Origin of the sequence: Staphylococcus sp. HMSC056G08, assembly GCF_001812305.1 — a bacterium.
GTDB lineage: Bacteria > Bacillota > Bacilli > Staphylococcales > Staphylococcaceae > Staphylococcus > Staphylococcus simulans.
Window position 1 is genome coordinate 1 of sequence record NZ_KV808433.1, and the last position, 91,750, is coordinate 91,750.

Annotated in this window: 81 protein-coding genes, 2 pseudogenes and 1 riboswitch; of the genes and pseudogenes, 23 read left to right on the plus strand and 60 right to left on the minus strand. The window is 36.8% G+C overall.

Going from position 1 to position 91,750, the window contains the following annotated elements; genetic code table 11:
* Window positions 1–3,232: SdrD B-like domain-containing protein (locus tag HMPREF2846_RS01120; RefSeq protein ID WP_070625316.1), on the minus strand; the 3,232-nt coding region annotated here is incomplete at its 3' end.
* A 587-nt stretch (window positions 3,233–3,819) separates the two neighbouring features.
* On the opposite strand from HMPREF2846_RS01120, the gene bioB reads away from it, so the two are divergent.
* Window positions 3,820–4,830, plus strand: coding sequence for a biotin synthase BioB (gene bioB / locus HMPREF2846_RS01125; protein WP_070625317.1), 1,011 nt, complete (start codon window positions 3,820–3,822; stop codon window positions 4,828–4,830).
* An 86-nt stretch (window positions 4,831–4,916) separates the two neighbouring features.
* Here bioB and srtA read toward each other — a convergent pair whose 3' ends face one another.
* Complete coding sequence (srtA, locus tag HMPREF2846_RS01130) at window positions 4,917–5,525, minus strand: class A sortase SrtA (protein ID WP_023015493.1); 609 nt, start codon at window positions 5,523–5,525, stop codon at window positions 4,917–4,919.
* A gap of 154 nt (window positions 5,526–5,679) precedes the next feature.
* Here srtA and HMPREF2846_RS01135 point away from each other — a divergent pair, with 154 nt between their 5' ends.
* On the plus strand, window positions 5,680–5,919 hold the full coding sequence (locus HMPREF2846_RS01135) for a hypothetical protein (protein WP_002479842.1): 240 nt from the start codon (window positions 5,680–5,682) through the stop codon (window positions 5,917–5,919).
* A gap of 50 nt (window positions 5,920–5,969) precedes the next feature.
* On the opposite strand, the gene HMPREF2846_RS01140 is transcribed toward HMPREF2846_RS01135, so the two are convergent.
* Entirely contained in the window at window positions 5,970–6,275 is a 306-nt protein-coding gene (locus HMPREF2846_RS01140) for a hypothetical protein (RefSeq protein WP_002479843.1), read from the minus strand.
* 202 nt (window positions 6,276–6,477) lie between these two features.
* On the opposite strand from HMPREF2846_RS01140, the gene HMPREF2846_RS01145 reads away from it, so the two are divergent.
* Entirely contained in the window at window positions 6,478–7,104 is a 627-nt protein-coding gene (locus tag HMPREF2846_RS01145) for an FMN-dependent NADH-azoreductase (RefSeq protein ID WP_070625318.1), read from the plus strand.
* 257 nt (window positions 7,105–7,361) lie between these two features.
* Here the strand turns inward: HMPREF2846_RS01145 and HMPREF2846_RS01150 are convergent, their stop codons facing one another.
* The 3 genes from HMPREF2846_RS01150 to HMPREF2846_RS01160 form a co-directional block, all read right to left on the minus strand.
* Window positions 7,362–8,321 (minus strand): cation diffusion facilitator family transporter, encoded by a 960-nt coding sequence (locus HMPREF2846_RS01150; protein WP_070625319.1) that lies wholly within the window; start codon window positions 8,319–8,321, stop codon window positions 7,362–7,364.
* Window positions 8,322–8,416: 95 nt separating this feature from the next.
* Window positions 8,417–9,847 carry a polyphosphate--AMP phosphotransferase gene (locus HMPREF2846_RS01155; protein WP_023015496.1) on the minus strand — a complete coding sequence of 477 codons (1,431 nt, stop codon included), beginning with the start codon at window positions 9,845–9,847 and terminating at the stop codon, window positions 8,417–8,419.
* A gap of 136 nt (window positions 9,848–9,983) precedes the next feature.
* On the minus strand, window positions 9,984–10,853 hold the full coding sequence (locus tag HMPREF2846_RS01160; protein WP_002479848.1) for a fructosamine kinase family protein: 870 nt from the start codon (window positions 10,851–10,853) through the stop codon (window positions 9,984–9,986).
* Between the two features lie 204 nt (window positions 10,854–11,057).
* Here HMPREF2846_RS01160 and HMPREF2846_RS01165 point away from each other — a divergent pair, with 204 nt between their 5' ends.
* Window positions 11,058–12,083: a PTS sugar transporter subunit IIC gene (locus tag HMPREF2846_RS01165; protein ID WP_002479849.1), complete on the plus strand. Its 1,026-nt coding sequence runs from the start codon at window positions 11,058–11,060 to the stop codon at window positions 12,081–12,083.
* 96 nt (window positions 12,084–12,179) lie between these two features.
* Here the strand turns inward: HMPREF2846_RS01165 and deoB are convergent, their stop codons facing one another.
* Together deoB and HMPREF2846_RS01175 are read right to left on the minus strand one after the other, a co-directional pair.
* Window positions 12,180–13,373 carry a phosphopentomutase gene (gene deoB, locus HMPREF2846_RS01170; protein ID WP_002479850.1) on the minus strand — a complete coding sequence of 398 codons (1,194 nt, stop codon included), beginning with the start codon at window positions 13,371–13,373 and terminating at the stop codon, window positions 12,180–12,182.
* A 33-nt stretch (window positions 13,374–13,406) separates the two neighbouring features.
* On the minus strand, window positions 13,407–14,708 hold the full coding sequence (locus HMPREF2846_RS01175) for a pyrimidine-nucleoside phosphorylase (RefSeq protein ID WP_002479851.1): 1,302 nt from the start codon (window positions 14,706–14,708) through the stop codon (window positions 13,407–13,409).
* 266 nt (window positions 14,709–14,974) lie between these two features.
* Here HMPREF2846_RS01175 and HMPREF2846_RS01180 point away from each other — a divergent pair, with 266 nt between their 5' ends.
* On the plus strand, window positions 14,975–15,970 hold the full coding sequence (locus HMPREF2846_RS01180) for an NADP-dependent oxidoreductase (RefSeq protein WP_031262648.1): 996 nt from the start codon (window positions 14,975–14,977) through the stop codon (window positions 15,968–15,970).
* Window positions 15,971–16,082: 112 nt separating this feature from the next.
* Here the strand turns inward: HMPREF2846_RS01180 and HMPREF2846_RS01185 are convergent, their stop codons facing one another.
* The 4 genes from HMPREF2846_RS01185 to HMPREF2846_RS01200 all read right to left on the minus strand — a co-directional run bounded on the left by HMPREF2846_RS01185 (window position 16,083) and on the right by HMPREF2846_RS01200 (window position 20,463).
* Window positions 16,083–16,484 (minus strand): sporulation protein, encoded by a 402-nt coding sequence (locus HMPREF2846_RS01185; RefSeq protein WP_002479853.1) that lies wholly within the window; start codon window positions 16,482–16,484, stop codon window positions 16,083–16,085.
* Window positions 16,485–16,697: 213 nt separating this feature from the next.
* Window positions 16,698–17,453: a pyruvate formate-lyase-activating protein gene (gene pflA / locus HMPREF2846_RS01190; RefSeq protein ID WP_057510118.1), complete on the minus strand. Its 756-nt coding sequence runs from the start codon at window positions 17,451–17,453 to the stop codon at window positions 16,698–16,700.
* Window positions 17,454–17,562: 109 nt separating this feature from the next.
* A complete protein-coding gene (gene pflB / locus HMPREF2846_RS01195; protein WP_002479855.1) occupies window positions 17,563–19,812 on the minus strand; it encodes a formate C-acetyltransferase in 2,250 nt (749 codons plus the stop codon).
* A gap of 279 nt (window positions 19,813–20,091) precedes the next feature.
* Window positions 20,092–20,463, minus strand: coding sequence for a DUF488 domain-containing protein (locus HMPREF2846_RS01200; protein WP_002479856.1), 372 nt, complete (start codon window positions 20,461–20,463; stop codon window positions 20,092–20,094).
* Window positions 20,464–21,705: 1,242 nt separating this feature from the next.
* Between HMPREF2846_RS01200 and HMPREF2846_RS01205 the strand changes: the two genes are divergently transcribed.
* Window positions 21,706–22,146, plus strand: coding sequence for a LytTR family DNA-binding domain-containing protein (locus tag HMPREF2846_RS01205; RefSeq protein WP_002479857.1), 441 nt, complete (start codon window positions 21,706–21,708; stop codon window positions 22,144–22,146).
* On the plus strand, window positions 22,143–22,601 hold the full coding sequence (locus HMPREF2846_RS01210; protein ID WP_070625320.1) for a DUF3021 domain-containing protein: 459 nt from the start codon (window positions 22,143–22,145) through the stop codon (window positions 22,599–22,601). The genes HMPREF2846_RS01205 and HMPREF2846_RS01210 overlap by 4 nt, the downstream gene beginning before the upstream one ends.
* A 63-nt stretch (window positions 22,602–22,664) precedes the next feature.
* Here HMPREF2846_RS01210 and HMPREF2846_RS01215 read toward each other — a convergent pair whose 3' ends face one another.
* The 6 genes from HMPREF2846_RS01215 to HMPREF2846_RS01240 form a co-directional block, all read right to left on the minus strand.
* Window positions 22,665–23,405, minus strand: coding sequence for an epoxyqueuosine reductase QueH (locus HMPREF2846_RS01215; protein WP_002479859.1), 741 nt, complete (start codon window positions 23,403–23,405; stop codon window positions 22,665–22,667).
* Between the two features lie 73 nt (window positions 23,406–23,478).
* Window positions 23,479–24,393 carry a DUF5996 family protein gene (locus HMPREF2846_RS01220; RefSeq protein ID WP_083309952.1) on the minus strand — a complete coding sequence of 305 codons (915 nt, stop codon included), beginning with the start codon at window positions 24,391–24,393 and terminating at the stop codon, window positions 23,479–23,481.
* Window positions 24,394–24,504: 111 nt separating this feature from the next.
* Window positions 24,505–24,927 carry a universal stress protein gene (locus tag HMPREF2846_RS01225; RefSeq protein WP_002479861.1) on the minus strand — a complete coding sequence of 141 codons (423 nt, stop codon included), beginning with the start codon at window positions 24,925–24,927 and terminating at the stop codon, window positions 24,505–24,507.
* A gap of 147 nt (window positions 24,928–25,074) precedes the next feature.
* Complete coding sequence (galU, locus tag HMPREF2846_RS01230) at window positions 25,075–25,941, minus strand: UTP--glucose-1-phosphate uridylyltransferase GalU (RefSeq protein ID WP_002479862.1); 867 nt, start codon at window positions 25,939–25,941, stop codon at window positions 25,075–25,077.
* Window positions 25,942–26,160: 219 nt separating this feature from the next.
* Window positions 26,161–28,041, minus strand: a complete 1,881-nt coding sequence (locus tag HMPREF2846_RS01235; RefSeq protein WP_070625322.1) for a polysaccharide biosynthesis protein — start codon at window positions 28,039–28,041, stop codon at window positions 26,161–26,163.
* Window positions 28,042–28,185: 144 nt separating this feature from the next.
* Entirely contained in the window at window positions 28,186–28,884 is a 699-nt protein-coding gene (locus HMPREF2846_RS01240; protein WP_002479864.1) for a YveK family protein, read from the minus strand.
* 789 nt (window positions 28,885–29,673) lie between these two features.
* Here HMPREF2846_RS01240 and HMPREF2846_RS01245 point away from each other — a divergent pair.
* From HMPREF2846_RS01245 to HMPREF2846_RS01255, 3 genes are read left to right on the plus strand one after another with little or no spacing between them, the layout of a single operon-like run.
* Window positions 29,674–29,910, plus strand: a complete 237-nt coding sequence (locus HMPREF2846_RS01245) for a FeoA family protein (RefSeq protein WP_002479865.1) — start codon at window positions 29,674–29,676, stop codon at window positions 29,908–29,910.
* Entirely contained in the window at window positions 29,903–31,897 is a 1,995-nt protein-coding gene (feoB, locus tag HMPREF2846_RS01250) for a ferrous iron transport protein B (protein ID WP_023015504.1), read from the plus strand. Before HMPREF2846_RS01245 ends, feoB begins: the two co-directional genes overlap by 8 nt.
* A 12-nt stretch (window positions 31,898–31,909) precedes the next feature.
* Window positions 31,910–32,089: a FeoB-associated Cys-rich membrane protein gene (locus HMPREF2846_RS01255; RefSeq protein ID WP_002479867.1), complete on the plus strand. Its 180-nt coding sequence runs from the start codon at window positions 31,910–31,912 to the stop codon at window positions 32,087–32,089.
* A 51-nt stretch (window positions 32,090–32,140) separates the two neighbouring features.
* Here the strand turns inward: HMPREF2846_RS01255 and HMPREF2846_RS01260 are convergent, their stop codons facing one another.
* Window positions 32,141–32,749 (minus strand): metallophosphoesterase, encoded by a 609-nt coding sequence (locus tag HMPREF2846_RS01260; RefSeq protein WP_002479869.1) that lies wholly within the window; start codon window positions 32,747–32,749, stop codon window positions 32,141–32,143.
* 97 nt (window positions 32,750–32,846) lie between these two features.
* Window positions 32,847–33,428: a GNAT family N-acetyltransferase gene (locus tag HMPREF2846_RS01265; protein WP_002479870.1), complete on the minus strand. Its 582-nt coding sequence runs from the start codon at window positions 33,426–33,428 to the stop codon at window positions 32,847–32,849.
* A 114-nt stretch (window positions 33,429–33,542) separates the two neighbouring features.
* Here HMPREF2846_RS01265 and HMPREF2846_RS01270 point away from each other — a divergent pair, with 114 nt between their 5' ends.
* Window positions 33,543–33,722: a VraH family peptide resistance protein gene (locus tag HMPREF2846_RS01270; protein WP_002479871.1), complete on the plus strand. Its 180-nt coding sequence runs from the start codon at window positions 33,543–33,545 to the stop codon at window positions 33,720–33,722.
* A gap of 66 nt (window positions 33,723–33,788) precedes the next feature.
* Here HMPREF2846_RS01270 and xylB read toward each other — a convergent pair whose 3' ends face one another.
* The 11 genes from xylB to HMPREF2846_RS01325 form a co-directional block, all read right to left on the minus strand.
* Entirely contained in the window at window positions 33,789–35,285 is a 1,497-nt protein-coding gene (gene xylB, locus HMPREF2846_RS01275; RefSeq protein ID WP_070625325.1) for a xylulokinase, read from the minus strand.
* 224 nt (window positions 35,286–35,509) lie between these two features.
* Entirely contained in the window at window positions 35,510–36,739 is a 1,230-nt protein-coding gene (locus HMPREF2846_RS01280; RefSeq protein ID WP_002479873.1) for an NRAMP family divalent metal transporter, read from the minus strand.
* 3 nt (window positions 36,740–36,742) lie between these two features.
* The gene (gene pxpA / locus HMPREF2846_RS01285; RefSeq protein ID WP_057510028.1) at window positions 36,743–37,501 is read right to left on the minus strand and encodes a 5-oxoprolinase subunit PxpA; all 759 of its coding nucleotides are present in this window, start codon (window positions 37,499–37,501) and stop codon (window positions 36,743–36,745) included.
* Window positions 37,498–38,862: an acetyl-CoA carboxylase biotin carboxylase subunit gene (locus tag HMPREF2846_RS01290; protein WP_070625327.1), complete on the minus strand. Its 1,365-nt coding sequence runs from the start codon at window positions 38,860–38,862 to the stop codon at window positions 37,498–37,500. The genes pxpA and HMPREF2846_RS01290 overlap by 4 nt, the downstream gene beginning before the upstream one ends.
* 17 nt (window positions 38,863–38,879) lie before the next feature.
* Entirely contained in the window at window positions 38,880–39,323 is a 444-nt protein-coding gene (locus tag HMPREF2846_RS01295) for an acetyl-CoA carboxylase biotin carboxyl carrier protein (RefSeq protein ID WP_070625329.1), read from the minus strand.
* Between the two features lie 2 nt (window positions 39,324–39,325).
* Entirely contained in the window at window positions 39,326–40,333 is a 1,008-nt protein-coding gene (locus tag HMPREF2846_RS01300; protein WP_070625331.1) for a 5-oxoprolinase subunit C family protein, read from the minus strand.
* The gene (pxpB, locus tag HMPREF2846_RS01305; protein ID WP_002479878.1) at window positions 40,323–41,054 is read right to left on the minus strand and encodes a 5-oxoprolinase subunit PxpB; all 732 of its coding nucleotides are present in this window, start codon (window positions 41,052–41,054) and stop codon (window positions 40,323–40,325) included. Before pxpB ends, HMPREF2846_RS01300 begins: the two co-directional genes overlap by 11 nt.
* A 505-nt stretch (window positions 41,055–41,559) precedes the next feature.
* A complete protein-coding gene (locus HMPREF2846_RS01310) occupies window positions 41,560–42,630 on the minus strand; it encodes a PTS sugar transporter subunit IIC (protein WP_002479879.1) in 1,071 nt (356 codons plus the stop codon).
* Window positions 42,631–42,872: 242 nt separating this feature from the next.
* Window positions 42,873–43,961 (minus strand): PTS sugar transporter subunit IIC, encoded by a 1,089-nt coding sequence (locus HMPREF2846_RS01315; protein ID WP_083309953.1) that lies wholly within the window; start codon window positions 43,959–43,961, stop codon window positions 42,873–42,875.
* Between the two features lie 139 nt (window positions 43,962–44,100).
* A complete protein-coding gene (locus HMPREF2846_RS01320) occupies window positions 44,101–44,538 on the minus strand; it encodes an LPXTG cell wall anchor domain-containing protein (protein WP_070625333.1) in 438 nt (145 codons plus the stop codon).
* Between the two features lie 280 nt (window positions 44,539–44,818).
* The gene (locus HMPREF2846_RS01325; RefSeq protein ID WP_070625335.1) at window positions 44,819–46,039 is read right to left on the minus strand and encodes an MFS transporter; all 1,221 of its coding nucleotides are present in this window, start codon (window positions 46,037–46,039) and stop codon (window positions 44,819–44,821) included.
* 307 nt (window positions 46,040–46,346) lie between these two features.
* Here HMPREF2846_RS01325 and HMPREF2846_RS01330 point away from each other — a divergent pair.
* Window positions 46,347–47,692: pseudogene (locus tag HMPREF2846_RS01330) on the plus strand (PepSY-associated TM helix domain-containing protein).
* Between the two features lie 137 nt (window positions 47,693–47,829).
* Here HMPREF2846_RS01330 and uidA read toward each other — a convergent pair.
* The 19 genes from uidA to allC form a co-directional block, all read right to left on the minus strand.
* Window positions 47,830–49,629, minus strand: a complete 1,800-nt coding sequence (uidA, locus tag HMPREF2846_RS01335) for a beta-glucuronidase (protein ID WP_060803556.1) — start codon at window positions 49,627–49,629, stop codon at window positions 47,830–47,832.
* A 20-nt stretch (window positions 49,630–49,649) separates the two neighbouring features.
* Window positions 49,650–50,492 carry an SDR family oxidoreductase gene (locus HMPREF2846_RS01340; protein ID WP_002479885.1) on the minus strand — a complete coding sequence of 281 codons (843 nt, stop codon included), beginning with the start codon at window positions 50,490–50,492 and terminating at the stop codon, window positions 49,650–49,652.
* 4 nt (window positions 50,493–50,496) lie between these two features.
* Window positions 50,497–51,543, minus strand: a complete 1,047-nt coding sequence (gene uxuA / locus HMPREF2846_RS01345; RefSeq protein ID WP_070625337.1) for a mannonate dehydratase — start codon at window positions 51,541–51,543, stop codon at window positions 50,497–50,499.
* Entirely contained in the window at window positions 51,540–52,961 is a 1,422-nt protein-coding gene (gene uxaC, locus HMPREF2846_RS01350) for a glucuronate isomerase (RefSeq protein WP_070625339.1), read from the minus strand. Before uxaC ends, uxuA begins: the two co-directional genes overlap by 4 nt.
* 16 nt (window positions 52,962–52,977) lie before the next feature.
* A complete protein-coding gene (locus HMPREF2846_RS01355; protein WP_070625340.1) occupies window positions 52,978–54,378 on the minus strand; it encodes an MFS transporter in 1,401 nt (466 codons plus the stop codon).
* Between the two features lie 15 nt (window positions 54,379–54,393).
* Window positions 54,394–54,705 (minus strand): PfkB family carbohydrate kinase, encoded by a 312-nt coding sequence (locus HMPREF2846_RS14635; protein WP_256273954.1) that lies wholly within the window; start codon window positions 54,703–54,705, stop codon window positions 54,394–54,396.
* Window positions 54,629–55,402 (minus strand): sugar kinase, encoded by a 774-nt coding sequence (locus HMPREF2846_RS01360; protein WP_256273956.1) that lies wholly within the window; start codon window positions 55,400–55,402, stop codon window positions 54,629–54,631. The genes HMPREF2846_RS14635 and HMPREF2846_RS01360 overlap by 77 nt, the downstream gene beginning before the upstream one ends.
* Window positions 55,399–56,046 (minus strand): bifunctional 2-keto-4-hydroxyglutarate aldolase/2-keto-3-deoxy-6-phosphogluconate aldolase, encoded by a 648-nt coding sequence (locus HMPREF2846_RS01365; protein ID WP_023015519.1) that lies wholly within the window; start codon window positions 56,044–56,046, stop codon window positions 55,399–55,401. The genes HMPREF2846_RS01360 and HMPREF2846_RS01365 overlap by 4 nt, the downstream gene beginning before the upstream one ends.
* A 416-nt stretch (window positions 56,047–56,462) precedes the next feature.
* Entirely contained in the window at window positions 56,463–57,677 is a 1,215-nt protein-coding gene (locus tag HMPREF2846_RS01370) for a helix-turn-helix domain-containing protein (protein WP_070625343.1), read from the minus strand.
* Window positions 57,678–57,694: 17 nt separating this feature from the next.
* Window positions 57,695–58,072, minus strand: a complete 378-nt coding sequence (locus tag HMPREF2846_RS01375; protein WP_002479892.1) for an iron chaperone — start codon at window positions 58,070–58,072, stop codon at window positions 57,695–57,697.
* 130 nt (window positions 58,073–58,202) lie between these two features.
* Window positions 58,203–59,417 carry a CynX/NimT family MFS transporter gene (locus HMPREF2846_RS01380; protein WP_002479893.1) on the minus strand — a complete coding sequence of 405 codons (1,215 nt, stop codon included), beginning with the start codon at window positions 59,415–59,417 and terminating at the stop codon, window positions 58,203–58,205.
* A gap of 167 nt (window positions 59,418–59,584) precedes the next feature.
* Window positions 59,585–60,526, minus strand: coding sequence for a carbamate kinase (gene arcC, locus HMPREF2846_RS01385; RefSeq protein ID WP_070625345.1), 942 nt, complete (start codon window positions 60,524–60,526; stop codon window positions 59,585–59,587).
* Between the two features lie 7 nt (window positions 60,527–60,533).
* A complete protein-coding gene (locus tag HMPREF2846_RS01390; RefSeq protein ID WP_070625347.1) occupies window positions 60,534–61,307 on the minus strand; it encodes an oxamate carbamoyltransferase subunit AllH family protein in 774 nt (257 codons plus the stop codon).
* The gene (locus HMPREF2846_RS01395) at window positions 61,304–62,569 is read right to left on the minus strand and encodes a YlbE family protein (protein ID WP_002479896.1); all 1,266 of its coding nucleotides are present in this window, start codon (window positions 62,567–62,569) and stop codon (window positions 61,304–61,306) included. The genes HMPREF2846_RS01390 and HMPREF2846_RS01395 overlap by 4 nt, the downstream gene beginning before the upstream one ends.
* Window positions 62,569–64,320: an acyl-CoA synthetase FdrA gene (locus HMPREF2846_RS01400; protein WP_070625349.1), complete on the minus strand. Its 1,752-nt coding sequence runs from the start codon at window positions 64,318–64,320 to the stop codon at window positions 62,569–62,571. The genes HMPREF2846_RS01395 and HMPREF2846_RS01400 overlap by 1 nt, the downstream gene beginning before the upstream one ends.
* Window positions 64,321–64,335: 15 nt before the next feature.
* Window positions 64,336–65,385: an ureidoglycolate dehydrogenase gene (gene allD / locus HMPREF2846_RS01405; RefSeq protein ID WP_002479898.1), complete on the minus strand. Its 1,050-nt coding sequence runs from the start codon at window positions 65,383–65,385 to the stop codon at window positions 64,336–64,338.
* Between the two features lie 107 nt (window positions 65,386–65,492).
* Window positions 65,493–66,524, minus strand: a complete 1,032-nt coding sequence (gene allD, locus HMPREF2846_RS01410) for an ureidoglycolate dehydrogenase (RefSeq protein WP_002479899.1) — start codon at window positions 66,522–66,524, stop codon at window positions 65,493–65,495.
* Window positions 66,525–66,541: 17 nt separating this feature from the next.
* Window positions 66,542–67,330, minus strand: coding sequence for a (S)-ureidoglycine aminohydrolase (allE, locus tag HMPREF2846_RS01415; RefSeq protein WP_002479900.1), 789 nt, complete (start codon window positions 67,328–67,330; stop codon window positions 66,542–66,544).
* Window positions 67,331–67,353: 23 nt separating this feature from the next.
* Window positions 67,354–68,586 carry an allantoate deiminase gene (allC, locus tag HMPREF2846_RS01420; protein ID WP_070625351.1) on the minus strand — a complete coding sequence of 411 codons (1,233 nt, stop codon included), beginning with the start codon at window positions 68,584–68,586 and terminating at the stop codon, window positions 67,354–67,356.
* 194 nt (window positions 68,587–68,780) lie between these two features.
* Between allC and HMPREF2846_RS01425 the strand changes: the two genes are divergently transcribed.
* Complete coding sequence (locus HMPREF2846_RS01425) at window positions 68,781–69,596, plus strand: alpha/beta hydrolase (protein ID WP_070625352.1); 816 nt, start codon at window positions 68,781–68,783, stop codon at window positions 69,594–69,596.
* Between the two features lie 96 nt (window positions 69,597–69,692).
* On the opposite strand, the gene allB is transcribed toward HMPREF2846_RS01425, so the two are convergent.
* Both allB and HMPREF2846_RS01435 read right to left on the minus strand, forming a co-directional pair.
* On the minus strand, window positions 69,693–71,054 hold the full coding sequence (gene allB / locus HMPREF2846_RS01430) for an allantoinase AllB (protein WP_070625354.1): 1,362 nt from the start codon (window positions 71,052–71,054) through the stop codon (window positions 69,693–69,695).
* A pseudogene (locus tag HMPREF2846_RS01435) lies at window positions 71,044–72,536 on the minus strand (putative allantoin permease). The gene allB and the pseudogene HMPREF2846_RS01435 overlap by 11 nt, the downstream one beginning before the upstream one ends.
* A gap of 359 nt (window positions 72,537–72,895) precedes the next feature.
* Between HMPREF2846_RS01435 and HMPREF2846_RS01440 the strand changes: the two are divergent.
* The 3 genes from HMPREF2846_RS01440 to HMPREF2846_RS01450 all read left to right on the plus strand — a co-directional run bounded on the left by HMPREF2846_RS01440 (window position 72,896) and on the right by HMPREF2846_RS01450 (window position 77,154).
* On the plus strand, window positions 72,896–74,521 hold the full coding sequence (locus HMPREF2846_RS01440) for a PucR family transcriptional regulator (RefSeq protein ID WP_070625356.1): 1,626 nt from the start codon (window positions 72,896–72,898) through the stop codon (window positions 74,519–74,521).
* A 47-nt stretch (window positions 74,522–74,568) separates the two neighbouring features.
* Window positions 74,569–75,816 (plus strand): Zn-dependent hydrolase, encoded by a 1,248-nt coding sequence (locus tag HMPREF2846_RS01445; protein WP_002479906.1) that lies wholly within the window; start codon window positions 74,569–74,571, stop codon window positions 75,814–75,816.
* Between the two features lie 165 nt (window positions 75,817–75,981).
* Window positions 75,982–77,154 (plus strand): ImmA/IrrE family metallo-endopeptidase, encoded by a 1,173-nt coding sequence (locus HMPREF2846_RS01450; protein WP_070625358.1) that lies wholly within the window; start codon window positions 75,982–75,984, stop codon window positions 77,152–77,154.
* Window positions 77,155–77,226: 72 nt separating this feature from the next.
* On the opposite strand, the gene HMPREF2846_RS01455 is transcribed toward HMPREF2846_RS01450, so the two are convergent.
* From HMPREF2846_RS01455 to HMPREF2846_RS01465, 3 genes are read right to left on the minus strand one after another with little or no spacing between them, the layout of a single operon-like run.
* Window positions 77,227–78,036 carry an ABC transporter permease subunit gene (locus HMPREF2846_RS01455; RefSeq protein ID WP_023015529.1) on the minus strand — a complete coding sequence of 270 codons (810 nt, stop codon included), beginning with the start codon at window positions 78,034–78,036 and terminating at the stop codon, window positions 77,227–77,229.
* Between the two features lies 1 nt (window position 78,037).
* Entirely contained in the window at window positions 78,038–78,964 is a 927-nt protein-coding gene (locus HMPREF2846_RS01460) for an ABC transporter ATP-binding protein (RefSeq protein WP_070625360.1), read from the minus strand.
* A 16-nt stretch (window positions 78,965–78,980) separates the two neighbouring features.
* Window positions 78,981–79,703 (minus strand): MerR family transcriptional regulator, encoded by a 723-nt coding sequence (locus HMPREF2846_RS01465; protein WP_070625362.1) that lies wholly within the window; start codon window positions 79,701–79,703, stop codon window positions 78,981–78,983.
* Window positions 79,704–79,978: 275 nt separating this feature from the next.
* Between HMPREF2846_RS01465 and HMPREF2846_RS01470 the strand changes: the two genes are divergently transcribed.
* Window positions 79,979–80,911 carry an NAD-dependent epimerase/dehydratase family protein gene (locus tag HMPREF2846_RS01470; protein WP_070625364.1) on the plus strand — a complete coding sequence of 311 codons (933 nt, stop codon included), beginning with the start codon at window positions 79,979–79,981 and terminating at the stop codon, window positions 80,909–80,911.
* 175 nt (window positions 80,912–81,086) lie between these two features.
* On the opposite strand, the gene HMPREF2846_RS01475 is transcribed toward HMPREF2846_RS01470, so the two are convergent.
* From HMPREF2846_RS01475 to HMPREF2846_RS01500, 5 genes are all read right to left on the minus strand, one after another.
* Window positions 81,087–81,779 carry a hypothetical protein gene (locus tag HMPREF2846_RS01475; protein ID WP_070625366.1) on the minus strand — a complete coding sequence of 231 codons (693 nt, stop codon included), beginning with the start codon at window positions 81,777–81,779 and terminating at the stop codon, window positions 81,087–81,089.
* A 92-nt stretch (window positions 81,780–81,871) separates the two neighbouring features.
* Complete coding sequence (locus HMPREF2846_RS01480; protein WP_070625376.1) at window positions 81,872–83,662, minus strand: purple acid phosphatase family protein; 1,791 nt, start codon at window positions 83,660–83,662, stop codon at window positions 81,872–81,874.
* Window positions 83,663–84,002: 340 nt separating this feature from the next.
* Window positions 84,003–85,157: an N-acetylglucosamine-6-phosphate deacetylase gene (gene nagA / locus HMPREF2846_RS01485; RefSeq protein WP_070625367.1), complete on the minus strand. Its 1,155-nt coding sequence runs from the start codon at window positions 85,155–85,157 to the stop codon at window positions 84,003–84,005.
* 217 nt (window positions 85,158–85,374) lie between these two features.
* Window positions 85,375–85,584 carry a hypothetical protein gene (locus HMPREF2846_RS01490; protein WP_061055214.1) on the minus strand — a complete coding sequence of 70 codons (210 nt, stop codon included), beginning with the start codon at window positions 85,582–85,584 and terminating at the stop codon, window positions 85,375–85,377.
* A gap of 427 nt (window positions 85,585–86,011) precedes the next feature.
* Window positions 86,012–86,845, minus strand: coding sequence for a trypsin-like serine peptidase (locus tag HMPREF2846_RS01500; protein WP_070625368.1), 834 nt, complete (start codon window positions 86,843–86,845; stop codon window positions 86,012–86,014).
* Between the two features lie 274 nt (window positions 86,846–87,119).
* Window positions 87,120–87,231: riboswitch (TPP riboswitch) on the plus strand.
* Window positions 87,232–87,316: 85 nt separating this feature from the next.
* Between HMPREF2846_RS01500 and HMPREF2846_RS01505 the strand changes: the two genes are divergently transcribed.
* The 6 genes from HMPREF2846_RS01505 to HMPREF2846_RS01530 all read left to right on the plus strand — a co-directional run bounded on the left by HMPREF2846_RS01505 (window position 87,317) and on the right by HMPREF2846_RS01530 (window position 91,697).
* On the plus strand, window positions 87,317–87,889 hold the full coding sequence (locus HMPREF2846_RS01505) for a thiamine phosphate synthase (RefSeq protein WP_070625369.1): 573 nt from the start codon (window positions 87,317–87,319) through the stop codon (window positions 87,887–87,889).
* Entirely contained in the window at window positions 87,882–89,015 is a 1,134-nt protein-coding gene (locus tag HMPREF2846_RS01510; protein WP_070625370.1) for an NAD(P)/FAD-dependent oxidoreductase, read from the plus strand. The genes HMPREF2846_RS01505 and HMPREF2846_RS01510 overlap by 8 nt, the downstream gene beginning before the upstream one ends.
* Window positions 88,999–89,199, plus strand: a complete 201-nt coding sequence (gene thiS / locus HMPREF2846_RS01515; RefSeq protein ID WP_002479920.1) for a sulfur carrier protein ThiS — start codon at window positions 88,999–89,001, stop codon at window positions 89,197–89,199. The genes HMPREF2846_RS01510 and thiS overlap by 17 nt, the downstream gene beginning before the upstream one ends.
* A 1-nt stretch (window position 89,200) precedes the next feature.
* A complete protein-coding gene (locus HMPREF2846_RS01520) occupies window positions 89,201–89,968 on the plus strand; it encodes a thiazole synthase (RefSeq protein ID WP_002479921.1) in 768 nt (255 codons plus the stop codon).
* On the plus strand, window positions 89,968–90,996 hold the full coding sequence (locus tag HMPREF2846_RS01525) for a ThiF family adenylyltransferase (RefSeq protein WP_070625371.1): 1,029 nt from the start codon (window positions 89,968–89,970) through the stop codon (window positions 90,994–90,996). The genes HMPREF2846_RS01520 and HMPREF2846_RS01525 overlap by 1 nt, the downstream gene beginning before the upstream one ends.
* A 248-nt stretch (window positions 90,997–91,244) precedes the next feature.
* The gene (locus HMPREF2846_RS01530; protein WP_002479923.1) at window positions 91,245–91,697 is read left to right on the plus strand and encodes an arginine repressor; all 453 of its coding nucleotides are present in this window, start codon (window positions 91,245–91,247) and stop codon (window positions 91,695–91,697) included.
* The last annotated feature ends 53 nt before the right edge of the window (window positions 91,698–91,750 follow it).

Genomic DNA, 91,750 nt, shown 5'->3' on the forward strand with positions numbered 1-91,750 from the left:
ACTCATAGTTACCGTTATTGTCTGTTGTTGTCGTTACTGTTGAACCGTCTGGTTTTGTCAACGTTACTTCTACGCCAGGGATGCCAGGTTCATTTGAGTTTTGGATACCGTCTTTATTGCTGTCTTCCCAAACTTTATCGCCAACTGTGTAAGTAGCTGGTACTGGTGTCGGCTCTTCAACTGGTTTGTAGAATCCGCTGTCGATTGTGTAGTTATCCGCGTTATTGATTGTCACTGTTGTTGACGCGCCGTCTGAATCCAATGCATCGTCACCTACATTGACTAATGTTGCTTCATAACCTTCCGGTGCTGTGAAATCAACTGTGTAGTCGCCGTTTTCTAGGCCAGTGAATTCATATTTACCGTTCGCATCTGTAACTGTCGTTACTGTTGATCCGTCTGGTTTTGTCAATGTTACTGTTACGCCTTCGATACCCACTTCATTCGAGTTTTGGATGCCGTCTTTATTGCTGTCTTCCCATACATAGTCACCTAAGTTGTATGTTGCTGGTACTGGTTCTGGTTCAACAACTGGTTTGAAGAAACCGCTGTCGATTGTGTAATCATCAGCATTATTGATGACAACTGTAGTTGTTGTACCGTTTGAATCAAGCGCTGTTAAATCGCCTTGATTTACAAGTGTTGCTTCATAACCTGCTGGCGTTGAGAAGTTAACTGTGTACTCACCGTTTTCTAGGCCAGTGAATTCATATTTACCGTCAGCGCCTGTTACTGTTGTTTCAGTCGTGCCGTCTGGTTTTGTTAACGTTACAGTTACGCCTTCGATTCCTACTTCGTTAGAGTTTTGGATGCCGTCTTTGTTGCTGTCTTCCCATACATAGTCACCTAAGTTGTATGTCGCAGCTACAGGTTTATAGAAACCAGAGTCGATTGTTAAGTTATCCGCACCATTAATTGTTACAGGTACAACTAAACCATTTGAGTCTACAGTGCTATCTGTTCCAGCATTTTGTGTAGTCGGAACATAGCCTTCTGGTGTACTAAATTCTACTGTGTAATCTCCGTTATTTAAATCTGAGAATAAGTAGTTCCCATATCGGTCTGTTACTGCTGTATTGATAATGTTACCGTTAGCATCTTTAAGAGTAACTAACACGTTTGAAATTGGTGTTTCTCCACTATCTTGAATACCATTTTGGTTAGTATCTTCCCATACATAGTCACCTAGTCTATAAGTTTCAAGTGTTCCGTCTCCAGTACCTGAACTATTTTCAATTACAAAGCTGTTATCAAAGAAATAGCTTGCTGTGTAACCAGATTGATCTGTTGCATAGAGAGTCGCTCTAGTTGTTAAATTTGAACTATAAGTCGGATCGAATTGTGAATCCATAACTACTACATACGGATTATCAATCGCACCGAAATTAATAATCATATCACCATTTGCATTTGTATAAATACTTCCGTTATTTTGGAAACTTTGTGCTAAGTCTTGGTAACCTGCAGCTTCAAAATCATAGCTATCAGGTAATTGACTTGGGTCTGGAACTTCATAAATATGGAAAGTTGTATAGTCAAAGCCAATTAGCGCATTACTGTTACCGTCTTTTGGAGCCATAACTAGAGCTGCACTGCTTAAGTTTAAATCAGTTGGGTTGACATAAACCACTTCAGTAAAATCGTTAGTTGTATTTGTCGCATCAACATTTGTAATCATTGAATCAACGTATGCCGGATAAACCCCATGTTCGTGTGAATCATATGCATATGTGATTTGTGTATTAAATGTTTCACCAGCTAAGTTATAAGTTAATGGGTATGTTCCATAATCTTTCGCTGTATTACGATCCGCAAACTGCGCTAAACTAAAGCTCCCTGATACATCTTCTTTATCATTAACCCAGTCAGTAAAGGTATAAGTTAAAGTTTTAGTAGTTGTGTCGTAAACACCGTTTGCAACTACATATCCTGATGGTGATAATAACTCAGTTGTGAATTGATTGTTAGTATTTGTATAATCTAGTTCCCCATCCATATTTGCATATGTTGGCATTTGTACAGTGAAATAGTCTCCACCTTGCACTGTTCCATTAACAGTATAATCTGCATTCAATCGGAAATTACCACTTTGGTTAGGGTCAATCTGTTCTGTTGAGATTGTAGGATTTGAAATAGTAACTAAATCATTTACATTCGTGCCTGTTGCTGCTGCTAATGTTGTGAATGTTGTTGGTGATGCTGACATTAAACTGAATGAACGTGACATTGGTGTTGTTTCAGCTGTCGTTTGAATTGTGTTTGCATCTTTATTATCAGAAGATTGTTGCAATAATTTGTATGTTGCTAGTTCAGGTGAATCAGCACTTGTAACACCAGCTTGTGCAGCTAAATCACTTGATTGTAAAGATGTATCTTGAGTAGTACCTGCATCTGTAGTTGTATTTGAATCAGCAGCTGCAATGACTTGTTGAGTCGGTTCAGTAGATGAGACAGTATTTTGTTCAGCACTTGGTTCAACTGTTGACTTATCAACCGTTTGGTCAGTAGAACCTTGAGTAGTTACAGGTTCTTCAGCTGTTTGAGCAGAAGTCGTATTTGAAGTGCTTGATGTATCTGCTGATTTTTCTTGTGTTGTACTGCTTGGTTCTTGTGCAGCAGTTGTAGGTGCATCTACTTTATCTGAAGTTGATGATTGTGATGATGTATCAGAAGTTGATTTTTCTTGTGTTGTAGAAGTTGTTGTATCAGCCGACTCTGGTGCTGATTGTGATGATGTATCTTTTGTTGTCGATGATGTATCTGTTGAAGATGCAGTTTGGGAAGAAGTTTCTTGTTGTGGAGCATCTGACGCAGTTGTTGTATTTGTATCATTAGTAGTTGTTGTATTTTGTTCTGGTGTTACAGTTTCACCAGTTGTAGGTGCATCTGTAGTTTTTGTATCAGTTTGTGGTGTTGTTGATTCAACAGGTTGGTCAACCGATTGGTCAGTTGATTGATCTGTTGTGTTTGTTTGTGTTTCTTGTGTCGGTGCAGTCTCTTGAGTTGGTGCAGCATCTTCTGTTGGTTGTGATGCTGGATCACTAGTCGAACTACCTGACGTTTGGTTACCAGTAGAATCAGTTGTTCCTTCTGCAGCTCTTGCTTCGTTACCAATTCCGAACAATAAAGTTGCTCCAACGATAATAGAAGCTGTTCCTACAGTGAAACGACGGATCGAATATTTATTTTGACGCCTTGCGTCAAAGCCTCGCGAATGTGAATTATTTCTCATATTAAGATATAACCCCTTTCCAAAAATTAAAAAATTTCCCTTGTCCAATTGTTACGTATATTGTTTACCACTTACCTAAGTTTTCAAAAAACTAGTATAAATAGATAGTATCACAGTTCCAAACAACTTTGTATTACTATTGATTTATTTTTCGTAAATTTTATGGAACAACGCATTTCAACAACAAAAACTTAACTGCATGAAATTTTTTGATTAAATGTATAATTATGTTAACGAAAAATCATCTGTAAGTTGGTCGAATCTACACGATGCAATTGAACTCAATTTATTTCGTTTTTATAAATTATCACTCTGATTAGAGTTAATTTACTCTACAGTTTCCAAAATAATCTCAATAATAAAGCGTTTACAAATTTAATAACCCCTTAATATTTGTCACAATTTAGACACATTTAGATGATTTCTTTTGTATTTTTTGATTTAAATGTCCTAACTTTAACAATTTAAATATTGTAAAACATCCCTTTCACATAAAAATCTTCACTTGCATATCCTCCCGCACAAATGTAAACTTAAATCATTAATAAGTTTACATATTGAATTTCACTATAAAGGAGATCTCGATTATGCAAATTGCACAAGATATTTTAAACGGTAAATCACTCACTAAAGAAGAAGCCTATAATTTATATACAGATGAATCTATTGATACGATGACATTATTAGATGAGGCTTATGCTATTCGAAAACATTATTACGGAAAGAAAGTAAAACTGAATATGATTTTAAATGCGAAGAGTGGTATCTGTCCTGAAGATTGTGGGTACTGTGGTCAATCAAGGGATATGAAAAGAAAAGACCGTTATGCTTTGATTCCTGAAAATGACATTGTGGCTGGCGCAAATACTGCTGCTGAACATCAAATAGGTACATACTGTATTGTGATGAGCGGTCGTGGTCCTAGTGATAAAGAAGTTGACCATATCACTTCATCAGTGAAACAAATCAAACAAACGCATCCTGAATTAAAAGTTTGTGCATGTTTAGGCATCGCAAATGATGATCAAGCACAACGTTTAAAAGATGCAGGTGTTGATCGTTACAACCATAACTTAAATACAAGTGAAAATTATCATGATACTGTGGTCACAACCCATTCCTATGAACAACGTGTGAATACTGTAGAAATTATGAAAGCACATCATATATCACCTTGCTCTGGCGTTATCTGCGGCATGGGTGAAACAGATCAAGATAGAATTGATATGGCCTTTGCCTTAAAAGAAATTGATGCAGACAGTATTCCTATTAATTTCTTACATCCTATTCAAGGCACAAAGTTCGGAGAGATGGACGAACTTACACCTATGAAATGTTTACGAATCATTGCTTTATTCCGTTTGGTTAATCCAACTAAAGAAATTAGAATTGCAGGCGGACGTGAAATCAACTTACAATCACTCCAACCTTTAGCATTACTAGCAGCTAACTCAATTTTTGTAGGTGATTACTTAATTACAGGTGGTCAGCCGAATGAAATGGATTATCGCATGATTCAAGACTTAGGTTTTGAAATTGATCACAGTAATTTACCTGAAGATACTGCCGAACAAATCACACAGAAATTAGAAGCATAATAGTAGAAACATAAAAAATAGAAGCATAATAGTAGAAACATAAAAAATAGACCTGAGACTGTTATCGTTGTCTCAGGTCTTTCTTATTATGCAACTCTTTCAGCAGTATAAATACTACGTGTTTCCCACTCGCCAGTTTGTGGATTATAATCATCACATGTAATTAATGTTAATTGATCTTTTTTCTTTTTCTGTTCAGCTAACACACTAATTTCAGTAGGTTTTACGTCTTTAATCTTTGTGATTTTATATTTACGTGTTTCTTTGCCGACCTTAAAAGTGACTTTTGCACCTTTTTTTACTTTGTGTAAATTTGTAAATTGATAGTTGCCTGATGTATTTGTATGACCGGCAATCGCTATGTTTTGTTGATCTAATGATTCATCCTCTTCGGCTAAGCTGACACCTCTGTTTAATTGTTCAGGTGTTGCTTCACCAGGATAAACCGCTTCTTTAATATTCACACTTGGTATATCAATATACCCTACCAATTGTGATTTATCTTTAGGAACTTGCGGCACTTCTTTTTTCTCTTGTTTTTTTGAGGCTTGTTGTTTATCGTATTGTTCTATTTTCGCTTCATTTTCTTTACCAGCTATAAAGTGGTTGATTTGTGGTTTAAACACCATAAAGATGCCCGCTAAAATAAGTACGACACCCACTAATGTAAATAACCGTGATTTCCATTTACCCATTATAAACCTCCTAATTCAGTTCGACTCATGCTGTGAATTTCATTCATTATAACATGGTTTTCAATATTCATATAGAGCAATGCGCTCACTAGCAATCACAATAAAAATGTTATACAATTAATTAGATAACAAACTATTTTCAAGGAGAAAGACGATGTGGAATTTATTTAAAGGAATCGTTTTTATATTAGCACTTATCGGAACTTACAAAGTATGGCAAGAAGGCAATTATTTATCTAACTTCCTACATTTCTATGGTCAAATTTTTAATGGTACTTTCTTAAGTCAAATTCAACAATGGTCAGATAATCAACCTTTACTTCAAAACCTTGAATATTATACTGAACAACTTCCTTCACTAGATGAAATCAAAAATTTTCTACATTTAACATAAAATCACCATTTATAAAGCCTGTCACTTACTTTATAAATGATGATTTTATTTTATTGTTGCTTATGGTGTTTCAACTTCATAGATTCTTTATATGCTGCATCAGCACTTTGAAAATGCGGACTGCGAGGAATGACTTTATTTTCGACAGCTGTCTCATATGCGCCTAACTTTTGTGCTTCTGTTTTCTTCGGATCATTAAAGAATGCTTTTAATTGTTTTTCTGTTGTTATACCTTTGACTTTATATTTTTGTGTTGCTGCTGCCTTCGCATCATTCTGCATTTCAGCTTTAATCGTATACAAACCTGAACCCACTACTAACAAAAATAATAATGTACCGATGATTAAATTCTTCATCACTTCACCTCTAGGTATGAATTTCAAAAATATTATAAACCTAACCCTAGAACACACTCCACTTTAAACTTACTTGTTCACTAAATCTACTTATTTCATTTCTTTAAGATGCACCAAAAGTGAAAACTTTACCCTTTACATATAGTAATTGTACCTAGTATAATAAATATATCTTGCGTTACATGAAAAAGGATGATTATTAATGTCACAAATTTTATATATCACTGCACACCCATTAGATGAAATGGTTTCTAACTCAATGGCAGTTGGAAAAGCTTTTATTGATACTTACAAAGCAGAACACCCTGAAGATGAAGTCGTTCACATCGACTTATTTAAAGATGAAGTACCTGAAATCGATGCTGAAGTATTTTCAGGTTGGGGTAAATTACAATCTGGCGAAACATTAACAGATTCAGAACAACAAAAAGTTAACCGTTTAACTGAACTTGTAGATCAATTCGTAGCGGCAGATAAATATGTTTTCGTTACACCAATGTGGAACTTATCATTCCCTCCTGCAGTTAAACGTTATTTCGACGCAGTCGCAGTTGCTGGTAAAACATTCAAATACACTGCTGAAGGTCCACAAGGCTTATTAACAGATAAAGCAGCATTGCATATCCAATCACGTGGCGGCTACTACAGCGAAGGTCCAGCAGCTGACTTTGAATTAGGAGACCGTTATATCCGCACTATCCTAGCATTCATGGGTGTACCTGATATTAGTTTAATCGCAATTGAAGGTCACAATGCAGAACCAGAAAATGCAGAAGAAATTAAACTAAATGCGATTCAACAAGCAGAACAATTCGCAAAACAATTTTAATCATATAAAAACGGGCAACCTTAATGGCTGCCCGTTTTTTTATTATTTATCTTCGTTTTTCTTTTCTAATTTTTCTTTTTGCTTTTTCGCTTGCTCTTTAGTTTCGTCTACTACGCGTCCTTGGATTGAACCTTTTTTCTCTTCAGCCATAATATAGCCTCCTTTAGTTATGTTTTGTCTTATATCAACTAAACAAACGGTTGAATTTTATAACCGTACTTATTATATTACCCAAAAGAGAATTGAATCACACATATTTATGCTTTTTCATCTTCAAATTGCTCAAAATAATTTTCATCTAAGTGATTCAAATCTAGATGTTCAATCTGTAACGTTGTATGATGCAAGCCATACTTTGTTTTTAATAATTGCTCTAACTGGTTGATGATGCGATATGCATCCTGGCTATCTTTACTATCTAATACCACATGTGCAGATAATGAATACTGATCAGAAGTTACACTCCATAAATGGAATTCATGCACATCTAAAACATGTTTTGCTTTTTTCATATCATCCATGATTTGATCGACATCTAAACCTTCTGGCACAGATTCCATTAAAATCATCCACGCATTTTTCAAAATTTTATAACCACCATTTAATAAAACTGCTGAAATGACAATACTTAAAATCGGGTCAATCATTTGAATACCAGTCAATTTAATTAAAATCACTGCTAAGATGACACCCACTGAATTTAATAAGTCACCAAAGAAATGCCATAATGCACTTTGAATATTGATATTTTCTTCAGATTTTAAAGAATGATACAGTAACCACGTTAATACAATATTAACGATTAAACCAATTACCGCAATCACTAGCATTAGTCCACTTTCAATTTCTCTCGGGAAAATCATACGCATAATAGCTTCATAAAAAATCCACAGTGAAATCACTACAAGTGCCAGTCCGTTCAAGAAAGCAGCGATAACTTCGAACCTTAAAAACCCATAAGTAAAACGGTCAGTCGGCTGCCTGCTTGATAAATAAATTGCGACCATTGATAACCCCAGTGCTAAAACGTCACTGAGCATGTGGAAGGAGTCTGATAAAAGTGCCAGTGAGTTCGACACAATACCTCCTATAAATTCAACAAATGTAAAGAATAACGTAATAATTAAAGATAACCACAGTGTTTTCTTAGAACTTTGTTGAATTTTGCGATGTTCCACATGATGAAAATAATAGGTTCTAGAATAATTTCTCGCCATTATTTTCTTCTCCCCCTTCTTGCCATTGTTTCTTTTCTATCCATTGACAATATATCCCGTAATTAACTTTATACTTCACACTAGTATATCAGTCTTTAATCGTGGTGTACGCCCCACAAAGCAGTTTCACATGTTTTAATAATACGTTTTAATACCGCAATACGCGCTGTTTTCTTATGATCAGCTGGCACAACATACCATGGTGCATTATGAGTATCGGTTTTTTGAATCATATCCGCACTGGCTTCTAAATATAAATCCCACTTTTCACGGTTGCGCCAATCCTCATCCGTAATCTTCCATTGTTTATCCGGATTTTCTTCTCTAGCTTTAAAACGTTCTAACTGAACATCTTTATCTAAGCTTAAGAAGAATTTTAACAGAATTGCTCCTTCATCTGTCCACATTTTTTCAAAGTCATTAATTTCATGATAAGCACGTTGCCATTCATCCGTTGTCGCAAAACCTTCTACACGTTCTACCAGTACACGGCCATACCAACTGCGGTCAAAAAGTTCAATATGTCCTGTTCGTGGCATATCTCGCGCAAAACGCCATAAGTATTGGTGTGCAAGTTCAACATCTGTAGGTGCACTAATCGCATTGACTTCATAACCCGTCGGATCAAGTTTCTCACGAATGCGTTTAATATTACCGCCTTTACCTGCCGCATCCATACCTTCAAACACTAAAATTAATGGAATTTTTCGTTCATATAACGCAAATTGAATTTCTAACATACGTGCTTGAAGTTTTTCTATTTGTGTTTTGTACTCTGATTTACTGACTTTTTCTAATGGATTATCGAAAACATCTGTTGTATACCCTTCAGTAAATAAACCATCACGTGTTTGAACACGTTCGTGATAAGCTTTAATCGCTTTTTTAAGGCGTTTGATAATGTGTTCATACATTAAAATAGTAGCCGCTTCTCCATCCGTATAATCAATAATCTTCCAATCTTTTTGAGTTGGATCTTGAAGAATTTCACGCATTTCTTCAAGATAAATATCATCCGGAATAACATTTTCATATTCTTGTGCTTTCCATCTTGTAAGAGGATTTTCTTTCGTTTGTCTAATATGTTCTTGGCGTTTTTGTTCATCAATTTCAATATAAAATTTAATGATTTCATATTGGTCGTTTTCAAGCATCGTTTCAAAACCATCAATTTGATCACGCAATACATGATAATCTTTGTACTGTAAATGCTTAATACCATTTACTTTGTAATCAATATAGTGCGCATACCAGCTACGGAAATAAATATTAATATCTCCTTTGCCTGGTAATGTGTTCCAATACTTTTGTAAGAATTGGTAACGTAAATTTTCTGGTGTCGGTGATGCGGTCGCAATAAAGCTCGAGTATTTCGCATCCAAAGTTAATAATAATTCATTAGATAAACGTGTTTTCCCTGCCGCAGGTACACCCTCGAAAAGAATCATCACTGGAATTCCTAATTGATGTGTTGTTCTTGTTAACTCAGATGCTTCTAACTCTAGGTCTTTAATCTTAGTTGACATTATTCTCACCCCATTTTTAAACTTACTTATAAATTAACATTTTTTACGCTTGAAATGGACAAAGGAGTAAAACTCCACCAGAACAAAAGCTATGTAAAAAGCGACCTACTTTACTAGTAAGTCGCTATGATTCCAATTAGAAGTTGGCATCACTTAAAATTTTATCCATTGAAGCATCTACACTGCCTTCATACATTGGACCGAATTTCACTAAGTGTACTAATAATAAATAGAATTTATAGAATTCAATACGTTGATACGCACCTTCATCTAAAGGATAAGCTTTATCATAAGCTTCATAGAATTCTTCTGAGAAACCACCGAATGTCGTTGTCGCTCCTAAATCGAATTCACGATCGCCATACATTGGAGCTGGATCAAAGAGTGCAGGTTCACCATTTTCTAAGAACATATAGTTGCCGCCCCATAAATCACCATGTAATAGCGATGGTTTACTTTTGTGATTGTCTAATGCATTCACAATCACTTGACGTACATTATCAAATTTATTCAATTGATCGACGTTCCACAATCCTTTTTCAACGACCACTTCTCTTAAATGATCCAATCTGCGGTTCACAAAGATTTCTTTCCAAGAATCTGTCCATTCATTATTGAAAGAAATATCTCTGCCTTCATAAGGATGATCGTAACCAAAACGTTTGTCTGGATTATGGAAATCGTGCAATTTTGCGACCAATTTACCCAGTTCAGCTTGGCTGCCTCGTGGTCCCTCTTCTAGCCAACTTAAAACTAAATAAGCATCTCCATCAATTTCACCATTCGCAATCACACGCGGTGCAGTAACCTCCGCATACTCAAAATCTTTCAACCCTTCTGCTTCTGCCGCATAGAAGTCATAAGAAGTATTCGGTTGTACTAATAAGAAGAAAGTTTCATCATTTTCAGTATCAATACGATATGCATCATTCACGTCACCGCCTGCGACAGGTACAATATCTTTAATACCTGAAATCGGTAAATTTTGTTGCCATAACTTATCCATTATTTCTTCCCCCGTTCTAAAATGTCTCATACATAATATATACCACTTATCTTATAATTATAACTTGCTTTTATTAACCCTCTTCTTAGGAACATGACTTTTGTTTATTTCTTTTTACAATAGCGTGTTATTCAAAATAACAATCTTTTTTGCAGTTGCTTTTATGCTATACTAATGACAAATAATTGGAGGGTGAAATCCTAAATGAAAAAACTTCTACATCGTTGGTTTATTCAAGGTCTAAGTTATATGACCTTAGGCCTATTCGGTTCACTTATTATCGGTTTAATCTTACAAACTATCGGTAAACAAACTTTGTTTCCTGTTTTAAATTTACATTTTTTATCTGAAATCGGCACAGTCGCGATGGGCTTAACAGGTGCCGCAATCGGTGGTGCCATTGCCTATGGTTTAGGTGCACAACCTTTAGTTGTCTTTTCTTGTATCATCGTCGGTTCTCTCGGCTATGACAAGTTTGGCGGCGGTGCAGTAGGTGCCTTCGTTGCCACTTTAATCGCCACTGAATTAAGTCGTTTTTATGCAGCTAAAACGAAAATTGACATTATTATCTCACCATTACTTACTTTAATTGTCGGTGGTGCAGTGGCTAAATTTATTGGACCATTCTTAAATGACTTTATGGTGTCACTTGGTAAAATGATTATGCTTGCGACTGATCAACGTCCGCTTGTGATGGGTATCTTAGTCGCAGTGATTTTCGGTCTAGCTTTAACAGCACCGATTTCAAGTGCTGCTTTAGCTTTAATGCTAGATTTATCTGGTTTAGCCGCAGGTGCCGCAACAATCGGTTGTTGTGCACAAATGGTCGGTTTTGCGGTAACGAGCTATAAAGATAATGGCGTCGGCGGTATCATTTCAGTCGGTATCGGTACAAGTATGTTGCAAGTACCGAATATCTTAATGAACCCCGCAATACTTATTCCACCGACACTCGCAAGCGCAATTGTCGCTCCAATCATGACGACACTCTTCCCAATGACTAATAATGCGGCAGGTGCTGGTATGGGAACGAGCGGTTTTATTGGACAGATTATGACGATAAATACCATGGGTGCTTCACTTCACACTTGGATTTTAATCGGTGTTTTCCAAATTGCTTTACCTGCCATTGTCAGCTACTTGCTTTATAAAGTGTGTCGTAATGCAGGATGGATTAAAGATGGTGATCAGAAAATCCATATTGGTGACAAACGCACTTCAAATTCGTAGTCATAATTCAACATACATCATAAAAATAACGTTCTATCCTGATTACTTGGATAGAACGTTATTTTGTATTTACACTAACTTACTTAGGAAATTCAGTTATTCTGTTTCAACACCTAATTCAGATAAATAGCTACGTCCAAATTCAGGCATTGGTACATTAAAGTTATCTGCGATTGTCGCACCGATAGAACTGAACGTTGTATCACCGCTAAGTTCATGTGCTTGATCTTTTAATTTAGGACTATAGAACAATACTGGAATATATTCACGCGTATGGTCTGTACCAGGCGCAATCGGATCATTACCATGATCTGCAGTAATAATGACTAAATCATCTTCTTGCAGATTTTCAAAGAGTTCTGGTAAACGTTCATCAAATTCTTTGATTGCTTGCGCGTAACCATCTTTATCACGACGATGGCCATATAACGCATCGAAATCAACTAAGTTTAAGAAACTGAGTCCAGTAAAGTCATGTTTAACAACTTCAACAAGTTGATCCATACCATCCATATTATTTTTTGTACGTACCGCTTTCGTTACACCTTCACCATCATATATATCATTGATTTTACCAATTGCGATGACATCGTAACCATTATCCTTTAATTCATTCATGACAGTACGACCAAATGGTTTCAATGCATAATCATGGCGATTTGACGTACGTGTGAAATTACCTGGTTCGCCCACATAAGGACGTGCAATAATACGTCCAATTAAATATTTAGGATCTTTCGTTAATTCACGGACCTTCTCGCAGATATCATAAAGTTCTTCTAAAGGAATGATATCTTCGTGTGCCGCAATTTGAAGTACAGGGTCAGCTGAAGTATAGACAATCAAATCACCTGTCTTCATTTGATGTTCGCCCCACTCATCAATAATCTGCGTACCAGAAGCTGGTCGGTTCGCGACTATTTTACGTCCTGTCATATCTTCAATTTCTTTAACTAGTTCATCTGGGAAACCTTCAGGATAAACTTTAAATGGCTGCATGATGTTTAAGCCCATAATTTCCCAATGACCTGTCATTGTATCTTTGCCAACAGAAGCTTCGCTGAGTTTTGTATAAAAGGCTTCAGGATGTTCGACTTCATTAACAACTGGTAATTGATCAATGTTACCTAATCCTAAACGTTCTAAATTCGGTAATTTTTGTTTAAATCCTTCTAATGTATGTTTTAAAGTGTGGCTGCCTTCATCGTTGAATGCGGCCGCATCCGGCCCTTCTCCGATACCTACAGAGTCCATCACAATTAAATGTACACGTTTAAATGGAGTTGTCATACTCATTCGCTCCTATCTTTCTTTATTTCAAATTTATTCAGTAATCACCGTATGAATCAATGTCGGTGCTTCACCTGTTTGCGCAATCGTAATATTATCATAGATTTTAGCTTTGACATCATCAATGGATTCCGTATTACTGTAAACTGTCATCAGGCTTTCGCCCTCTTCAACTTTGTCACCGACTTTTTTATGCAGAACTAAGCCGACAGCTAAATCTATTTCATCTTCTTTTGTTTGGCGTCCTGCACCTAGCATCATAGACGCAATACCCATTTCGTTCGCCACAATCTCAGTGACAACACCGCTTGATTTGGCTGGAATGTCAATTTGGTATTTGGCTTGAGGTAATAATTCAGGATGGTCTACTACTTCTGTATTACCCCCTTGATTGCCTAAGAATGTGCGGAATTTATCTAAAGCCGCACCGCTGTCAATGGCTTCTTGAAGTAACGTACGTGCTTCATCTAATGTTTCAGCTTTACCGCCGAGCACGACCATTTGAGAACCAAGCGTCATTACAAGTTCAGTTAGATCTTCTGGTCCTTCACCACGTAATGTATCGATTGCTTCTTTTAATTCAAGCGCATTACCAATCGCATTGCCGAGTGGTTGACTCATATCAGAAATAATCGCCATAGTTTGTCTGCCGACATCATTACCGATTTTAACCATCGCATGTGCCAATGCTTTCGCATCATCTAACGTCTTCATGAATGCGCCGTTACCTGTCTTAACATCTAAAACAATCGCATCGGCACCCGCCGCAATCTTCTTACTCATAATAGAAGATGCGATTAATGGGATAGAATTTACTGTACCTGTCACATCACGCAATGCATAAATCTTCTTATCGGCCGGTGTTAAGTTACCTGATTGTCCAATTACTGCTAATTTATCTTCATTTACAAGACGAATGAACTCATCTTCTGAGATTTCTACATGGAAGCCATCAACCGCTTCTAATTTATCGATAGTACCGCCTGTGTGTCCTAATCCACGTCCGCTCATCTTAGCAACTGGTACACCCACTGCCGCAACGAGTGGCGCAAGTACTAATGTCGTCGTATCTCCTACGCCGCCTGTAGAGTGTTTATCAACTTTAATCCCTTCGATTTTGGATAAATCAATCATATCTCCTGAATGTACCATTGCCATGGTTAAAGCAGCACGCTCTTCATCATTCATATCTTGGAAATAAATTGCCATCGCAAGACTCGACATTTGATAATCTGGGATGTCACCATTCGTATAGTGTTCGACCATCCAATTAATTTCTTCAGTCGTTAATGCCTTGCCGTCCCTTTTCTTATCGATTAAATCCACCATTCTCATAATACTGTCACTCCTTCAAGTATTCTCTTTCATCTGTGCTTTGTGACACTTGCTTACTTATATTTTACCATGAGAATACATCAAAACGAGAATGAAATGAATAGAGAATGAGTCAAAATCAAAAACAATTATTTGCGCCAAGAATATAAATAACACAATTTCACAAGCTTGTGAAACATAGATTAAACTGCGTATTTCTAGGGAAAGTAGGTGTATAATAAAGTAAATTAGAAATTGGAAGTGTTTAGGGTATGGCAAAAGTGAAAATGCGAGCAATCATCAATAAAAAATATGGCAAACATGCCAAAGCAGAATTAAAAGAAATCAAACGACCTAAAATCAAAGACAATCAAGTGCTTATTAAAATACATGCGGCAAGTGTCAATCCAGTCGATTTTAAAATTGCGCAAGGCGGTAAAATGCGCCTCTTCTTTAATTATAAAACACCTTATATTATGGGACATGATTTTGCGGGGGAAATCGTGGAAGTCGGCAAGCATATTTCTGCATTCCAAGTCGGTGACAATGTCTATGGCTTAAAAGCAGGTGCTTTCGCAGAATATATTACGGCTACGCAAAACCAAATTGCGGCAATGCCAAATCACTTAAGTTATGAAGAAGCTGCTTCTATTCCTATGGCAGGTTTAACTTCTTACCAAGCTTTAAATGACGTCATGCATTTAACCAAAGATCAAAAAGTTTTAATCCAAGCAGGCTCTGGGGGCGTTGGTTCTTTTGCGATTCAATTTGCGAAAGTATTAGGCGCTTACGTTGCGACAACAACCAGCAGTAAAAATCGTGAGCTTGTCAAAGATCTCGGTGCTGATAACATCATCGATTACCGTCGTCAAAACTTTACTGATAGTTTAACCAACTATGATGGTGTTTTTGATACGTTAGGCGGCGAAAACTTATTTTCAGCATTTAAGATTTTAAAACCTTTAGGTAAAGTGGTTTCTATCAGCGGCATTCCTGATGCGCAAACCGCGAAAGATTTGAAACTCTCTTTATGGAAACGTTTCTTATTAAAATTTGCGGCCCGTAAAGTTCATCGTGCAGCACGCCAACATCACGCTTCATATCACTTTATCTTTACACGTGACAGTCGTTCACAACTCAACAAAATCAGACAATTGATTGAATCAGGTAAAATCAAACCTGTGTTAGACTTAACTTTTGATTTTGAAGAAACAGATAAAGCTTTAGAATACATTCAACAAGGCCACGCAACTGGCAAAGTGGTCATTCGTATTTCAAGATGATTTGAAATACAAAAGCAAACATAAAAACACCACATCACTTTTATCACAAACCTCAACCTTTGCGATAGAAATGATGTGGTGTTTCTATATATATACTTCAAATAATTATAGTTTATTGAATTGAAATTTCAGCGTCTTCTTCTGCGTCAGCACCATTATCAATATAAACATAAGTTCTGAGCGTCAAAGCATCTGTATCTTTTTGGAATTCATAATTCTCTAGTGGAAATTCAAATGGTTTTTCCACTGTTTGTGCCGCTTCAACCACTTGTTCACTATGAATTTCATAGACTTGTAAAACATTTTCCATTTCATCAAAGTCACTGTGTTCTGTTTCATTTTCTTTGTGTTCGATTAAAGATAATTTAATTTTAGAGATTTGTTGATCCGCATCTCCGCCTTTTAATACGACTTTACCTTTAATCAATTCATTAGCATCAAACACATCTTTTTCTAAACGTGTTTCTACTGTTAATGCACCTACACCTAATGATGTTAAGATTTTTTCAAACATAGTATGCCCTCCTTGAAATGTTGTGAAGTTTTATCCTCTCGACTTATTTATCTCTTCCCTAACTTTAAGTCGTTTAATTCAAAAACTGATTCATTAGATTTGAACAACAACTTTATCTTAAAAAAGAATTTCATCTCATGTCAATCTAAGCATATTGAAAAACAGACACATAGAAAAATTCATTCTAAGCGTCTGTTTTTTTAGTTCTAATATTTATACACTAACTGGAGTGATACCTTTAAAGTTTACTAAATCGTATGCACGTACAACTTCTTCTGTTGTCGGTTCGATTACACCTTCTAATGGATATTCAAGTTCTAATGCTTCGTACTTATGCACACCAAGTTGATGATAAGGTAAGATTTCAAAGCGTTCTACATTCTCAAGTGAGTTAATAAATTCACCGAGTTTAATTAAATCTTCTTCATCATCAGTATAACCTGGTACAAGGACATGGCGAATCCAAACAGGTTGTTTTCGTTCTGACAACATCTTCGCAAATTTAATAATATGTTCATTAGGTTTACCTGTTAATGCGATATGTTTTTCATTATCAATATGTTTTAAATCGAGCAAAATCAAGTCAGTATACTCAAGCAAATTATCTAAATGGGAAAGAAATGCTTTTGTTTCATTCACACAGCCTGCCGAAGTATCAATGCATGTGTGAATATCTGCTTTTTTAAGCTCTTTAAATAATGCTTCTACAAATGGCATTTGAAGCAAAGGTTCGCCACCGCTGATTGTGACACCTCCGCCAGAGACAGTAAAGTAAGGACGATATGGAAGAATCTCATCCACTAATTCGTCAACTGTCGCTTTACGGGATGCGTCAGTCAAACCCCAAGTGTCAGGGTTATGACAGTACAGGCATCTTAACAAACATCCTTGCGTAAATATAATATAGCGAAGGCCTGGGCCGTCAACTGTCCCTAAACTTTCTACTGAGTGAATTCTTCCTTCCATAATAATCGTCCTTTCTTTTTGTTTCATGATCCATATTACTCTTATTTTTTATACGGCATACTTTTTATTCATAATAGGCATCAAGCCGCAATAAATGCGGCTTTTACCTTAATTACATTCTTTCGTGGAATGTTCTTGAGATAACATCTAGTTGTTGTTCTCTTGTTAATTTAATGAAGTTAACTGCGTATCCAGATACACGGATTGTTAATTGTGGATACTCTTCAGGATGTTCCATTGCGTCTAATAATGTGTCTCTGTTAAATACGTTGATATTTAAGTGGTGACCATGTTGCATTGCGTAACCATCTAATACAGAAACTAAGTTATGGTTTTGTTCCATATCTGTTTTACCTAATGATTTAGGTACGATACTGAATGTATTAGAGATACCATCTTTACAATATTCGTAAGGGATTTTCGCAACTGATGATAATGATGCTAATGCACCGTGTTCGTCACGGCCGTGCATTGGGTTAGCACCTGGTGCGAATGGTTCGCCTTCTTTACGTCCATCTGGTGTATTACCAGTTTTCTTACCATAAACAACGTTTGAAGTGATTGTTAAGACACTCATAGTATGTTCTGAATCACGGTAAGTTTTGTGTTTACGTAATTTTTTCATGAATGATTTTACTAATTCTACAGCGATATCGTCTACACGTTTATCGTTGTTACCATATTTAGGGAAGTCGCCAGTTGTTTCGAAGTCTACTGCTAAGCCATCTTCGTTACGGATAGCGCGAACTTCACCGTATTTGATTGCTGATAATGAGTCTGCAGCTACTGATAAACCTGCGATACCTGTTGCCATTGTGCGCATAACATCTGTATCATGTAACGCCATTTCAATACGTTCGTAGCTGTATTTATCATGCATGTAATGGATGATGTTTAGAGAGTTGATATAAACGCCTGCTAACCATTCCATCATTTGATCGAATTTCGCATACACTTCATCGTAGTCTAAGATTTCTGAAGTTACTGGTACGAATTCTGGACCTACTTGTTTGCCTGATTTTTCATCTTTACCGCCGTTGATAGCGTAAAGTAAAGTTTTCGCTAAGTTAGCACGTGCACCGAAGAATTGCATTTGTTTACCGATACGCATTGCAGATACACAACATGCGATACCATAGTCATCGCCATAGCTTTCACGCATTAAGTCATCGTTTTCGTATTGGATCGCACTTGATTTGATACTCATTTCAGCACAGAAAGTTTTGAAGTTTTCTGGTAAACGTTGTGACCATAAAACTGTTAAGTTTGGTTCTGGAGCTGGTCCTAAGTTATCTAATGTGTGTAAGAAACGGAATGAGTTTTTAGTAACCATGTGACGTCCGTCAATACCTACACCACCGATTGATTCAGTTACCCAAGTTGGGTCTCCTGAGAATAATTCGTTGTAGTCAGGTGTTCTTGCAAATTTTACAAGACGTAATTTCATAATGAAGTGATCCACAATTTCTTGTACTTCACGTTCAGTGATGTCACCATTTTGTAAGTCACGTTCTGCATAGATGTCTAAGAATGTAGAAGTACGTCCTAAACTCATTGCAGCACCGTTTTGTTCTTTGATCGCTGCTAAGTATGCAAAGTATAACCATTGAACTGCTTCTTTGAAGTTTGTAGCTGGTTTGCTGATGTCATAACCATACATTTCAGCCATTGCTTTTAATTCATGTAATGCACGGTGTTGTTCAGATAATTCTTCACGTAAACGGATTGTTGCTTCGTCCATTTCAGTAGACATGTTATTGAAGTCTTTTACTTTTTCTTCAATTAAGTAGTCCACACCATATAATGCTACACGACGATAGTCACCGATAATACGTCCACGTCCGTATGCATCTGGTAAACCTGTGATGATACCTGCTTTACGGCAAGCTAACATTTCTTTAGAGTAAGCATCGAATACACCTTGGTTATGTGTTTTACGAATGTCAGTAAAGATTTTTTCAGTTTCTTTATCTAATTCATAACCGTATGCTTCACAAGCTGCTTTCGCCATACGAATACCACCGAATGGTTGCATTGAACGTTTGAATGGTTTTTCAGTTTGAACACCTACAATTTGTTCAGTGTCTTTGTTTAAGTAGCCTGCATCATGTGAAACGATTGTTGATGCAACTTTAGTGTCCATATCCCACATGCCGCCACGATCGCGTTCTTCTTTAGATAATTCCATAACTTGTTTCCATAAATCACTTGTTGCACGTGTTGGTGATTCTAAGAATGATGAATCGCCATTGTACATTGTGTAGTTCAATTGAATAAAGTTTCTAACATCCACTTCTGAAGTCCATTTGCCAGTCTCAAATCCTGCCCATGCTGATTGTTTTCTTGATTTTGGTTCAATCATTGATATCCCTCCATGGATAATGTGTATTTTAGGGTTATTGTTTGTTCACCTTTTCACATACTATTATACCTTTACTTGTGAAATAAATCACTAAAATATGAAAACGTTTTAATAAACATGTGTCAAGGTTGTGACTCTGTTAGATTAAGTGTTACATTCAAAAATCACTGTATTAGAACAGTAAATTTTTAATTGCAAATAAAAAACAATCCAGTAAAGCGTTATATGCATTACTGGATTGCTTCAATATTTATTCAATGATTACTGGTTAATTTAACGTTACTTGTATCCTTGATCTTTCAAATAAGATTGTAAGACAACAGCTTGATTATGTTTTTCATCTTTAGCGCCAAATAGAATAATCACATCTTTACGTGCATCTTTAACCATGCCTTCTAATGTTTTGAGTTCTTCATTTTGTTCATCATTGTTTTCAAGTTCTTTGATATATTTCTTTTTAAAGTCTTCGAACTTATCTGCATCATGGTTGAACCACTCTCTTAATTCTTTTGTCGGTCCGATATTTTTTAACCATTCATCCAAATTCGCATTTTCTTTTGAAATACCACGTGGCCAAACTCGATCCACTAATACACGTACACCATCGTCTTCTGCTTTGTCATCATAAATGCGTTTTACTTTGATTGCCATACAAGCATCCTTCCTTTCAAACAATAATCAACATTTTATATTTATTATACCCTTGTCCTATATACACAAACGAGGCTCATTTCTTATTTTAATAGGAAGAAACACAATATTCCGTATTGTATACAATCATTCTGTGGTGGTACAGCGCTTACATAGTACAACAGTAAACTGTACAGTTTCACAATAACGTCACAACTCTAAAAAGTTATGCACCATTTATAGTGATTTTAATCACAACTCATGTTATTGTAGTATGTGAAATAGATAACAAAGTTGTTTCAAGCGATAATGTTGTTCAAGAGACCCCTGAGACACGAACAACAGATAGATGAGCGCTTTAAACAACGCTATCTATTTAATATTTTAATTTGGCGGCATTATTTTACGATAATGCGACGCTTTACAGTGAACGAGTACATCTCAGAACAACAACCTAGAAATGTCATTGGCAGGAACACCGTGGTAGGATTTCTGTCATGTTGCTGCATATTTCTTTAAAGATGTTCCCCGCATCCTAAAGAAACATGTATCAATTTTAGTATATTTCAGGAGGTGAGTTGCTCATATAAGCGAAAACGAAGACAGGATTACCCCATCCTAATTTCGATGCTGACATATTCGAATCATATTAAACTTTGATGTGTTTCCCCTGATACATCAAATTAACAACAAAATTTCAAAACAGCTGCATTTTAAAGTAAGTGGCTCCCCAACCATTTACTTAGTATACTCCCAACTTTCGTAAGCGGCTGTAAGGAATGATGTGCCCCGATAATATGAATCGAATGCACGAGCTTATCTCTAAAAATGAGTCGTAGGTATATTCAAAAGTTGAGCATTCATGAAACAGATAGATTGGATGACAGAGGATTCAACGTCTGCATGTCATACATGCTCAATCCACTCCTTAAAAATTGTAGGCAAAGTAAGTAATAAGAATGATAACCAATCATATTGATGAACTCTGATAGAAATATACTAAATGGTTAGTCTCAATACACTTTCCCCTGAGTGTATTGAACAATGAGTAAACTCCTTAAAAATTGATATTGTTATTACAAGTACTAGAAATGATTCCCCTTCATTTCTAAAATCACTGTAATGGAGAGAAGGTTTCCCCAGACCTTCTCTCTTTTTTTGTTTTTTAACCACTTGTCGTCCCCTTGATACCACATGTATCAAAACTATTCTCATAATCATCAAGCTCTGCTTTAATAGAATTAAAGAGAGGAGCGAGTGCTCATGAAAATCAATTCCTATTTTGATCCGACTTATCCTGAAGAATATGTTGATATTTACGCACACGAACATTCCAAAACAGTCGATGCGATTATACAAGCTGCACAACAAACATCAACCATTCAAACTTTAACAGGCAAAGAAAATGATAAAACATACCGCTTCCCCATAGAAGATTTCCTCTACATCCGTTCAGAACAGCGCAAACTCTTCGCCTATACAACCTCGCATCGTCTGCACATTCAACAGCGCTTTTATCAGCTAGAACAATCCTTGCCAAAGGATTTCATCAGAATCTCACAATCAGAAATCATTAACATGCATAATATTAAGCACTTAAGCTTAAGTAAAAACGGTATGATTCATATCGAAATGAAACATGGTGAAGCAACTTATTCCTCACGACGTTATTTAAAACAATTGAAAGCGAGGTTATTCCAATGAAACACATCATTAAACAATTATGTATCGGTTTTATGGTTGGCATAACGATAGGTATTACAATGTCTCTTATCTTCTCGTTTATCTTTGCGCAAGGTCAATACGAACCCTTATCTCCTGTTTCAACAATGGGAATGTACTATCATACACATCTTTCTGAAGTGATGACCATGTTCGTATGTGTCATCATATGGGGACTGATTGGTGTACTCTTCACACTCGCTGAAATGATTTATTATAAAACAGATTGGAGCTTGCTTAAAACAACACTCGTCCACTTAGTACTCTGTTATGTTGGATTCTTACCGCTTGCGATGTTAGCTGGATGGTTCCCGCTCGATTTATTAAATATCTTGGTATTTACACTCATCTTCCTCTTCATCTACGGTATGATTTGGATCATCAACTATATTAAGAATAAACGCTTAGTCAATGAAATTAATCACAAACTCAAATAAATAAAAAGCTCCCGATAAAGGATTCACTGTATCAGTGTCTGCCTCATCGGGAGCTTAATTGATTTATGATTGTGTAGTTTCATTGTGCTCAAGCTCATCAAAGAAAGCTTGGGCTGCTTTATTCACTTCTTTAAAGTCAATCCCTTGTGCTTGTGCCGCAAAAACACAGCCACAATAACATTGACGATAAATATTATAGTCTCGACACATTTCTAAAGAACGTTCATAGCCTTTATTCTTTTTGAAATCACTCGGTAAATAATTAACATCATATAATTTTTGAACTTCTGATCCTATTTCATTAATCAACTGTGCATTTTTCTTTGGCGATAATGTTAATGCGCTGCCGAAATAATCATAACCATATTTGACAGCCGCTTCTGCCACCATATCCAAACGCATTTCAAAACATGCCGTACAACGTAAGCCGCCTTCTGGTTCATCTGTCACACCACGTTCTTTCGCCATCTTCATAAATTCATGCGGCTTGTAAGGGGCCTCGATATAGCGGACATTTGTCCCATTACGTTCATTGAAATCTTTAATAAAAGCTTCTTGTACATACGCACGGCGTTCATATTCTTTCTTTGGATGAATATTCGGGTTCGCAAAATAAATCGCCACATCCGCATACTGTGTCAAAAACTCTAACACATACGTACTACAAGGCGCACAACAACTGTGCAATAAGATTTTAGGACGTTCCTCTGAGCGCTCCCATTGCTGTATCATTTTCTTTAAGACTCTATCGTAATTGATCTTTTGATTTTTCATCTTGGCTACAATGCCGTCCATTTCAATCATGGATGTCTTCGCTCCTTCTTAGTTGAGAATTTATATGTGCGTTTATTATAACGGAATTATCATGGATGTGCTATTACTCATGGTCTGATACGTTATTCTTCGGCATATTCAATGGAATCGTATAATGTGACGTGTCTTCCCAACCTTGGTGCTCAGTAAAGATTTCAAAGCCGCGTTTAAATGTTTCATCTATCGTATCTAATTCATCTAAATCACCGCGTTGTAACTCATAAACAAATTCTGTTAATTGTTTACTGAAATAAGCGCCTTCTGGTAATGTACCTTCATACGTAAAGTCAGCATCTACGAATGGATAAGGTAAGACGAATAAAGTAGGTCCTTCAAAGTTATCATCACCGAACCAGAAACCAAATTCTACAAAACGTTCATCGAAACAACCATATTCAATCACTTGGCGTGGTTTGAATGTTTCATGCATTTCGTTATACACCACTAATGTTGATACATCGAATGTTCCCCAGAATAAACCAGGACCTTCTACACGTGCACGTAAAGGGTGCACAAAGCGTTCTAATGCACGATTCGCATACTGAAAGAGTTGGATAGCTTTCACTGCTTTATCATGGTCATAATGGTGATGTTTCGTATCTTCATCAAATGGTGTTTTATCTGCCAATTCTTGAGGTTCTGGATTAATGTCAACTTCAATATCAAACTCTTTAACTGTTCCTGTGATTTGTTTGTAGTAGTCTTGAACTGTTTTACCATCTTGTAGTGGGAAGGTTGTCATATCTTCATTCACACGCACTTCGATTTGATCGTCTAATACGTTCACGCTGATTGAGAAATATTTTTCACCAAAATACAACATTCCTGTCGTAAAGCCTTCAGGTGTAATATTTAAGACTACATGTTCCCATTGAGGTGCTTGATAAGCACACGCTAATTTATATTTACCTAGTATTTGCGCAATTAAATGTAATGTTTGATGCTCTTCTTTCCAATCTTGATACTTTAAGATTTCCATGGAAATACCTCCTCTTTTTCTTACCTCTACCCCTTTTTATCAGAGAAATGTAAAAGAAACCGCCGAAGCGGTTTCTATCTGTTATATCTATTCAAAGACCATGTTATAGATTTACTTAACGATTAATACTGGCGTATTAGAACGTTTTGCGACTTTATGAGTCACATGGCCAAGTACGTGTTTAATTTCAATACGAGAACGTTTGTTACTCATCACAACGATATCATAATGATTTTTCTCTAACTCATCTAAAATTTCAATTGTCGGACTACCTGTTGTAAAGACAATTTCATAGTTCATGCCTTTATCTTCAAGGATTTGTATAAATGGTTTCATGTCGACTTCTTTTTCTTTTGTCACTTCTTCAAAGTGTTTGTTTTGATAACGTACATAGTTTGCTAATTCAGTTTCAGAAATCACATGATACACAGTGATTTTGGCTTGATCATTTCCTCTTGTTAAAGCTTCTAATTGGTCTGGTACATTGTTGAACGCATTACCGAAATCATACGGTACTAAAATATTATTATACATACAACTTCACTTCTTTCTTGATAAAGTTTAGTATTAACCTATTCATTATTAATATACCCTAAGTTATTAATCTATAACGGAAACTTCCTATTTTGTGCATAAAAAAACAGAAGATGCGAATAAACATCCTCTGTTATAAATTATGGCTTATAAATCTAAAGATTGGATATATGATTTGATTTCTTCTTTCATTTCATCATCTTTTAATGCATAAGCAATCGTCGTTTTAACGAAACCGATTTTCTCTCCAACATCAAAACGATGTCCTTCAAAATCATACGCAAACACTTCATCGTCATGATTCAAGCGTTCAATCGCATCTGTTAATTGAATTTCGCCGCCGCTGCCTTTATCTTGCGTAGATAAATAATCGAATATTTCAGGTGTTAAGACATAACGCCCCATAATCGCAAGATTTGATGGTGCTGTCCCTGGCGCTGGTTTTTCGACGAATTTTTCCACTTCATACAAACGCCCATTTTGCTTCTCAGGTTTCACAATACCATAACGGTGTGTTTCCTTTTCCGGCACTGTTTGTACACCGATGACAGATTTGCCTGTTTCATCATAAACATCCATTAATTGTTTAATTGCTGGTGTATCAGATTCCACAATATCATCACCAAGTAACACAGCGAACGGTTCATTACCGATGAATTGTCTTGCTGTCCAAATCGCATGGCCTAAACCTTTTTGTTCACGCTGACGGACATAAAATACGTTGGCTAAGTGTGTAGAGCGTTGCACTTTCTCTAATAAATCTGTTTTGCCTTTTTCTCTTAAGTTGTTTTCAAGTTCAACTTGATTATCAAAGTGATCTTCAATGGCACGTTTGTGTTTACCTGTCACAATAATAATGTCTTCAATTCCTGCGCGATAGGCTTCTTCAACGATATATTGAATCGTCGGCTTATCTAAAATCGGCAACATTTCTTTCGGCATCGCTTTTGTTGCTGGTAGGAAACGTGTTCCTAGGCCTGCTGCGGGAATTACTGCTTTTTTAATCTTAGTCATACAATATCTCCTTTTTCATCAGGTGGTCTGAAATTATCAAGATTATACCTTGACTTGTCTTTTAAACAGCCACATTTAAAACGTTCATCTCTTTATCTTCAAACTGTGATTTCATCACAAATTGTAACGTTTACATCACTGATAATATTAGGGTTTTATCGTGTAATAGTCAACTTTTAACAAAAGCACCTGATTTTCATCAGATGCTTAGTTGAGGTGTTATTTGATTAGACGAAAGGGAAGGATGTCAGTGTTCCCTTCATCATCTTTTTGTGGTTTATTGTTAATGTCATAGCGATGATTCGCAAGATCAATTAATTTTTGTTTATAGTCCTTACTATGAATAATCTCATCTAAAATACGTAGGACATCTTCATTTTTCATTTCTTCTACTTTACCGCGGTAGATTTTTTCATAAACTTGTTCTGGATGGATTTCGTCTTCATCAAGCAACTCTTCATATAACTTTTCACCAGGTCTGAGACCTGTGAATTTGATTTCAATGTCTCCATCTCTATAACCGCTTAAGCGAATTAGGTTTTTCGCAAGATCTACGATTTTAACAGGTTCTCCCATATCTAATACGAAGACTTCACCGCCATCCGCAATCGCACCTGCTTGTAATACCAGACGTGCTGCTTCAGGGATTGTCATAAAGTAACGTGTGATTTCAGGGTGTGTCACTGTAATTGGACCGCCCGCTTCAATTTGTTTCTTGAATAACGGGATAACAGAACCACGTGAACCTAATACATTACCGAATCTTACTGCCACAAAGTTCGTATGACTGTTTTCTTCATTCATACTTTGTACAATCATTTCAGCGGCACGTTTAGACGCACCCATCACATTCGGCGGATTCACTGCTTTATCTGTAGAAATCATAACGAACTTAGATACTCTCGCTTCTCGCGCTGCTTCAGCCACATTTTTCGTTCCGATTACGTTATTTTTAATCGCTTCACTTGGGTTATATTCCATCATCGGCACATGTTTATGTGCAGCTGCATGGTAAACCACATATGGTTGGTAATGACTGACGATTTTAAATAAGCGTGAACGGTCTTGAATATCAGCGATAACAGGTACGATATCAATTTGATCGCCGTATTGTTTTTGAAGTTCTTGGTGAATTAAGTAAATACTGTTTTCACCATGTCCTAACAAAATAATACGTGCGGGTGCAAAACGACACACTTGTCGACAAATTTCAGAACCGATTGAACCGCCGGCACCTGTAACCATAATCGTTTGATGTGTTAATTCTTTGGAAATCATTTCCATGTCCAACTCTACAGGATCACGTCCAAGTAAATCTTCAACTTCCACTTTCTTCAATTGGCTGACTTCTAATTTACCTGACATAACTTCTTCAATATTCGGCATTTTCAATACAGTCGCTTGTGTGTTTTCACAAATACTATTGATTTCTCTTAAGCGCTGTTGTGTTAACGTTGGTATCGCAATAATGATATTTTTAATACGATATTTATTAACTAGATCTGGGATATCTTCAATAGTACCTTGAACTTTAACCCCTTCTGTAATCGTCAACTTTTGTTTCTTTGGATCATCATCCACGACTACAACAGGTTCCATGCCCATAGTCGGACGTTTCAACATTTGGTTAATCAACATTGAACCGCCTTCACCAGCGCCGATAACTAATGTATTCTTACGTTTAACGCCTTTACGTACCAGTGTTCTTCTAAATAAACGCCATGATAAACGAGAGCCTCCGATTAATAACACATGCATCATCCATGTGATGAAGTATAATCTCAAAAACGGACCTTCATGTGTAAAGAACGGTACGATTAAAACGGTCATGGCCATCGAACATGTGACCGCTTTAACTATGACAATCATTTCATTGACACTCGCATATTCCCAAGCCCGGTGGTATAAGTTGAATACACTGGCAAAGATGTGATGAGAAAACAGCAATACCAGTGATGATAAAATTAACAATGATAAAGAATAACCGCGGAAATACGGTTCAAGAATTAAATAACTCAAAAAGACAGAAAAAGCAACAATGATTGAATCAATAAACAATAGTAATATCAGTCGCTGCTGTCTTGCGGAAATTTTTGACACTTTATTTCACCTCAATTAATTGATCTCTGTTTACTCTCGGTGTAATGTTTATGTTATTTCTAAATGAAATGGAAAAGGTTGGGAAGCTTACCTGTCCCAACCCGCTGTTCCTCTCAGATTCTTGCTGCAAGACTTGCGCTTATCTTAGCGTTCAAAGTCATCTTGTGTTAAATCTTCTCGTTTTGTACGTCTACGTTGTTGTGTATGTTGTGTCTGATGTGTATTTGGTTTTGAAGAACTTTTTGATTGATTTAAGAACTCTCGGATTAAGATTAAAATAACTGCGATAATAAAGCCTGCGACCAACCCTATAAATGCATTTTTAGCAATGCTTGATGAAATTTCTTTCACATCATCTTTGGATTTAGAAAGAATTTCAATACCGCCATCTGGTGATATTGCATTGACCTCTTCTTTAAGTACTTCAGCAGCAGTATCTGCGATTTTCACCGCATCTTTCTCACTATTAGCCGTTGCGGTAAAGTTCAATACTTGAGAATTCGGTTGGTTGTTCACTTCTACCTTCTCAGTGATGGATTTCGCATCTTCATCTTTTCCAATCTCTTCTGCCACTTTGCCTAAGACACGTGGGCTTTTCGCAATATCTGTATATGTAGCCACAATTTGAGAATCAGCTTGGTATTTCTCAGCCATCGTCAAATCGCCTTTATCACTTTTTTCAATCAATACTTGTGAAGTTGCTTCATATTTCGGTTGTGCTATAAGTGCTGTTAACAGCACGCTTAAAATCAGACCTGCAATAGGAAAAATAATCAACCACTTTAAGTAACGCTTGATTATCCTCCATACATTTGAAAAATCAAAACTATTATTTTCTTCCATATTGCTTCGTTACCTCCGTAATGCGGAAATTGAATGATACATGTCAGAAACGTTAAAGTTATTTTAACTTACACAACAAATTCCGACCGTTTGATAACCATTATAAAGGAAAACAAAATAAATTAATTCACATTAATTGAATTGTTGCATAAGTTTTACATGTAATTAACATTCTTAAATCGCAATTAACGACAGAAACAACAAAGTATACAATAAACCTAAAGAAACGCAAAAATAGCTTCATACTTGCTTAACATTAAATGCATTAAACATTGAAGTCACAAAAACAACTAAGATATGCATAAGCGTGTATAATCAAGTGTTAAATTAATTTTAGGTTAATGGAATAAAAAAATGCATCATTTGAAAATAACGCACGTCTACATGCGTGGTCATGAAGTTTAAGCAACTGTCTATTCTTACATAAACAGCCTAGCTTTTTCGTTGCGAGTTGGAGATGTTCTAAGATGAGGAATAAATAATCGCACTAAAATTTGTGCCTAAAACAAAAAATCATTTCTATCATTATTATGATGACAAAATGTTTGTTAACAAGATTGATTATTATATACAACAAACTTAAAAGGCAATAGGCTTGACAATCCATTTTCAAAATTTTGTAAAGGTTCATACACATACTCAGTTTGTTTGAAACAAACAAAAAATGTAACACTGTTCAAATAATGTTCGAAATAACTTTTAAACTTTATATTGTAGTCATCTTCTTTTTAGTGTAAAATATCAATGATAATAGTTATCAATTAGTAATAAACGAGAGAGGTGTCCCGTATGGTAGACGCAGCAAACGCCAAAAAAGGTTTAACTTATAAAATCATCAACATGAACTTCGATAATACAATGCTAGCACATCGCTTAAGCGCACTTGGTTTTACAGTCGGAAGCAAAATTAAAGTACGTCAGAAATTCTTTATGAAAGGTCCATGCACATTAGAAATGGACGGACAATGTATCGGCATCAGACATTGTGATGCATGTAAAATCACATTGGAGCAAGCGCATGTCTAATACCTATTGTATTGTCGGCAATCCGAATGTCGGCAAAACCACACTGTTCAATGCTCTGACAGGTTCATATGAATATGTCGGCAACTGGAGCGGTGTGACCGTTGAAAAGAAAGTCGGTATTTTATCAGATAAGCAAGGAGATCTGGTCGATTTACCTGGTATTTATGACTTATTACCGATTTCGAAAGATGAAACAGTCGTGACAGATTATTTACTGCACGATGAGTTTTCAAAAATCATCAATATTGTCGACGCAGTACAATTAAAACGTAATTTATTATTAACGACACAATTGATGGAATTCGGGGCACCTTTATTACTTTGTTTAAATATGGGCGATGTCGCAGAGAAACGCGGCATCCAAATCAATCGTAATTTATTGATGCGTCGTTTGAAGTTGCCGATTTTGCCGATTGTGGCGAGAAGTGGCCAAGGTATCGATAGCATCTTAGAACTCTTGAAAGAAGAAACTTTATCTACATCACAACCATTGAAAATTCCATACGAGCATAAAGTCGAACACGCCTTATCTGAAATACAACATTATTTAAAACATCATTTAGAATTACCTGAGAAACGCCATCGTTTTATCGCTGTTCAATATTTACTGGGCAATCCAGCCATTGAACACTATATCAGTGCACATCATCATGAAGATTTACGTCAAATCCGTAATCATCTTGCTGAACAATTAGATATTTCAATCGTGGATAGTATGCGCCGTTCACGTACTGAGTTTATCGATACACTTATTGAAGATGTCATTACGCATCAAGATAAGAAAAAACAATATTTAACTGACCGTATCGATAAAATTTTAACAAATAAGATTTTAGGTATCCCTATCTTCTTAGGTATCATGTGGCTGATTTTCCAAGCGACCTTCTCATGGATCGGTACCCCGCTGTCAGATAAATTAGATGAATTTATCGGCGGTACCTTTACAGATTGGGTCAACCAAGGAATGGATGCGATTGGACTCTTCCCATTCATGAAAGATTTGATTACAGATGGGATTATCGCAGGTGTCGGTGCTGTCTTAGTTTTCGTACCGCAAATCTTAATTCTATTCTTCTTTATTTCAGTATTAGAAGATTCAGGTTATATGGCACGTATTGCCTTGATTATGGATAAAGTCATGGAAGGCTTAGGTCTTAATGGAAAATCATTTATCCCAATGATTATCGGTTTTGGTTGCAATGTACCAGGTGTCATGGCAACGCGTTCTATTGAACAAGAGAAAGAGCGTTTAACAACAATCTTAATTACACCATTCATGTCATGTTCAGCGCGTTTACCTGTATACGCATTATTTGTAGGTGTTTTCTTCCAAACACACCAAGCACTCATCGTGTTAAGTTTATACGTGATTGGTATTGTCGTCGCATTAATTGTCAGCTTTGTGATGACAAAAACAATTTTGAAAAAGGAAAACTCAGTTTTTGTGATTGAATTACCACCTTATCGTTTACCATCAGCAAAAACACTTTGGCGTAGTACATGGGAAAAAGCAAAAGGCTTTGTGAAAAAAGCAGGTACATTTATCTTCGGTGGATCAGTCGTTATTTGGTTATTAAACTATGCAGGTCCAACTGGCTTTGGCGTTGATGTTGACCATAGTTTCTTACACTTAATCGGTGCAGCGATTGCGCCATTATTGATTCCTTTAGGATTCAGTTCATGGCAAGCGGGTGCTACATTAATCCCTGGCTTCTTAGCTAAAGAAGTCGTTGTCAGCGCAATGGCGATTATTTACGCCGTAGACAGCCAAGGTTTAACAAATATGATTGCGAGTCATTTCACACCCGCATCAGCGTATGCGTTTATGTTATTTATCTTATTGTACATTCCATGTTTGTCCACTGTCGCAGCCATCAGAAAAGAAACAGTGTCTTGGAAATGGACGATTATCGCAACGCTTTATCCGATTGCGATTGCCTATCTCCTAGCATTTGTGTTCTACCAATCTAGCCAACTCTTTTTCTAGGAGGAATTATTTATGACACTACTCATTAATCTTGTCATCTTTTTATTGATATTTGGATATGCGGCCTTTACAATCGTCCGCTTCTTCAAAAAATCAAAACAAGGCAAATGCGCAGCTTGCGACATCAACAAAGGTTGTGGTCATTCAATGCCTAAAGAAATGAAAAAACATCAACAACATCACTCATCATAAATTTACTAATATAAATAAAACCTAAAGGCCGACAACCTTTAGGTTTATTTTTTATGCATAGCTATATTCATAAATTTTCTTGAGTCGACCGACTTCTACCGCACAGACGTGTTGATGTGTTAAATCTACGAGTGATAAACGTTTACCGTGTCCTGCGCCTGTATCGATATCAATCGTATGGTCTGCGACGTGAATACGATGTTGTTTAACCCCTAATCGTTTCGTCGGCACATGACCATGTACGACACATTTTCCTTTAATTTTTCGCGATAATTTTGCGGGCGGTTCAAACCCAGATACTTCTTTTAATTTTTGTTTGGATAAACACTTCTTAGGGTTAACTCCTGCATGAACAAATAAGTAATCCCCAATATGTGCCATACTGTCGAATTGTTTTAAGACAGCTTTCCATTTGCGTTTCTCTTTTTCTTTTGACTTCATCCAGCGTACATCATGATTGCCTAATAAAACAATCGCACCTTCACGATGTAACTGTTGTACCATTTTAAGGGTCCCATCAGAATCAGGTCCATGATTGACATAATCCCCTAACAAAACCAGCTGATCACGTTTAGGATTATAATCTACATAAGCAAGTAAGGTTGCGAGTGCTTCTTTATGTCCATGAATATCTGATGAGACGAGTAATCTGCCTTTCATGATGATGCATGCCTCCTTTATCGTGTTCTCTCTATTTTGTTTGCTTGTTTTTAGTATAGCGAAAAACTGCCGAATTGTTTTTTAAATTTTTGTAAAGTTAGAAAGAGGTTGGGTGAAGCGGTGGTGTATCATTCAAGTTGATATAATAAACCAGACGATCTGTCCATTCCCCGTTCTCAAAAATAAATTGTGTTCTGGTACATTCATACTCAAAACCGCACTTCTTCAATAAGGCGATGGAGGCATGATTACCTGGATGTACATGGGCTTCTAGTCGATGATATTTTAAACGCTTAGCGATTTTAAATATGGCAGTAAAAGCTTCATACGCATAACCTTGACGCCAAAATTGATTATGAATCGCATAACCGCATTCTGCCCATTGAAAATGTTGACGTGCTAACGTTACTAAATTGAAGTTGCCGAGATGTACACCATCAGCTTTGCGAAATACACCAAAGACATAAGTATCATCTGATTGAATAAGCGCTTGTTGTTGTACAATCAAACGCTGAAACCACGCTTTAGAGTAATGAGATATCTCTAAACAACCTTCATCAAAAGGACTTTGAGGCATGGCTCGACCTGCATAACCTTTTACCCATTGCTCATAATCTTCTGTATTCATTGGTTTGACTTCTAACCGTTCTGTTGTTTCTGTTAAGTATTCAAACTGCATCTCTTCCCTCCTCTCTTCTAATCTGGATTATTCACATTCTTACGCTTTTTCATTCAAAAATGTTATATTTAAATTGAAATTAACTAAATAATAATTCTAAAAGGAGGTCATCCTATGTCATTCAAGGAATATGTAGAAGATGTTGTAGAAACAATCAAACATATGCGCTTTGGTTCTAAAAACGGTATTATCATGATTGTTTCTGCCATTGTGTTAAGTGCGATCACAACACCAATTATCGGTCTTCCATTAGGCGCTTGGATTGGTTACTATTTAGAGAAAAACGGTAAATAATTTTGATAGACGCTATGTAAAGAAATCCCTCGAGGCACTTTATTAAAGTACTCAAGGGATTTTTATTTATTTTTGAAGTGCTAACAAGTCACTTGTGAGATGACGTGTAGCTTGATAGGCTTGTTGGTAAATTTCAAAGTATGCTTCATACGTCTGATGACGTTTTAAATCAGGTTGGAACACTTTTGAATAATGAATAAAGGCTTCTGCACAATCTTTCAATGAATCATACCAGCCTAAGCTGTATGCTGCTAACATTGCTGCACCCATACTTGGTCCTTCTTCATGTTTCAACTTATAGATTTCAGTGTTGAAGACATCTGCTTGAAGTTGGAGCCAGAAATCACTCTTAGCACCGCCACCTGTTGAGACAATCTTAGTCACATTGCGTCCAATACTACGTAAGTACACTAATGAATCATATAAAGAATACGTAATACCCTCTACCACTGCACGTCCAAAATCACCACGTGCATGATTACCTGTAATACCAATAAAGCTGCCTCGAATTGACGCATCACCATGCGGTGTACGCTCTCCAACTAGATAAGGTGTAAAGATTAAACCGTGTGCACCAATTTGAGAGGCTTCGACATCTTTCATTAAAGTGGTGAAATCATCTTCAGGATAAAATTCACGTTTAAACCAACTCAAACTATAGCCTGCACTTAACGTCACACCCATTAAATAGTTAACATCCGGTACCGCATGATTCATCAAATGAATTTTATGACCATAGCCTTCTGATTCTCCGACAGGTTCGCAAATTAATAACACACCTGATGTACCGATACTACAAATCGCATCATCAGGATGAATCACGCCTGAGCCTAACGCTGCACATGCATTGTCTGCTCCGCCCGCAAAAACAGGTACAGGTTTATTAAGAGACAATTGTTGTTGTAACTCAGCTTTTAATACACCGACTTGTGCGTGTGATTCAACTAAGTCTGGATAAATATGGTCTGGAATATCAAACGAAGCACCTAACGCTTTATCCCATGCCTTAGTTTGTGGATTTAATAACATCGTTGCAGCCGCATCTGAATACTCTGTGTGCAATACACCTGTTAACGCAAAGCGTAAAAAGTCTTTCGGCAACATAAACGTATCAATTTGTTTAAATAAATCCAGTTCATGTTGTTGTACCCATAAGAGTTTAGTCAGTGTAAATCCTTCGACCACAGGATTACCAAGAACTTGATCACCATACTTCGCTTTGATTTGTTCACATTGAGGAGTCGTACGTGTATCGTTCCATAAAATTGCACGTCTTAATGGTTGACCTGCCTGATCTACAATAACAAGTCCATGCATTTGACCTGAAAATGAAAGACCTTCAATCGAAACATCTGATAATACTGGTTGTGCTAATAAATGATGGAGCCCATTTACTGCAGCTGCCACCCATTCTTCTGGTGCTTGTTCTGAATAACCTGGATAGCCGTGATAAAGTTTGAGCGGTTCACTTTGTGTGCCGAGTACATTGCCTAAGCGATCGACCGCAATCAGTTTAATTGCGCTCGTTCCTAAATCGATGCCGATTACCGCTTCTGTTGTCATGTAAATCATCCTTTCCAAACGATTAAATACGAGTATTTTGATGAATCAAGTATTACTTTTTATCTCATTAGTTATAGTATAGCGTTTTCATTTATATAAATATATATCCTTTATACTAAATTTATCTTTATTATGTATACATCGGTATGCTAGAAACCTCACATACCTTATTACTCAAAAAAGCACACGAGCAACGTTTGCTCGTGTGTCTTTGATTGATGTTATTAAGAATTCCATAAATCCGCTAAACCTTGGAATGATAAGAATCCTGTTACGATTGTTACGAGTACAGCAAGTACACCGAACATTAACATCCATGTTGGATGTTTGTAATCGCCGACAATTGACTTTTTCTTACTTGCGATTAAGATAACACCTAATGTAATCGGTAAGATTAAACCGTTCAACGCACCTGCGATGATTAATAATTTAACTGGTTTACCGATTAATAAGAATGTAATCGTTGAAACAACGATGAACACAATCACAATGATATTACTGCGTTTCATCAATGATTTGCTTAACGTTTTCAAGAATGTTGCACTTGTGTACGCTGAGCCGATTACTGATGATAAGGCAGCTGCGAATAATACGATACCGAAGATATTCTTACCAATTGGTCCAAGTGCGTGTTCGAATACTGATGCTGGCGGGTTTTCAGGGTTTAATGTCACACCTGTAACAACCACACCTAATACAGCTAAGAATAATAAACCACGCATGACACCTGTTGTTAAGATACCAGCAATCGCTGAATGGTTAACAAACGGAAGATAGTCTTTCCCTTTGATTCCTGAATCCAAGATTCTGTGTGCACCTGCGAATGTGATATAACCACCTACAGTACCACCAATTAATGTGATAATCGGTAATACTAAAGCACCTGGATGTTCAGGCATAACCATTTTCTCTGCAGCTTCTAAGTATGGTGGATTTGATTTCACCATTACATATGCTGTAATACCAATCATCATTACCCCTAAGATCATCGTTACGAAGTCCATCACTTTTTGACCGCTCTTACTAATGAATACGCCAATTGCTAAAATGGCTGTAATTGCGGCACCCCATTTTACATCAATACCGAAAATCGCATTTAAACCTAAACCGGCTCCTGCGACGTTACCGATATTGAAGGCCAGACCACCGATCGCAACTAAAATGGAAATGAAGGTCCCTAACCCTTTAACCATTTTGTTCGCGATTTCTTGTCCACGTAAGCCTGTCACAACCAAGATACGCCAAATATTGATTTGCGCTCCGATATCAATAATGATAGATAATAAGATCGCAAACGCGAAACTTGCGGCGAATTGTTGTGTGAAAACCGCTGTTTGTGTTAAGAACGCTGGACCGATGGCTGATGTCGCCATTAAGAAGACTGACCCTAATAACAGTCTCTTATGTTCCTTAGTGAACTGGAACTCCGGTTTGTTTTGTTTGTTTTCTCCCATAGATTAACCCCCTAATTTCGTAATCGAAATACCTTCTTTCGTTAGTCTTTCTCGTATTTTCGATACGAATTCCAATGCATGCGCGCCATCGCCATGCACACAAATTGTATCTGCTTTAAGCTCAATTTCTTTTCCTGTTTTCGCAATGACTTTGTTTTCTTTAACCATCTTCACAACCTGTTCAATCGCTTCATCCGTATCCGTTAACACAGCGTCAGCTTCTTTACGGCTTACTAGTTGACCGTTTTCTTCATAACGTCTGTCTGCGAATACTTCATTTGCGGCTTTCAAACCGACTGCTTCGGCTTCTGATACTAATAATGTATTAGATAAGCCCACTAAAATTAGTGATGGGTCCACGTCATATACTGCTTGTGCAATTGCGTGTGCAATATCTTTGTCACGCGCACCCATGTTATATAAGGCACCATGAGGTTTAACATGATTGATTTTGACATCGTGAATACGGCAAAACGCTGATAAAGCACCAATTTGGTATGCAACCAAGGTATAAATCTCATCAGGTGATAAATCCATATTACGGCGTCCGAAACCTTGAATATCATGGAAGCCTGGGTGTGCACCGATGCCCACACCGTTTTCTTTCGCAAGTTTCACAGTTTCATACATTACATTTTCATCACCTGCGTGGAATCCGCAGGCAATGTTTGCGGAGGTAATCAAAGGAATAATTTGATGATCTCCACCGAATGAATAATTACCGAATGCTTCGCCTAAATCACAATTCAAATCTATTTTCATGTTAAAGCAGCCCCCTTAGTAATTTGATGACGGTCTAAGAATTTAATATCGACATCTTTAGCATCACCATCAGCGTATGCTGGATATGATAATACCGCATACAAGAAATCAGCCGTTGTTGAGAAACCGTCAATGACCATTTCATCAAGTGTTGCTTTTAATTTCTCAATCGCATGCGTACGGTTTGCACCTTTGACAATCACTTTTGCGACAAGTGAATCATAGTAAGGTGACACGACATAACCTGGATACAATAATGAATCGACACGTACATTGAAACCTTGTGGTAAATGTAATGCTTTGACTTTACCTGGTGAAGGTTGGAATTTACGTTCTGGATTTTCTGCGTTGATACGTGCTTCAATCACGTGGCCAGTGAAGTGAATATCATCTTGGCTGAATGGCAGTTCTCCATGTTTCATTAAGTAAAGTTGTGCTTGTAATAAATCTCTGTCAGCACGCATTTCTGTGACAGTATGTTCTACTTGGATACGTGCGTTCATTTCGATGAAGTAATATGCATCATCAGTTACTAAGAACTCGATTGTACCCGCACTACGGTAATTAGATGCTTGCGCAACTTTAACCGCGTCTTCACAAATCTTTTGACGCTTTTCTTCTGATAGTGATGCACATGGTGATTCTTCGATTAATTTTTGGTTTTTACGTTGTACTGAACAGTCACGTTCACCTAAGTGTACATAATTTTCTTTACCGTCACCGATAACTTGTACTTCTACGTGTTTCGCAACTGGAATAAATGCTTCAACGTAAATACGATCATCATCGAAGTATTTTTTACCTTCGCTTTGCGCTTCTTTAAAAGCTTTCTCTAAATGTTCTGGTTCTTTAACGATACGGATACCTTTACCGCCACCGCCGCTTGAGGCTTTTAATACGACTGGATAACCGATATCTTTAGCAATTTCTTTTATTTCATCAACAGAATGTACCGCACCGATAGAACCTGGGATAATCGGCACATCGGCAGATTCAACTGTTTGACGTGCAGTGATTTTATCACCCATCATTTCCATCGTACGTTTTGTCGGTCCAATAAAGTAGATATCATTTTCTTCTACTTTTTGCGCAAAGTTAGGGCTTTCTGATAAGAAACCATAACCTGGATGGATTGCATTGGCACCTGTAATTTCTGCTGCTGCAATAATACGATTAATATTTAAATAGCTATCAAGCGGATTCGCTTCGCCAATACAAATGGCTTGGTCTGCTAAACTGACATGCAGACTCTTTTCGTCTCCTTTCGCATATACGGCTACTGTTTCAACGCCCACTTCACGGCAGGCACGAATAATACGTACAGCGATTTCTCCTCTATTCGCAATTAAACAACGATACATGATAATTTCTCACCCCTTTACTTAACTTCAATCAGTGCTTGGTCATATTCTACATTTGTGCCATGATCAACTAAGATATCTGTAACTTCGCCTTCTACTTCACTAGTCACTTCATTCATGACTTTCATTGCTTCGATATAACCGATAACATCGCCTTTTTTAATTTTGTCTCCGACTTTCACAATCGGTTCAGTTAATTCTTTTGTATCTTGCAAGAAGAATGTGCCGACCATTGGCGCATTCACTGTTTCACCAGATGCTGGGTTATCAGCTTGTGGTTCTTGAGCCGCTTCTGGTGCTGGATTAGATGTTGCTTGATTTTGAATTTGTGTCGCTGGTTGTGTTTGTTGCGGTGATGAAAAATCTAATTCAATTTCATGTGCCTCATCTTTATATTTGAACTTGTTCACCTTGTTCTCTTTAACTAAGTTAATTAAATCTTTGATTTCTTCTAATTTCATTTCTATTCATCCCCCTCTAGTAATTCGCTAATACGTTTTGATGTTGTTCTCATTTCCCTCATGTCAAACAACGGTTCTTTTACTATTGCTTCTAATGAAGCTTCGAAACCTTTATTATAATCATCTAAATGTTGAATGGCTTCTTCCACAGTTACCCACTCAAAGTTCACTTTTTGACCGGGTTGTTTTTGTGCTAAGACACTTAAGTCTGACTGGCAGACTGTCGCAATCTTAGTGTAACCGCCGACTGTTTGTTTATCATTCATCAATACAATCGGGTTACCATCATTCGGTACTTGTACACTGCCGAGTGCAACAGGTTCAGAAATAATATCTGCACTGTCAGTCGGCGGAATAGAAGCACCCTTCAAACGAAAGCCCATACGATCCGATTGTTCAGAAATCTCAAAAGGTTCTGACACTAACCCTTCATGGCTAGCATCAGGGAAGCTGTCATATTGCGGACCTTCCACAACTCTGATTGCATCTGTCCCTTCATGGATTAAATCTAAATCGCTCGTATAACCGACATGACGACGGTAATCATTATTATAATGAACCGGAATCATATCATCTTTTCTTAATGCACGGCCATGGAAACCGCCCATTTTAGTACGTGTATGCGTCGCATAACTTCCTGCAACTTCAGATACGTCAATCGGATGACCGAAGTGTAAATAACCTCTTGCGCCTGTAATTGCGGCGTTTAATGCGAGTACATCACCTTTATATACTTGTACAACCGTTTGGTGGGAAATCGGCTCACCATTCAATGTTGCTTTAAATTCTGCGCCTGTAATAACTACAGTATTATCTTCTAAGAATTGTAATGTCGGTCCGATAATAGTTGCTTCGATTGCTGGACCTTCATTACCGATTAATTGTGTACCTAAACGGTAACTATATCTATCTAATGCACCTGCACTAGAGAAACCTTCTTTTTGGTAACCATAACGTCCGATATCTTGAATTGTTGAGAATAGTCCTGGTTTAATAATTCTAATGCTCATCTTGAACAGTCACCCATCTTTCTATATCAAAATCAGGATCGTTTTTCTGTGCGATAATCTCATCATACGTATCTTGTGAGATTTGATAGAATTCAATACGATCTCCCGCTTCATAAAGTGTCATTGGTTCACGGTCCAAGTCGAACACATCTAAAGGTGTACGTCCGATGATTTGCCAACCGCCTGGCGAATCTTGCGGATACAAACCAGTTTGGTTTTTCGCAATGCCGACAGAGCCAGCATCAATACGTACTCTTGGTTCATCCCTTCTTGGTGTATACAGACGCTCATCTAATCCACCAAGATATGGGAAACCAGGCATAAATCCTAGCATATAAATTAAATAAGTTGGTTCTGTATGTAATTGAATCACATCTTCAACTGTTAAATCATTAAGCTTAGCGACTTCTTCAATATCAGGTCCGTATTTTCCTCCATAAATGACTGGAATACGTACCACTTTGGAGCTTTCTGACGTCTCAATATCACTTACATCGAGCGTATCAAGCTTCAAGTCTTCGATTAATGCTTTCGCATGAATCTTATGATCATCGAAGTGAATCATCACTGCACGATAAGACGGTACAATCTCTTTAATCGCTTCATGATCTTGGCGTTCCAAATAAACCACAAGTTGTTGGACTTTCTTGAATGTCTCAGGTGCAATCTGTGGTTCAAAGCGAACTAAGATAGCTTGTTCACTGATAATTTGGTAATCCATTGTTTTGCCTCCCCTTTGTGTTAGGTAATACTGAACATCTATCCAGACGTTCTTTCCTTTGTTTAAGAATGTGACTGCACAAACTGAAACTTAGCTTCAGCTCGGGCAGTCTTTATATGTTTAACACTGTTATCTCTTCAGTTGTTAAGATACTTTTGAAAATTGTAACCGTTTTAAAAACGGCCAACAAATTTAATTATAACATTTATGCCCCATCCGTATCGATTAACTTGGGTATTAAAATCACAACTCAAATTCTATAAGAAATTTTAATAATATGAAATCATGCCTTTTATCGCCATTTTCATAAGTTTTCTGACAATTTAGATGAAAACCTTTTCATGTGTATTGTTTTAATATAATACATTTGTTGCCTAAGTAAAAGACTTTTTTTGCTATAATTTTACACTTCGAATTGTGTTTAATTTAATATCCAATGGTACAACAGGGTTTAGACGATATTATAATCTTATTAAATTTCTGATTTTATTTGTCAGAAATACGATTATCCTAGGAATCTAAAGATTTCTTTATCATAAAGTTTAAAGATTTTGATGAAAATAAAGTGCGCTATATAAGCAACCGTAAATGGAACGACAAAGAATGCGGTGATAATCAAGACTAATTTCAACCAAACTTCATCAACATGCATAAATCTAAAGGCATTAATCGGTCCGACCATACCGATAATACCGAAACCTGCAGACTCTTTTGTTCCGCCAATACCGATGAAACTTGCCACAAAACCTGAAATGGCTGCGGTAACTGTAATCGGTACTAACATCACAGGATATTTAACCATATTTGGAAGCATCATCTTAACACCGCCTAGTAAAATTGTGGCAGGAACACCGAGACGGTTTACAGTGATTGTCCCAAAGACTAATGTTGCTTCTGCTGCTGTAATACCGATTGATGCTGCACCAGCTGCTAGACCGCTGATACCGATAGCCATAGATGTTGCTACTGTGGAAATCGGTGAAATGATGATCATACTATAAGCAATCGCAATCAGCATACACATTAACACTGGCTGCATCTCTGTAAAGGTATTAATGATATGTCCAATACCTGTAGTGACTAATTTTACGTATGGCAAAGTATGTAATGTAATAAAACCCGTAATAACTGCTACAAAGGTAGGTAAAATGATTAAATTCAAGCTTCCGAAGCGTTCACCTATGAATAAAATTAAAAGTGAGGCGATTGAAGCTGCTAACATCGTATTGATCAAGTCACCAATACCTGTGATTACCCATGCACCATTTTTAAATTGCGCTGCCCCGCTTCCGATAAATGAAGCTGCCGCAACAACCGCAATGCCAAGCGGTGTGAATTTAAAGCGATGTGCGACTAATGCACCAACCAACATCGGCACCGTAAATTGAATGGCTGTTGCTACTTGTAATAGAACACCTGCTGATTTAGAGTACGGTGATAATGCTTTTAAAATTTCCCCTAATACCGCATGCGGTACGAGTCCTGCGATAATTGCGAATGCGACCCCGTTTAATACGTTATAAAAAAATGTACCCACCGACACCTTGGTACCTGGTCTTGTCATAGTTCCTCCCATATATTCTCCTCCGTTTTCTGTGTTGTTAATTATGTTTATAATATTCTGATAATTCTAATATTTAAAATACTTAAAGTCAATATCTGCTCGAATTTAATAATGATTTTAAGAACATATAATAGTAAGAAACCACTAAAATGGTAGAATGAATTATCTTATAACCCTTTCTAAATAAGCTATCCTTTGTATCACAATAAAAAAAAGACAGAAACCACACATATGATTACTGTCTCATTAATGTATTAATCGATAAATTTAAAGATTTCTTCATCATAAATTTTAAATATTTTACTATAAACAAAGTGCGCGATAAACGCAGTAATAAATGGAACGATAAAGAATGCGACTGCACATAGTATCGCTTTAAGCCAGAAGTCTCCGTAATCTAAAAATCTGAACGCATTGATCGGCCCAACTAAACCGATGATACCGAAACCAGCTGATTCTTTCGTTCCTCCAATACCGATTAAACTTGCCACAAAGCCGGTTACTGCCGCAGTCGTAGTAATAGGTAGGAAAATAATCGGATGACGTACTAAGTTCGGCAACATCATTTTAACGCCACCTAAAAAGATTGTCATCGGTACACCTAAACGATTAACGCGCAATGTTCCAATCGTTAATACTGCTTCTACTGCCGCTATACCGATAGAAGCTGAACCTGCAGCTAATCCTTCAATACCGATTGCCATGGATAATGCGGCGGTTGAAATTGGCGAAATAACAATTGATGCATAAACTAATGAAATCAAAATACACATCGGAATCGGTTGTAATTCAGTAAAGCTATTAACCATATTACCGATGTCTGTTGTGACGAGTTTGACATAAGGTAGTGTATGCAATGCGATGAAACCTGTACTTACTGCCACAAATGTTGGTAATATAATCAAGTTCAAGCTGCCAAAACGTTCACCAATAAACAAAATCATAAGTGAAGCGATTGCAGCTGCGAATATAGTGTTGATTAAGTCACCAATACCTGTGATAACCCATGCATTATGTTTAAAGACGACAGCACCACTACTGATAAAGGAAGCTGCTGAAACTACCGCGATACCTAAAGGGGTAAATTTAAAACGATACGCAACTAACGCACCGATTAAACAAGGCACCGCAAATTGAATAGCCGTCGTAACGTGTAGTAATTGAGTAAAGACTGGATTGAATGGGACAAGTGCTTTTAAGATTTCTCCTAAAATCGCATTCGGGATTAAACCTGCTACGATACCAATCGCAACCCCATTTAATAAGTTAAAAAGAAAATATTTGGGACCTATCTTAGTCCCTGGATGTGTGGGTGAAGTATGATCCATCGCTGTGTGTTCCATAAAAAGACTCCTCTCGTGATGCAAAAGACCTGATGTTTTCGTAATTTTCAGAATTATTGTATGCCTATCATTAAAGTATGTCAATGACAGAAAATAGAAAAAAGCAGCCGAAGCTGCTTAAAAATTACAGAGTACTGAACTATTCACTTTTACGTTTTCTACTAGCCATAACAGTTACCATACCTATTAATGAAATACACAAGCCAAAGATTACTAATACAAGATTTCTTTCAGCTTCACCGGCTGCTGGTAATTCTTGTGATTGAGATGCATCAATTGATCTTGCTTCTGAAATTAATGCAGCAACTTTTTCATTATATTCAGTCGTAGACATTTTACCTGTATCTTTCAGATGTGTTAATTGAACTAACTTAGTTTGGTAAGGTTCATCTAATTTGATATTTTCAAATCCGATATTTGCCCATCCGTCACCGTCTGGATCCAATTCATCAGAAACTACTTCACCCGTAACTGCTTTAGCTGCTTGCGCTTCTGCACCTTTCACAATGTCTTCAATTCCAGTAAAAATTAATGCTACCGCAACTAACGTTGTTAAAAAGATACCGATTTTTCTCATTATAGGCCTCCTAAGTTTATCTAGTTTACTCATCTTTAACGTAACCAAACTTTCCTTCTTTAAAAACCCTATTTACAGTAACTAAACAAACTTTGCGGAATGTTCGTAAATGAAATAGAGGTGGCTCATTTTTTTCACTGTCTCATCGAACAATGCTAAAATTTGTTAACAAAGAAACTGACATGGATGCACTTATCCCCTCACTACTACGAATAGCGAGGGGATTTTTAAATATGTTTATAAACTTCTATTTATCGTTTTATTCATAATTACTATATTATTAATGTGCTTGTACTTTTCCTTTTTCTTTTAGCATCAATGCTGCTACTAAACCAACCACAAGTAATAGCGCTGCTAAATAGAACCCAATGGCCATTGAACCTGTAAGATCGGTTAAGAAGCCTGTAATGTATGGGGCTAAGATTGAAGCGGTCATTCCGATGAAGTTATAAACACTGAATGATGTACCTAATGAACTTTTAGGCGCATTATCCGCAACAACAGCAATTAAAACTGGGTTTGTACTGATTTTACCAACAATTCCATAGCCGATTAATGCAATATATAGAATGACTAAGTTATCGAAAAATACGATAGATGCTGTAAAAATAAACGCTAACGGTAACATAATCATTAATACTGGTTTTCTTCTTCCTAACTTATCTGATAACCAACTAAAGAATAAAGAGCCTGGAATAGCTGCCCAAGGTACGAGTGATGCAACAAAAGCTACCTGTGCACCATTGATACCTCTTTCTGATTCTAAGTAATACGGTAACCAAGTAATAATCATAAAGAATCCATAAATGGAACAGAAGATAATAATATAAGCTAGAATTAGATTTCGATTTTTAAATAAACTAGACATTTTAAATGGCGCTATATTTTCGTCTTGCTGCACTTGTTTACGTGGGCGTTCTTTAATAATACGATACATTAAAAACGCGATGATAAGTATCGGTACTGCCATAATATAAAATGGTATTCTCCAGCTCATTCCCATCTCAGAAACTGAAATACTCGAGATAAAATAACCGATTGATGTTCCAAAAGCCATACCACTATTAATTAAAGCACTGCCTAAAGTGATATTTTTTTCTGGTATAGCTTCTGACGAAAGTGCATATTGTGGACCATAGAACATACCTTGTGCTAAACCTACAATCACCCATGCGATAACAAATAAGAAATAGCTAGGCATCAAACCTGTAATAACCATAAAGATACCAAAAACTAAAAAACTAGGTACTAATATTTTCTTTCGACCTATTTTATCCCCCATGATACCTGAAGGAATTTGTGTAACGGTATAACCAATAAAGAACAAACTCATTATTAATCCTAATTGAGCATTATCTAAGGTAAATTCAGCTTTAATATTACCCATAATCGGATTTAATATTGTGCGTGCTGCATAAATAACTAACCAACCTAATGTAAAGACTGCAACAAGTTTTATCCAATATCGATTACTAACTTGATTTGCTTTGTTGTTATTCATAATGATCGCTCCTTTAAAATTACTTTCAATTTAAGCTTACCGAACATAAAAAAGGCGAACATTGGCAAAAATTCCAATTTTCACACGACCTTTTGACTACTTTAAACAATTTTAATTTTTATGAATAACAATGCTACTTAATTCTCATTCTTTTTATTAAAAACCAATAATTTTCACACTTCCGTCATACAATTTTCAAAATATGACAAACATTTGTCCTTTCATCTATTTAAAAATCTGTAATAATATAATGTAGCTTTTATATAAAGCGAAATCATTATATTTTATATAGATAAAGAGGTAAATTATGAAACCCAACACATTTAATCCTATGCAGCGATTACACTTTTACGCTGCGGTCTTTATTACGCCTTTATTAATTACTTTGACTTTGTCAGGTATTGCTTATCTTTTCTTCCCTGAAGTTGAAAATCAATTGTATAAGCACGAATTCTATGGTCAAAGCGAACATACAAAACAACAATCTATGACCGATGCGATTAAACAAATCGAAAAAGAACATCCTGGTTACACTATCAATAAAGTCAGTGTGATGGAGTCACCTTACAATAACCGCATCACAATTGGTGATATGGAAGGTAATTCTTATTATATTTTTCTAGACAATCATAACCAAATTGTCGATCAACAAAATGTGAAATACACCTATTCCAATATGGTCAGAAGTATACATAGTTCCCTTTCGACCGAAAATACTGCGATTAACTACTTAGTTGAATTAACCGCATGTTGGACTGTTTTTATGATATTATCTGGTATTTATATGTTAGTACGTAAAAAGTTATTAAAATCTAACAACAAAGTACTCAAATTCCAAAAATGGCATGCGATTGTCGGATTAATAATCGCTATTCCGATGTTAATCTTAGTCTTTACAGGCTTACCTTGGTCTGGCTTCATGGGTGCTAAAATCAATCAGATTTCTACTGCGTACCCACAATTAGGACAAACTCAACTCGTCGCAAATCCACCTAAATCAGAAGCCAATGAAATTCCATGGGCTTTAAGACAAAAAGCAGCACCACAATCAGAAGGTGGCGGGCATCACGGTAGTATGGCGATGCCGATGACAAACATTCCTGGTCAATTATCTTTGGATAAAGTGATTCACAACGCTGAAAAGCAAGGTTTAACACGTCCTTTTGCGATTGTTTATCCAACAGTCCTGATGGTTCCTTTACGCTATCTAAAGCCAGCAATAGTGGTGTAACCGGCTTTGATGTCGCACCTGAAAAAGAAACCACACGTTATATGGACCAATATACTGGTAAACAATTAGGTAAAGTGGATTATCAAGATTACGGTATCCTAGCGAAATGGTTAACTTGGGGTATTCCGCTTCACGAAGGCCACCTCTTCGGTATGGCTAACAAAATTATTAACTTACTCGTATGTATCGCCTTTTTAGGCGGAATCATCTTTGGTTTCATGTCTTGGTTTAGACGCTTAAAACACATGAAACAAGCTGAAATGCTACCAAGACGTGTGAAAAAGCCGATGTCTATTTCACTTATAATCACTTTGATTATCTTAGGAGTTTTAATGCCTTTATTCGGCTTCTCACTCATTATCGTCTTTATTATAGAAACACTCTTATACTTGAAAGATAAGCGAAATAAACAATTGAATTAATCAACAGAAACAAACAGCGCAACCCTGGGAGGCTGCGCTGTTTTTATATAGTAGGCTTTGTTTATATACTTACATATTGGATTTTGGGAGTAATTATTATTTAATATTTTAATGTTCAGTGAGTTTCAATCATTGGCTTACTTTGTTTTATAGTAGAAATCTGGAATATTTGCCCAACGCTCTTTGAAGTAGAACGCTACAGATTTTGGTTTACGATCTCTTGTGAAGATACCTTTACGGTTACCTTGGACACGAATATGGCCTGTACTTGTTTCGAAGTCAGCGAAGTTCCAAGTTTGTTCCCCGATAAACTGTGGATATTGGTCTACGATTTCATGATTAGCTTCGTAATATTTCACTTGGTATTCTTCTGTGAACATAATGTCATCGATTGCGTGTAATCCGGCTACAGTATCTGCACCGTATTCTGTAAACATAATTGGCTTATTCGGTTGTACTTTAGACCAGCCATCCATTTCTTTCTTCAATGATGCTTTCGCTGCTCTTAAATCACCTTGGTCTACATACCAACCATAATATCTGTTCAAGCAAAGTACATCGACTAAATCTTGAACTTGACAGTTATCAGGTTGTGAGAACATGATTGTTACGATTGTCATTGGACGATCTTGTGGGTCTAAGTCTCTTGCCAGTTGTACAAGCGGTTCGAAATATTCTTTCGCACCTTTAGCATCTGATTCTGGTTCGTTAGCGATAGACCACATTACAACACATGCATGGTTTTTATCACGTGCGATTAATTCACGAATCACTTGTTCATGCGCTTCTTTTGTTTTAATGTCTTTCCATGTATCAATAGGATTATTTGATTTACCTAAGTGTACTAAGAAGTTCAAGTGAACCCCTACTGCAGTAGTTTCATCAATTACTACAATACCTTGTTCATCCGCAAGACGCATCATTTCTTCTGAATAAGGATAGTGCGCTGTTCTGAATGAGTTCGCATTGATCCACTTCATTAAGTTCAAGTCCATAACATTTGCGTTTTCATTATAGCCTCTACCATTGATAGGTGTATCTTCGTGTTTACCGAATCCTTTGAAGTAGAATGGTTTGTTGTTGATTAAGAATTGACCATCTTTCACTTCAACAGAGCGGATACCTACACGTTCTGTATACGTATCAACTACTTCACCATTGTCGAATAATGTTACTTTTAAGTTATATAAATATGCGTTTAACGGTTCCCATAGACGTGGGTTTTCTACTTTGATGTCACCTTGTGCACCTGTTGCTGAACCTACGATTGTACCTTCTTCATCTAATAATTCAACACGTACCTCTTCCACATCACCGACAACCTCAGTTTCATAACGAACTGTCGCATTGTCACCTTCAACTTTAGGTACCACTGTAATATCTTCTACATATTTATGTGGTGTTGTGTAGATTTTAACCGGACGGTGTAAGCCAGAATAGTTAAAGAAGTCGAAGTTTGGTGTGTTCTTTCTGATTAAGTTGCCATCTTCATCTGTAAACTCTTCATAGTTACCTACAGGTAATGTTGAGTGATCTAAAATGTTGTTTACTGACACAGTTAAACGGTGGCTGCCTGCGCCAACTTTATCTGTAATATCTACTTCAAATGGTAAGAAACCACCTTTATGAGATACAACTTCTTCACCATCAATATATACAATCGCTTCATGTGTAGCTGATCCGAAACGTAAAACTAAACGCTCGTCACGTAATGCTTTTGGTACGATAAAGTCTCTTTCGTAAAAGACAGTACCCACATGGTTACGAATCTCACTAATCGCACCTTGCTCGTTATATGAACCTGGGACACTCATCACTAAATCAGTATCTAATGGTTGTGTCGCATCTAACTTTTCATTCGCATGTTCTAATCGGAATTTCCAAGTGCCATTTAAATCAATAATATTTCTTGTTTCTGTTGTAATTGGATATAACATATCATTCTCTCCTTCATTTATTATACGCCTGAATATGCATTGAACCCGCCATCAACTGGTAATACTACGCCGTCCACAAAGCTTGATGAACGGTAATCGACTAAGAAGAATAATGCACCGATTAATTCTTCTGGTTTACCAAAACGATGTAAAGGTGTCGCATTCAAGATTTTTTCTGCACGTGCTGAATAACTGCCATCTTCTTTAATTAATAACTTTTCATTTTGAGATGTCACTAAGAACCCTGGCGCAATCGCATTAACACGTACGCCTGTATCAGCAAGGTAAACACTTAACCATTGCGTGAAGTTGCTGACAGCTGCTTTTGCTCCACTGTACGCTGGAATCTTAGTTAATGGTGTAAATGCGTTCATTGATGAAATGTTGATGATTGTTGCTTCTTTGTTATCAATCATGTCTTGCGCAAAGACTTGTGATGGAATGAACGTACCTAAGAAGTTCAAGTCGAACACAAAACCAACACTTGCTTCATCCAATTCAAAGAATGTCTGCATTTGATCTTTATTATCTTTATCAAAATGTTCATCATCCGTCGTACCTTTAGGATGGTTACCGCCTGCACCGTTAATTAACACATCCACTTTGCCAAATGCTTCATGGATTTTTGTTTTTGCTTGTTCCATCTGTGCTTTATCTGTAACGCTTGCTGAAATGAAAAGTGCTTTACCGCCCGCTTCTTCAATCTCACGTACAACTTGTGCACCTGTCTCATCATTCAACCCAATAATCGCAATATTAGCACCGACTTGAGCTAATGATTTCGACATCGCTGAACCGATGACACCATTACCACCAGTCACTACTACTGTTTTATTGTTTAAATCAATTTCGTATGGAATCATATGCTCACTCCTTACCTTTGCTTACTGCTTCATAAAGTCCGATTAAATATGTCGCACCTAGTGCTCTGTCATATAAACCGTAACCTGGTTTACCTGTTTCGCCCCAGATCATACGACCATGGTCTGGACGTACCGGCCCTTCATAACCGAAATCATGCATGGCTTTAACAATTTCATACATATCTAATGAACCTTTTTCTGATGGGTGTGCAGATTCTTCAAATGAGTGTGTACCTGTATGTTTGATATTACGCGCATGCACGAAGTGTACGCGGTCTTTTTTACCAAAGTAACGTAACATTTCAGGGAAATCATTGTTTTTATCACAGCCTAATGAACCTGAACACATTGTTAAACCGTTTGATTTTGAATCGTATAGATTAATGAAGCGTTCTAAGTTTTCTTTATTTGTGATGATTCGTGGTAAGCCGAAAATATTCCATGGTGGATCATCCGGATGAATCGCCATTAAAATATCTTCCTCTTCAGCTACAGGGATAATTTTATTAATAAAGTAAGACAAGTTTTCCCATAGCTTTTCTTCATCAACAGATTCATAAGCTTTAAATAAATCTGCTAAATCATCTTTCGTATAACTTGAATCCCAACCAGGTAATGAAAGTTCCCCGCTTAATGGATCCATCTTTTTGATATGGTCTTCGTTATAGATTAAAGCAGTTGAACCATCGTCTAAACGATATTCTAAGTCTGAACGCGTCCAATCAAACACCGGCATAAAATTATAGCACACAACTTTAATTCCTGCTTTGCTTAAATTACGTAATGTTTGTTGGTAGTTTTCAATATACTTGTCACGTGTAGGACGTCCTAACTTAATATCTTCATGTACTGGTACACTTTCAATCACAGATAACTCTAAACCAGCATCTTCTATCTCTTTCTTTAGTGCTTCGATTTTATCTAATGGCCAAACTTCACCAACAGGTACATCATAAATTGCGCTGACAATTCCTTCCATACCAGGAATTTGACGAATGTACTCTAAACTAATTGGATCTTCTTTACCATACCAACGAAATGTCATCTTCATTGATTATTCTCCTCCTTAATTAATCCAAAGTAATGATAAGCATTGTTGTAACAAATGCCTTTAATTAATTTTTCTAATAATGCGGGTTCATCTGGAATTTCACCATTTTCAACCATCTCTCCGATATATGTGCATAGAATACGACGGAAGTATTCATGTCGTGCGTATGAGATAAAGCTTCTTGAGTCTGTCAACATACCTACAAAGTGCATCAACATACCTTGATCAGCTAGTGATGACATTTGTCTCAACATGCCACGTTTTGTATCGTTGAACCACCAGCCAGCACCGTGTTGAATTTTACTCGCAATACCTGGCTCTGTTTGGAAGTTCGCAATTGTTGAACCTACAACGTCGTTATAATTTGGGTTCAAGTTGTAAAGAATCGTTTTTGGTAAGTGATCTTCACGTTCCATCATGTCTAGTAAATGGTTCAAGTTATAGGCTAAGTTCGTTTGATCGTTAATTGAATCAAAACCTGTGTCTGGACCTAGCTTTTTAAATGCTCTCGTATTGTTATTTCTGATCGCACCGAAGTGAATTTGCATTGTCCATCCTTTGTCAGCGTACGCTTTGCTTAACTCATTCAAGACGAATGTGATAAATTGTGCTTTTTCAAAATCAGAAACTGTTTCTTTGTTTAACGCTTTTCTGAAGATGTCCGTGATTTCTTCTGATGTGAAATCTTCATAATCAATTCGTTCCAAACCATGGTCAGCTAATCTGCCGCCTTTGCTGTGGAAGTAATCGATACGTTGTTTCAAACTGTCAATGAAGCTTTCAACACTTTGAATCGGTTGAGTAATCTCAGCTAGTTTTTCAACAAAATCTAAGAAATCTTGTGAACCGATTTTAAATGCTGCATCAGGTCTGAATGCTGGTAAAACTGCTGTTTTGAAATCAGATTGGGCTTTAATTTCATCATGATAATGTAAATCATCTGTTGGATTATCTGTCGTACAAATCAAATTAACTTTTGATTCTTTAATTAAAGATTGCGTTGTCACATGATTGTCTTTCAGATATTGATTCACACGCTCATAAATTTCTTCTGCGTTATCTTCAGTTAATAAATCATAGACACCGAAGTACATCGCAAGTTCTAATTGTGACCAGTGATACACTGGGTTGCCGACTGCGTTTTGAAGTGCTTGTGCCCATTTGACAAACTTTTCTTTTTTGTCCGCATCTCCAGTGATGTAATGTTCTTCGATACCTTGAGCACGCATAACTCTCCATTTATAATGATCGCCGCTCAACCATAAATCTGTAATGTTATCAAAGTGATGATCCTCACTGATTTGTTTAGGGTCTAAATGACAATGGTAGTCATAAATTGGCATGTCTTTTGCATAATCTTCATAAAGTTGTACTGCTTTATCATTGTGTAACATAAAAGTTTCATTGATAAATGCCATAGTATATACGCTCCTTTTAAATTTCTTCTCTTAACGCTAATTCTTTTACAATTTGTTCATGTCGTTTATCTGTTAATTTATAGAATATTCCGAAGACAATTACCGCAATTAAACTGATAACAGCAGGTACGACAAAGTATAAAAGTCCTAACCCCTGTAATGTATCGGCAGTTTGCTCGACATTCGGTTGATAACCAATAAACGTTAGTGCTATACCTGGAATAAATCCAGCTAAAGCTTGTGATACTTTACGTGTGAAGCTGTAGCTTGAATAAATAATCCCCTCAGTACGAACTCCTGATTTCCGTTGTCCGTATTCTACAACGTCTGCGATAAATGCCCATGTAACTGTATTAGGAATCACTAGGAAGAACATGCCTAATGTACTAAAGATTAAGAAGGTTACAACGTTCTCTCCAAAGAATGCATAGTTTAACATTTCACAAATGATAAAGCCTACAACACCAATAATCGCAGTCATTTTTTTACCAAACTTCTTACTTAAAACAGTTGTAAGATATAATGCTGGAATCAGTGCGATAAAGTTGAACAAGCTAACAATGCCTACTAAATTAACTTCGCCAAGTACATATTGGAAGTAATACAATTGTGTAGATTGCTTTAAGAACATGGCTGTAATTGTTAGTAATGTATAGAAGGCAAGCACTGCGAATGCTCCGTTTTTCAATAAGTTTTTAAACGCAATTCTACTTTGTCCTTTTGTATCAGGGGGTTCTACTGTAAAGCGTTCTTTAACACCTTTATAACAAATGATGTGGAAAATCACACCAATTGCCGCAAGTACACCTACAACAACTGGGAACCCAATTGCTTGATTAGGGAATTGGCTTACCATAGGTAAAACAATGATACCTGTAATGAACAACGCACCTTGTGACCCCATATTTCTGAACACTGAAAGTTGTGTACGGTCATCTGCGTTTACTGTCATAGATGCAGAAAGTGAACCATAAGGAATATTAACAATTGAATAAGCCATACTGAATATCATATAAGTTGCGAATGCCCATATCACTTTACCGGTATAATCTAAATTCGGGGTGATAAAGGTCATTACTGTCATAATTGCTAAAGGTACTGTCCCAAATAAGATATATGGTCTGAACTTACCTCTTGGACCAATATTTTTACGTGAATCTACATAAGATCCGACACCTGTATCGACAAAAGCGTCAAATATTTTTGAAATTAGGAATACTAAACCTGCATACGTTGCTGATATTCCTAAAACATCTGTATAGAACTTAAGTAAGTAGATTTGACCTAAGTCAAACATCATTCCGTTACCTAAGTCACCAAATCCATAAGCTATTTTCTCTTTAAGCGGTAGTTTCGGTTTTTCTATCGCTTTGAATGTTTCAACTTTTTCTTCTTCTCTCTTTGTCATCGTTTCCATAAAATGACCTCGTTTCTAGCGTTTAATATCCGCTGAGTCTGTAATATGGAAAATTGTTTCAACATCCGCTGTATGGTAGTCACCATGGACTGCGTGTTTATACAACATATTGTTAATCGCAAATTGAACTGTCGTTCTCAAATCCCAATTTTCCATTAATCCATAAATAATACCTGTGCTAAATGCATCTCCTGTTCCGACACGGTCTAAAATATCTGAGTCATATTGCTCAGTTTGTGCGATCTGGTTTCTATGTGAAATGAAACCTTGTAAGCGGTTTCTTGAGTTCGTAAAATTTTTTTCTCTGTGTAAACGCAATGTATTCAATATCATAACGTTCATGAATTTCAGCTAAATATGGTTTTAATGTTTCAATCGAAGCTAATCTATCTAAGCCATCCTTTTTATCCGTTCCATCTTCATTTGTAAGTGATAAAGGTTCATAACCAAAGATTAAATCAACATAAGGTAACAACTCAGACATCGCCTCACGTGCTGTTTCAAAAGACCATAATGCTGCGCGGAAGTTTAAATCACAACTTACAAATAAGCCTTTTGATTTTGCAGCTTTCGCTGCTTGTAATGTCACTTCAAATAACTGTTCATTTAATGCCGGTGTGATACCTGTAAAATGGAACCACTGTTGATTTTCAAATGCTTTATCAAAATCTATTGATGTGGTATCAAACTGTGAAAAAACTGAGTATGCACGATCATACACTACCTTGGATGGACGATAAGCAAATCCTTTTTCCAAATAGTACACACCTAACCTGCCATCTGCTTGAACAATATTGTCTGTGCCAACATTATATTTTCGTAACGTTCTCAATACTGCTTGTCCAAGCTCATTTTGAGGTAATCCCGTTATCACTTGTGTTGATACGCCGAATCCAGCTAAACCGACAGCTACATTCGTTTCTGCACCGCCATAGACCGCATCAAACGATGTGGTTTCTGTAATCGTTTGATGGTTTGGAGGTGTTAAACGCATCATGATTTCACCTAGTGTGATAAAATTCATGACTTATCACCTCGAATACGTTCGAAGCGTTCTACAAATTTCTTCGTGTTCTGATAAATGATGTTATCACTGCCGTCTTTCGCACCTTTTGTTAATCCGCCGCCAATACCGATTGCAAATGCACCTTTTTTATACCATTCGTCCATATTATCAATGGATACACCACCTGAAGGCATCATTTCGACATTTGGAATAGGTCCGTGAACTGCATTGATAAAATCTGAACCAAGCACATCACCTGGAAAGACTTTGACTAAATCTACACCTGATTTCAATGCATCTGTAATTTCTGTGACCGACCCGCAACCAGGCAGATACGGAATTGAATACAAGTTACATAACTGTGCAATGTCTCCATCAAAATTTGGACTGACGATATATTTAGCGCCGTTTAAGATTGCGATACGCGCAGTATGCGCATCAAGTACAGTGCCAGCACCAATCACAACTGTGTCATCAGCATGTTGTTGTAAATGTTGAATCACATGTTCTGCACCTGGTGTTGTAAATGTTACTTCAATATTTTTGATTCCGCCCTCTATAATTTGATCAATCATATTTTGTGCATCTTCTTGTGATTTGCCTCTGACAACTGCGACCAGATAATTGTTATGCAACTGTTCCAATATTGTATATTTATGCATTGTTTAATCCTCCCTTAAAAATACTTTTTTTAACTAGCTAGCTCACCACTAAAGTAAAAGTTTTTTTAAGAATGGTCAATTTTCCATCAGATTTCAGACCTCTTTTTATGCAAAAAATGCAAATAAAAAAACGCCTTTATCAATCAAGTTAAACCCTTGATATAAAAGCGTTTCTTTGTAATATTTATCTACACGAACAATGAATTTTCGGCGAAAAATGATATGAAATTTTACGTTACTATTTTACTTTTTACTCTTGGAATATCCGCTGTTTTTATCATTTTTTTTACGTTTTTATACAAATTTTTACCTTATTTGCGTTTTTTTTGAGATTTCTGACAAATTGATACTATGAAAAATTGTTTATGTTTATGAATTTAGATACAATAATGGTGTAGCGATTGTAAACGGTTTCATCATTTTGTATGTTTTTTCATTTTTCGATACTTTAATGGAGACATGTGATATACTTCTTTAAATCTTTGAGTAAAATAACTTTGATTTTTAAACCCGACATAAACTGCAATGTCAGAGACAGACATATTGGTTCGCACTAACAAGTCCCGCCCAACTTTAATGCGAGCTTTAATGATGTATTGTGATAAGGTAACGCCTAATTCCTCGCTAAAGATTCTAGATAAATAAGAAGGAGATAAATCAACCATCTCTGCTAAATATTGAAGCGTGAGTGGATGATCTAAATGTAAATCGATATACTGCAGAATTTTATTAACTTTTGGTGTGTGTTCGTACTGTTTCACTTTTTGAGCAATATCGGTGTATTCCATAGTTAACGCATGCATCACATCACTGAGTCCCTGCAAATTAACTACTTCATCTATTTCAGCAGCATATTTTTTAGAAATCTGATCGACTAGCAACAAGTTTGCGCCTGCTTTTTCGATTGCTTTACGTCCGAATGTATTTAAAATATAAGCTTTATATTTTGCGTTTAAAGCGTAATCATTTGAACGTTTCATACCAGCCACACTACTCATTAATTTTATCAGACAATTAAATACTGTTTCTTTATCACCATTTTCCATCGCAGTGATTAATTGATTCTCAACTTTATATCTTTCTTCTAATTCATTCAATGTGAATTCATATTGTTCTTCTGTCGCTGTATAACCTAGTTCTGTTGTATGCATCTTTAATGTAAATGGAATGACTTCATAATTCACATCTCGATTTTTAATAAAACGTACGGCTAATCGTGTCATTTTCAATGCGTCTCTACGATTACAAACCGGAATGCTCAATAAATATTGTTTCAAAGTAGCCATCTTTGATATTTTAATGCCCGCTTCTTGCAGCATTTCATGACTCTGTTTTTCAGTCGGTCGTTCATTTAAGAAAGGACCAATCATAATAAATTGTTTTTGTTTACGATACTTGAAGAAATAATAATGGACATTAAACGCATTGGTATAAAAGTAAATGTGCTGACTGCTCATCTCATTAATGTAAGTCTTTAAAGACTTACGTAATTGTTTACTTTCGTAATTCATAAACGGCGTTTTAATTTCATTTACAATTTGATTAATGTGACGATTGTCAAACACTTTTAATTCTAGCCCTAATAAGTACATTGCATGTGTTTTCAACATTTCAATTGTCTTATCATCCATATAAACACCTACTGACTTTATTTATAATGACGCCAAAAAGACGTAATGTCTGCTTTATCCTCTAAGTTGAATTGAATCATATCCTTTAATAAGTCATAGTCTATATCTTGCGTCCATTTAATACGGAATAAGTTTTCAGTATACGTATAGCCATTTGCGTCAAAACGGTCTATAAACGGCTTCATTCCTGCAGCTTCAGGATTTATAGAGAAATGTGCCTTTGCACGACTGAACCCGATAATATAGGTACCATGATGTGTATACATAGGTTGATTCCATTTAATGGCTTTTTCTAACTCAGGAAACGTTTCATCTACCCAGTTAAAAACAGTTGTTAAAATTTCCTTTTGTTTTGGATCCTCAATTTTATTTAAATACTCATTAAAATTTTCCATTGATTTCTCCCTTTATTTCGACTTACTTCCATTATATGAGACCATTCTCAAAAGGGCTATGAATGTATCTCTAAATTTCCATTAAAAAAGCATGACAGCGTAAGTCTATTTACTGTCATGCTTAAAGTAACTATGCTAATTCATCTTCTACTTCACCGTGTGAAGAAAGCAATCCAAATACATAGAATAAGACACCCATCGCAACGAGTGAAATAATTCCAGAAATCCATCCACCAGTCACATCGTGTAGTAAACCGATTAAGAATGGTCCGATTGCGGCGATGAAGTAACCGATTGATTGACCGAAGCCAGATAATGCGATACTGCCATCACTTGTACGTGCACGGATTGAGAAGAATGTCATACATAAACTAAATCCAGAACCCATACCAAAGCCGGCTAAAATCATACCGATAATTAATAGCGTGAATGATTGTGAGAAGAACAGTGCGAATCCGATAATAAAGAATGCGGAAACGATAGTCACTAATAGTTTTTGGTTCTTCATACGTGACGCTAAAATAGGGAAAATAAACGTCATCGGTACTTGTGCGAATTGGTTCAGCATCAATAAGTAGCCTGCTGTTGAAGCATCTACACCTCTATCTACTAAGATAGACGGTACCCATGCGACAACTGTATAGAAAATCATAGATTGGAAGCCCATCATGAATGCGACTGTCCATGCGAGTTTAGAACGACTGATTTTAAATAACTTTTTCTCTTCTTTAGCTGCTTGTTCAAGCATGGCTTTCTCTTGTTTCGTACCTGAAAGCATTTGCGGAACCCATAATATAATCGCAATAATCGCAAATACTAACCAGAAACCTAACGATAGACGATATGTACCCGCTTCAGATAACGGATAACTTAAGCCACCGCCTAAACCTGCAGTGAAGTTCATTGTACCACTGTATAAGCCTGTCATTAGACCGATTTGAAGCGGGAATTTCCATTTTACATAACTTGGCAGCACGACATTACCAAAGGCAATACCAATACCTAGCAACACTGTACCAAGGATGAAAATCGGGAATCCACCAGAGACACGTACGATTAACGCAATAATGACTAAAATCGTAGATAAGAACACCGTCTTAGACATTGTCAGACGCGAGGATACTTTAGATACAAACGGTGATACAATACCAAAAATCAACAGCGGGATCGTCGTTAAGATACCTGCCACACTGTTATTGATTGATAAGGCATCTTTAATTTGATCAATAACCGGACCAACTGCTGTTAACGGTGCACGTAATGTTGATGCGACAAAGACCATCGCAAGAACAATCAACCACGAATCGCGCAATCTATGTTTTTGGAAGCGCTCATCCTGTACCATATGCTCACCCTTTCTTCATTTATTTAAGTTTATTTGAAAATAAAGAGAGAGGTAGGACAGAACCTAATCTCCCCACCTCATTGAATTAACTTTATTCTATGTCTTTCGTTTCATCAATGCAAGTACAGGTATAGAAGATTAACATACCTTACTATGCATCACGTCACTTATTTATTTAAAGTGATACGTGTACCTGCTTTACCTTCTAAAGCATCGACAGCGTCTGCTAATGAACAGATAATCGCTTCTTTACCTGTTTTCGCGAATTCAATCGCAGCTTGGATTTTCGGTAACATACTGCCTGCTGGGAATTGACCTTCCGCAACATATTGTTCCGCTTCCTCAACTGAGATGTTTTCTAATTTCGCTTCATTTTCTTTACCGTAGTTGATATAAACATTCGGTACGTCAGTTAACATAATGAACGTATCAGCGTTCACTTGTTCAGCTAATTTCAAGCCTGAACGGTCTTTATCAATAACCGCTTCTAAGCCATGAATTTTGCCGTCATCGTCACGATATACAGGGATACCGCCACCGCCAGATGAAATGACAACTGTGTCTGTCATTAAGCGTTTAATCGCGTCTACACCGTTGATCACCATTGGTTCTGGTGAAGGTACAACACGACGATAGCCACGGCCAGCATCTTCAACCATAGTGAAACCTTGTTCTTGTTCCATACGTTTTGCTTCTTCTTCTGAGAAGAACACACCGATTGGTTTCGTTGGATTATCGAAAGCTGGATCATCTTTGCTGACTTCAACCATTGTTAAAAATGACACAACATTTGAATCGATACCGCGTTGGTATAAATCGTTTTTCAGTGCACTTTCCATCATATAACCGATGAAACCTTGAGATTCAGCGTTACATACATCAATCGGCATTGGAGAAACTTGGTCTTTAGCCGCTTCGTTTTGAACGATGATGTTACCTACTTGCGGTCCGTTACCGTGTGTCACAACAATTTTGTGTCCACTTTCTTTAATGTCGGCCATTTTGCTTGCCGCATTTTTTACGTTGTTATATTGATTTTCAAACTTTGTTTCTTGGCCAGGTTGTAAAATTGCGTTACCGCCAAGTGCTAAAACAACATATTTACCCATTCTTCTTTCACTCCTTCAATAAAGCTATAGACATACCATAAAGTGTGTCTTTACCTGATGATGAGCCTACTTGGAGAAGTTTTTCTAACGTCGACTTAGAGGCGTCTTCCATCAAATCAGTTAATTTAGAACTAAAAATACGATTAACGGCATACTTTAAAAAGGTTTGGCTGACCAATGTCGTTAAAGGTTCATCCACCAGCTGTTCAATTTCTGTTAAATGCTGCGGCTGAATAAACGGTCTAATAAAGTGAACAAACAACATCCCGACTAACATATCATCGCCTGATGGCGTCAAACCTTGCCCTCGACCTATTAAATAGCGTAATTCAGTCTTCGCATCTCCATGTGGGTTTGACAATGCATCATAAATCGATTGCATTTTAGCAGGATTAAAGTCACCGTCAGCATATTCACAAAAATCAAATGCTTGGATACTCTCCTTTAATTGATTCAAATGAATGGCTTCAAAATTTTGACTCGCTTTAAATACATTCACATTGATATTTAGTTGTAGATTGCGATCAAACGCTAAAGCACGTGGATGTGCTTTTAACGTTTGACCCACCTGAATCGATTGTAGTAATCGATCTCTAGTGTATGCATCAACTACAACGCCAAATGGGAACATCCCATTTTCAGTGGTACCGATAAAGATGAGATTGTCATCTTTATCCACCACATTAAAACCTTTATTAAAGCAACTGTGTACTTTAAGTTCTGTTGTATGATTCAAGATTCTGCTTGCACTTGCGCCAATGGCTTGTGCTGTGAGAATCATCCATTAAATCCTAATTTTTCAGCATAAGCTGTGATTGCTTTTTCGAAGCATTCGATTGGTGGATGCACTGTACCTGCACCAATTTGACCGAAGCCGGCAATTTTGTGTGCGATACCTGTGTTGATCACTGGTGTAATACCTTTTTCAACTACTAAGCGTGCATCGATACCTAAGCAAGCACCTTTGAAGTCCCAAGTCGGGATAGAGAAGTTAGGGTTCTCACCAATACAAATTTCAGTCATTTCGTCTGAAGTTGCTAAGGCATCTGCAAAGCCGCCGCTACCTACGAAACGTGTAACTGCAGGTGCTGCGATCATTGCCATACCGCCGACACCGATTGTTTCAGTGATTGCTGAGTCACCGATATCAGGGTTAGCATCGTCTGATGAATAACCTGTGAAATATAAACCTTGTGGTGTATTTACAGGTGCTGTGAACCATTCGTCACCCATACCAGCGATACGGATACCGAAGTTTTCACCGTTACGGCACATTGCTGTAACGATTGTACCGTGTTGAATTTCACGAGCTGCGTCCATCATTGCTTTACCTGTTGCCATCGCAACGTTTAAGAAGAATTGGTCAGTGTCTGCTAAGAACTGAATAACTTCTGTACGTTTTTCTGGTTCAACATCTTCTAATTCAGAGATGATTGGCGCAACTTCTTTTAAGAATGCAAGTGAAGCTGCAATGTTACGTTGGTGGAATTCGTCTCCCATTGCGATTGCTTTCGCAATTAAAACGTTAACGTTTAAGCCGTCTTCCATTTGACGAACAGCTTTACCTAATACTGGACCTAATACGTCTTTCATCCAGTGTAGACGGTTAACAACTGTTTCATTGTAAGCACCGAAACGTAATACTGCGCCGATACCTTCGTTCATTTGGCAATAAGCTTCGTTGCCGCTTTCTCTGTTTTCAACAACCAATACAGGCATGTTCATTGAAGTGATACCGCCCATTGGTCCTACTGCATTCACGTGATGACAAGGAATGAATTCAATTTTATCATTCTCTAATAATTCACGTGCTGCATCTTCATCATTTGCCCATTCTTCGAATAAGATTGCACCGATACATGCACCTTTCATTGGATCAGTCATGTTTTCATATTTAATCGGTGGACCCGCATGTAGTAAAACATGCTCTTTCAATTCAGGAATTTTATCTTTCGCAGGTACCACGTCAACTAGGAATGGTGCTGCTGCGATCATTTTATCTATGACAGCTTGGTTTGCTTCATCAATTGTTTGGTAACCCATTATACAGACTCTCCTTCATACTTGTTTAAGAATTGTAATACTTTCATTAGTTTTTCATCTCCGCCAGCAACTGGTCTCCAGTTGAATTGCACAACGTCTGCGCCGCTTTCATCAATTGCAGTCGCAAAGCTTTTTAGTCCAACATTGATAACGCTTGGAGTTGTGTTGATTAATTGAAGAATCTTATCGTCTACAGATAAGTCAACTGAAGTTGCGTCGAATGACTCTTCTTTCAATTCTGGTTGTTCAGCTTTATGACCTGTTAATTCGATTGCTGAACGTACCATTTGATCGTTTGTTTCGCAGATTTGTGCACCTGCTTCTTCTAATGTTTTGATTTGTTGTTCATAGTTTTGTGGATCGTGTTCTGTACCAACAACAGTTGCTAATACAGCAATGTCACGACCATTTGCTTTTGCTTCGCTGATGATATCTTCGATAGCTGGTGCTAATTGACCTGCCATATCATCATGACTGCCGTAACCGATTACGTTATCTAACATGATTACTGCAGTGTTTTCATCATTTGCAGCTTCTTGTAATTTTTCGATACGTTTACCTGGGTCGATCATTGGGTGAGGACGACCTTGTGTATACATGTCATCACCTAAGTCAATGATTTCATGGTTGCCAGCTTTGTAAGTGAAACCTTCTGTAGTTTCATCTTTTAAGCCGTCGAACGCATCTTTTACAAGCATTGCTGCTTCGCTTGCTAATGTACCACCTGAGTAGTAACCTTTGATGCCGTCTTGACCATCTTTCAATGTTGCTTTGATTTCTTTTGTTGCTGGTTTGAATTCAGGTTTTTCACCATTAGAAAGTTGAACTGATACGCGTGCAGCTTCTTCTAACGTATATGCATGGTAAATGTTTGCTTCAGTGTATTCTGGTTTGTGACCTAAGAATAATGTCACAACTGGTTTGTCGATATTACGAAGCAAGTTCAATACTTTTTCTTCTACTTCTTTAGCTGGTGGTTTTGAAACAACTGTAATGACTTTAACAGCTGGATCTTGTGCTAACGCTTTGATACTGTCCATCATTGTGATTGCGCCGACTTCTGTTGATAAGTCACGGCCGCCTGTACCGATTGCGTTAGTTACACCTTTACCTTCACGGTCAACAATTGTAGTGACCTCTTGGATACCAGTACCTGAAGCACCTACGATACCAATGTCACCTTTGTTAACGATGTTAGTGAAAGCTAATGGTAATGAATGGATAATACCTGTACCACAGTCAGGACCCATTACAAGTAAACCTTTGTCATGTGCCATTTCTTTCAAAAGTACTTCATCATCTTTAGGTACGTTGTCACTGAACATGAATACATGCAAGTTGTTTCTTAATGCAGTTTCAACTTCCATAGCCGCATATTGACCAGGCACTGAAATTAACGCAAGGTTAGGATTAGTAGCTTTATCTAACGCTTGGTTCCAGTTAGAAACTTCTTGTGTTGATTCAGCCTTATCGTCTTCCGCTTTACCTTTTAATTCATCTTCAACTTGTTGATTCACTTCATCAACCATTGATTCATCATCTGTATCGATCATGATAACAATGTCATTTGGTTTTGCTTCATCTAGTTCAGGTGAATCGAAGCCTGAAGCTCTGAAGATGTCTTTGTTTGCGGGTGTACCCATCATAATTGATACTTTATTAACGCCGTCCATTGCTGATAATTTGTTTGATAACAACATCAATACAATAGAGTCTTGATACGTATTCTCTTTAATGATTGTATATAACATAATAGTCCTCCATTATTATTCTGCAAATCTGTTTTTACCGTGATAACGGTCATAATGCACATCATCTGACTTCAAGTAGTCATAGATGTCATCTACAATTTCAATACCATCTTTGTCATAGCGTTCACTACGTAAACGTCCACGTTCACCTGGGTAGTAAACTTCGCCATAACCTTTCGCAGCTGGTTGTGCTTTCAACTCATCAATCATTGTTGAAAGTTGTTGTTTGAACTGTTTAGGGTCAGTGAAGTAAGCCGGGTTAATTACAACGTGTAATTGGCCTAAATCTCTGCCTTTTGTTAAATCTTTGTACATAGATGACACGTGGCCGCCGAATGGTAAACCAAGCAAGCTACCTGATAAAATGTCTACCATCATCATCAAGCCGTAACCTTTAGGTCCTGCAACAGGTACTAAAGCGTGTACCGCTCTTGAATCTGTAGTAGGTTCACCGTTTTCATCTACTGCCCATGTATCTGGGATAGATTGGCCTTTTGAACGTGCATCTAACACTTTGCCCCATGCTTGTACAGTTGTCGCCATATCAAATGTGATCACACGATCATCATTTGTCGGTGCACTGAAAGCAATCGGGTTCGTACCGAAATATGGTTCAGTTCCGCCGAATGGTACAACCATTGGGTCAGATTGACACATACTGATACCGACCATATCTTGGTCTGCTGCCATTTCAACGAAATAGCCTAACGCACCACTGTGGCTGATGTTTTTCACACCCACAACTGCGATACCATTTTCTTTCGCCATTTCAATCGCTTTGTCCATAGCTTGTTTTGCTGCTTGGTGTCCTGGACCATTGTCGCCGTGGAACACTGCAGAAGATGGACCTGTTTTTTCAAACTCGTAATTCGGATGAGCATTAATACCACCCTTGGCAATACGCTCTGCGTAATATTCAACACGTACTGCACCATGAGAATGAATCCCGCGATGGTCTGCGAATGTTAAAACATCTGAAACGTCAGCAGCTGCATCTTCTTGCAAACCTGCTTTCATCAATTTATTTTTCATTAACTCATAAAGTTCTTTTTTTGTAACACGCATCACTAAAACCCTCCTGACTTTTTTGAAGATTCTTGCAATTTATTAGTCTGCAAAACTAAATAAAGAGCGGTGCCGGTGCAATGACCAGCACCGCTCATTCAATTGAATTAGTAAACTTGTTCTGACTTCATGTAATCATAGATAGATTGTGGAATTGGAATACCTGTTTCGTCGTATTTTGCTTCCACATCTTCTTGAATTTCACCTGGATAGTAGACTTGGTCAAAGCCTTTCGCAGGATCGATGTCATGAAGTTCTTGAACCATTTGTTCCATTTGTGATAAGAATTGTTCCTCGTCACCGAAGTAACTTGGATTGATCACTAAATGGAATTGGCCCAGACGACGGTACGCACTGTAATCTTCATACATTGAAGACACATGCTGACCAAATGGTAAGCCAAGCAAGCTGCCTGATAGAATATCTACCATCATCATCAAGCCGTAACCTTTCGGTCCAGCTGCAGGCAACAATGCGCTGACTTTATAAGGGTCTGTCGTCGGTTCACCTTTATCATCCACTGCCCAAGTATCTGGAATTGAATGATATTTTGAACGTGCGTCTAAGATTTTACCCCACGCTTGTACAGTTGTAGCCATATCAAAGACAATAGGCTTGCCGTCTTTACGAGGTGCACCAAATGCAATCGGGTTCGTACCGAAGTAAGGTTTTGTTCCTCCGAACGGTACAACCATCGGATCTGATTGGCAGACACTTAATGACACTAAACCATGTTTACCAGCCATTTGTGTGTAGTAACCAATCGCACCGCTGTGTCCCATTTCTTTGACACCTACTGCAGCAATACCGTTTTCTTTCGCCATTTGAATCGCTTCTTCCATCGCATGGTAAGCTGCATAATGACCCACTGTATTATCTGCGTGATAAATACCTGTAGATTTGCCTGTTTTTTCAAATTTAATTTCTGGTTCTAAGTTGAATCCGCCTTTTGCTGTACGTTCTGCATAGTAGCGCAAGCGCACGGCACCATGTGAATGGATACCACGTGCGTCTGCGAATACCATCAGCTCAGCGACTTTGTCTGCATACTTGTCAGGCATGCCTGCAAGCATAAGCTTTTCTTTAAATAATTGGCGTAACTCATCATAGCCAACATAAACTAAATTCTCTTCACTCATGATTTAGAAACCCTCTCTTATAGTTCGATGTCACGATTAGCATCTTTAGAGTAGATATATGCGAATGGTTCTTCTAAGCCGATAGCATAAGTTGCTTGTGGAGCATAAGCACCCATGAAGATATAGTCACCTTTGTCTACTGGTAACCATTCGTTGTCTAGGTTGTACATACCGCGGCCGCTTAATACGTATGCACCGTGTTCTTGTACGTGTGTTTCAACATAACCATGTGAAGCACCTGGTTCGAATGATAAGATGTGAATGTTCATGTCATATGCGATATCTTTTGGTAATAAGTCTTGAACTAATACTTCTTTCATACCTTCATATGGTTCTGCTTTAAGGTCATTAACATTGCCTGTCACAACTTCTGGTTTGTGACCTTCAAGTGGTTGGTAACGTTTTTTGTATAAGAATACGCGGCTGTCTTCGTTATTGTTGTTGTTTTCGAATTTCATCACTTGATCAGCTGGTACGTATAAGTAACCGCCTTGTGATAATTCGTATTTTTCATCGCCAGCATACGCATTGATGTTTCCGTATACAACATAGATGAATGTTTGGATACCGTCTCCGCCAAAGCCTTGTGTGTTGCCGCCTTGATCTTTCAATGTAACTAGGTAGTCAACGAAACGTGCACCTAAACGTGGTGAACCTAAAATAGTAACATCGCAATCTTCGAATCCTGGTACTACGTTATTTACTAAACCGTCTGGAACGATAACTGCGTAATTGTCTTTTTTGATAACTGCTCTTGTTTCTAATAAACCTTCTCTATAACCTTGATTGTGATTTAAGTAACCCATTATTAAAAACTCCTTTACATTAATTATTCTTTGTAAGCTAATTCATATAAAACGTCTTTTAATACTTCGATTCCTTTTACTAAGTCTTCGATGTTTGTTTCTTCTTCAACGTTATGACTGATGCCGTTGATAGATGGCGTGAACAACATTGCTGTCGGAACAAATTTCGCAAAGATTTGCGAATCGTGTCCGGCACCTGATGCCATGACTTTATATTGTTCTTTACCCACTATTTGGTCAGCTGATTGTTCGATTCTATCTACTAAACCTTTGTCCATTAATACTGGGGCTTCGTCCATCCATAAATCAATATCGTACTCTAAGCCTTCTGACTCAGATACTGATTTGATTGTTTCTGTGATTTCGTCAGCGAATTGATTCAATGCGTCTTGGTCAATATGACGTGTATCAATACTGAAGACAATTTCACCAGGGACTACGTTAACTGTGTTCTGTACAGGATCAACACGGCCGAAAGTCAGTACTAACGGATCGCCGATTTCTCTAGCGCGTTGTGTTAATTTAGAAGCAATCTCACTAAATCCTACAACTGCGTCTTTTCTTAAGCCCATCGGTGTTGTACCTGCGTGGTTCGCTTCACCTTTTAATGTAACTGTGTAACGTTTTTGGCCGACAATCCCATTCACTACACCAATTGCTTTGTTTTCAGTTTCAAGCACTTTCCCCTGCTCGATATGCACTTCAACAAAGGCTTTGATGTCATCGTGGTTTTGGTCTTGTTTTCTGTAGTCAAAGCCAGAGTCTCTCATCGCATCTTCAAAACGCACACCTTCTGCGTCTGCAATCTCTTCAACTTCTGATTTGTCTACAAGATTGAAGTAGTTTTTACTGCCCCAGAATGCGAATGGGAAACGGCTGCCTTCTTCTTCAGCTAAGGCAAGGACTTCTAGAGAACGAAGCGGTTGGCCGTGTTCTTCTTTAAGTGCCTTCATTGCTGTCACAGCAGCTAAGATTCCGTATTGACCGTCTAAATGACCGCCTTCAACGACTGTGTCAATATGAGAACCTGAAACAATTTTTTCATCTGGATATTTACTGCCTTCTAAACGACCTGTTAAGTTGCCGATGTCGTCGAAAGTTGCGTCAAATCCAGCTGATTCTAATGTTTCTTTTAAAGCATGCACGGCTTGCTGCCATTCATCTGAATAAAGCAAGCGTGTAATTCCTCCGCCAATCAAACCGCCATATGCGGTAAACTGCTTATCTAAAGCTTCAAAAGAGGAACGGATGTTCATATTCAACAACTCCTTTTCATCTCATCATCTATTATAAATGTTTACTTTTGTTACTACATCCACAATTCCGACAATTAACATCCTCGTATTTATTCATTTTGTACAAATACGATAGATATAAGATTTGCGATAATTATTTTGGGTAAATATGAACAATTTAAAGCAATCTAACATAACCAAAGGAGGTTCTTTTGTTGTCAGAAACAAAACACATCACAACCCAAGACCAATTTCAATTAACGCAACTCATTACACCCGCTCAAAATGAACCTAAAGGTATCATTCTTTACTTTCATGGTGGCGGCTTAATTTTCGGTCAACCTGATGATTTACCACAGGCCTACGTTGATTTGTTAACTGAAGATTTTACAATGATTTCAGCAGATTATCGTTTAGCACCTGAAAGCAATATCGATACGATTATGAATGATGCATTAACACAATTCGACGATGTCAAAGCTAATCATCCTGACTTGCCGATTTTCTTATTCGGTCGTTCAGCAGGATCATTCTTATCTTTAATTGTTGCATCTAAACGCGATGTCCAAGGTATTCTTGATTTCTATGGTTATAGCCGTTTCCACGTACCGCAATTCTTACGTGCGAATCCACAATACAAAGCCATGTCTCAACAAATCACACCAGAACTGTTAAATAATATGATTCAAACAGAACCTTTAACACAAGGTGATTTACAGACACGTTATCTCATTTACCTTTATGCACGCGGACAAAACGAATGGCTGAAGTTACTAGGCATTCAACAATCTACAGATGCTGCCTATAACATTGCGCCTAAAACACTTAAAGCATTTCCACCTACATTTATTGTGCATGGTAAACAAGATCCAGATGTGCCTTTCGGTGAAGCTCAACATTTAGACCGTAATATTCCAGAAACTAAATTCATCGCTTTCGATAACAAAGATCACGATTTTGATCGCGAAGTGAATGACTTTAATTTAGATATCTACCAACAAGCTAAAACATTCTTATTAAATCTTGTTTAAATGTGACAAAAGACCTCCGAACTGAAATGGTTCGGAGGCCTTTTTTATATTAATGCTGTGATACAGCATGCATACTTATTTGAATTTAATCAAGACTTAGATAAATTCACCACGGAAGTCATTAGAAACACCGTCTTCAAGACTGTAAGTTTCTTCACCGCGTAAAATTGTTTTCGCAACTTGTGCGTTAATTGTACGACCTACATATGGGCTTAGTTTATTGCGGTATTCTAAATCTTCAGCTTGTAATGTGTATGAAGATTCTGGTTTGATGAAGACGAAGTCTGCATCTTTACCAACTGCGATACTACCTTTGTTGTCTAAGCCGAAACGTTTTGCAGGTTCAGTCGCAATAATTTCAGCGAAACGTTTAAGTGATAAGTCACGTTTTTGAACACCTTCGTCGAATAAGATATCCACGTTATTTTGGATACCTGCGATACCGCCCCAAGCTTCAAATGCGTTGTCAGTATCTTTTAAGTCAGGTGTACTTGGTGAGTGGTCAGATGTTACGAAGTTGATGTCACCATTGATAACACGTTCCCACATACCTGGTAAGCGTGATTCTTCACGGATTGGTGGTGAACATTTAACAACTGGACCAATGTCATCTAATTCTTCTTTGTAGAAGTATAGATAGTGTGTACAAGTTTCACATGTTACGTCTACACCTTCTTGTTGTGCTTTAATAACTTCATCCACGCCTTCTTCACATGCAACGTGTACGATGTGTAAACGGCAGCCAGTTTCTTTTGCGAATAAGATCAATTTGCGGATAGGTTCAACTTCTGTGAATACAGGTCTTGAATCTACGTAAGCTGCCAATGATTTTTCGCCGTTTTTATAAGCGATTTCGCCTAAACGGTCTGTAATATCAGCATTTTCTGCGTGTACAGATAAGATTTTACCTGTTTTCGCAATTTGTTTCATACCTTCGTAAAGTGAATAGTCATCTACGTTTTCGAAGTCGCCATCGATTGAACGGTCACCACAAGTAGCTAAGAACGCTTTGTAAGCCACAACGCCTTCTTCGTCTAATTCTTGGATACCACCATCTAAGTTATATGGCACTAAACCGCCATAACTTGCAACGTTAGCTGATAATTTACCTTTACCTGCATCAAATTTTTCTTGGATTGACGCTCTATCAGTTGTTGCTGGTACTTGGTTTAAAGGCATTTCAACGATTGTAGTAACGCCGCCTTTTGCAGCACCTTTCAATCCTGTTTCGTAGCCTTCCCACTCGTCACGGTAGCCGCCGCCTGGTTCTGTAATATGCACGTGTGCATCTACCATACCTGGCGCAACGACTTGTCCTTTTGCATCGATAACTTTTTCTGCGTCACCTAAGTCATGACCAATTGCTGCGATTTTTCCGTCTTTAACAGCTACTTCTACTTCTTGTTCGCCTTCGTCTAAAATGACACGACCATTTTTAATCAATAAATCATATTTCATTAGCTTTCTCTCCTTTATCCTTTCTAAATTTCTTTTCTAACACGTATAAAATGATGTAAGAAATGCCTGCGATGAAAAATCCGATAAACCATGAGAAGTCAGAAATGACTTGGAATTTCGGAATGAAACCTAATAGTGAAACAACAACACCAAGAATTGTAGCCACATAAGCAGAGAAGTTAAATCTTAATCCGCCATGATTTGGATTATTTGTATCAAAATACAATCTCTCGATGTCGACTTTACATCTGTTGATTAAGTAGAAATGTACGATTAATACACCTGCAACCGGTCCTAAAATTGCACCGATCATATTTAAGAAAACGAAAATACTATCTTCATTTTCCATTAATTTCCAAGGCATAATCAGAACACTCACAACAGAAGCTAAAATTACACCACGGCGATAGTTAATCAACTTCGGCATCAATACACTTAATTGATATGCTGCTGGAATGATATTACTTGTCGCGTTCGTTGAAATTGTAGTCATCAATAATACGCCGGTGGCGATTAAAATCGTCCAGATATTATCCCAGTTATTGATAATTGTTAAGATATTCCATTCTTGGTGACCTAAGAAGATAGAACCACCAATAATGATGAACACACTACTGAATGCGAATAATAAGTGTGCAACAACAATACCTGAAACTTGTCCTACAATTTGTGCACGTGTTGAAACTGCTTTTTGTGTAAAGTCAGAAACACTTGCTCCAGGTCCAGCCCAAACACCCATCATTGAGTTGAAAATTAGGATGAATGATAAAATAGCTGGATAAATAATACCACTTGATTTTGTTGTGATTTCATAATGCATGATGTTGTCCCAGCCGCCGGCAACCATGAAGCCCCAGATTGCCATACCGCCGAATACAATGTAAATTAACGGGTTTAAAACTGCAGTGAATTTATTTAGTGTCTCACCGCCGCCGATACCAATCGCAAAGTTAATAGCCCAGAATACTAAAAATGCGATTAAACCAGGTATCGTGATGCCTAAAATTGTCGTTCCATTACCAAAATGCTCGAACCCCGGGAAGATCTTAATAAGCAAAATGAGTAATGCCTGTGAGCCTGCGAAGGTTTGTAATCCGAACCAACCAATACCCGCAATTACACCACGTAACACACCAGGAAGTTTTGCCCCGATGTCACCATACGTTTGACGTAACTGCATGGCAAATGGAATGCCGTATTTAGAACCAGCATAACCGTTAACCGCAAGTAATGTCGCAATAATAAATGAACTGAAGATCAATGCGAAAATTACTTGTAACGGCAAAGCCCTAGTAGCAAAAATCCGCCTACGGCAGTATAGTTAGGAATGTTATGGACAGCACCCATCCAAAGGGTGAAGAAGTTGAATGTTGATATATTTCTTTGGCTGTCTGTTTTAGGCATAACATCCTTGTTATAGCCTCTGCGTTCGAAGAAAGCCGCATCATGAATGCCGCTTTGCGCTTGCCCCTGTTTCGTCATTTCTATATCTCCTTTGAGTTGGAATAAATATGACTATACGTATAATCTTTACTTAAAATTTTACAGTTACTGGAAACGTTTTTCTTTGTGCAGTTTGACAGTAATTTTTTATAAAATTATCAATTTCGAACAAATTCTGCCATTTCATGTTAAAATTTATTTCAGTAGATGCGTTACAATAACAAGAGCATTTAGTATTCAAAAACTTATAATGACGATTACATAGAGTGTTTGAAGGCGTTTAAATACTACTCATTTAAATAAACATATAGAATTAATAAGTAAATTCACTTGTATAAAGAGAAACCATTGTAATAACATCTGAAATTCAACATACCAACTTTAAGGAAGGTGATTAAATGCCGACGTTGCAAAATATACTCGCTGCTCCGAGCTTTGCCGGGTTGAAACTCATTAACGAAAATGGGGATTTAAAAAGAGAAGTTCGCCACTTAGACATCACAGAAAATATTGATATTAAAGATTACACGGCTAAAGAGTCATTTATACTCACGACGGGGTTATTATTTCGGGATAATCAAGCAGGCTTGAAACAAATGATTAAAGAATTAAATGATATTGATACCGCGGGGTTAGGTATTAAAACGTCTCGTTATTTAAAACATATCAATCAAGAAGTGATTGATTACGCAAACGAATTAGAATTTCCATTGATAGAAATCTCTGAAGAGTGGAATTTAGGGGAAATCACAAGACAAATTTCAACTTATATCTCAGATGAACAAACAGCTAAATTAAACTACGCTTTGAATATTCAAGAAGAACTGAACGATATGCTGATTAAGGGTTTCGGTGTCGAAACAATGATAGAAAGAATGAGCCGTATTTTAGGCGTACCCGTTCTGTTATTCAATCCATTCTATATGGTTGATTCTCAAAGCTGGCATTACCAACAGAATAATTTGTTGAAACAACAACATATCCGTTACTTTTTAGAATACTTACGTTCAGAAAACGCTAATACAATTACTCGCAATCAAACGAAGTTCACTAATGACGTGGCGATTTTCAAAGTACAAGCCTATGCTTATTTCCCATATTATTTAATGGTGTCAGATATCAATAAGCTGTCTTATCCTTTCAGTTTATTAACGATTGAACAAATTGTCTCAACATTGAGCTTTGCGATATATAAAAATAAAAAGGTTGAAGAAGCTGAACACTCAGATATCAATCGTTTCTTTGAATCCCTGATTACGAATCGTTCTGATCAACCTTTATCTGTTCATAATCATCCGATTTTATTTGAACAATACGGTATTTACCCTTCCGATTATTATCAAGTCATTATCTGTGCCATTGACCCGATGGATAATTTAGAAAACAGTCAGTACGTTGAAGAGCGTTATCAATTCGTTTACACATGGCTCATACACAAACTCACAGATTTAGATTCACGTATCAGTGTTTACAGTATGCCAAGTAATCGCAGATTTACGATTTTACTACAATCTAAACATGAGTATTATTTAAATTACTTAAAACATATTCAACAAGAATACCATGAGTTCTTCGACAGCAGTATTTCATTCGGGATTGGTAATAGAGTCACAGAATTCTCTCAATTATCAACGTCCTTTATGGAAGCGAACGAAGCTTATGAAAGCGGCTTAGATAAAGCACGTAAAGCATTCATGAACTTCTATCAATCAAAGAGTATGAAAGAACTCTTACAGCTGTTACCACCAAGTAAATTGAAACCCTTCATTCAACATACTTTAGGTGACCTAGCCTATCCTAAAACGAAAAAGGATGAAGAGTTAAAAGATACGCTTAAAATGTACATGGATTATCAATGTGATATTACCAAAACTGCGAAGAAAATGTTCATTCACCGTAACACTGTAAAATATCGAATTAAAAATTGTGAAGAAATATTAGGTTGCACGGTTGAAGATCCGTTCAACTCATTAAATATTCGTCTCGCATTATATGCATCAGAAGAAATACTCTTCGATCAATAATAACGTTATAACTATCTATCAATCATTAATCAAACAGGGGGAGCTCCATGAATTTAGATACTGTCATGTCTCATTTAGACACTTTTAATAACTATGGTTTTAATACAGAAACAGGCGGCACAAACCGCATTGCCTTTCGTCACGCTGAACGCTTAGCCGCATTGAAATTCTCAATGTTGTGCCAAGAAGCAGGATTAGATGTCCGCTTCGACTACTTCGGCAACGTCATCGCAAGAAGAGAAGGTAAGCAACCTAACTTACCGCCTGTCATGATTGGATCACATATCGATACCGTAAAAGATGGCGGACGTTACGACGGCTTACTTGGTGTTGTAGCTGCATTACAACTCATGCTGCATTTAAACGAACACCAAATTGAAACAGATCACCCAATTGAAATCGTCGCATTTACAGCAGAAGAATCTGCACGTTTCAACACTGCGACACTCGGCAGTAAATACATTACAGGCAACTTGTCTCAAGACGATATGAAAGAAATTAAAGATAATGAAGGCAAAACTCTATTCCAATTGGTCGACACTTTAAAACAAAGCTTACCTTCAGAACAAGATTTCTATCATCAAGGAGATTTAAAGGCCTTCTTAGAACTGCATATTGAACAAGGACCTATCTTACAAAACAAACACAAAGACATTGGGATTGTGACTCATATCGCAGCACCTCACCGTTTTAAAGTTAAATTAACAGGTGAAACAAGTCATTCCGGATCAACACCTATGCCAATGCGTTATGACGCTTTAACTGCCGCATCAGAAATCATCTTACAAGTTGAAGCCATCGCACAACATTACCATAAAGCAGGTGTCGTTGCGACAGTCGGTCATTTAGATGCCTTCCCTAATATAATGAATGCTATCCCTGGCGATGTAACATTATTGATTGATATTCGAGGTAAAGAATTAGAATCACGTGAACAAGTTGCGACTGAGGTACAACAAGCCATTTCAGAGATTACAAAACGTCGTAATATACAAGCTGAGGTTAAAGACTTGGGACAAGATATGCCTGTGGGTCTGAATGCAGAAATTGCCCAAATTACTAAACAAGTGTGCGAACAACATGACTACAGTTACCGTTTCATGTTCAGCGGTGCCGGTCATGATTCCATGAACATGGCATTAATCTGCCCTACCAGCATGTTGTTCATTCCATGTAAAGACGGTATCAGCCACTCACCTAAAGAGTCTGTTGAACCAGAAGAAATTGAAAAAGGTATTCAAACACTTATAGATACAGTGATTGAAGTGGCAAAAGCAGACGTCAAACTACAATAAATACAACAACGAACCGAATATCAAACACTTAAAACAAACCCGAGAGAAAAATTCATGTTTCCTCTCGGGTTTTATGTATAATAAAATAATAAATAGCAAACAACTTTCCAACTCCATCAGAAGTCAGTCATAATTACATAACTATAAGAGGAGCACACAACATCTATGAATATTGGAAAACAACTCGTCCGCTTAAGTCAATTACACGGTTATAGTTACAAAGCTTTAGCTAAACACTTAAATATAAGTGAATACCAATTAAGACAATGCGAGAATAAGCATGCACCTTTTGATTTCAATCTCACTTTAACTTTAAGTCAATTTTTCAAAGTAAGAACCAGTTATCTAACAGCCGAACATACAGTCTTTTCTAGAACCAATACAGTACAACGCGGACATGTTTCTATAAGCAACTATAACTTTCATACACACACCCAACAATTTTACCAATCCATATATCTAGCGAACTTTGTAGAATTCCAATCAAGATTCGTCAAATCACCTTTTAAACAGATTTTAGACATCACGGCTGAAATAGAGCAGCTTTACGATCAAGCTAATAGCCAAATCGATTTTATTAAAAATGCTGCTGAAAAAGCACGCACATTACTTATAAAAGAACCGTCGAACCTAAGGTTGCTATTCATGTTAGAAAAAGCAGGCTTATGTATATGCGAATCAAATATCAATAACGAAGCGAAACCTTTCAGTTTTTGGTCTGAAAAAGGTATGCCTTATATTGTTCTAAACCACAACAATGATTTTGCGGTAAAAAGCGTGTTTGATGTTGCGCATGAATTAGGTCATTTACTGTTACATAAGCATATTCAATTTGATTTACTCACTTATGAAGAATTTCAAGATATAGAACGTGAAGCAAATATCTTCGCCGCTTCATTCCTATTGCCTGAACAAGCATTTAAGGAAGATCTAAAGAAGGTGTCTAACTTGTCTAATCCAGATGATTACACACCATTAAAACAGAAGTGGTATGTATCTATCAAAGCCATGGGTCAGCGTGCTTATGAGTTAGGATTACTCACATTTGAAGAATATATTGCTTTTTGTCATGCGATTCATGAAAAGAATTATGAAGCGGTTGAACCTTTAGATGATACACTGGCACGCAGACATCCAATTAAAATAACCGCTCATTTAGAATACATGTTTGTAAGAAAACTCATTACACCGCAAAAATTGTTAGATATCCTAAAAGTAGAACCTGAATTTTTAACACAGTTAGCCAATATCAATCAAAGCTTATTTGATAAATTCACTAAAAAAGAACCTAAAGAAATTTTAAAATACGATTTTATAGACACTTCTGATAACCGTTAAAAACCATTGGATATTTTCCATACAAAATAACCAGTACGAGTTCTTCGCACTGGTTATTTTGTATTTACACATTTATAATTTCGAAACCATTTTATCCCTATTAAATGACTTCACAAGTAATAAGAATATAATGATGTCTAAGATAATTAAGACGAAACCTGCGATTAAGATGATTTGATAACCTAACAGCATAATACCTGAAGCTTGAGAAATGATTAAACCGATAATCGGTACAACTAAGAATAACGCAACACTTTGAGCTGACTTCATACTCTTTGCTTTATTCGCAACCATCATCACGAGACATATCGAAAGGAAAGTCATTGATGGTATAATTAACAGAATTAAAGAGAGCCATGCTCCATTAGGAAAAATTAATTGATGGAATTGTTTCCAACCAAATAAATTCACTGTTATACCATAGAGCACAATGGCGCCATATGTGATGACGATGGAAGGTATAAAAGATGCGATAACTTTTCCTAACAACATTTCTTTATCTGATAATGGTGTATACAACAATCCCTCTAACGTTTTGTGTTCTTTTTCTCCCACAAAGCTATAACTCGCAGAAGCATTAGAAATAATGACAGGCATCAAAAGAAAGAGTGGCATTAAGAAATACATCAATACTATATAAATTAAAATATGTTCAGGTGATGCATGAACAGGTAAATTAAGTGTATTTAACTGGTGAATCGATTTTTCAAATTCACTCGGCAAATTAACTAAATCAACTTTCGTACTAAAAATAATCAAGATATTCGGCAGTATGACGCTGAAAAAGACAGCGATGAAAAGCATAGGATATAACGTCGACTTATCATACATCATTTCTAACAATTCTTTTTTAACCAATGCTTTGATACGATGTGTATTCATCTTATAAACCACCTACTTTTTTCTCATAGAGTTCTTGTAACGCATGTTGATATTGTGTAACTTCATAAACCTTTATATTTTCTTTTACTAAAATAGTAATAACTTCAGAAATGTCCTTATATGCATCCACTTTCACAATCAATTGATCATCTCTAACATCATAGAAAGAAACTAGATCAATAGATGCTTGACTTAAAAGACGTTCTGCTTCTTGAACGTCTGACACTTTTAAATGAAATTCATGTCCCGGCCATTCTGTTTGTATCAATTGTGATACTGTCCCTTGCGCAATAAATGTTCCTTTTTTCATAATGAAAATATTATCCGCAATTTTTTCTAAACCTTGAAGTTGGTGCGTACACATTAAAATGGTAGTTCCTTGCTTTTTAGCCATCTGTTTAAGTAATTCAATAAAGCGTTCTGAAGCAATAGGATCCAGCCCTGAAGTTGGTTCATCTAATATTAATAATTTAGGGTTTGTCATCATCGCTCGAATTAACAATACCTTTTGTTTCATTCCTTTACTTAAAGCACCTGCTTTGGCTTGCATATGTGCTTCAATATCAAATACTTTTAATAAATAAGTACTGTTTTGATTAAAATCAATTGTATCTAAACCATACAACTGCGCCCAAAACTTTAAATTTTGAGCAACAGTTAAATTTTCATATAAAGCCCCATCATTTTGGACAGCCATAGCTTGTCGTACTTCATTGAAGTGCGGTTGGTCTAAAGTTTGATTAAATAAGGTGACCGCACCTTTATCCGGTTTCAACAAACCGGTCATCAATTTTATGGTTGTTGTTTTACCGGAACCATTCGGACCAAGTATAGCATGAATTTTTCCTGTTTCTAACTCAAACGAAATATCCTTTATAACTTCCACATCTCCAAAACTTTTAGATAAATGTTCAACTTTCGCAATCATGATGATCTTCCTCTCTTCAAATCAACTTATTGTTATCCGCTACCTCAATACAATAATGCGTTTCACCGCAATTTGGACATGTGAGTTTGCGCGTTTTGAAAGTATGATTAGCGAAAATCATGTGACTTAATTTAGGTTTGAAGACTGTTTGGCAATTTGGACAAACGTAACTGACATTTTGGTAGTAATACGCTGTTAACCCTGCCGCAACAAGCACTCTGAACGGAATGGCTTTCGCCCAAATTTTCCAATCTTTTTTAGTTAGTGCACGTACTAAAGCACTAACTTGATAACTACCAACAGCAATACCAGTTATTAACATATTACGACGAATCTGACTCATTTGGTCCATACGTGATGATAATTGTTCAAAATGATGCGCATTAGCTAGTAAACCTGTGCTGTCATTTCCTACAAGCTCATCTAACTTTTGAAGACGTTCTAATTTTTGTTTCGTTTGAGTTAAAACTTTTTCTAATTCAACTTCTTTCTTTTTCAACAAAACTTTTAATGTCGCTGTATCTTCTGATTCATTTAATATATGATGAATCTCTTGAAGCGAAACGCCCATGCTTTTTAATAAAACAATACTTTCTAATTGTGTTTTATCTGCTTCACTATATACTCTGCGATTATGTTCAACACGACTTGGTTTCAGCAATCCTTTTTGGTCATAATATTGGACTGTTCTGACAGATACTTCACAAGCTTTGGCTAATTCACCTGTTGAATATTCCATTTAAACTTCCTCCTTGCCTCTTTAATTTCTCTACACTCTTAGCTTACGCTATAACGTTGCGTTACTAGCAAGCACTTTATTATTAAATTAGTGTAAAGTCAGACTGCCTTATGTCTTATAAACATTGTCATGACAGCGTTTTGTTCCTTTACATAATTTTAATAGTTTAACACGTCTTTTGTCTTTCAACTTTTAAAGTATAATGCTACACTTTAGACGTATACATATTAAAATAGATATAAGACATTAATTTTCTAACAAGGAAGGTACCTATTATGAAAGTATTGATTACAGGGGGCGCTGGTTTTATCGGTTCGCACATCGCAGAGAAATTTAACAACGAAGGTGGAGAAGTGTTTGTCGTAGATAACCTCTCTACAGGTAAACGAGACAATATTCCTTTTATAGATGAAGATCATTTTTATCAAAATGACGTGAAAGACTTTGAATTACTCGAAGAACTTGTGAAAGTGCATCAATTCGATTACGTCTTTCATTTAGCCGCAATGGTCAGTGTCGTAGAAACTGTGGGCAAACCAGTTGAATCTAATGGGGATAACATTGATTCAACGATTCATTTATTAGAGGCAAATCGCCAACATAATCCGAATTTGAAAAAATTTTTATTTGCTTCATCTGCCGCAATTTATGGTGATTTGCCAGATTTACCAAAATCAACAGATTCCAAAATTAATCCTTTATCACCTTATGCAGTACAAAAATTCGCAAGTGAACAGTATACAAAGATTTATCATTCACTCTATAACTTGCCGACTGTTTCTTTACGTTTCTTCAACGTTTATGGTCCAAGACAAAATCCAGAGTCAGACTACTCAGGGGTATTATCAATTTTAAATCAAAAATTCTTAAACAAAGATGACTTTACTTTCTTTGGTGACGGCAAACAAACACGAGACTTTATTTACATCAAAGATTTACTTCAAGCAATTTGGATTGTGTTAGAAAAAGAAGAAACAAACGGAAAGATTTATAATGCGGGTACTGGAGAAGAAACAGATTTATTAACTGTTTTCAAAGCCTTTTCTGACTATTTCGGTTATGAGGTTCATTATTCATTTGAAGATGAACGTGCAGGTGACATTAAATATTCTCGTTCAGATGTGACACCGTTAAAAACATTAGGTTATCAACCTGAATATCCTGTATCTAAAGGTATTGCGGAGTATCTAGAATATAATAAAAATTAACTTTAAAATTAAAAAAATTCCCAAGCGGCAATCGTTCGCTTGGGAATTTTAGCATTTCAATTCATTAGGGTACTTATAAGAAATCAACTTCTATTCTATATATTACTATGACTTTCTTATTTTAAATATGTACAAATTAAACAAAATTATTAAAGCTTATGCACATATTTGTACATCATTGTTTACCGTATTGCTTAATCAATTGATTCATTAATTCTGTCGCAGTTTCATCTTCAGTCGGTTTAAATAACTCGTCTGGTCTTAAGTTAGGATCTTTGTCATTATGGTCTTTTGGCGCAAACCCTGAAGACAATGTTACTTGTTGACTCGGTTTAAATTGGCATTCGTAAACTTTACCGTCATCTGCGAATAAGTATTTTGTGATGGGTTGATTTAAATCTGCCACATTACGATAACCTTCTATATTAGATAAATCTTTCGCTTTCTCATCAAATCCTGTTACACCTTGGTTAGAGTGATAAAATACCACACCTACTAAATTATGACGTTCAAAAGCTTTAGGGCCTGGTTCATTTTGATTACTGACTTGCAGCTCACCTTTAGGTGTCATCGCATACCAGTCTCCTGTTGAAATTTCCCCTGCCCCAAAATAACGATTAGAAGCTGCTAAACCTTGTTGATTAGCACGTTTGTCTGCCCACTTCATCACTTCTTCTTTTAATTTTGCTTGTTCTTGACTAGATAATTTCTCTTTGTTTATTTTAATGTCTTTAGAACTTGAGGCTGGTTGATTTTGTTGTGTATGTGCTTCAGCGTTACTTGTCTTTTTCTCTTGTTGATCGCTGCATCCTGTTAATAATAAGCTCAAGCTTGCGACTGCCGCAGTATATGTTAAAAATTTCTTCATTTTGTTGCCTCCTATGTATAAAGGTATAGGACTCGTATGATTTACGAGTCCCTACCTGAGTCAAATGACTTAATTAAAGTTATCAACAGTTATTATTTTTTGTCAGTTTTTGAAATACCGAATTGGTCGATTAACTTAACTGTTCTTTGTTCGCCTTTACTGATGTCACCATTTAATTGATAGATTTTCACAATCAATTTGTCGCCTTTCACTTCATAAACCGAGAAGTTTTGAGCTGATGAGTCACGGTTATTTTCGTGGCTATCGTTAAACGCATCTGTTTTTTGAGGTTGTTCGCCTACTGCGAATAAGTTGTTGTATTCTTGACGTTGTGCTTCAGTTAACCAGCTCAATTTCGGACGAATTTTCTTGATATGTTCTAATGGTTTGCTGTAGATATCATCATAAGCTTTTGTACCACCTGTGTTTGGCAACACGTAAACTGAACCTTTTGGATTGTCGTAATATGTGACTCCGTCTTCACCTTTAACTTGTTTTGCATCTTCAATTTTAGCGTTTACGAAGCTATTTTTTGTTGAAGTATGTTGTAACATTTTAGTTCTAGCGAGTACGTGGTCATGTCCTTGTAATACTAAATCCACATCTAAATCATCGATTTCTTTCGTTAATTCTTCACGTAATTTCTTAATATCTTCATCTTCTAAGGCATGGTAAGACTTAGAGTACATTGGTTTATGCAAGTTTAAGATAACCCATTTTGAGCCGTTTTCACGTGCTTTTTTGATATCTTGTTTAATCCATTCCATTTGTTTTTTACCAATGGCTTTACCTTCTGGATTATCTTCACCTTTTTTGTTGTCATTTGTATTTGCGACAACCATGTGTGCACCGTTGTAGTCAAATGAGTAGTATGAACCACCGTTGACTGCGTTATTCGCCTTAGGTACGTTCACGTGACGGTTGAAACGATCTAATAACTTTTTATTCTTCTCATCGAATGCATATTCATCATGGTTACCTGCTGCTGCCGCAACTGGTAAAGACATGAATGATGGACGAGATTGGTCATAAATGTCATTCCACTCATCTTCAACTTGTGAGTTCTCTACAAAGTCACCTGTATGCAATGCGAAGTTTGGATTACCTGCTGTTTTAATTGCTTCAGCAATTGTGTTTGCACCGAATTTCGCTTCGTTACGTACGTGTTCGTTCCAGTAAGCATTTTGTGTATCCGTATATTGTACGAATTTGAATGGATCCCCTGCGTTACCAGATGTTCTGAACGTACCGACTTGGCTTTGTTTGCCTTTTTTGCTACCAACTTTGTAGTAGTATGTTGTATTTGGTTTTAAACCTGTTGCTTGTGCTTTATAGTTATATTCTTTCACGTTCATTAAAGATGCTTTACCGTGTTGGTCACCGCTTGTCCATTCTGGACCGCCTGCACCTTTATCTGTGTAATAACCTTTAATTTTTGGTTTGCCATTTTCATCTTTGACTGGCTCACCATTATCATCTTTCTCCACATCAGCGAAAATGAAGTGGCCTGAATGATCTCTTTCTATGTATTGAGAGTCCACTTGTTCTGCTTTAGCTGTGAATGTTTTCGCGTCTTTCATATTCTTTGAAGTTGAGACCCAAACTTGTGGTGCTTCAGCTTTATCTGTTGTAAACCAGTTGAAGCCCATTTCTGTTTTAGTATCACCATTAAAGTTTGTCATAATACGGTTTGGACTGTTTTTCTTTTTAACAGGTGCTACTTTTGGTTTCTTATTTAATAATTTAATACCTTGTTGTTGATGTGCTTGTTGCGCTTGCGGTGCTGCTTGTGGCGCTGGTTGGCCGCTGGCATCTGCTTGTGCTGCCCCTGTTGATAATAAGAGCATTAAACTTGCCATACTTCCTGCTACAATCTTAGTCATCTTGATATTCTTCAATGCGCTACCTCCAAAATAGGTTGAAATTTAAAGGAAGTCCCAAAATTAAAAGACACCGTGATATCTGTCTTCAATAGACCTTTACTTCCTCTCAACACAAATTGTAGCAAGCAATCTTTAAGCTATTATTAAGTTGGTGTTTGGTTTGTAAATTCTATTTAAACAAAAGTATAAACAATAACTAAAACAACTATACATGGGTATACTGTATGTGATTTTTATAATGAAACACATTATTATACGACGTTATATATCTAATTGTAGACATCAAAAAACACAAATAAAAAAAGCACCCGTTTTAAATACGAGTGCCTCTAACTATAAATTAATAGTTATGAACTTGACCGTTTTTAATTGTTGTTTTGACATGCATGTCTTGATCTAATAAGACTAAGTCTGCATCTTTGCCTTCTTTAATGCTGCCTTTATGAGCGTCTATACCTAACGCAATGGCTTGATTTAGGCTTGTTACACGCCACATTTCTTCGAGTGATGCACCGGTAAATGTAAGCATATTGCGTAAGCCGTCATTCATTTTTAAGATACTGCCAGCTAAAGCACCTGATTCTAATCGCGCTTCTGAGCCTTTGACAATAACGTTTTGTCCGCCTAAATCATACTCACCATCTGACATACCTTTTGCGCGCATCGCATCTGTGATTAAGTAGAATCGTTTATTGCCTTTCATTGTATAAGCAATTTTAACTGATGCTGGATGTGAATGAATACCATCTGCGATTAGTTCTGTATGGATACCGTCGTTGGTCCATGCCGCACCAAATTGTCCAGGCGCACGATGTTCAAATGGTGTTCCTGCATTATAAAGATGTGTGACATGTTTTGCGCCATGTTCTACTGCTTCATTCACTTCATCAAATGTCGCAACAGTATGACCCATAGAAAAGATAATTTGGTCGGATAATTTTTCTAGAACTTCTTTTGCACCTTCTACTTCTGGGGCAAAGGTAATCACTTTAATATTTCCGTCAGCTTTCTCTTGGAAGTGTTCAATCGCATCTACTGAAGGACGTTGTACATATTTAGGGTTTTGGGCGCCTACTTTATGTTCTGAAATAAACGGACCTTCTAAATGAACTCCTGCAATTTCAGCCGCATTTTCTTTATCTTGAACTGCTTTATATTCCACAATATTTTCTAAAGCACGATCGATGTTTTCCACTGATTGTGTCATTGTTGTCGCAAGGAAAGATGTAGTACCTTCAGAAAGCAACGATTCAGCTAAATGTTTCAATCCGTCAAATGAAGCATCCATCGCATCTTGTCCGTACCCACCATGAATATGAATATCAATAAACCCAGGTAAAACATATTGTCCTTGTGCATCCACTACTTCTAGATTTCCTTGATAATCACCTTGACTAACCTCTGAAATTTTACCATCAGAAATTTTCACATAACCTTTATCTAAGACACCTGTTTCTGTATAAACTTTACCGTTTGTCACTACATATTCAGTCATTTTCTAACCTTCTTTATTCATAATATATACCATTGGTATTTTAACACATAACAGCGCCCCCAAACTTGAAAATTAATTTCATAACAAAACATCAAAAAAGCAGAAGCCCTTTAGACTTCTGCCGTATCACTCAATGTATATAAAGTACTGTAGTAAAGAATTAAAGTGTCTGTACTTGTCAACTGTATATACTATAGAAACCTTGTATCACATTTCATTATTGTATATTACGTATCAGATTTTTAATTTCAATTAAACTTTTATCTAGATTATTAATTTTGTTCTCTAAGCGTTCAAAATTTCTATCTTCAGATTTTCTGAGATACTTCAAGTCTATACTCATTAAACCTTGATCCAGTCTCATCTCTATCAACATATTTTGTAAGCTTCTTATTTGTTCATTTAAAAATTGTATATTTTCATTCATAATTTCATACCCTCTCTCATATTAATAACTAAGATTTTATGATTACTCTCAATATTGCTAAATGAAAAACATTTAATTTTCATCAACTTAAAATCATTAATATGAAACCTGGCTAAGACGGCTGAACCCCAGCAAAATAAGGCATACGATGTAGATATTTTAAAGATTTTTTCATAGTTGATACCGCCCTTCCTTATATTTAAACACTGAAGCACTCACTAGTTCCCCTAGATATTTATTAATATAATTATACTACGGTTCAATTCTTAATTCCATATACAACTTGAATTTTAATTTTACTATTTAGGTAAAATTATTGTCATCTTTTTTTACGAAATTGAATCAAACTAGGTAAATAAAAACAAAAACACAATCTCCCTAATCCGTGCGACTCATTTCACACTTTTAAAGAGATTGTATTTAAAGTCTATCTAATATGACTTCTCACAAAACTTCCTGTTGATCCATTTAACGCTTCTCCGCCTGCCATTTCAACTTTGGCGTAATTATAAGGTGATGTACCCCAGAGGTTATAGCCGTATGTGCGTAATCCATAGATACGATAATTACCATCAACCATGACTGATCCTGAAGCACCTGCACGAAATTTATCTTTGGTTTGTAGTTCTGTTCCGTTTGAAGATTTTTGTATGAATTTTAATTTACTCCAGTAGGATTTTGTATTATCTCCATTTTGCCATGGATAACCTACTGAATAGAGATTGCGATTATAAGTTAAGTTGTTAATTTGAGTATTCGACGCAAGAGGTAATGCTTGTGTGTAGTTCGTCAGTTTTTCTTTGGTATAGACTAATGCGACATCGGCTTGAGGTACTTTAACCACTTTCGTTGCGTGGAAAGTATAAGTTTTTGCCTTACCATCGCGATTTAAATCAAACGTAATATATTTAGGATTAGCTGCCGCACCTTTGGCATCATCTATCACGTGTGCATTGGTAATTAATGTATAAGGTCCTATAACAGTCCCTGTCCCCATACTGTCTTTACCTCTACCTTTCCAACCATCTTTATTACTAATACGTCCTACTGCTTTATATTTTCCTTTGTATGCATTTGCGATGTGTTTAATTTGTACATCATTATTAGAAATTCGCTTTGTTTTAGGATAAGCTTTAGACGCATTATAATCCGTCATCCCATTATAATAATAGCTACCTGCTGCTAACGTTTCTGTATTTGTTAAAGTTAAACTAGCCACAACCGCAAGTGATACAACTGCACTTTTGAATATATGTTTCATGTATATCCCCTTATGTTTTTTCTCATTGTATCACACATATTGACAGCTCTATTTGCTTGTTTCAATAGTCTTACTTGTAAGCAGTAAAAACCTACAATGAAAGCGATTCGCTATTGCAATTTTAATGCAAGTGATTTATGATGTGTTTGTATATAGAAGGAAGTTATATTTCAAGAATGAAAAGTCAGTCCAATACGTTAACGCCTCGCTACACGATTAGTTAAAGTATTGAATATGATGACTTCCTGAAATACTATGAATCAAATAATTTCAATAAGTCCACTGGAAGTGCCTGTTCCTACAGGCTGAGATCCTTATGTATGATAAGGAAATTCTTGGAACCTGATCTAGTTTATACTAGCGTAGGAAAGTGGCGTATTGTACGTTTAATGCGCTATTTTCTTATATGGAAATAGCGTTTTTTTATTTCGCTTTTCTTGCGACTTATTGATTAAAGAAGGTGAATCCATCGTGTGGGTCGCGATAACGCCATATGAACTCACAAAAACAACCATAGCTCAATATGTTGAAATAGCGCCTGTGATTGACTGTTTAATTGTACGTACTGACCAAGCAACTCAAGCTACGGATATTCAACGCTTACTAGATGCTGGATTTCCTAAAGCTAAAATCACTGCGCATTCCAATATAAAACTATTTGAAAATTTTGATTTAAAGCGTATTCATTTTAAAGAGATGGACGAGCGTGCCTTTGAATTCAAAAACAAGTATCCAGATGTATGTGTCAGCATGTCTACACATCATAAAGATACAATTCAATCCGCTAAAAATCATCACTTAGATTTTGTGTTATTCGGTCATCTTTTCGAGACCGGTTCTAAACCAGGTTTACCGCCACGTACGCCATCTGAAATATCAGATGCCTTACAAGTAGATATGCCTACCATCGCACTTGGCGGTATTAACGAAAATACCTTATCACAAGTGCCGCATGGTTTTAGTGGTATCGCAGCCATTTCTTTCTTCTTACAACATGATATACAAACACTTCGCACCCTCAAGGAAGGTGAACATTATGTATGATTTAGCCATTATCGGAGCAGGCGTCATCGGAATGTCTATCGCAAGACATTTAAAAGACAGTGGTTTATCTATCGCATTAATCGACCGTGATATCGAAGGCAAACATGCCTCTTATAAAGCAGGCGGTATGTTAGGTGCACAAAATGAATTTAAAGAGGACAGCCCCCTCTTTCGTTTAGCGCTTACATCCCGTGCTAAGTTCAACGCCTTAAGTACAGACTTGTTTTCAGAAACAGGTATTGATATTCAGTACCAACAAAATGGCCTGATTAAGTTAGCCACTCAAACAGAAGATGTCCCATCATTGAAACAACAATATGCATTTCTTCATTCACATGATGAGGATGTTCAAGATTTATCAGATACTGATTTAGCATTACTGACCAATCATTTAGTTAAAGGTACAGAAGCCATGATGTTTGTGCCGCACGACCATCAAATCAATGCCAATCATTATACTAAGGCGCTTCATGCTTCACTCGAAAGCGCACCAAATATTGATCGCTTCTCACACACGAACGTAACCGCAATTCATCGTGTTGGTGAAGGTTATGATATTGAGGCAGAGCGTAACGGACGTCGCACTTTAACAAAAGCACATAAAGTAATTGAAGCCACAGGTGCTTGGGCTGGCAATGTCTCAGAACAACCAGACATTCAAGAAGCAGTCAGCGGTGTTAAAGGCGAAGTCTTGCTCGTTGAAAATGAAGACTTAGATTTAAAACAAACGTTATTTATGACTAATGGATGCTATATCGTACCTAAACCCCCGCATCGTTTCTTAATCGGCGCAACTAGCTATTTCGATGATTACTCTGTCGGTGTATCTGAACAAGGTAAAACATGGTTATTAGAAGAAGCGATTAAACGTGTGCCTAAACTTGCGGGAAGCAAAGAACTCAAATACTGGTCAGGTATTCGTCCATGGACTAAAGAAGAACAGCCAATTATGGATGAAGTACAAGAAGGATTATGGATTATAACTGGCCATTATCGTAATGGTATTTTATTATCACCTGTTATCGGTGAATTAATGGCCGAATGGGTTGCGACTGGACATCGTCCACAAGCACTCGAACCCTTTCAATTTGAATTAAGGAGGGAAAAACATGAAGTGCATCATTAATGGTGATCCGTTCACATTCGATACTGAAGTCACAATTCAAGATATTTTAGATCATTTAGAACTCGACAAAAAACGTGTCATCGCAGAACATAACCAAAACTTAATACAACGTGAAGACTTCGCAAACCAAATCGTACGCGAAGATGATCGTTTAGAACTATTAGAATTTGTTGGAGGCGGATAATATGTTAAAAATTGGACCTTATGAAATGGAATCAAGATTATTACTCGGTACAGGAAAATTTGAAAATGAAGATGTACAAACGAAAGCTATCGAAGCTTCAGGTACAAACGTACTGACATTTGCGGTACGTCGTATGAATCTATATGACAAAAACTTACCGAACCCCCTTGCGAACGTTAACTTAAAAGACTTTGTTACGTTCCCTAATACAGCTGGTGCGAAAACAGTTGAAGAAGCTGTTCGTATCGCAGAAATCGCAAAACACGCAGGTGTTTGCGACATGATTAAAGTCGAAATTATCGGTGACGATGAAACATTACTACCTGATCCGATTGCGACGTATGAAACATGTAAAATTTTATTAGAACGTGGCTACATTGTATGTCCTTATATCTCTGAAGACCCAGTATTAGCCAAACGTTTAGAAGAATTAGGTGTTCATGCGGTAATGCCTTTAGCTTCACCTATAGGTACAGGCCGTGGTATCAACAACCCATTAAACCTAAGCTATATTATTAAGAATTCAAATGTACCGATTATCGTTGATGCAGGTATTGGTTCAGCGAAAGATGCGGCACAAGCGATGGAACTTGGCGCAGATGGTATCTTATTAAACTCTGCTGTATCACGTGCCAAAGATCCAGTAAAAATGGCAGAAGCAATGAAACTTGGTGTTGAAGCAGGGCGTTTAAGTTATGAAGCTGGCCGTATCCCAATTAAATATACTGCACAAGCATCAAGCCCTACCGAAGGTTTAGGATTCTTATAATGCCTACACCGTCAGAAACACCAGATTTCAACGAACGCTATAGCCGCCAAACACGCTTTGCGCCTTTTGGCGCACAAGGTCAACACAACCTTGAACACACACATGTATTAGTCATGGGTGCGGGTGCCCTTGGCAGTCATATAGCTGAACAACTTGTGCGTATGGGTGTCGGCAAATTAACCATCGTCGATATGGATATTGTTGAATTAACCAACCTTCATCGCCAAGCACTTTATGATGAAACAGATGTCACAGAAATGCGTCCGAAAGTCTATGCATTAGCAGATAAACTAAAAGTTATTAACTCTAATGTAGAAGTAGATCCTATCTATGAAGAAATCACTTCAACAAATATTGAAACGATGATTCAAGATATTAATCCAGATATTTTATTAGATGGAATGGACCATTTTGCGATTCGCTTCTTATTTAATGAAGTTTGTCATAAATTAAATTTACCTTGGATTTATGGTGCAGCTGTTGGAGGTAAAGGTTCTGTCTATGCGATTGATTATACAGGTCCTTGTTTACGTTGTTTTATGGAAGAAACACCTGAAACTGCAGAAAGTTGTGCAATTAATGGTGTGATACCACCTGTCATTATGCAGGTCGTGAGTTATCAGATTGCGGAGTTGATGCGCTATGTATCAGGCACAGGCTTCTCTGGCAAACTCATTACGGTGTCACCCTTTGAAGTCAAACAACAATCTATGGATGTCAGCCGCTTCAAAAACCCTAATTGCACAGTCTGTGCACAAGGTAATTACGAATATCTAGGTAAACGTCAATCAAACGTCATCGAAGGCAGTTGCGGAGATACATTCGTCTTCCGCTTCAAACCTGATCACTTTGACAACGCCGACTTATTCCCAGGTCAAATTCTTAAAGCGAATCCTTACGTCAAACTTTTAAATGTAGACGGTTATGAAGCCACACTCTTTAAAGATGGCCGCATGAATGTTCATCATATTGAAGATGAAAACACTGCAGAAACACTCTATCGCACTTTATTAAAAGCAGTAAAATAACAATGAAACCACACAATAGAAGTGTACACCTAAAACGCGTGTACACTTCTTTTTTACTGAATAAGGCGTTCAGTTATTAAGAAACTTTAATTATTTAATCTCAATATTACTTCTAACTTACAAACAAGTTCTTTCATTTATTCAAAGCACTTTGCGATAATATTGTTAAATAAGCAAAAATGATTTGAGTTCACTTAACTTATAGAATACAATAATACTGTATAATTATTAATTTAAGGGATGAGGATATGGAAAGAGAGAAACGTCTTGATTTAATTAAATTATTACTAAAGAATAACAAGATTTCTACAGTACGTGAGTTAGCTGAAATCATGGAAGAGCAATACAATTTAATTTTCAGTATGACCACAGTCGCAAAAGATTTACAACATTTAAGAGTGACGAAAGTTCCGAATGGCTCAGCCCCTTCTTATTATGTATTACCAGAAAAAAATGAAGCAAACAGCTTTCGTGAAGCTTTCAAGAAATATCGCGATGATAGTATCAACTCTATTATCGTTAAAGACAGCTATATCCTAATTAAAACAGAACCAGGATTTGCCCGTACCATCAATTACTGTATCGACCAAATGCAACTGCCGCATGTTTTGGGTACAGTCAGTGGTAATGATGTTATTATGATGTTAATGAAATCAAATGAAGAAGCAGAATATGTGAAATACTTATTATTGAAGCCTTGATGAGCTAAATAAAGATAAATAAAGGCTCTATACTATTTAGGACTGGTGATAAT

Bases quoted from the DNA above. Each gene is read 5' to 3' on its own strand.
- HMPREF2846_RS01175 (WP_002479851.1), bottom strand. From the start codon at position 14,708: ATGAGAATGGTGGATTTAATCGATAAGAAAAGGGACGGCAAGGCATTA.
- pxpA (WP_057510028.1), bottom strand. From the start codon at position 37,501: ATGAAAATAGATTTGAATTGTGATTTAGGCGAAGCATTCGGTAATTAT.
- deoB (WP_002479850.1), bottom strand. From the start codon at position 13,373: ATGACAACTCCATTTAAACGTGTACATTTAATTGTGATGGACTCTGTA.
- HMPREF2846_RS01480 (WP_070625376.1), bottom strand. From the start codon at position 83,662: ATGACTAAGATTGTAGCAGGAAGTATGGCAAGTTTAATGCTCTTATTA.
- HMPREF2846_RS01210 (WP_070625320.1), top strand. From the start codon at position 22,143: ATGAAACACATCATTAAACAATTATGTATCGGTTTTATGGTTGGCATA.
- HMPREF2846_RS01520 (WP_002479921.1), top strand. From the start codon at position 89,201: ATGTTAAAAATTGGACCTTATGAAATGGAATCAAGATTATTACTCGGT.
- uxaC (WP_070625339.1), bottom strand. From the start codon at position 52,961: ATGGCATTTATCAATGAAACTTTTATGTTACACAATGATAAAGCAGTA.
- HMPREF2846_RS01320 (WP_070625333.1), bottom strand. From the start codon at position 44,538: ATGAGAAAAATCGGTATCTTTTTAACAACGTTAGTTGCGGTAGCATTA.
- HMPREF2846_RS01240 (WP_002479864.1), bottom strand. From the start codon at position 28,884: ATGGAAGAAAATAATAGTTTTGATTTTTCAAATGTATGGAGGATAATC.
- HMPREF2846_RS01390 (WP_070625347.1), bottom strand. From the start codon at position 61,307: ATGATTCTCACAGCACAAGCCATTGGCGCAAGTGCAAGCAGAATCTTG.
- HMPREF2846_RS01490 (WP_061055214.1), bottom strand. From the start codon at position 85,584: ATGAATGAAAATATACAATTTTTAAATGAACAAATAAGAAGCTTACAA.
- HMPREF2846_RS01475 (WP_070625366.1), bottom strand. From the start codon at position 81,779: ATGAAGAAATTTTTAACATATACTGCGGCAGTCGCAAGCTTGAGCTTA.
- HMPREF2846_RS01155 (WP_023015496.1), bottom strand. From the start codon at position 9,847: ATGTCAACTAAGATTAAAGACCTAGAGTTAGAAGCATCTGAGTTAACA.
- xylB (WP_070625325.1), bottom strand. From the start codon at position 35,285: ATGACAACAGAAGCGGTAATCGGCATCGATTTAGGAACGAGCGCAATT.
- HMPREF2846_RS01145 (WP_070625318.1), top strand. From the start codon at position 6,478: ATGTCACAAATTTTATATATCACTGCACACCCATTAGATGAAATGGTT.
- HMPREF2846_RS01500 (WP_070625368.1), bottom strand. From the start codon at position 86,845: ATGAAACATATATTCAAAAGTGCAGTTGTATCACTTGCGGTTGTGGCT.
- allD (WP_002479899.1), bottom strand. From the start codon at position 66,524: ATGAGTGAAGAGAATTTAGTTTATGTTGGCTATGATGAGTTACGCCAA.
- pflB (WP_002479855.1), bottom strand. From the start codon at position 19,812: ATGATTGAACCAAAATCAAGAAAACAATCAGCATGGGCAGGATTTGAG.
- thiS (WP_002479920.1), top strand. From the start codon at position 88,999: ATGAAGTGCATCATTAATGGTGATCCGTTCACATTCGATACTGAAGTC.
- HMPREF2846_RS01315 (WP_083309953.1), bottom strand. From the start codon at position 43,961: ATGGAACACACAGCGATGGATCATACTTCACCCACACATCCAGGGACT.
- HMPREF2846_RS01370 (WP_070625343.1), bottom strand. From the start codon at position 57,677: ATGGATGATAAGACAATTGAAATGTTGAAAACACATGCAATGTACTTA.
- HMPREF2846_RS01200 (WP_002479856.1), bottom strand. From the start codon at position 20,463: ATGGCAATCAAAGTAAAACGCATTTATGATGACAAAGCAGAAGACGAT.
- HMPREF2846_RS01465 (WP_070625362.1), bottom strand. From the start codon at position 79,703: ATGGAATATTCAACAGGTGAATTAGCCAAAGCTTGTGAAGTATCTGTC.
- HMPREF2846_RS01360 (WP_256273956.1), bottom strand. From the start codon at position 55,402: ATGAATTTTATCACACTAGGTGAAATCATGATGCGTTTAACACCTCCA.
- HMPREF2846_RS01220 (WP_083309952.1), bottom strand. From the start codon at position 24,393: ATGGAAATCTTAAAGTATCAAGATTGGAAAGAAGAGCATCAAACATTA.
- HMPREF2846_RS01510 (WP_070625370.1), top strand. From the start codon at position 87,882: ATGTATGATTTAGCCATTATCGGAGCAGGCGTCATCGGAATGTCTATC.
- HMPREF2846_RS01325 (WP_070625335.1), bottom strand. From the start codon at position 46,039: ATGAATAACAACAAAGCAAATCAAGTTAGTAATCGATATTGGATAAAA.
- HMPREF2846_RS01525 (WP_070625371.1), top strand. From the start codon at position 89,968: ATGCCTACACCGTCAGAAACACCAGATTTCAACGAACGCTATAGCCGC.
- HMPREF2846_RS01295 (WP_070625329.1), bottom strand. From the start codon at position 39,323: ATGAAATTAGAAGAAATCAAAGATTTAATTAACTTAGTTAAAGAGAAC.
- HMPREF2846_RS01225 (WP_002479861.1), bottom strand. From the start codon at position 24,927: ATGTATAATAATATTTTAGTACCGTATGATTTCGGTAATGCGTTCAAC.
- HMPREF2846_RS01445 (WP_002479906.1), top strand. From the start codon at position 74,569: ATGAATTTAGATACTGTCATGTCTCATTTAGACACTTTTAATAACTAT.
- HMPREF2846_RS01460 (WP_070625360.1), bottom strand. From the start codon at position 78,964: ATGATTGCGAAAGTTGAACATTTATCTAAAAGTTTTGGAGATGTGGAA.
- HMPREF2846_RS01375 (WP_002479892.1), bottom strand. From the start codon at position 58,072: ATGGAAAATTTTAATGAGTATTTAAATAAAATTGAGGATCCAAAACAA.
- HMPREF2846_RS01245 (WP_002479865.1), top strand. From the start codon at position 29,674: ATGGTAGACGCAGCAAACGCCAAAAAAGGTTTAACTTATAAAATCATC.
- HMPREF2846_RS01135 (WP_002479842.1), top strand. From the start codon at position 5,680: ATGTGGAATTTATTTAAAGGAATCGTTTTTATATTAGCACTTATCGGA.
- HMPREF2846_RS01400 (WP_070625349.1), bottom strand. From the start codon at position 64,320: ATGTTATATACAATCATTAAAGAGAATACGTATCAAGACTCTATTGTA.
- HMPREF2846_RS01185 (WP_002479853.1), bottom strand. From the start codon at position 16,484: ATGTTTGAAAAAATCTTAACATCATTAGGTGTAGGTGCATTAACAGTA.
- HMPREF2846_RS01280 (WP_002479873.1), bottom strand. From the start codon at position 36,739: ATGGGAGAAAACAAACAAAACAAACCGGAGTTCCAGTTCACTAAGGAA.
- HMPREF2846_RS01205 (WP_002479857.1), top strand. From the start codon at position 21,706: ATGAAAATCAATTCCTATTTTGATCCGACTTATCCTGAAGAATATGTT.
- HMPREF2846_RS01450 (WP_070625358.1), top strand. From the start codon at position 75,982: ATGAATATTGGAAAACAACTCGTCCGCTTAAGTCAATTACACGGTTAT.
- HMPREF2846_RS01355 (WP_070625340.1), bottom strand. From the start codon at position 54,378: ATGGAAACGATGACAAAGAGAGAAGAAGAAAAAGTTGAAACATTCAAA.
- HMPREF2846_RS01395 (WP_002479896.1), bottom strand. From the start codon at position 62,569: ATGGGTTACCAAACAATTGATGAAGCAAACCAAGCTGTCATAGATAAA.
- HMPREF2846_RS01140 (WP_002479843.1), bottom strand. From the start codon at position 6,275: ATGAAGAATTTAATCATCGGTACATTATTATTTTTGTTAGTAGTGGGT.
- HMPREF2846_RS01365 (WP_023015519.1), bottom strand. From the start codon at position 56,046: ATGCATAAATATACAATATTGGAACAGTTGCATAACAATTATCTGGTC.
- bioB (WP_070625317.1), top strand. From the start codon at position 3,820: ATGCAAATTGCACAAGATATTTTAAACGGTAAATCACTCACTAAAGAA.
- HMPREF2846_RS01440 (WP_070625356.1), top strand. From the start codon at position 72,896: ATGCCGACGTTGCAAAATATACTCGCTGCTCCGAGCTTTGCCGGGTTG.
- uidA (WP_060803556.1), bottom strand. From the start codon at position 49,629: ATGTTATATCCAATTACAACAGAAACAAGAAATATTATTGATTTAAAT.
- HMPREF2846_RS01455 (WP_023015529.1), bottom strand. From the start codon at position 78,036: ATGAATACACATCGTATCAAAGCATTGGTTAAAAAAGAATTGTTAGAA.
- HMPREF2846_RS01340 (WP_002479885.1), bottom strand. From the start codon at position 50,492: ATGATTCCATACGAAATTGATTTAAACAATAAAACAGTAGTAGTGACT.
- allE (WP_002479900.1), bottom strand. From the start codon at position 67,330: ATGGGTTACTTAAATCACAATCAAGGTTATAGAGAAGGTTTATTAGAA.
- feoB (WP_023015504.1), top strand. From the start codon at position 29,903: ATGTCTAATACCTATTGTATTGTCGGCAATCCGAATGTCGGCAAAACC.
- HMPREF2846_RS01160 (WP_002479848.1), bottom strand. From the start codon at position 10,853: ATGGATAAGTTATGGCAACAAAATTTACCGATTTCAGGTATTAAAGAT.
- HMPREF2846_RS01310 (WP_002479879.1), bottom strand. From the start codon at position 42,630: ATGGGAGGAACTATGACAAGACCAGGTACCAAGGTGTCGGTGGGTACA.
- HMPREF2846_RS01380 (WP_002479893.1), bottom strand. From the start codon at position 59,417: ATGGTACAGGATGAGCGCTTCCAAAAACATAGATTGCGCGATTCGTGG.
- HMPREF2846_RS01260 (WP_002479869.1), bottom strand. From the start codon at position 32,749: ATGAAAGGCAGATTACTCGTCTCATCAGATATTCATGGACATAAAGAA.
- HMPREF2846_RS01265 (WP_002479870.1), bottom strand. From the start codon at position 33,428: ATGCAGTTTGAATACTTAACAGAAACAACAGAACGGTTAGAAGTCAAA.
- galU (WP_002479862.1), bottom strand. From the start codon at position 25,941: ATGACTAAGATTAAAAAAGCAGTAATTCCCGCAGCAGGCCTAGGAACA.
- allB (WP_070625354.1), bottom strand. From the start codon at position 71,054: ATGAAATATGATTTATTGATTAAAAATGGTCGTGTCATTTTAGACGAA.
- srtA (WP_023015493.1), bottom strand. From the start codon at position 5,525: ATGGGTAAATGGAAATCACGGTTATTTACATTAGTGGGTGTCGTACTT.
- HMPREF2846_RS01150 (WP_070625319.1), bottom strand. From the start codon at position 8,321: ATGGCGAGAAATTATTCTAGAACCTATTATTTTCATCATGTGGAACAT.
- HMPREF2846_RS01165 (WP_002479849.1), top strand. From the start codon at position 11,058: ATGAAAAAACTTCTACATCGTTGGTTTATTCAAGGTCTAAGTTATATG.
- HMPREF2846_RS01270 (WP_002479871.1), top strand. From the start codon at position 33,543: ATGTCATTCAAGGAATATGTAGAAGATGTTGTAGAAACAATCAAACAT.
- nagA (WP_070625367.1), bottom strand. From the start codon at position 85,157: ATGACTGAATATGTAGTGACAAACGGTAAAGTTTATACAGAAACAGGT.
- arcC (WP_070625345.1), bottom strand. From the start codon at position 60,526: ATGGGTAAATATGTTGTTTTAGCACTTGGCGGTAACGCAATTTTACAA.
- HMPREF2846_RS01530 (WP_002479923.1), top strand. From the start codon at position 91,245: ATGGAAAGAGAGAAACGTCTTGATTTAATTAAATTATTACTAAAGAAT.
- allD (WP_002479898.1), bottom strand. From the start codon at position 65,385: ATGCGTGTTACAAAAAAAGAACTTTATGAGTTAATGAAAAATAAATTG.
- HMPREF2846_RS01215 (WP_002479859.1), bottom strand. From the start codon at position 23,405: ATGATTGAAATGGACGGCATTGTAGCCAAGATGAAAAATCAAAAGATC.
- HMPREF2846_RS01290 (WP_070625327.1), bottom strand. From the start codon at position 38,862: ATGTATCGTTGTTTAATTGCGAATAGAGGAGAAATCGCTGTACGTATT.
- uxuA (WP_070625337.1), bottom strand. From the start codon at position 51,543: ATGAAGATGACATTTCGTTGGTATGGTAAAGAAGATCCAATTAGTTTA.
- HMPREF2846_RS01470 (WP_070625364.1), top strand. From the start codon at position 79,979: ATGAAAGTATTGATTACAGGGGGCGCTGGTTTTATCGGTTCGCACATC.
- HMPREF2846_RS01255 (WP_002479867.1), top strand. From the start codon at position 31,910: ATGACACTACTCATTAATCTTGTCATCTTTTTATTGATATTTGGATAT.
- allC (WP_070625351.1), bottom strand. From the start codon at position 68,586: ATGAACATCCGTTCCTCTTTTGAAGCTTTAGATAAGCAGTTTACCGCA.
- HMPREF2846_RS01180 (WP_031262648.1), top strand. From the start codon at position 14,975: ATGCGAGCAATCATCAATAAAAAATATGGCAAACATGCCAAAGCAGAA.
- pxpB (WP_002479878.1), bottom strand. From the start codon at position 41,054: ATGGATTACCAAATTATCAGTGAACAAGCTATCTTAGTTCGCTTTGAA.
- HMPREF2846_RS01300 (WP_070625331.1), bottom strand. From the start codon at position 40,333: ATGAGCATTAGAATTATTAAACCAGGACTATTCTCAACAATTCAAGAT.